Below are 115,343 nucleotides of genomic sequence, written 5' to 3' on the forward strand. Positions count from 1 at the left end.
TATCATGCCTTGCATTAAATTCTGCCACTAATTTTGAAATTGCAGCTGGAACGCCAAACGTCGCGATCGCCAAAAAAATTGCATAAATGGTGTATCCTTGTGAGAATAAACCATTAGCACGGTTAGAATTAGAACCCAGTAATGCCATCCAAGGCACAATATAAATTGCTCCCAATATACGCGATACAATATTACCAACAGACAACCAAGCTGATCCTTTTACTAGCGTTGCTTGATTACTATCCTTTGCTTGTTGTTCCATATCAAGTGTAGGCATTTTTTCAGAAAAAGGGTCTACTTTTTGATTCTGAACAAGACTTGGCTTTTTCTTAATGATTTGCTGACGAGATTGATCGTTTTTAGCTTTAATTGCTGCAATTTCATCAGGCGTTAGCAGTCTTTTTTTTAGTGTTTTTTGGTCTGATGATTGTTGCTTTTTTTGAACCCGTTGCTGTGCACGTGCTAATATTTCATCCGCGCTTAATATTTGACCATCAACATTAATTTTATCAACGTGTTGACTTCGCATTTTCAGATCACCTGGACGCTGTTCATCCGCCATTTGTGTACTCCTCTTAAATTATGTACACTGGCTAAAAAAGCCAGCCTTTATCACTTTAATTATTCATAATAATTCACTTATCCAACCACAATATTGACAAATTTGCCAGGTATCGCGATAACTTTACGAATCGTTTTTTCTGCTATAAAATTTTGAACATTATCATCTAATTTTGCAGCAGCAATCATGCTATCTTTATCAAGATCGCGTGCCACTGTCGCCTTACCACGCACTTTACCATTCACTTGAAATATAATTTCGACAGTGTCATCCACCAATTGTGCTTGATCGTATTGCGGCCAAGTCACATAAGATATTGAGGCCTCATTTCCTAATCGCACCCACAATTCTTCGGCTAAGTGTGGCGCAATTGGTGCTAATAGCTGAACAAAACCTGTCATATAATTAATTGGCAACGCCTCGGATTTATAAGCTTCATTAATAAATACCATCATTTGAGAAATGGCTGTATTAAAATGCATATTCTCCAAATCTTCCGTTACTTTTTTAACAGTTTGATGATAGATTTTGTCTAAATCACCGGAATTATATGTCGATACAGCCTCACGAACTTGTCCCTCATCATCAATTAACAAACGCCAGACACGATCAAGCCAACGTCTTGATCCAGTAATACCTTCCTCTGACCAAGGCTTGTTTTGTGTCAATGGTCCCATGAACATTTCATAAACACGCAGTGTATCTGCACCAAATGCCATAACAATATCATCAGGATTCACAACGTTTCCTTTTGATTTTGACATTTTTTCATGATTTGAGCCCAAAATCATACCCTGATTGACCAATTTTTGGAATGGTTCTTTAGTTGGTACAACGCCCAAATCATATAAGAATTTATGCCAAAAACGCGCGTACAATAAGTGTAACACAGCATGTTCTGCACCGCCAACGTACAAGTCAACATTCATCCAGTATTTCAATTTATCTAAATCTGCTATTTTTTCTGCATTATGTGGATCAATATAACGCAAGAAATACCAAGAAGATCCTGCCCATTGTGGCATTGTATTTGTCTCACGACGTCCCTTCACACCGTCCTCACGCGTGACTTCCAACCAATCAGTTAAGTTAGCTAGTGGCGATTCGCCACTTCCAGAAGGTCTTAGCTCAGTCGCATGTGGTAATAGTAGTGGCAACTCTTTTTCAGGTACCAAAGTTGTTGTGCCATCTTCCCAATGGATCACCGGAATTGGTTCACCCCAATAGCGTTGTCGTGAAAATATCCAATCTCGTAATCGAAAATTAGTTTGTGCATGTCCTGATTCGTGTGTTTCAAGCCACGTTATGGCTGAAGTAATGGCCGTTGATTTATCTAAGCCATCCAAAAAATCAGAATTGATATGTAGCCCATCACCTGTATATGGTTCTTTTGTAACATCTCCGCCTGCTATGACTGGTTTAATTTTTAGGTCAAATTTTTGTGCAAATTCAAAGTCTCTGTCATCATGTGCAGGAACGGCCATAATTGCCCCTGTACCATATGAAGCCAAAACATAATCTGCAATCCAAATTGGTAACTTCTCGCCATTAATTGGATTGATACCATACGCGCCGGTGAAAACCCCTGTTTTATCTTTGTTTAAGTCTGTACGTTCAAGATCTGTCTTAGCAGAAATGATAGCACGGTAATCGCTAATTGCTTGTTTTTGCTTTTCTGTAGCAATTTCATCCACTAATTGATGTTCTGGTGCCAAAACCATGTATGAGGCGCCAAACAAGGTATCCGGACGTGTGGTATAAACTTCAATTTGTCTATTTGAATCTAAGACATTAAAAAATACCGCAGCACCCTTTGAACGACCGATCCAATGACGCTGTTGTTCCTTAATTGCTTCTGGCCAATCTAAATCATCTAAATCATCCACTAGACGATCCGCATAGGCCGTAATTTTAAGAACCCATTGACGTAAGGCCTTACGTTCAACTTTATTACCTGAACGTTCTGATTTACCATCAATAACTTCTTCATTTGCCAAGACAACACGATCGATTGGATCCCAATTGACCATCATATTTGACTCATATGCCAAACCTTTTTCGTACAATTTTTCAAAAATCCATTGCGTCCACTTATAATATGTTGGATCAGTGGTGTTTATTTCACGATTCCAATCATATGATAAACCGAGTGATTTAATTTGTTCACGAAAATGGTCAACATTTTGGCTTGTAAAGTCTGCTGGATTATGCCCAGTTTTCATCGCATATTGTTCAGCTGGTAAACCAAACGCATCCCACCCCATGGGATGCAAAACATTAAACCCATTCGCCCGTTTAAAACGACTCATTATATCTGTCGCAGTATAACCTTCTGGGTGTCCAACGTGAAGTCCTTGGCCTGATGGGTACGGAAACATATCCATGGCATAGTACTTTGGCTTGCTTGTATCATCAGTTGTTGCAAAAGTTTGGTTTTCATCCCAATACTTTTGCCATTTTTGTTCAATTTTTTGATGTTCGTATGGCATATTATCTTTAATGCAGTCGATGTCTACTCTGTCTGATATAGCACAACTGCATCTCCTCCTAGTTTATTTTGATTTGATAATTAAAAAACTCGCCCTGTGTCACACTAAAAAGTGTGACACAGGGCGAGTTTTCGCGGTACCACCTATGTTCACGTATCAATACGTCTCAAATGTCTTAACGCGACAACACGTTGAAAACTACTGTTAGTTCACTTTCAATTTTTCTGACCGAGTTCCACTTATTGATTGATAAACTTGCAACACCGTTTATTTTCTAATGCCTCGCAAAAGTGTACTATTGTCAAATATATTGTCCTAATTATATCACGTTTCAATGAAATCAGGTATACTATATACTATGATTATAAAATATAAAATTCGATTTTTCTCCGTTATTTTAGCCTTTAGCATGTTTATGAGCCTTTTAATAGGCGTTAAATTTCAGTCACAATGGCTTAACAATTTAAATTTGGTTGGACAACAGCTGATTCAACACCGTTCTGCTTTTGCAGATGTTTCTTTTACGTATATCACGCAACTTGGTAGTGTCACGTTTACGTTGATCCTAACAGTGATACTGTCGTTATTTTTTATTTATCAGAAGCAATATCGTTTATTAGCTTTTCTACTGGTAAACGTTATTCTCTTTGCTGGCGTTGTGACACAAATTATTAAGCATCTGGTTCGTAACCCACGACCAATACCACAATTACTTTCTGAGCACGGCTACAGCTTTCCATCTGGACATACAATGATAGCCATCTTATTATATGGTACCTTGATAATTATCATACAGACAAAAATGAAAAATTCTTTGTTAAAATATATCACAATTATGATGTTTTTGATTTTAATTATTGCTATCCCAACAAGTCGTATTTACGTTAATGTACACTACCCTAGTGATATTTTAGCTGGATTAACATTAGGCTATGGTTTACTCAGCATATCAAAACATCTATTTCAAATTGGAGACAAACACACATGATTCCGACAACACAAACATTGGTTCATCAATTAATCGAACAAACGGTTCATATCGGTGACACTGTTGTTGATGCAACCACCGCCAATGGTATTAATACACGTTTCTTGGCTACAAGAGTTGGTACAACAGGTCGTGTGCTCAGTTACACAACCACGAAAGATAACGCCAATGCAGCTGCCACGTCGCTGTTCATGAGTGGGCTTTCAGAACGTGTCACGTTACTTGGTAAAAGCATTAATTCGAGTTACGCCACAGAATTGGGCATCCAAAATCAAGCAAGAATTGCCATATTTGATTATTCAAGTGACGCACAAAATAACAACGATCTTTCAGAAGATTATATTGATCAGGTTAATCATGTTTTACCTCGTTTAACACATGGCGGTTTGCTAATTATCAAATTTAATAAAATACCAGTTGGTTGGCATACATACACACATAGTTTAATGCGCGACGATTTTAAACAAGCAACCTACATCACAGAGACTGTACAAGCGCACATCATTGAGCGTATATAGAGGATAACAGCATGAATAAAGAAAAACAATATATCATACTCGCAGCAATGGGCACGATATTACTCACATTAATTATTGGCATTTTGATAATGACAACACATCAGACAGTTGATAACGATGAAACCGCAACAGCAGCTTCGTCATCAACACAGACCAAAAAAGATCCTGAATTAGATAAAGTTGCCTTACCTCAGTTAGATAATAAAGTTACAGCCAACGAAAGTGAAGTGAAAATAACAACCACGGTTGGCGAAATAACATTGAAATTATTTAATCAGTATGCGCCTTTAGCGGTCGAAAATTTTCTAACACATACTAAAAATGGGTATTATAACAACACATCATTTCATCGTGTTATTGCAGACTTTATGATTCAAGGGGGTGATCCCAAAGAAAATGGTACAGGTGGTACTTCAATTTGGCACGATCGTAACAAAAGCATTGACAGTGGTCATGGATTCAAAAACGAAATCAGTCGATCTTTGTACAACATTCGTGGCGCTTTAACTATGGCAAATGCAGGCCCAGATACAAACGGATCACAATTTTTTATTAATCAAAATCCTAACGAACCAACGAAAGATTTCAACAAAAATAATTACCCTTCTAAAATAGTTGATGCTTATAAAAAAGGTGGTAATCCATCACTAGATGGCAGTTACACTGTATTTGGACAAGTTATTAAAGGTATGGATGTCGTTGATAAAATTGCAACTGCAAAGGTTAAATCAGGTGGTGAAGGTTCAACTCCTGTTAAACCAATTAAAATAACACAAATCACTATCTTAAAACAAGCAAATTAATCATAAAAAAGCCAAGAAATTATATAAAATTTCTTGGCTTTTTTAATAATAGGATTATTTTTTCGCCGTCCGCATAATAAGCACGTCGGTCGTTGCTGTATGTGTTACAAATGAAGGTATTGTTCCAGCCATCGCACGTTGTAACCGGCTCAATCCTGTTTCTCCAACCACGATTAAATCATTTTTATGATCTCTCGGAAAATCGCGTGCAATAACTTGCTTAGGTGCGCCAAAACGCACATGAACATCCGTATTAGCATGCCCTATTGATTTAGCATAGTCATATGCTTTATTAATGACCTTTTCAGCATCCTGCTCCATCTGATAAACAATATCAGCGTTCATAACAATTGTGCCAAAATACCCACCACTTGTATCTACCACAATCAAAATATCAATATGTGCCTCAGGCACAAACTCATGAACTTTTTTGATTAACAAGTTTGACATTTCTGACCCATCAACTGCTATTAAAATATTATTGTATGCCATAATCAGTTATTATGCTACGCATTTTTGCGTGACAATCTCCTCCGGATGATTTATTCTTACAAATTAATTATACCGCTTCTGGATTTATAATGTAAGCGCTTTTAGATCTACTTTCATTTATTTCTGTAAATCACTGCGTAACAAGTACTCGACACCAGTAGGTGTCCCAATAATTATTTCATCCGCTATATCTAAAAATAAGCCATGCTCTACAATACCAATTTTCCCATCCAAGTAACGTGCCAATTCATATGGTTGGTCAATTGTCTTTAAAGATAAATCCACAATATAGTGCCCCATGTCCGTAACAAGAAGTTTGCCATCTTTTTTTCGCCATGTCGGATATAACTGTTGTTTCGTTAATTCTGCCATCAATTTACCACTCCCAAATGGCACAACTTCTAGTGGTAACGGCATCAAACCTAACTTTAAATGCACCTTTTGGCTATCAACAATCCAAACAATACGTTTTGAGTTGGTTGCAACAATTTTTTCCATTAAAAATGCCGCCCCACCACCTTTAATGCCATTCATATCATAATCCACTTCATCAGCACCATCTATTGTTAAATCAATTGTTGCTACATCATCTATGTCTATTATTTTAATGCCAAGATTTTGTGCCATTGTTTTAGTTTTAAAAGAAGTTGTGACCCCTGTAATCGATAAATTTTCTTGTCGCATACGTTTGGCAAGCGCATTCAAAAAAATGGTAACAGTTGATCCTGTTCCTAGCCCAACTGTCATACCATTTTTTATAAGCAACGTTGCTGCAATAGCAGCATGTTGCTTTTCTAAACTAATATTATCCATACTGTTATCATAACAAAAAAAGAGCTAATTAGCTCAAATTTCAAAACTCTATAATATTTTGTTCAAAAAATCTTTAGCACGTTGGGTTTTAGGTGCACTAAAAAACATTTCTGGTTCTGATATTTCTTGAATACCACCATCGGCCATGAACCAAACTGTATCCGCAACTTCTCGTGCAAATCCCATTTCATGTGTCACAACTAACATAGTCATGCCGTCTTCTGCCAGTTGCTTCATAACATTTAGTACTTCGCCCACCATTTCTGGGTCTAATGCACTCGTTGGTTCATCAAACAATAATACATCAGGAGACATCGCAAGTGCTCTTGCAATCGCTACACGTTGTTGCTGTCCGCCAGACAAACTAACAGGATAAACACTTTGTTTATCCCCTAAGCCCACTTGATTTAATAATTTTTCTGCTAGTTGAGTTGCTTCTGCATCAGACAAGTTCTTAACTTTCATTGGTGCTAGTTTAATGTTTTCAATAACAGTCAAATTAGGAAATAAATTAAAACTTTGAAATACCATCCCAATTTTTTCGCGCAAAATATCCAGTTCTTTTTCAGCCAAATTGGTTAATTCATTGCCTTCAAATATCACCTCGCCAGCAGTGGGGGCCTCTAACAAATTAATTGCTCGTAAAAAAGTTGATTTACCAGCACCGGATGGACCTAATATTGCAATGACCTCCCCCTGCTCGACTTTTGCATTGACTTGGTCAAAAATAATTTTGTTCCCATATTGCTTCTTTAAATTAGTTATCGTTAATAGTTCAGACATTTTATCGCTCCCTTTTATACCTATATATCAGTATACATGATAATATATTATATGCACATATTATACATATAATTTTTGAATATTTGCATATAATTGCATATAAAATGCGTTATACTATCAGAAATGGAGGTGCATTATGGCAAAAATTGTTAATCGCGAAGAGCAATTGGTAAATTCATTCGATGATCTAATTTCGTTACCAATTGAAGATACTTCTGAAGATTCACGCGCAGCTGCATTAGGCCGCGAATCAACATCAGATACCGAAAAGAAATAAAATTAACACATGATGTTTGATGTCATGTGTTTTTTAATTTGAAAAATTATCACATAAAAAAAGCACGCCAAAGCGTACTCTTAAAAATAATTAATCTTCAATTTCTGTAACAGTTCCGGCACCAACAGTATGGCCACCTTCACGAACAGTAAACTTCAAACCTTGTTCAATAGCAACTGGTGAAATCAATTCGATTTCAAATGTCACTTGATCGCCAGGCATAACCATCTCTACACCTGATGGCAATTCAACAACACCTGTAACATCAGTTGTATGGAAATAGAATTGTGGACGGTAGTTTGTAAAGAATGGTGTATGACGTCCACCTTCTTCCTTAGAAAGAACATAGACTTCAGCCTTGAACTTCTTGTGAGTCTTAATTGAACCTGGTTGTGCCAAAACTTGACCACGTTCGATATCGCTACGATCAACACCACGCAACAATGCACCGATGTTATCTCCAGCTTGAGCTTCTTCCAAAGTTTTACGGAACATTTCAATACCTGTAACAGTAGTCTTTTGAATTTGTTCTTTCAAACCAACGATTTCAATTTCAGTTCCAGTAGTCAATACACCACGGTCAACACGACCAGAAGCAACTGTACCACGACCAGTAATTGTGAATACATCTTCAACAGGCATCAAGAAAGGCTTGTCAATTTCACGCTTTGGTTCTGGAATATATGAATCAACAGTATCCATTAATTCTTCGATAACCTTAACTTGTTCAGGGTCACCCTCAAGAGCTTTCAAAGCTGAACCCTTAAGTACAGGAATATCATCACCAGGGAAGTCATATTCTGACAATAATTCACGAACTTCCATTTCAACTAATTCGATTAATTCTTCGTCGTCGACCAAATCTGTCTTGTTTAAGAACACAACCAAGTAGTCAACACCAACTTGACGTGCCAACAAAATATGTTCACGTGTTTGTGGCATAGGACCATCAGTTGCAGCAACAACCAAGATAGCACCATCCATTTGAGCAGCACCAGTAATCATGTTTTTAACATAATCGGCGTGACCAGGGGCGTCGATATGAGCATAATGACGTGCTTCTGTTTCATATTCGATATGCGAAGTGTTGATCGTGATTCCACGTTCCTTTTCTTCAGGAGCATTATCGATTTCAGCAAAGTCAGTAGCTACGATACCTTGCTTTTCAGCCAATACCTTTGAGATTGCGGCTGTTAAAGTCGTCTTTCCATGATCGACGTGTCCAATAGTACCAATGTTAACGTGGGGCTTAGTGCGAACGTAAGTTTCCTTAGCCAATGTAGTTTCCTCCAAAATTCATTTTCCAGTAATCTGGAAAATGTTTATAAATATATTTTACAACGCAAGCCATCAAAAGACAACAGTTAATTGCGTTTTTCCGGCTATTGAAGCCAAAAATTATTATACCGAGTTATTAAGAAAATGTAAACAGTTTTGTCAATTAATTTTCAAAAAAATTTTCAGTAAGGCTTCTAACTTTTTCATGCCATTTTTTTTGCAGAGCAGTTTCAGTTATATTTTTATGTTCATAGTACCGATCAATACTTGCTTCCACCCAACCTTCTGGATCTGTCACAACCTCCTCAACACGTGGATAGAGTAAGGTTAATTCAAACCGCACTTGCTGCGCCAACATATCCATAGCAATTGGATCTTCATTGCCTAATTTTTCATCAAGAAAGTCAGCAATATCTTCAAAAATTTTAGAATTTGTCAGCAATGGCAATTCACTTAATTTAATCGTGTATAATTCATCATCCAGCCAACGATACTGTATACTTTCAGAGACGCGTAATTTTTGCAAATCTTCAAGCAATGTTGCTCGAATAATTGGTGTCGCATAGGGATCTACGAGCAGATATTTTGCACCAATAACAAATTGTGACACCGGCAGGTGTCTTGCCGACTCATATCTATCACGTTGTTCAATAATACTATAATCACTAAGATGATAAAACTGTCGCGAAATTGTTTGGAATGTTGTAGACATTGTTTCCACTGCTTTTGCTTCAGCATCACGTATTTCTTGTGATACTTTTTTCTGTGTATCTATGTTATCCCACAACATTGCCAATTGTTGTGCGTAAACAAAACTTTGGTTTTGAATGGCCAGTGCAACGACCATGCGAAAATCGCTTTCTTCTTCAAGGTAGTTCAATAAAAAATCATCTGCATAGGAAGAGGCTAATTGGTATTGTTCATCCATAAATAATGATGTTACTAAGCGATAATTCACCTCAAATGTTGACAATGAATCATACAGTTCTGTCAAAGTCTCTGCAGCATCATGCCAATTTTCTTGTTTCATTTCAGTGTGTGCACGATCAATCATGCTTCTTAACTTTGGTGATAGTTGATTTTCTTGTGTCATAAAACAAGTGTGGCTTTGTGTTTATGGTAATCAAAGACACATTCCCTTTCCAGATTTATATTCAAATAATCCTAAATTTTTAATGATATGATTTTAAGTTTCATTACTTGACAGTCTTTGCTATGGGTTTAATGTTTTGCTTTTTAGACTGTTTGTTTGCTATTTTTGATGTTTGCCGATTACGTTGTTGCCCGGCTATTTGAACAGATTTATGAGCTGCTGGTCGGCGATTTTGGTTGACTTCCATTACAACAGGCATAACCATCGGACGGCGACGTGTTTGTTCAAATAAGTAACGTGATACAACTTCTCGTACCCCATTCTTAAGTTCATTCCAATCAAAGCTTTTAGTCGTGGTGAGATAATTTTCTATTTGCTTAACTGTTAAATCGGAAGCTTCTTTCATCAAATCACGATTTGCCTTAACATAAACAAAACCACGTGATGTCAATTTAGGCTTAGAAACAACTTGTCTTTTCTTTCGATCAATTGTTACAACAGATACAAAAATACCGTCTTCTGATAAAATGCGACGATCACGTAAAACAACATTACCAATATCACCAATGCCTGCGCCATCAATCAAAGTTTCCCCAACTGTAAAGGAATCTTGCAATTCAAAATGATCCTTTAACCATTTAAATTGATCACCTTTCATAGCCATCATAATATGATCTTCAGAAATATTAACTTCCTCAGCTGCAGCTTTTGCAGTTGTCATGACACGATACTCTCCCTGAACTGGCATGAAATATTCAGGTTTTAACACATTAATCATAATTTGTAAATCATTTCGTGATGCGTGACCACTTGAACGCAAATCACTACTAATTTGTTTAACATCTGCACCTTGCTTAAAAAGCATGTCTCGCGTTTTTGCTACAACACTTTCCATAGCTGTTGATGGCGTTGTTGTAATAAATACCAGATCATCTTCACCAATACGAACATATGGATCTTCTCCATTTGCCATACGATTTAAATGCTTAATAGGTTCTCCCATACGCCCTGTTTCAAGAATAACAGTTTCTGAAGCAAGTAAGTTTTTAGCGTTTTTAAGATTGACAAACAATTTATTTTCAGGCACTGGTAAATTCAATTTACGTAAGCGTATTGCAGTACGAACAACATTTTCAATATCATTGCCAGACAAAACCAACTGTCGTTTTGTTGCCACAGTTGCATCTATAACCTGTTGAATGCGTTGAATATTTGATGCAACAGCTGCTACAATAATACGCTTTTTATTATTTTCCCTAAATGTTTCAAGAATGTATTCGCTAATTTTTGATTCATTGACAGAATTTAGTTCACTACCTGTCCCAGCTGCATCTGCTAGTAAAGCTAATACTTTTCCTTGTCCTATTTCGACTAAGCGTGCGATATCTGTGCTGTAATACGAATTTGCTGTTTGATCAAATTTAAAATCACCAGTATACACAACTTGCCCGTAAGGCGTAGCCAGAACAATTCCTAATGATTCTGGTATGGAATGTGTTGTATTAAAAAACGATACCGTAACTTGTCCAAAATCAATTTCTGTTTTCTCATTAACAACATGATAATCATCGTAATCTTTAAGTGCTTGCTGATCTTTGATAGCTAATTTTGCTAATTCAATGGTCAATTCTGAACCAAATATAGGCGCTTGTACCTGTTGCAAAAAGTACGGTAACGCACCAATTGCATCAGCATGCCCGTGTGTTAGAAAAACACCCGCAATTTTATCACTGTTTTTAATAAAGTATTCAAAATCAGGGACTACTACATCAACACCTAATTGGTCTGTCTCTGGATATTTTAGCCCTGCATCAAAAATAAAAATTTGATCATTTACAGTAATTGCATACATGTTTTTACCATTTTCGCGCACACCGCCAAATGGAATAATACTTAAGTCGGTCATAATTCTTTCCTCTATAAATAGACTTATTTATAAGTCATTATTTTTCGTAAATATAACAAGTGGACACTGCTGGTTTCTAAAACGCTGAGGTTATCCTATTTTTTGTCTCGATACGTAATTATATCTATTTTAACATACTTTACATCTTTTCTGGTATCATATTGTTAGGAAAGGAATATGTGGACGCTACTTATCTACATGTCAATTTATTATGCAACGTAAACCATTTAAAAAGTCACACAAACTACGCAATACACTCATTGCGTTTTTAGCCTTTATTATTAGCGTGCTTGTTATTTTTGTTGTTTTAGGTCGCAACAACCAAACAACTGCCAAAAATAATGTTTCTGAATCCACGGCAATAAAAAAACACAAAAGCAGCAAAAAGGCGTCTTCAACAATCGCTGAATCCAGTACATCTGAATTACCAGCAAGTGAATCAACCTCAGTTGCTCAAGCACCTGTAGCAGCTAGTTCAGCTGTTTCTTCTGCCATCAGTATTGCCACAAATGATGCAACACAAACACCAATCACAGACAACACAACAGCAGAAAGTTCGGTTGCCCCCTCTACCGCTTCAAGTGTCGTTCAGCAACCAAATGTCGCAGCGCCTGTGTCATTTGGCAAATGGTCATCAGCAACCTATAATTCAGTTAGTATAGGATCTGCAACTTACGATCAAATACGTGCCACCTACGGCGCACCAACCTACATTGTAGCCAGTGATCAATTATACGCCACATGGCAAAGCACAAGTGGCATCAAAGTCTCCATCGTGTTCACCCCCACAGGAGACGCAGATAACCTCAAACTCATTGCAAGTAGTAAAATGCAAACTGGCCTTCAATAGTACTAACAAATAATTGTACATCTTTAGCACTTTTTAACCTATTCATCATAAAAAGCTCCGAAAATCTGTCTGAGATTTTCGGAGCTTTTTATGATGAATAGGTATTAACGATCAACCTTAACAGTTGTTTCCAATGTTGCGGCTACACGTTCTTGTACCAAAACATTATCAGCTGCTAATGCAGATTTTGCTTGGTCTGCTAACTTTGAAAATGTATCAAAATCAGTCACAGCAATATCAGCTAACATTTTACGATTCAATTCAACACCTGCAAGTGTCAAACCATGCATTAACTTAGAATATGACAAACCGTTCATACGGGCTGCTGCATTGATACGAGCAATCCATAACTTACGGAAGTTACGTTTTGTATTCTTACGATCACGGTATGCATACAAATATGACTTCCATACTTGTTGCTTAGCAACCTTGAAATTAATACGACGTTGACCACGGTAACCCTTGGCTAACTTAACAATCTTCTTACGACGTGCGCGTGAAACTGTACCACCCTTAACTCGCATGGGTAATTCCTCCTAGAATTCTAAAAAATAAATTACTGGATTTTAAATCCAAAATATAGATAGATGAACTATCGCAACGCGAATTAGATGTTTGACAGCATCTTAGCGTATGTTTTAACAGTCGTTGAATCCATCATGCGTGTACCACGCAATTGACGACGTTGCTTCTTTGTCTTACCATGGAAACGGTGTGAAGTATAAGCTGAGGCTGACTTCAAACCACCGTTGGCTGTCTTCTTAAAGCGCTTTGCTGATGCGCGGTGTGTCTTCATCTTTGGCATGTGACTAATTCTCCTACTGTGTGATTTTTTTGTTTAAGTATGCAATTAAGCAACTAAACCCTTCATTACTTGGCATCTCTAGGTGCCAAGACCAAAAACATCTGTCGGCCGTCCATCTTGGCACGTTGCTCAACCTTAGCAATGTCGTTAAGCTCTGCGGCCATACGATCTAATACTTGGCGTCCGATATCTTGGTGCGTAATCATACGACCACGAAAGCGTAAGTTCAACTTAACCTTATTTCCTTGTCCAAGAAATTTGATAGCAGCTTTTTTACGCGTTTCGAAATCGCCCGAATCAATGACCGGCGACATACGAACTTCTTTAACTTGAACGATTTTTTGGTTTTTGCGCTGTTCTTTTTGCTTCTTTTGTGCTTCGAACTTAGCTTTTCCCCAATCCATGATTTTGGCAACTGGTGGTTCAGCGTTAGCTTGTACCAATACCAAATCTTGGTTTGAATCGTTTGCAATTTGTTGTGCATCTCGCGTAGACATTTCTGTTTGCTTACCCTCATGGATAAGTAATACGCGAGATGCCCGAATATTATCGTTGATTAAATCAACTTGTCTTGGTTGACGTGCTATTGTCAGACACCTCCAAATTTATTTTGTGAATCAAGAAGAAAAGTGGATAAAGAACCTAATCTTTACCCACTTCAACACTTGCGATCCATTCGGATAACTGTATCTGCCAAGCAACTTAATCACTTGGCGAGAAGCGGGTGCTCCTACTTGTTCAACATATATTATTCTACCACATTACTTTTCTACTGACAAGTTTATGTTTAACAACCGCACGCCATAGTGAAAAATGACAAGTATTGCAAATTGTGCACCGGCAAAAAGAATCACAAATGTTACCATGTGATAGCCCACAGACGATACAATGTTTTGAATAACATCACTAAAGTTAGTGAACATATCCCATGAATTTAATCGTAAATAGCGGCCAAGATAAATACCAATCGCTGATAATAACGACACAAGTGCTGTAACAATGAAATAAATAATGTGAACGTGATTTTTAAATAGAGCTTGTGCTATAATTTCTAAACTCAAAATTCCTAAACCAACGCCTATAAAAATCCCTGTTGCTAATATGGCATAGTTAAAGTATTGCGTCGCTTGATCCAAATCTGTGCCAATGGCATTTAAATGTATAAAATCTGTCATCATATACATGGCATTTGGAAAAAAAAGTAACCACAATACAAGAAAAATAGATTTAACACTTTTAAAATGTGTCGTTGCTACAACTAATGCAAAATCAAAAGGCAATAATGACAGAAAAACATTCCAATTTAAAAATGTAAAATGCGTTGGTGCCACATAAACAAACAAAAAAAACAAAAAAACCATCACATGAATAATTATTATATTTAGAACTTTGTCGCGCATATACTATTCCCCTTTGCAATATTTCTAGTGTAGCATACCAAATAAAAACCGTTCAACGTTTTCAATTGAACAGTTTTTATTTTTACTTGATGGCTTTTTTTGGTTGCCACCATGAAATCAGACCAAATACAACTAACCAAATCGTTGAACCAATAGCTGGTATACGTGAATCCGGGTTAAAAAATAGCGTAATAAAAACAAAAGCAAAGAATATAATTGCAAGTGGCACTAATGTTTTAGGTGCAATAACCAAAAAACCATCCTGCATGTAATCATTTGATTTACGATAATTCATATATGCGATTAACGTTAAGACATAAATCATCAAAAACAAATCAGTTGAAGCACTTGTGACAAAACTAAACGCATTTGTTATCTCAGGTATAACAGAGATTACTGCCGAAAAGGCTACCATTAAAGATGTGAACAAAACTGCGTTGATTGGTAATTGTGTTTTAGACATTTTTCTAAATGGCTGTAAAAAACGTGCTTTTGATTGGAATGATAAAGCATAAAAATTACGGCTTGCACTAAATAATACGGAATTCAACGCCGATGCAGCACTTGTAAGAACAACAAAGTTAACCAATGCTGCCGCCCATTTAATCCCAACTAACTCAAAAACCATCACAAAGGGGCTTTGATCAGCAGGGATTTTTTGCCAAGGATATATCGTCATAATAATAAACAATGCCCCTAAATAGAAAAATAATATCCGCCAAGGTATTTGATTAATCGCCTTGGGTAAAACTTCACGTGGATTATCTGTTTCTGCTACGGTCATTCCTATAAATTCCATCCCAACAAAGGCAAACATCACCATTTGGAAAGCATTAATAAAATTTCCAAAGCCATTTGGGAAAAATGAAAAGTGGTGAAAAACATTGCTAAATGACACATCCCCTACAGGTGTTTTGAACCCTGTTAACGCTAAAATAATACCTGTAGCAATTAAAGCTAAAATAGCAATAATTTTAATCATTGAAAACCAGAATTCCGTTTCGCCATATAATGCTACAGCGACTAAATTGACGCATGTTAGTATAATCAGCATACCAATTTGAATCAACCAACTTGGTAGTCCTGGGAACCAATATTGAACATATTTGGCCACTGCGGTTAATTCAGCCATGCCCATAAATACAACCGTCAACCAATAAGACCATCGTGCAAAAAAACCTGCGCGATTGCCAACATATCTAGTAATGAACGTAATAAATGTATGCTGCTTTGGATCAGCATACAATAATTCACCAATAGCTCGCATCATAACGAACATGAATAATCCAACAATTAAGTATACCAATAAAATAATAGGCCCAGCATAATGAATTGAATTACCAGCACCCATAAATAGGCCTGTTCCGATCGTACCACCAATTGCAATTAATTGCACATGACGATTTTGTAATCCGCGTTTTGGCGGTTTATTACCATCTTCCGTTGTTTCTGCCATGAAAATATTTATCCCCCTGTTTCAAACATATACAATCTGTATGTACAAAGTCGCTAACATATATTAGCGACTTCTAATAACTTTATTCATGTGTCTCTGTTGGACGTGAATAACGTGCAACATCTGCTAAAATAGCCATCTGAAAATCAATAAATGACATTGTTTGTGTCTTTTCTTCACCGTACTTACGTACTGTCACTGTCTGAGCATCAACTTCAGAATCACCTAATACTAGTGTATATGGGATCTTATTAGTTTGCGCTTCACGAATCAAATAGCCCATCTTTGCTTCCTTGGTTTCTACATTAGCTCGCAATCCCACAGCCTGCAACTTTTTTTGGACACCATCGGCATACTCACCATGCGCACCAAGATTGACAGGAATGATTTGCACTTGCAATGGTGACAACCAGGTTGGAAAAGCACCCTTATACATTTCGATCAAATATGCCGTAAAACGTTCCATTGTGCCTACAATGCCACGGTGTAACATCACTGGCCGATGGTTATCCTGTCCATCGGCACCAATATACGTCAAATCAAAACGTTCAGGCAACAAAAAGTCTAACTGAATTGTCGACATTGTTTCTTCATTACCCAAGGCTGTCTTCGTTTGCACATCCAGCTTTGGACCGTAGAAAGCAGCTTCACCCTCAGCTTCGTAATAATCTAATTTAAGATCATCCATTGCACTTTTGAGTTGCGCTTGTGATTTTTCCCACATTTCGTCATCATCAAAATACTTTTCAGTATTTTTAGGATCGCGATATGATAATCTAAAGCGATAATCTGTGATGTTAAAATCACGATAAACAGCCATCATCATTGTCAAAATAGATTTGAATTCTTCTTCAATTTTTTCTGGTTCAACGAATGTGTGACCATCGTTCAACGTCATTTCACGTACACGAGATAGGCCAGTTAATGCACCAGACTTTTCATAACGATGCATCATGCCAAGCTCAGCAATGCGAATTGGTAATTCACGGTACGAACGTGGCTTGTGCTTGAATACCATAATATGTGATGGGCAATTCATAGGACGTAGCTCTAAAAATTCACCATCTCCCATATCCATTGGTGGAAACATATCTTCACGGTAATGATCCCAATGTCCAGAAGTTTTATACAAGTTCAAGTTTGATAATACAGGGGTGTATACATGTTGATAGCCATTGGCTAATTCTTTGTCAGTAATATAACGTTCAACTTGACGGCGAATCGTTGCCCCATTTGGTAGCCAAACTGGCAATCCAGAACCAACTTCTTGACTTGTAAAAAACAAGTCAAGATCACGACCAATTGTGCGATGATCACGTTCTTTAGCTTCTTCACGACGTGTTACTTCAGCATCAACATCTGCTTGCTTCCATTCCGAGATGCCATATATGCGTTGCATCATTGGATTAGATGATTTACCACGCCAATAAGCACCAGCAACGGATGTTAATTTAAAATGTTTAATCCAACCAGTTGATGGGACTAAGCCACCTTTGTCTAATTCAATATGATCTCCTTGTATAGCAATTGTTAAAATTTCATCCTCAGGCAAATCCGTAATCAATGCTAGTTTGTATGGATCTGCTGCAAACATTTCCAACGCTTCTGCACGTGTAATCTGACGTGATATTATTGGTAAATCTTCTTTAACAATTTTATGCATCATCGCTTCAATTTCAGGAAAATCTTCTACTGAAACCTGATTTCCTGCACCATTGTCGGTATCATAATAAAATCCATTATCAATGAAAGGTCCTACACCAAAATGCATATTGGCAAACTTTGGCATCCGTTTCAAAGCCTGTGCCAAGAGATGCGATGTTGCGTGACGTAGTAATGATAGCGCTTCGGTATCACTTGTGGTAATTAACTGAAAATTACCAGATTCTGGGAGAATATCATTCATACCAACATATGCATCGTTTAGTTTAGCTGATACTGATTTTTTAGCTAAAGATTTTGAGATGCTTTGAGCAACCTCAATTGGTTTTGTCCCATCGGGAAAGACTTTCACTGCCCCATCTGGAAATGTAAGATTAAGTGCTGACATATTATTATTCCTTTCAAATTTTGTAACAAATTGTGAATTTGAGTTAACAACATCATGATAAAAACAAAAACGTCCCTCTAAGTCAATAGACTTAAAGGGACGTTTCACCGTGGTACCACCCAAGTTTAACATGTTTAACCATGCTACTTAAATGACAGCTATCGGTGTCACCCGGATGTTTTTCATTACTTACTCAACCACCACTCAAAGGTAGTCTCTTATGCACAAATCACCCATTTTCACCAAACATGAGCTCTCTTTATCATGTGTACACTTGAGTTGTCCTTATCAACGTTACTGAAAATAATTTTAACACTGTTTTTTCGTTTATGCAACGATTACTTTGGTTCAACTGCTAGTAATAATATCTCAAGCGCATCCTTTGCAAGATCATCATGATCTAAAATACCATTATCAAACGCCATTTTTAAAGCATTATATTGTTCCCGTGTTAATGTCATCTTTTTTCCTCTTTAAAATTGATAATTTTATTATAACTGAACAATTAAAAATAACAAGTTCGCTTTTAAAGCTAAGAACACGTCATTAAAGTCCCAAGTAATATTTTGAAAATAAAGCTGCAACTATTGCTCCTACAAAAGGGGCAATTCCTGGAACAAGTAATCCATATTTAAAATCAGACGTTGCACGATTTTTCCAAGGTAAAATTGTATAGGCTAACCGTGGCCCCATGTCTCGTGCTAAATTCATTGCAAATCCAGTCGTACCACCCATACCCATACCCACGGCCCATACTAAGAAACCAACTGATAACGGCACCATACCAGGTACGTTTCCAGCTCGAGCTGAGATAGCCATAATACTCGTTAAAAATATAAAAGTCGCAAACGCTTCAACAAAAAAGTTACGTGGTAAGTTACGAATTGCTGGCGCAGTTGAAAATATATTTCGTACGATAACGGGATCAATATCTTTTTCTGATAGTTTAAACTGATCAGCATACATCACGTAAACAATCAAAGAGCCCACAATACCACCCAGCACTTCAACAACACTGACTGTTAGAAAATATATCAAATCAATTTTTCCAAGTACAAGCTGTGCCATAGCCATAGCTGGGTTGATAAAAACATCGCCAAAGACAAACAACACAATAGAGATACCAAATCCCCACGTTGTAATGGCAAAAATATGACCCGAACCGTGAAATTTTGTTCGATTCAAAACCTCATCAGCGTGAACGCCAACGCCAAAAATAATCATTAGAGCAGTGCCCATAAATTCGGCCAACAACTGGTGTATCATTTGTAATCTCCTAAGCGGTCGCAAATCTATCAAGTAGTCGCGGTTTTCTACGTTTAATTTCCAGTCTTTATAGTAAGGCCATAAACGGGTGGTGTAAAGGCCTTTTTTCATTTTGTCAACAAATCGTCATATTCGTGCATTATTTCACGAAAACAATAGGTGCAATTATCTGTAAAATCTTTATAATTATAACTATACAATATAAATGGAGGAAATATGTCTATTATACGCATAATTTGAAGGTATACTAGCATAACTCATATTAATCATGGATGCACACGTCGTATATGCAACAATCACCGGTAATAATGAAGATGTTGCTGATATTATCGTTTCAGCCTTCAAAGCTGCTGGTATCAACGTAAAAAAAACAGAAATATCACAAACCGAAGTTGATGAACTCGAGCACACAAATATTGCTGTTATCGTACCCTATACATACGACAATGGTTCTTTACCTGATGAGGGTCTTGATTTTTTTGATGACTTAGCTCAGGCTGATTTAAGTGGTGTTATATACGGTGTTGCTGGGTCAGGTGATATATATTATATGTCTGATTTTGGGCTAGCCGTACCAAAATTTGAAGAACAATTTGCCAAAACAAATGGTATTAAAGGCGCAGATGGTGTTAAAATAAATCTCAGACCAGATGATGCAGATGAAATCACATTAAACACATTTGTAACAAAACTAATTCAAAAGGCGCAAAAATAATTCAAAAAAACACATCTCATGAGCAAACGTCTGTCAATAGACAATCGTTACGAGATGTGTTTTTATATAAACCAATTTTTTAGTCGGCTGTTGTATACACAGCTAAGACATCTTCATTTTCTTCCAATTCATCTATTAATTGCTCTAACTTTTCACGATCGTCATCAGAAATAATCATAGGGTTTTGAGCAATCATGGTCACCTCAGCTTCATCAAAAACATAGCCCGCTTCACTCAAAGTACCTTCAATCGTTTGAAAATCATTAGGTGCCGTATAAATTTCAAAAACTGCATCTTGCGTTTGCACGTCTTCAGCGCCTGCTTCCAGTGCAGCTTCTAAAACAGTATCCTCGTCTAACTCAGAAAATATTTCTCGATCAATAGCCAAATAGCCTTTACGATCAAACTGAAAAGCGACTGAACCCGAAGTTCCTAAAGCACCACCAAAGTGTTTAAACGAATTGCGAATACTTGATACCGTCCGATTAATATTATCCGTTGATGTTTCAACTAACACGGCAACACCAGCCGTACCGTAGCCTTCGTAAGTTACTTCTTCAAATTTTTGACCACCAGCACCTGAAGCTTTATCCAACGCACGCTGAATATTATCTTTTGGCATATTAGCTGACTTAGCTTTTTCAACAACCAGCCGTAGTGATGCATTCATATATGTATCTGCACCACCAGCCTTAGCTGCAACGTACAAATCATGTGCTAACTTTTGAAAAATTTTACCGCGCTTAGCATCTTGGGCGTTTTTACGGCCTTGTATGTTATGCCATTTACTATGTCCTGACATTTTAACATCTCCTTGAAATTATTACTGTGCCTTTAATTCTATCAAAAAAACGCTTACCTTACCAGTTTTTAAAGCAGTAAGTCACGTTTTTAAACAATTATGGCATTAATATTTTTTAATAAGTGTTTCCACCCAATAACTCTAAGTAAAGCATCGCTGAACTGGCAATCAATGCTGCCAAGATATCATCTAGATAAACATTAATACTATCAGTTTTATCATTAATAATACCAATCAAACCTGGCTTGAGATCATCTAGTAGACCATAGTGGACTGTTGCTGCCGCTGAGAACTGTTGTGTAATTGCAATTGCCAATATTTCATCAACATTGTGTCCGTTCGCGTCACGCTGTAAACGCGCTTTGAGTGGTTGCGTATCAGGCATATTTTCTGCTTGTTCATCTAAATACAATGCCGTTAATATAATATCTGCTACTTCATCTTTGTGTAGTACACGTGAAATAGCTGTATTTAATAATACCTCATCAACGGCATCATGATATTTTTCTATTAAAAAGGTACGCGCCCCCTCAGCTATATCATTGATGCTTACACCACGTTGGGCTAATTTTGTAATCCCTGATTCCTGTAAATCTTTCATTTGTAATTATCCCCTTTAGTAGTTTTCATTAACGTAGCGACGCGTTAAAATAACATGCGGAATGTCGTCTAATGCCGTTTTAACATATTCTTGCTGGGTATCACTAAAGTCATTTATCGCTACTAACGTGTACGCATATGCACCTACCGCGCGATTACTTAATTGCTCAATATTAATATCATTATCACCAAAAAACTTTGAAATTTGACTAATCATATTGGGGACATTCTCATGAATAATACCAACACGGTATTTTGTTATAAATGGTTCATCAATGTCTGGATAATTTACTGAATTGATAATATTACCAGTTGTCAGATATTCGTCTAACTGGCGCGCTGCCATCAAGGCACTTGTATCTTCGGCCTCAACCGTTGAACCACCAATATGTGGTGTGATGATGACTTTTGGATGATCAAATAGTGCCTCATCAGCAAAATCTGTGATATAGACCCGTAATTTATCATCATCTAACGCTGCTTTAGCTGCCAAATCATTAACAATGCCACTGCGTGAAAAATTTAATAAAGCAGCTGTTGGTTTCATGAGCGCAATGCTATCACTATCAATAAAAAACTTATTTTTATCAGTTAACGGAATATGCACTGTTATATAATCAGCTTTTTTTAAGACCTCCTGCACATTTTTAGCATGTAAAATGTGCCGATCAATTCGCCAAGCTGTGTTGGCATTTAGTCCAGGATCATAGCCAATTACATCCATGTCTAGTGCTAAAGCAGTATTAGCTACCTTCGAACCAACATTTCCTAGGCCAATAACCCCTAGTGTTTTCCCGGCTAACTCAGTGCCGCGATAGCCACCCTTACTCACTTCTGTACGTAAAGATACATCACCACCACGTGTTTCATTAGCAAAGCCAATTGCCCCAATAACCGGTCGTGCCGCTAAAATTAGTGATGCTAATGTTAATTCTTTAACCGCATTTGCATTACCACCAGGTGTGTTAAACACAACCACGCCGCGCTTTGATAAGTCATCTACTGGAATATTATTGAATCCAGCACCTGCTCGTACAACGGCCCGCACACTAGCGGCAATTTTTTCATTATGCAGATTTTGAGATCGCAAAAGTATCCCTTTTGGACTATCATTTGTATTAATCTCATAATCATGTTGCTTTAAATAATCTAATCCTATGGTACTAATCGCATTATAAGTTTTGATCGTTGTCATGCTTGTTGTTCTACTTTCTGCAAAAATGCAATCAACGCATCTACAGCCGACATCGGTTGTGCGTTGTATAATGATGCTCTAAAACCACCGACTGAACGATGCCCGCTAAGATTAAACAAACCTTCTTCAGTCGCTTGCTTAGCAATAACCTTATCTTTTTCAAGATCACCTGTCGTAAAAACAATATTTGTCAGAGAACGCGCGCGCGCTTCCACTGGTGCAGTATAGAATTCCGACTGATCAAGATAAGCATAAAGACGTTTTGATTTTTCCAAATTGCGACGATACATTTCAGTCACGCCACCTTGTTGTATGACCCAATCGAGCACCAAATTTAAAGTGTATATTGCAAAAACAGGTGATGTATTATACATTGAATTTTTATCAATATGATTTTGATAACGCATCATCGGACCAACCCCAGTAACGTCTTGTTCTGCCAACCAAGATTTTTTAATAATTGCGACAGTAACACCTGCTGGACCTAGATTTTTTTGACCGCCAGCAAAAATCGCATCAAAATCTGATACATGATACGGTTCTGCTAATATATTTGAACTCATATCAGCAACGAGACGTCCAGTTGTTTTGGGTAAATTATTTTGGTGGAAAGTTGCGCCCTCGATCGTATTGTTGGTCACAATATGTAAATAATCGTAAGTCGTTGCATCAAAATCATCAGGTAAAAGCGGCAGCTTTTGATAATACATGTTTTTTGTACTATTTAATGTTGTTACTTTATTACCGAGCTCTCTAGCTGCTTCCACAGCTTTTTGCGCAAAGTTACCTGAATCTAGAAAAGCAATTTCATGGTGATTTGTTGCAAAATTTAATGGCATCATTTCAAATTGAGTGGATCCGCCCCCTTGTAAAAAGACAACAGCATACTCATCTGAAATATGCATTAATTGACGCAATTTATTTTCAGCATCAGTCACAATTGTTTGGAATTGTTTGGAACGATGAGATATTTCAATAATACTCATATGTGTCTGTTCGTTTTTTTCAAACTCCTGTTTAATTTGTGTTATGACCTCTTCTGGCATAACACCTGGTCCAGCAGAAAAATTGTAAGTTGTCATCATGATTTTGTGCCTTTGCACACCCTCCATTTTGTGTTCAATAACAAGATGTTCATGCGTTATATGTATATTTTACGAATACCTCTGATTTTATAAACGTAAATTCAGGTCTATAAGCTAACAAATACATTTTAAAAAGTCTAAAAATACTCAAAAAACTTAACATTAGTCTTTTTAATCCCATTATTTTATATATTACTATATTGGCATTGAAAGTCAATCTTTTATTTTATGAAGGAATCTAGTATAATAAAGCGTGTATTGCCGCTGTGGCGGAACTGGCAGACGCGTACCGTTCAGGTCGATATGAGAGTAATCTCGTGCAGGTTCGATTCCTGTCAGCGGCATATTTGCTGTTTTATCAACGTTGTTGGTAGGACGGCTTTTTTGTTTGTAAACGCTGGTGTCACTGGCGTTTCAGTGTTTAATAACGTCAATCTACATTTAACTAAAAACAATCTTTTCGCATGTTAGTGCTACAAAAGGGCTACAAAACTGACCACCACAGCCTAAATAGTTAATTGTCCTTTTTTGTAAGAATTTATAAAAAAGTGTATCATTTTCTTAATGTGCTTATATTGTTACATAGTCGTCATATAAATACGTTATATTACAATTAAATAATAACAACATGGGGAGGTCCATCATATGCGGCGTTCTAAACCTCAATTTCACATTAAATGGTGGCGCATCATTAGTTGGCTCTATTTAATTAGTTTATTACTTTATGGTATTTACACAATTGCAACTAATTTACGTCATTGGTAAATTCAAAATTTTGTATATACAATATATTTCCCAGACTTATTCCAATGTAGCGTATAATAAAACATTATGAATAATTCAAATAGACGTATGAGCCCGTCCGAAATCAAAGAACAACTGTCAAAATCAAATTCCACTATCGGTGAAATGATCCGTTTTGTTTTTGGATCTGTTTTAAAGCGCCGTGGCCTTGTCATTCTAAATGTTTTTTTGCTGACTATTATGGCAGGGTTAAATTTCATGGTGCCACAATTCACAAAAAATATCATTGACCATGTATTACCTCAAAATAATCAATATGCATTATACAGTAACATTTTTTGGTTACTCATAACCACTCTAATTCTTGGCACAATCACATTTTTCTCTACCTATATGATGCAAATTTTATCACAACGCGCCATTACGGATTTACGTATTAAAACATACAATGACATACTTAAACAAGATTATGCTTTTTTTCAAGACACGAAAACTGGCGATTTAATGGTCCGATTAACCAGTGATATCAGTAATCTTCAAATGTTAATTAGTTCCAATACGTTTAGCATTATTGGTAACATTTTCACCTTTATTGGTGTTCTAACTTTCTTATTTGTTCAGAATTGGCACTTAGCCTTGCTTGTCTCAATAACGTTCCCAATTTTATTTGTGACTATTCGATTTTTCCGTAGCCGTATTCGTGAATCTTACTCAAATGTACGTTATGCACAAAGTAAAATTAATAATCAGCTGCAAGCGACACTGACAGAAATTGAATTAATCAAATCCTATACATCAGAAAATTCCGAAACGGACAAATTTAAAGCCATTGCTAACGAATCAAACAACTATTCCTTAACAGCTACCAAATGGCAAGCTATTTTCCAACCTTTAATCACGCTAATTAACACAATTGGCACAGCAATTGTATTATTATTTGGTTCATTATTTGTTATGCGCGGTACCATGACTGTCGGTGATTTAGTCGCCTATATTGCTTATGTCACTATGCTACAAGATCCTATTCGATCCTTTTCTATGTTAATGAACGTTTTTCAAACCGCACAAGTCTCGTACGATCGTATAAAAAACATTTTAAGTTACCAGCCAAGCATTCTAGAGGTAAAAGAACCGGTAGATTTTCCTAACCCTTTAAAAACAGGTATCACTTTACAACAGGTGACGTTTGAATACGATGTGGAAACTAATCCTGCCTTAAATCATGTTTCTTTTACCATACCAAGTGGTAAAACAACAGCTCTAGTTGGTCGTTCTGGTTCGGGTAAATCAACTATTACTAAACTGCTCACTCGTATGTATGATCGTTCAGCCGGTGATATGACGTTTGATGGGATAGATATTAAGCAGTTCAATCTGTCCAACTTACGTCAAAATATTGCCGTGGTCAGTCAAGATGTTACAATTGTTGACGGCACTATAGCTGATAATATTACATATGGCACCGAAAATGTGACTCAAAATAACATTTGGCAAGCAGCGCAACAAGCAGACATTGCTGATTTTATCAGACAATTACCACATCAATTAAATACTGAAGTTGGTGAACGTGGTGTTAAACTATCTGGCGGACAAAAACAGCGCCTATCTATTGCACGCGCTTTATTAAAAAATGCGCCGATTGTGATTCTAGACGAAGCCACTGCTGCATTAGATAATGAGTCCGAAAAAGCAATTCAACATGCATTAGATAATTTAATGGTCGCAAAAACTGCAATTGTGATTGCACATAGACTGAGTACAATCCACAAAGCAGATCAAATTATTGTGATGAATGCAGGACAAGTTGCAGAAATAGGCACACATCAAAGCCTTTTGGCTGATAATGGTATTTATAGGCATCTATACGATGCACAATTTGAATAAAAAATGACAAAAAAAGAACTTTTCAACTTAATGACAACATACAACTCAAGAATGGCTTCACTTAAATTTTATGATATGGCTGACCGATACATATTAATAATCGGTGATCATCACTTCGATCTAAGTGACCATACTGCTGAAAATCTAATAGCCGATTTAGCGGACCATGCTTGTGCAACTATTACTAATCATAACCGGCATAAATCTGTTAAAATAACAAAATAAGAAGCGATATACAATATATATTGTATATCGCTTCTTATTTTTTCAAACAGTAATAACTTATTTATGATAATGCCTGTGCCGCAGTAATAATTGCGACCTTATAAACATCTTCCTCATTAGCACCACGCGATAAATCAGATACCGGCTTAGCTAATCCTTGCAAAATTGGCCCAATGGCCTCGTAACCGCCTAAGCGCTGAGCGATTTTATAGCCAATATTACCTGATTCTAAACTTGGAAAAATAAACGTATTAGCATGCCCAGCAACATTTGATTCTGGCGCTTTGGCAATACCAACACTTGCAACAAATGCCGCATCAAATTGTAATTCACCGTCAATTTGATTGGCTAATTCTGGTGCCATTTCTTTAGCTAATTTAGTTGCTTCAACTACCTTATCAACCAATGGTGATTTGGCTGAACCCTTAGTTGAAAATGATAGCATAGCAACTTTTGGTTCAATGTCAAACACCTTAGCCGTTTGTGCTGATTGAATCGCAATTTCCGCCATTGCTGATGCATCAACATTAATATTGATTGCAGCATCTGAAAAAACATACCGCTCATCACCTTTTTGCATGATAAAAGCACCTGAAATACGTGATGACCCTGGTGCTGTCTTGATGATTTGTAACGCTGGTCTGACCGTGTCACCAGTCGGATGTGTTGCCCCTGAAACCATGCCATCTGCTTTACCAGTATAGACTAACATTGTGCCAAAATAATTAACATCTTGTAACCATTTTTCGGCTGTTTCAGCATCAGTTTTGCCTTTACGACGTTCTACTAATGATGCATTTAATTTTGCTAAAGCATTCACATCATATTTTAATGGATCAATCACTGACAGATTCGACAAATCATAATGATACTTAATGGCAGTAGCATTTATAGCATTTTCATTGCCTAATAAAATTGGCTTAATTAAACCCTCATTGGCTAATCTGACAGCCGCACCTTGAATGCGAGCATCTTCCCCTTCAGGGAAAACAATCACTTTATTTTGTCCACTTATTTTTTGCTTTAATTGTTCAAATAATTCAACCAAAATACTTCCTCCAACGTGTTTAAAAAAAACACCTTTTAATTTAATTTACAAGTTCATTGTAACAGAACAATTGGTATTTGTCTGCGGTTTCATCATTTTTTGTGATTTATTTCACTCAGTTTAACCAGTCAATGGTCGCTCGTCCGTTTGCCTTTAAAAAGTCATTGGCTTGCGAGAAAGGTTGACTACCAAAAAAACCACGGTATGCTGATAAGGGACTAGGATGTACTGCCACCAGAACTAAATGTTTTGATTCATCAATCAATCGCCGCTTAGATTGTGCATATTTACCCCACAAAATAAATACTTTAGGTGCATCATCGTCAGACGCAATTTGAATAATAGCATCAGTTAACGGTTCCCAGACCTGTCCAGCATGTGCATTTGCACGTCCTTTTGGCACAGTTAGAACAGCATTTAGTAGAAGTACCCCTTGTGTTGTCCATGATGTTAAATCATGAGATGAACGATCACCAATATCAGTAGCTAGTTCTTTTAAAATGTTACGTAACGATGGTGGTGCCAATACATCATCAGGAACTGAAAAACTTAAACCTTGTGCTTGATTAACTTCATGATAAGGATCTTGTCCCATGATGATCACTTTAGTATTTTTTAAAGATGTCGCAACTAGCGCCGAAAATACCCTATCACGTGGTGGAAAAACGATCTCAGTTTGGTAGACAGTATCCAAAAAACACTGAATATCTTTGATTTGCCCATTTGTCAGTTTTGCTTTAACGTATGGTGCCCAGGTTGTATGCGATAGTGGCATATTTAATCTTCTTTCGTGGTAAAATTAGTGTCAAGAGGCGATTATGACAAAATACTATCTCCGACAAAGACACAGCATAGACGACGGCGTAAACATCGTGTTTGATGAAAATTTTCAAGCGAGCTATTTAGTATCTGGTCGAACAGGTAAAAAGCACGACGAATTACATGTTCAAGATATGTCCGGTAACGTGCTTGTCCGTATTGAGCAGACATCATTTGGTATATTACCACGTTTTTCGTTAAAATACCGTGGTCATATCGTTGGTTCAATTAGTTTTACTTTAGGCCATTTAGGTGACATTGTCTACATTCGTCATCTCGGCTGGCTAATATCGGGTAATTTTATTGCTGGTCGCTACATCACCACTCATAATACCAAAAAATTGCTCAGTGTCAAACCCGAGTTACGTCAAGATGGCATTTATACCCAACTTAAAATCACATTTGACTCTCAGGCACCCGTCCATATTGCTATTGCTGCTTTACTAGACATTTGGGGGACAAAATCTAATCCGTTAACAAGGATCAAATGGCTTCCTGGACAAAATGATTCGTATGAATTGACGTCATAACCGTTATTTTTATAATTGTAACAAGTTATTTAATTATATCTAAATTAGTTTCCTCTATAGCATTAAAACATGTTTCACTTGGATATTGGAAAATCTAAAAGCCAACTTATCAATTATTCATTCTATTAACAATTGTCCACTACCAAAAAATGCTGTCGTTTTAATCAAATCATTACTATTACAGTGATGATTTTTTTAATTGCTAATTAGCCATGATCACTAATATTATTTTCAAAAAAATGTTTGGTTTTAATTTCTTGACTAATAATGGGTAACATGCTTTTCAGAACGCTTGGCTGGTTCATAGCATATAAATGAATCCCGTCTACGCCATGATCTAATAACTCTTGAATTTGTTTGAGTGCATATTCGATGCCCGCTTTTTTTAAATCTTCCGAATTGTCTTCATATTTATGAACAATGTTAACCAACTCTGTCGGTAATGGTGACCCAATCATATGTGTCACACGTTCAATCTGTGTTTTACTAATGATTGGCATCACACCAGCAGACACTGGCACTTTAATATAATTATTTTTTAATCTTTCTTGCATGTTATAATACATATCATTGTCAAAGAAAAATTGAGAAATCAAAAAATCAGCGCCACTGGCAATTTTTTCTTTAGTGCCGGCTATACTAATACCGGTAATTGGATTGCCAGTATAACCTTCTGGGTAAATTGCTGCCCCAACATTAAAATCACGCAATTGTTTAATACCATAAATTAAATCTTTAGCATAAGGATAGTTGACATTAACATAAGTTTTATCTCCTAAATCACCACGCAAAGCCAGTATATTTTCGATATTTGCTTGTTCAACTTTGGCAAGAATATCTCGTAAACTTTCTGGCGTTTGATTCACACCAGTTAAATGATGCAGCGCAGTAACACCTAAATGCGTTTGGATATATTGTGCTAAATTGCATGTCTTTGTATTATCACCTAATCCGCCGGCACCATATGTCACACTGATATAGTCAACGCCTAATTTTTGTGGGTTAACTTCATCCAAAGTGCGATAAAGTAATTCAATACCGGTCTCTTTTTTGGGTGGAAAAATTTCAAATGACAGTACTGGTGCTGACTTCGTATAATATATTTTAGATATTTTAGTCATCTTCTCGTCCTTATTATTATTGTTTTCAACCTGTCGAATTAGACCATAATACCATATACTACATTGTAACTTTTCAAGAACACATTGGTTACAATATATCACTATGTCAGTAATATATTTTTAAATCAATTATTATCATCGACCCGCTTGATTGACGATACAAATTATCGCTTCGTGCTTATAATGGCCAGAGCTATTTCATTAATATCCTCAGGACTTGTTCTGCAGCAACCACCAATTAAACTAGCCCCAGCAGCCAGCCACACTGGTACTAATTCATCCCAGTTAATTGGTCCATGTTGACTAACCCAACGTTTAGTTGCTGGATCATAATCATCGCCGGCATTAGGATAAACAACTATTTTTTTACTTGTATTTGGTGTGATATTTTTTAAAGCTGGTAAAATATTTTGAGGCGAGGTGCAGTTGACTCCAATAGCTTTAATTTGGCTAATCGATTCAAAATAAGCAACCGCTTCTGATAGTGGCGTACCATCCCACAAATGATCGCCATTTTCTGTGGCAAACGATAAATACGCATCAACAGACGGGAACTCTTGTTGTAGTAAGTGTCCCAAGGCCTTAGTCTCATCAAAATTCGGCATCGTTTCCAAGGCAAGTACATTCACCCCATCAGCAATTAAACGAGCAATACGAGGCCGATGAAATGTTTGATATTCAGATTCTGATAAATGATAATCACCAGTATACTCAGCACCATTTGCCAGATAAGCACCATAAGGTCCAACCGATCCCGCGATTAAACCATCACTTCGATTAGAATTTTCAAGACCACGCTTAGCTAAATTGACAGCTGAGTCTATAAGTTCATATGCTTTTTTGTCACTTAATCCCTGATCCGTAAAAGATTTTACATGTGCTTGGTAGGTATCAGTAATCGCTAACGAAGCCCCAGCGTTAAAATAATTTTTATGAATTTCACAAATATTCTCTGGTGATTGAACCAATGCCGAAGCAGACCACCAGCTATTATTCACATCAATCTGTCGCTTTTCAAGCTCACTACCCATCCCACCATCTAATATAACTACCCCTGATTCAATATATGATTCAAACTTTGTCATGCCAATTCTCCTACTTTATTTTTTGGTCACTGTTACTGTTGACCCATGTCGCTTTGGCCACCACTTAAACTTTAAATAATAATAACCATATACTAAAATTATAAATGGTATTGACCATAACAGCGCTGCTCGTTGATCAGGATCAAAAATAACCAAAATAATTGACAACGATGAACCAATAAATCCCGCTAGTGGCAAAAGTGGATAGGCCCATTTTGGATAACGTAATTCTTGGGTTCGCTTTTCACGTTTTAGTAGTTGATAATACTTATAGTGTGACCAACTAATCGCTACCCAAACAAACACCACCGCTAATCCTGAAACTTCTACTAATATGAGATACAATGACCCTGCAGCCATAAAACTTGAACCTAGAGCTAAAATCCCTCCCACAAGGCTTGCCAAGAGTGCTCTAATTGGAATACCATTTTTATTTACTTTTTCAAATTTGTTAGAAATTAATCCTTCATGACTCAATGACCACAACATACGTGTCGAAGCATATAGACCTGAGTTAGCCATTGAAATGATACCAGTTAAAATGACAAAATTCATGATATCTGCGGCATAAGGTATGCCAATCATACTAAATACTGTGACAAATGGACTTTGAGTAACAGCCGCTTTTTCGTAAGGAATAATTGCTGCCAAAATAGTAATACTACCAATGAAGAAAATAACTTGACGCCACCAAACTGCTTTTATTGCTTTAGCTATGGCACGACTTGGATCTGCAGCTTCACCAGCTGTAATGGCCATCAGTTCGGTGCCACTAAAGGCAAAATTAACCGCTAACATTGTTGTAAATACAGCGCCAATGCCATTTGGAAAAATGCCATGACTGAAAATATTTTGAAAGCCAACATGTTGCGTTTGACTAGAATGTAACCTACCCGTTAGAATTAATACGCCAATGATCAGAAATGCGACAATGGCAACAACCTTAATAGCAGCTAACCAATATTCACTTTCACCAAATATTTTAACTGAAAATATATTACTCAATAAAATAATAACCAGAAATACACCGGAAAATGCCCACACAGGAATATTTGGAAACCATCTTTGCATAATAATACCTGATGCAGTAAATTCAGACCCTAAAGCAATGGTCCATGTTAGCCAATAAGAGATAGCAACGAAAAATCCAGTGGCTGGCCCTATTAACTTTTGTGCATGATAATGAAATGCACCTGTTTGTGGCATCGCAATTGATAATTCAGCCACACTTAGCATCACTAAATAGACTAAAACTGCACCCACAGAATACGCTAAAATTGTGCCAACAGCTCCTGCTGTGTGAATTGTGTAAGCAGATGACAAAAATAACCCTGTCCCAATACCACTGGCTAAGCCAATCATTTGTATTTGCCGTGCTGTCATTGCACGTTTTAATTTTCCTGCCATCATATCCTCGATCCAGTTCATTTAATTGTAACCAATTACTAAAACGATAAAAACAAAAAAATCCCGCAGTTTGAACTTAATCAAACTGCGGGACGACTTATCGTGTTACCACCCGGTATTTGTATGTTTAAAAACATACCTCATACAATCGCTATGATTTAAAAAAAACTAAAACATAGGAATTATTGTTGCTATAACGGGCACACCCGGTCATTGCTCACAACGCATTAACGTATGCTCACCATGGCGTATCTCTCCAAGACCATTTTCATATAATCACGCAATCTACTTTCACCAAACATAGATTCTCTTAGTGTGCTCATGATATTACTTATCTCTTCACTGTTGACAATATAATAACAACTTTATATAGCTATGTCAAATTGTTTTATTATATCCATGCTATTTTTAGCAAGAATTTTTCTCCAAAAAACGATTTTAAATATTTAATTAAATCATTTCCAAATGCAATTGTTCTGGTTTTGCCCAACCCATTTTACGCATGAAACGATATCCAATAAAAGATACAATAATTGGCACACCAACACCTACGATCATATAAGCAGCAAATGCAGCGGGATTTGATCCTGCCAATGCCAATGGCACGATAAATGAGTTAAAACCAATACCAGCCATTGCGAATGGTGCAGTAACATTAAATGCGATTGTTGCAATTGGCGCGGCAATTGCAGCACCAATCATTGGCGGAATAATCAATGCGGGGTTTTCTGTCAAATTAGGAAACTGAATTTTCGGTGTCACAATACCTTGTGCGATCGTTGCACCAATTTTATTCTCTTGAAATGACATTGCAGGAAAACCAACGAACACAGCTGTTGTTCCGATTAATATTGCGCCTGCAGCTTGAGGTGATGTCACGCCAGTTGCACCAATTGCCACAGCCAAGGCTGCTGCAGAAGCAGGTGTCATTGTCATAGCCCCAAACACCATCGCAACTATCGCAGTGCCAATAATTGGGTTGATAGCAACACTAGAAGCAATAAACTTTCCAACTGCAACTAATGCTGGCGTTGTCACTGCTGCCAAATAATAGCCTGACACTGTACCAACAATTGTCGTTGCAGCCGGAACAATTACCATATCCAATGGTGTTTTACCACTCAACCACTTACCAAATAATACAGCAATAACACCAGCAATAACAGCCGAAATAGGTTGTCCAGTAGTCATCACAGCTGAACCAGCAGCTTGCGCACCTGCATACCCAGTTGCCGTTACACCTTGCACAGCTTTATCGGTGAAAAAAACAGCGTTGGCACCAACCGTTGACGCAGCCATTGCACTAAACATAACCATTGTATTTGTCTTCATTTGTGATGCAATTGCGGCGCCAAATGCAGCCGGCAACATAATTTTAGTAATTGCCCCCATTTGAACCATCGGTGCCCAATTGATAAACCCTGCTATTGTTTGCAACAACAACCCCATGCCTAAAGTAACCAAAATAGCATTTGAAACAGCCGCACTGACTTTATAAACCGTGTCACGAATTGACTCTTTTGATTCATTGACTTTGCCCTTAATATTTTCTGCTTCAACCTGACGTACATTTGATATTGCGTTTTGTGCCATAATTCTAATCTCCTTTTAATATGTGCTTAAGTTCAATTTACACTTCAGTTGAGCAATACAATCATTGGAGAAAAAGAAAAACGCCCCAACGATTGCTCGTTAGGACGTTTTCACGTCATATTCCTAACCAGCTACATAAACTTACTTTTAAAGTCTAGTAGCTGATCTTGCTCAAATAACAACCAACTAGACTCAAATGAGAAGGAGGTTGAGGAGAAGTGCACTGTTCACTTGTTTATAAAAAGCTTTAATCATGTTATCTCTCCTTATTACTGAGCAATTACTTGCTTACTTCTTGATGTGTAATACTATACAGATATAAATTTAAAATGTCAATAGTTTTATTTTTATCATTATAAATACATAAAAAAGATTGATGTTATCATCAATCTTTTAATCCTAAATTACATTGTTCCAAACAATCGATCACCAGCATCGCCTAGTCCTGGAATAATATACCCGTTCTTATCCAAGCCATCATCTAATGATCCCGTATAAATATCAACGTCAGGATGGGCCTCTTGCACTGCCTTAACCCCTTCAGGTGCTGAAACCAAAGTAATCAATTTAATATGTTTGGCACCACGCTTTTTCAAAGCAACAATAGCATCTTTTGCTGAACCACCAGTAGCAAGCATTGGATCAACTAGTAACACATCACGCTGATCAATATCTTCTGGTAATTTAATAAAGTATTCTACTGGTTCCAAGGTTTCTTCATCACGGTACATACCGATATGCCCAATTTTTGCTGCAGGAATCAATTGTACAATCCCATCTACCATTCCTAATCCAGCACGCAAAATAGGTACAACAGCAAGTTTTTTACCTGCTAGTTGCTTTTTTGTCGTTGTCGCCACAGGTGTTTGCACAACAACATCTTCCAACTGCAAATCACGACTTGCTTCATATGTCATAAGCATTGCAATTTCATCAACAAGTGCTCGGAAATCTTTTGTCCCGACATTCTTATTACGAATCATTGTTAGTTTATGCTGAATCAATGGATGATCCATTTCGATAAATTTTCCCATAATGTTTATATTAAGCGTGTAAAATGTAAATTACGACGCATTTCCTTTCAAATTAATTTATCTACTTCATTATAGCAAAAAATCCTCCTACAAAGTAACAACGCTAACGATAGCTTATTGAAATTTTTTCTGTTAACCAACTGACATTATCTTAATTACGAGATTTTAGCATAAAATCTGTCGTTCTCAATAATACTGAAAAATACTAATTATAAATCAGGATTACCGTCATGTCTTGGATATTTTGGTATCATAGATGAAACGATAATTCCCATTTCTAAAAACCAAGTGTTACTAATCCTAAATTATCACCAGATAGTTGTCCTAATTATACTGGAAGAATAAGATTTCTAGCACCAAAGAACATAACAAAAATAAGCGATGTGACCAACACAAACTGTTTTCAAGTTTTTTTCTACCATTATTTGGTTTCTATAACATGCATGACCACATCACCAAAACCTTCTGAAAATGTGGCACGCCATTCCCCCGCAACTAAATTAAAAGGCAACATGAACGTCCCTGTCGAAGCGCGTGTCCCAACAGGAAATTTTTTTCCTTGCTCTGCTAATTTACGTACTAGCCATTGTAACGCTATTAATGGATTCCCAAGAACCTCAGAGCCGAATCCATTCCCTTTTTGATGCCCATTGTGTGTTAATTCAGCTTGAATTTTAACTAAATCTGTAACTTTTAAGTTTGCACCATCTTTTTCTGCTCCTGAAACTACTGCCCCACCAACAGCCGAATCACTCAAAACTAAAAACTTATCTAGTGTTGGAAACCAATTTTCAAATCTTGAATCAGGTACTTCAAGTGTCGGTGCAACAGTTGTATTAACTAGTAACGCCTCAAGATCCATGTCCACTGTTAATGCCGACTTAGCTGTGAACTGTAATTCAACTTCTACAAGTGGTTCATTATAGTCTCCTAAAGATAATGCCGCTTCTGTTTTTAGAAAACGTGATACAATCTGGGCACCATAAAGTGGAGAATTTGAATCAAACATTGCCTGTGTTTTTGGTGAAGTTAACGACACTTTATAGCCAGCCGTTGGTTCCTCCTTTAAAGACATCACAGCATCTTGTACTGCATAAGCAGTATCAAAATCATTAACCACGCCAACATAAGTGTCACGATCCAATGGTTTATTTGTTTGACATGCAGTGAATAAATGTTGCACCAATTTTTCTTGTTCTAATGTTAATGTCATAATACTCTCCTCCTTATTTAAAACAAAAAGGTCACACTGCTTTTTAAGCAGTGTGACCTTTACATGATCAGCTGCCTATCAATTAATAATTGATAGGCACAACAAACTGTCAGCACCCATCATGACATAATGATAATGCTGATAATAATTTGTGTTGTTGTATAAGATTGCTTTTTCATGTGTTTTATCTTTCTATAATTTAATATACTAATTAAAACACACGACTTAAAATGTGTCAACAGCCACTTAACTTTTTTGAATTCATCTACAATCAAGAATACTTTTTAATAAACACTGATGAGATGATACATATTAACTCAACTTCTATTTTATTTTTTATTAAAACTAAGGTATAATATGATAGTTCGCACTAATAGTTTAACAGGATAAAACGGGGACCTCCTAAGTCTTTGCTCCCAGTTCGAGTCTGGGTTAGTGCATCAAAAAACACGACTAAAAGTCGTGTTTTTTTATTGCTCTCGATCTATATTAACCTTTAATATTTGCGCGTTCAGCCACTGGTAATAACACATTACCAACAACAGTAATCAAAATAAATCCAACAATCATTTCAAAAATAGCATTAAATGACACAATACCAATTAACCAGCTCAACAGATTTTGATTAGGAATACCTGTAAAATTTGTATGCATTACAGTAAAACCAATCGTCGTTAAAATAACAACACCAACTGTATTGATAAGTGCCGCTACAACACCAAGAATGCCTAATCCAAGCGTCCTAATTGTTCCTGATCGTTTACGTAAAAAATAATTAAATAATAACCCAACTAGAAAGCCGACTAGCACACGTGGAACTAATGCTGTAAAAGGATTTTGAAACATTAGTGAACCAATTGTTCCTGGGTGTGTTAACGCGTTAATAAACGACATTATTCCCCAAAATAAACCAACAACAGCACCGTATTTAGGTCCCAATAAAATACCAGCTAATGCCACTGTAAATTGTATAATTGTTGCGCTCGCACCAATTACGAATGCACCTAATGGCATCACGCCAAGCCATGGCACAATCATCTGAAGCAAAACAATCGCAACAAATAAAGTTGTCACCACATAATATTTTATTTTTTGATTTGTCATAGTTTTTTCGGCTATTAAAAAAATAGCCGCCCTTTTTTATTTATATTTACATTGTATCTTAGAAGGACACTCAAACACAACAAAAATACACTGTTAATTCGAATTAACAGTGTATTCATTTAGTTTATACGTGCCTGTTCTCTTTCATAATCAAATTTTTGTCATAATTAAAGCCATACGTTCATTTAAAAATTTAACCTGTATTAACTTTGAGAGGACATTTTGGCATTTTCAAACAATGTAATTCATTAACTATTTATTGTGAGTTTTCGAAACGTAACGCTAATACTAATTTTATTCTAATCCTTCAATCAATGCTTCTGGATAGAACTCACGTATAATATCTGCTTCATGCTTTGACAAATTTGGAAATGATGAATCTGCACCAATATCCTCATGAAACATACGATCACGCGGTGACACACCACCAACGGCATGTTTCACTGAGATCAAAACACCATCATATGATTTTACGTCAACTGCTGTTTTAGCATCAACAATGTATAACTGAGAAACCATCAAAAGTAAACGGACGTTAGCATTTAAATCAGACAACAGTTGTTGCTGTTCTGTTGTCAAATACAATGTCAAGGCTGCCTCGGCATTTTTACCAATTAGTTCGGCCGTTCGTGCTTCTTCAAGCGCCTTGTTAACTGCATCTCTCATTGACATAAACATCGACCAATTTTTCAATAACTTACTTGTGTCACCAAGATTTTGGACCTCTGGCATGTCAGAAAGATAAGCAAAACCTAATTTTTCATGTGGCAAATATTCCCAAACTTCTTCAGATGTATGAGGTAATACAGGCAGCAATAACTTTGTCAATGCTATTAATGTCTCATAAAAGACTGTTTGCATTGAACGACGTGCATGTCCAGATGGTGCTTCAACATAGACAACGTCTTTGGCAATATCCAAATAGAATGCTGACAAGTCAACGTTAACAAAATTAATAACACGTTTAAAAATATCATTAAATTGATAATTATCATATGAATCACGAACGTTTTTAATAAAATTATTTAAAACGACTGAGAAATATTGGTCATGCCCAGCTCTGTCAGTAAAAGTAATCGCATCTGTTGTATAGTTAAAATCAGCCGTATTAGCCATTAAAAATCTCAAAGTATTACGTAACTTACGATAGCTTTCAGATACTTGTTTTAAAATATCATTTGATACTGGCATATCTTGTGATGTATCAACTGAAATTGTCCATAACCGCAAAATTTCAATACCCATTTTGTCGGCTACATCAAGTGGTGATATGGTATTACCAAGTGATTTAGACATTTTGTTGCCCTTACCATCCAAAGTGAATCCTTGAGACAGTACATTTTTGTAGGGTGCATGCCCTGTAACAGCTACCGAAGTAATCAATGAGGAATTAAACCAACCGCGATATTGATCTGATCCTTCTAAATATAAGTCTGCGGGATAATCTAATTGATCACGCGTATTCATGACACCAGACCAAGAAGAACCTGAATCAAACCAAACATCCATAATATCTTCTTCTTTAGTAAACTGCCCATGAGGTGAGTGTGCGTTGGTATAGCCCTCAGGTAATAAGTCTTTAGCCTCATGCTCAAACCAATAATTCGAACCATGTGCTTCAAATAAATCAGCTACATGATTAATAATCGTTTGATCTAAAATAGGCGTTTTGTCCTCTGCATAAAAAATGGGTAATGGCACACCCCAAACACGTTGACGTGAAATAACCCAATCGCCACGATCACGAATCATATTATACAAACGCTTCTTCCCCCATTCAGGGAAAAAATTGACATGATCTAATTCATCCAAAATATTTTGACGGAACTTACCTACAGATGCAAACCATTGTGGCACAGCACGCCAAATAATAGGCTTTTTTGTACGCCAATCAAACGGATAAGAATGCGTAATTTTTTCTTTAGCCAAGAACAAATTAGCCGTGGTCAATTTGTTGATGACAAGGCCAACAACATCATCGTAAAACTTGCCTTCAAAATCCGGTCCGGCATTTTTAGTCATATACCCTTTTTCATCGACTGTAACAACAACTTCTAGACCGTACTGCTTACCAACATTAAAATCATCCTCACCAAAACCAGGCGCAGTATGAACTAAACCAGTACCCGAATCAAGAGTAACGTGATCTGCATTCATAACTAATTCTTCAGCATCAAGGTCCCATGGATGATACGCTGTAATGCGATCCAATTCTTCGCCTTTATATGTTGCTAAAGTCTTATATTTATCCCAACCAAACAATGGCGCAATGACCTCTAAACGCCCTGTAGCAACGACAAATTTGCGAGTCTCTCCTGCTGGTTGAATCACTGAATAATCCATATCAGGTCCAAGAGTAATACCTCGTGAGGCTGTCACTGTAAATGGCGTAGTTGTCCAAACCACAAAATAAGTATCAGAATCTAAAATACCACGACCATCTTTCACCTGATTAGCATAGTACAAAGATGTTGAATTGATGTCATGATATTCAATTTCCGCTTCCGCTAAAGCAGATTCTGATGACCACGACCAATAAACTGGTTTTGATCCCTTGAATATATAACCTTTACTAGCCATTTCACCAAAAACACGTAACTGTGCCGCCTCGAATTCTGGTTGCAATGTGATATATGGATTCTGCCAATCAGCCATAATTCCTAAACGTTTAAAATCATTTTTTTGCTTATCAACTTGTTCCAAGGCAAAATCTTTTGCTAAATTTCGCCATTCAGCTTTAGGCATTGTTTTACGATCGTGACCAGCCTTTGTTAACTGCTGTTCAATTGGTAAACCATGTGTATCCCATCCTGGAACATAGGGTGCATAAAAACCAGCCATATTTTTATAACGCACAATAATGTCTTTTGAAATTTTATTCAACGCATGACCTAAATGAATATTTCCATTAGCATACGGTGGGCCATCATGTAAATTAAAATGTGGCTTGTTTTCATTTTGTGACAGACGTTGATTATACAAATCAGAATCATACCACTTTTGTTGACGAATTGGCTCAGTTTTTGGCAATGATCCGCGCATTGGAAATGCCGTTTTTCCAAGATTAAGTGTATCTTTATATTTCATAATACTATCTCCTATGTATAAATTAGCGTTAGTGACAAAATAATAAGGTGCCCTAAAACAATAAAAAACGTCCCTGTGTTTTACAACACAGGGACGTTTTCACGTGGTACCACCCAGTTTTAGTTGTCTACAAGTAAACAACTCTCAAATCAGCATTAACGGTCTGCACCGGTTAAACTTACTTAAATTTCAGTCTAACAAATTCATAACTGATTTAAAAGGCTACAGGGACGGTCATCTCCAACCACCATGACTCGCTGCACGTATGTATGCCATTCTTATTGTGTTATGCTTCTTATAATTTTTTGTCTTCGTTTTCACTTGCTTCGGGAAACACCACAATTGGTCCTTGCTCAGGAACAGTTTCCTCATTTTCTGTTTCTGTAGAATCAGGTTCAGATTCACTTGTTATCATTGACCTAACAGGCTCTTTTTCAATTGTTGCTATTTTATCAATACGATCAGCCGTTGCTTGTCCAATTGGCAAACGATGAACTGCTTCAGCTAAATCATCATTTTCTAATAGTTTACGCTGAAGTTCCAATAATTTCAAGAATGAATTTTTAAAATTTTCAACTTCAGTTCTTAATTCATTTTGTTCTTTAATCAGACCTTCATTTTCTTGTGCTAAGCTTGTTGCTTCAGCTTCAGCCTTTGTACGTGCATCACTAATAATCTTTGTGGCTGCTTCTTGAGCATGTGTTAATTGTTTTTTTACTTCGCCATCAGCTTCTTTTCTCAAACGATCAGCAGCTTCTTGAGCGACAAAAATTGATTGGTTGACTTGCTCACGCTTTGCCTCTAGACCATCAACTTTAACTTGTAACTGATCATTATCATTTAAAAGTTTATCACGTTCAGTAATAATAGTTTCATAATCACCATTAACTTGGTCTAAAAACGAATCAACTTCAGATGCAATATATGCACGTGAACCCTTTTTAGTAAATTCATGCTTCAAAATTTCATCAGGTGTTAGTACCATCTTGGTCTCCTTTTAATTTTGATATAACTCGAGTTAACTTAACGTCGAATGATATTTACAATTGCCTTAATTTTATCTTTTTTGCTAAACCCATCACACATTTTAAGTTGTAGACGACCATATTTACGAACAGATACGATATCCCCCATTGCTACAACATGATCAGGCTTAACAATCGTTGTCCAATTAACTCGAACTTGTTGCTGTTCAATTAATGATTTTGCTACACTACGTGATATATTAAAAGCCATTGAAATAGTCGTGTCAATTCGTAAAGATGACAATAATAAAAATATTTCGTTCCAATCATCATGAACCGCAATGACATCTTTCAAATCACGTGCAATCAATTCAATTTTAATTCGTCCAATTTTTTGAACTGTTTGTTGAATATAGGTTATCATTTTTGCATCAACAATGACTTGCCATTTCTTATCATTAGATAAAATATCACCGATAACTTCACGTTTTATACCAGCACTCATAAACGCACCTAGAATCATTGAATGATGTAACTCAGCGAATTTTACCGGATATTTAATTTCAAGAACTGCTAATTCAAAGTCTGATAATGCAACAGTATAAAAATCTGGTGCTATGACAGCACGCTGATTTTCAGTATTACTAGTGGCACCATTATAATGCACCTGTAAATTGTCTGAACGATTAACTAGAGTTTGTAAAATATATTGTTCTCGAGGATTTAAAAAACGTGTTAGAATACCCCGATACTCATCTTCACTTTGACGAATCCAATCACTTGCTTGCTGAATAAATGCGACTTCTTCTGGTCGAAAGTGCTGTTCAATTGTTGAAAAATCATCTATCATATTATAGGAAAAGTAACACCAGATGAGACAAACCACTAATTGCAAAATTCAATGCCAAAATGGCAACAATTGGCGAAATGTCAATAATACCACCAATTGGTGGTATTATTCGAAATAAGTTTAGATAGGGTGAAACAATTCGTTGAAGCCATTTGCCAAACACTGATTGTTGGGCGCCAGGTAACCAGGACATTAAGACATAAATAACAATTGCATATTCATAGTAATTTGCGATACGTACAATCCAATTTAGTATTTCTAGCATATGTTAATACCGTGTATTCGGTTCTAAATTATCTGTCAACGTCCCTGAAATTTCAAAAGTTGCAGGTGTCACTAAAAAGATAGACTGACCTATACGTTCAATTTCCCCATTGACTGCATATATAGCACCACCTAGAAAATCCAATATTCTTTTAGCTTGTGCTTCATCTATTTGCGTAAAATTAACAATTACTGCCTCTCCACCTAATATCTGAGAAGCAATATCTCTAGAATCTGAATATACTTTAGGTTCAAATAATGCAATTTTACTATTAGCATTACCTGGATCTGTCATTGTTGATTGTGCCGATTGACGGCCAAAATAGGCTGCTTGCTGCTGTGATGTTTGTTGCACTGGTTGTTGATGTTGTGGTTGTTCTTGATAGCTACTATCGTTATAGCTATCTTCATATAAATCATCTTCATCATTACTAAAAAGACGTTTAATTGTATCGCCTAATGCCATAATTTCTCCTTAAACACGCAGGTTGCAGCTCACCATGTACACGACAATGATTGTATCTCATCGTTATATAACACAATCAAAATATACACAACTCACGTTTTTTTATTAACGCTTTTTAAAGAATGGTGGTTGTTCAGTATCATCGTCATTGTTTGAAAAATCTACTGGTGTTTCATTGGATGTCGGTGTGTTAAACACATCAAAGGCTTGTTTTTGTACACCATCAAACCGTTCATCATCAGCAAACGCATCTTTTGAAGCACCACTAATATTCCAATCAGCAAATGGATCATTTTGTGGCGCTGGTGTCGTTGATTTAACAGGCTCAGTTGCTGGTTTTTCAAATATTGATGTGTTTGGTGTTGCTGGTGTTACATTGTTACTTGTCGTACCAAATACTTTAGCAGCGTTTGCTTTTGGTGCAGCAGCTTTTTTTGCTGCAGAATCTACTGTGACATTCTGAAGACCAGTTGCAATTACTGTCACACGAATTGAATCACCTAGATTTTCATCAATAGAGGTACCGAAAATAACATTGACCTCACGTCCTGCTTCTTGAGCAATCACTTCTGAGGCTGTTTGTGCTTCAAACAATGACATATCCAATCCACCAGTAATATTTAGCAAAACATCTTCAGCACCTGACATGTCTACTTCAAGCAATGGTGAGGAAATAGCCTGCTTCGTTGCATCAGCGGCACGTGTTTCGCCGCTAGCTTGGCCAACACCCATTAATGCAGGTCCGGCATCTTGCATAACAGTTTTCACATCAGCAAAATCAAGATTAATGAAGCCTGGATTTGTAATTAGTTCTGAGATACCTCGAACACCTTGAGCCACAACTTCATCAACAACTTTAAAGGCCTCTGACAGTGGTGTACGTAAATCAATACGATCTTTTAAACGTTCGTTAGTAATCACAATCAATGAATCAACTGATTCGGACAACGCTTGTAATCCTTCAGCAGCGAAACGACCACGTTTTGGCCCTTCCCACTTGAATGGGCGTGTCACCACAGCAACAGTTAAAGCGCCTTGCTCTTTAGCTATACGCGCGACAACTGGTGCTGCACCGTTTCCAGTTCCACCACCCATACCAGCCGTGATAACAATCATATCTGCACCTGAAATTGCTGAAGCAATATCTTCAGATGATTCTTCGGCAGCTTTAGTTCCACGTTCAGGATTTGAACCAGCACCTAAACCACCTGTTAATTTTGGTCCAATTTGAATTTTAATATCAGCCTTAGATTTATCCAAGGCTTGTACATCAGTGTTAGCAACGATAAACTCAACGCCACTAACACCTTCTTCGATCATATGATTGACAGCGTTTGATCCACCACCACCAACACCGATAACTTTAATGATTGCACCTGTTTCCTGGGCGTCATCAATTGAAAAATCCATAAGTTGTCTCCTTAATTATACTAATCTTCTCGAAATAAATTCTTAATTGTTTGTATTAAACGGCTAAAAATACTTTGCCGTGGTTGGTCATCTTGCTTGCCATCATAATTGTATAACGGCTGATCGGTTGACTCAGATGTTTCTACGTATTCATGTGATTGTTTGGATACTGATGGTATAGATTGCATACTATCAGTATCTTCACGATGTGACATAATAACTTGTTTAATGACCTGTTGTGTCATACTTTCACGCGAGGCAAACATCGCATACGCCATTGCGCGTGTATAAGAAGGATGACGCAATCCAATTTGATCAGGGATAAAAAGTCGTACATTGTCACCCAAAATAGTTTTAGCATAGTCAACCATGCGTGGCAAAGCTGCATTCCCACCAGTTAAAACAATCCCACCTGGCATGTTCAAACCGTTAACCGTGCTCAGCGGATCAAATGCACGCATATATATTTGTTCTAACCTTGCGGCAATAATTTCTGAAAGATAGTGTTCATTAACTAATTGAGGCGTATTATCTCCAACAACTTCAACAGAAAATTCTTTGTCAGAACTTGCTTGAGTTGGATCGGCATATCCAAAATCACGTTTGATTTTTTCAGCATGTGTATAAGATATACCTAGAACTGTTGAAATATCTTTAGTAACATTATCCCCACCTTCGAGGTCTACATGATTAAACTTCAACTTACGATCATGTATAACGGATGTCGTGGTTTGTCCACCACCGAGATCTATTAACACAGTTCCAAAGTCCTGTTCACCATCATTTAAAATGCTAGTGCCAATGGCCAATGGTGCCAAAACAAATTCATGTAGCTTCAAACCTGCTTTTTGAATTGCCATACGTGTATTATCTAAAATCTTGCTTGGTCCAACAAAGGCTGTTCCGTGTAATTCAAGTCGCACACCAATCATTTCATGCGGATCTTTTATACCATCAAAACCATCTACAATAAATTCCTCAGCAATTAAATCAATAACATCATGATCTGACGATACATTATGCGATAAAGCCTGCTTTGCCACATTTTGTACATCAGCGTAAGTAATACGTTTATTTTGATTAGCAATCGAAACGAGGCCTTCGACATGAACCATTTCAATTTGATTTGCAGGAATTCCTACAATTACTTCATTAATTTGAAAATTCGCTTTTTCTTGTGCTTGTTCAATCGCTTCGCGGATCGCACTGGCAGTTGCATCAATGTCCACGATCACGCCCTTACGTAAACCTCGCGAAGGTGCATTTCCTGCACCAATCACGTTGAATTGATTACCAGTTGTTTGCGCAATGACTACTTTGATGGATGTGGTACCAATGTCTAAACCCACCGTCACGCCTGAATTATTCATGCGTCGTGCCCCTTTACAAAATTATTTTTTAATAAAATATACCTAACTATAATAATATCATAAGTTATAGCTATTACGCCACAAATTCTCACTTTTGTTTGTCTTTATGGTCGCTTTTTTTATTCGTTGTATTTGCCTGTGAGGTGCCATAAGCATATGAATAGGCACCAAATTGCAAATCAACAATACCCTTAACAGGCATTTGTGCAGCAATTCCAGGATAATAATTAATTTTTTTACCAAATGTATCTAACGTTGCATAAACAGTATTCCCATCATTCATAATAATTATGAGCCGGTTAGCATTATCTTTATTAGGCGAAAAAATGATCTGACTAATATTTTGACGTAACGTTAATTCTAATGATACAAACGCTTTAGCTAGTTTTTTAACATCTTTGTTTGTTTTAAAGTTGGCATATACAGGTGCATTGCCTTCAGGGGTTTGAACCTTTTTAAACATTCCCTCACGATTAATAATATACCAATTATGCCCTTGTTCAACATAACCTGCAGTTACTTTCTCAACAATGTCAATGTTAACATTATTCCCCTGTAATGTGACCTGAGCTGAATCAATTTGATCATCTTGTCTAACGATATGTTGTGCAATAAACTTTGTCTGGCCCACTATACGCCAGTATGGTGTTTTCTGATTGATATTTGCATACGTTGCAATTTTATCAGTTGGTATCATCATGGTATTGATATTAACTGTTTTAATTGTTCGCCATGGCTGTAATAGGAGCACGATACCGACTATAAACACCACAAAAGCCGCTAAGCTTATCCAAAGTTGTCGCGGTCGTTTTGTTTTCAGTATCTTTTTGTCTTTTAAAACATGCACTATTTTAATCTTTCTTTTCTAAAATGGCATCTTGTATTAAGTTATACAATCTATCACCTGCATCAGGTATTCCCACTTTTGCAACTTGTGCCGCCATATTTTCGCTGGCTTTATCATTCAACAATAATGAATCAACAGCTGTTATTAGTGTTTCTCCATTTAAATCTGTTTCTGCTATTACTAGTGCAGCACCATCATCGACCAAGCTTTGTGCATTTTTCGTTTGATGATTGCCAGTAACATGAAGGCTTGGCACTAAAATCGATGGAATGCCTAATGCTGTGATTTCAGCAATTGACGTTGCCCCAGCTCTGGATACAATCGCATTGGTTTTTGCTAGCACTTCTGGCATATTATCAATATATGGCAGAATGCGAACATTATCAGCGACAGCAATACCCTGACTATTTAGTTGTGATAACACATTGTCATATCGCTTAGGCCCTGTCACTACGACAACTTGATAATTTCTTAAATTAAAAGTATTCATAGCTTCAATAACTGCTGAATTGATAGCTGGTGCGCCTTGTGAGCCACCAAAAATTAAAAGCGTTGATTTGTCATCTCGCAAGCCCAAAGTTTGCCAAGAAAACGTTGATACAATGTGTGCAACTTGCTGCGCACGAGGGTTACCAACAAGTGTCACTTTTCCTGCTGGAAATTGTTGTTTAGCAACATCAAAAGCAACACCAATTTTGCTTGCACCACGCGCCAAAAATTTATTTGTTACACCAGCAACAGAATTTTGTTCATGAATCACAGTTGGAATATGCATACGTTGCGCAGCATATACTACTGCCCCGGCGACATAACCACCTGTACCAACAACAACGTCTGGCTTAAAATCTTTAATAATCTTTTTAGATTGCTTGACTGCTCTCAAAAATAAATTAACTGTTTTAACATTATCTAATGATAATGACCGCTTAAATCCTTGGACAGATAGCTTATCAAAAGCCATACCAGTTGCTGGTACAATATTAGATTCCACTCCGCGTTCCGAACCAACATATAAAAATTCTGAGTCTGGTTCATGTTGCTTAATCACTTCAGCCAATGCTAAAGCTGGATAAATATGGCCGCCTGTGCCACCACCCGATAAAATTACACGCATATTATAGCCCCAACACTTTCTTTAACTCAGTAACATAACGTTCACCGCGCTCCTCAAAACTTTTATATTGATCCCAGCTAGCTGCTGCTGGTGACAGTAACACGACATCTCCAGTTACGGCAAGTTTCACGGCAACTGGTACAGCTTGTTCAACGTCATCCACAGTAATAACTGGTTTATTAGCAGCACGTGCAACAGCGACAATTTTTTGCTGCGTCTCACCAAAGGCAATAACAGCCTTCACATGTGATAAATTTGGTAATAATCTCATCAAGTCATCCCCACGATCTAATCCCCCGGCTAACCATATCGTTGGTTGGTGAAAACTATTTAACGCTGTTTGTGTCGCTTCAATATCTGTCGCTTTTGAATCATTGTAAAAAACCACACCATTATCCGTTAAAACATGTTGTAATCGATGTTCTACACCACCAAATGTTTCAAGTACATGTCGTATCGCCGTATCATGCACACCTGCTAATTTTGCAACTGTCACTGCAGCCACAATATTTTCAAGATTATGTGGCCCAACCAATTTAATACCACTGAGCGGCATCAAATGATTATCCGAAATAATTAAATCAACGTTATCTGTACGTACAGTATAATCATTTTTGATACGAGAAAACGCAACAACTTTTGCATGTGTTTTTTTGATAAACTCATCTGTATCTTGCCCATCTGCATTTAAGACTAGTAATTGATTACTTGTTTGATTTTTTGTTAGCTGAAACTTGGCCGCCACGTAATTTTCACGTGTCCCATGATAATCTAAATGATTGGCAAAAATATTCGTAATTAATGCAATATCTGGCCGTATATCTGGCGTGCCCATTAATTGAAAGCTTGATAATTCTAATAAAAGTGTATCATCTGCTGTCAAGTCTTTGATAACCTCGCAGACTGGAATACCTATATTCCCAGCAGTCGTTACTTTTTGACCATCACTTTTAAGCATATCTCGAATTAATGACGTTGTTGTTGTTTTGCCATTTGAACCCGTAACAGCAATTAAACGGCCTTCAAACGAGCTCAAAGCAACTGCTACCTCCGTCAAAATAGGAATCTTTAGCTTTTTTGCTTGTTTAACCAAGGCTGTTTCATAGTTAATGCCTGGATTTTTAATTAAATAATCAAAAGAAGTATTTAATGACACCGCATCATCATGGTTAATAAACTGGACACCTGCTGCTAACAATTGTCGATATACCATGTCATCTTCGAATTCGCCACCATTAACAACAGTGACTTGCGCCCCTAGTTCAAGCAAACGTTGCGCTGCTGCTTTTCCTGAACGTGCCCAACCAAATACCATCACTTTTTTATTGTTAAAATCTTGTATTTTCATCATAACCTGATTTCTAAAATTTTATGTACGCGAGTATACTCGCTTTTAATTCATGTAAAAGATACCAGCAACTGCTAAAATGACAGATAAAATCCAAAACAAGGTATCGATTTGCCATTCACTCCAGCCAAATTTTTCAAACGAATGGTGAATTGGTGCCATTGGAAAGATACGCTTATGCCAGAAATGATAACCAATTGTTTGAATAATAACTGATAGTGTTTCGATAACAAACACCAAACCAAACCAAACCAAAGAAAATGGCATACCGAGCAAAATAGATTCAATGGCTAAACCAGCTCCTAAAGCAAGCGAACCAGTATCACCCATGAAGATCTTAGCTGTAGGTTTATTGAAAATCAAAAAGCCAATCAAGGAACCAATCACTGAAAAATTGAAAATAACTAATATTTGATTATGCATGTTCATAGCAATAATACTATAAGCGGCATAAACAATAATACTTATACCTGCCAATAAACCATCTAAGCCGTCAGTAAGATTAGTTGCATTTGACCAGCCAACAAGCCAAAACCAAAGAAATACAAAGTAGAAAATGCCTAAATTGAATGTTCCAAGCAATGGCACATACAATGTGAAAGGAACGCCCATAAGCCACATAATTAACATGATAACTGCTGCACTAATCGTTTGAGCTATTAGCTTTGGCTTAAAAGCAAAACCATCGTCAGCATGGTTAATTAATTTTAATGTATCATCGATACCACCAATAGTTGCATAAGCCAAAAATGCAACTACCGGAATCACCATAGTCATGACACCATGCCACCCATTATGAAGCCCGCCACCTATAAGTGAACTAATACATGCAGCGGCAACAAAAAGCACACCACCCATGCTAGGTGTACCAGACTTTGCTTGATGGTCTGGCCCAAGCTTTCGAATAACTGCCTGCTCTTTTGATTGTTTTAAAAACTTAATCAGAAATGGCATAAATATCACTGTTACGATTAGTGCACGGGCCAACGCCCATAAATTTTCAGACATATTCTTTCCTTACTTCTTTTCTTTTAACCTAACAGCAACTTGACTAGTATCCACAACTAACTGATTTTTAGCCACTGTTTGGCCCACAATATAACCAGATCCTGACCAAGTGAGTTTAAACCCTACTTCTCGAGCAAATGACTGTGCATCCGTCAAACTCCAGCCCGTCATATCTGGCAAATATGTATTACCTTTTGCATGCAAAATCACCAGTTGATTTGTTAATGATTTTTGTTCTGGTCGTAATGACTGGCTCTCAATTTGGCCACTATTACCCACAACAGCTGTTCTAAAACCTGCATCAGTCAATGTTTGCGTGGCTTTAGCAATTGACCGACCGACAACATTAGGTACTGTCTGTTTCGTTGTCTTTGATTTTACAGCACTATCACTATTATTTAAAGCCTGAAGCATCAAGGGTTGAAATACCTTATTCATTGTTATTTGAATTGTTGGATCAGGGAATATCTTAGGTTGCTTTACAGCCATATAGAAAATATACTTTGGATTTTTTTCTGGTGCCAAAACCATAACAGAATGAATGGCATTGCTTAATCCTTGTAAATACTGGCCATTTTCAGATATTTGTGCTGTTCCAGTTTTAGCTGCAATTTGATAACCAAACTTTCGCAAATCAAATTCCTTTGCAGTACCAGTCTCCTGATTAACAACATCAATCATGTACTTACGAACCTGTTGTGCTGTGCTGGCTTTAATAGGGTGTGCGACAGTATCTGTTTTTCCTTGTTGCAGCACTGCCCCTGTTGCAGGATTAACCACTTTATCCACAAAGTATGGTTTAACTTCTTTTCCATCATTTGCAATAGCTGAGTAGGCTTGAATCATTTGTAATGGTGTCACACTAATTCCTTGGCCATAGGCCGTATTGGCCTGATCAATAGGATAAGCATAAGAAATAATCCCAGCGTCTTCACCATTTAAACCTGATTTAGTCGATTGTAGAAACCGAAATTTTTCAAGATACTTAAGCCAAGTTGCGGCACCAAGTTGCTGTTCAGTGCGTGCAAATGCAACGTTGGAAGAACGCCAAAATCCTTCTCGATAAGTGAGCGTACCTTGATCTTGCCCAAATGCATCAACAACTTTTTTGCCATCAATTAAGAGTGTCCCAGATGGGTAGGTGGCATTAGGTCGCCATTTTCCTGAATCAATGGCTGCAGCTAGCGTAACACCTTTCATCGTTGATCCAGGCTCAAAAGGGGCTTGGTCCAATAAATTAGCCCATAGGTCCGGATTAATTGTTTTACCATTGGGATTGAAATTTGGACGTTGCGTTGCTGCAACGATTCGACCAGTTTTAGCTTCCATCAAAACACCAACTGTCGCTTTTGCCTTCGTCGATTTAAGTAAGTCATCCATACGTGTTTCAAGTGTATTTTGAAGTGAACTATCTAACGTAAGGTAAACATCATTTCCCGGTTTTACTGTCCTACTATCCTGCACATTTTCCACTTGGCCATCATATTTTTTAATGCCATTTTTTCCGGCAAGTAAGGTATTTTCAGCAGCTTCTATGCCCATAAACCCAACTTGTTGAGATTGACCACTCTTTTTATTGTCATTAGTACTCATGGCACCAATTAAATGTGACGCCATATTGCCATTAGGATATATACGCGATGGTCGTGATATGAAATTTATACCTGGTAATTTAAGAGCCCGAATTTTTTTATACTGATCAATATTTAAATTTTTACTTGCTTGAACTTTTGTAGAGATAAACTCAACTTGATAAACATTTTTTTCTAATCGACTTAATATATCTTTTTGATCCATGTCAATAATTTTACTAAGCTTTTCTGCAGTAGTTTCTTTATCTACTACATGACCAGAACCATCAACATATTGACCAGTTTTCGTATCTTTAACACGTGCTACTTTTTTATCAAGTACAGCATACATATCATAAACTGTTGTGTTTTCTGCTAGTACTTGACCATTAGCATCATAAATTTTGCCACGGCTTGCTGGTACTACCTGGTTCGCCATAAATGCACGACGTGTTGCATCATTTAAGTTATGTCCATCAACCGAACCACTCGCTATAACAAAAAGACGTATACCAAGCCCTAAAGTTACCAGCACAATTGCGCCCAGTAATACACCACCAAACACTTTGGCGTTTTTAGTAACTTTTTTATTTGGTATCCGTCTCATAGTATTTTTCATAATTATTGGTTAATATTTCTGACGTTACTATCGGATAACGTCATATTATATTTCTTAGCAACCTCATCTAAATTTTGCTTACTTGTTTTGTTTTGAATATCGCTACGCAAAGCGTTATTAGTTTCTCTTGTAGTCTCAGTTTCCGTTTGCATGTTTGCTGCATTTGAACGGGCTGCATTCGTCTGCATACTGGAAAAAACAACACCCACCATCAATATCATAATGACAGCTGAAACAAAAGCAACCATTAATCGCTCTTTTCGTGTCCAGCGCGCTGCCTTGTACTTTATACGCGTTTTTGGTTGTGCTAAAGGTAGCGCTTCAGCTGCCGTTGAATATTGATATGCATTCTGTGCCATGTTTGCAACTCCTAAATATTATTTGCGTTCGATACCACGTAACTTAGCCGATTGTGATCTGTGATTAGTTTGTGTTTCATCATTAGTTGGCAAAATAGGTTTACGTGTTAATAAAGTATAATCTGCTTCGAATTGACCAGGTAAAACTGGTAAACCAACTGGTAATTCTGGGGTTGATGTCTTTTCACGAAACATTTGTTTCACTAAACGGTCTTCAAGTGATTGAAATGTGATAGCGCTAATACGACCACCTGGTGCCAGCAAATCAAGTGACTGAGTCAGAGAATCCTCTAATGCCCCTAGCTCATCATTAACGGCTATTCTCAATGCTTGAAAGGTTCGCTTTGCTGGATGCCCACCCTTACGTCTAGCTGGAGCTGGAATGGCTTCTTTGATAATATCAACTAATTCAAATGTTGTATTAATCACGCCATTTTCACGATGATGCTCTATCTTACGTGCAATTTGTTTAGGAAAGCGATCTTCTCCATATCGACTTAAAATACGTAAAATATCATTAAACGACCACTCATTAATAATTGTTTTAGCTGTTAACGTCTGTCGTTGGTCCATCCGCATATCCAAATCAGCATCGTAATTATAACTAAATCCACGTTGTCCATCATCAAACTGTACTGAACTGACGCCTAAATCATAAAGTACGCCATCAACTTGTGTCACACCCAGTTCAGCTAAAGCTTCAGTCAGTGTTCGAAAATTCTGATGGATTAGTACTAATTTACCTGATGCAATTTCAGCGGCATATTGTTCTTCGTTATACTTAATTGCTGTATCATCTTGATCAAAACTATAAAGTATACCATTGTCTAGTTGCTTAAGAATTTCACCAGTATGACCACCGCCACCTAAAGTTGCATCAACATAATTACCATCTGGTTTTACATTCAATAATGCAACTGCTTCTTTTAAGAGTACTGTGACATGTTCAAATTCAGTCATTCTATTTATCCTTTTAACTAGAAGTCAAAGTCAACTAGTCCTTCTGCAATCTCATCAAAATCATCAGCTGTAGCAAGTGTATAATCATGCCAGTTTTCTGAACTCCAAATTTCAAATGAATCCCCAGATCCTGTTACTGTCACACTTTTTTCAAGTCCAGCATAGTCTTTTAAGTTTGACGGAATTATAATTCGTCCTTGTTTGTCAATTTCAGCTTCCATGGCCCCTGCCATCACAAAACGTTTAAATTGACGTGCTTCTTTTTTTCCTAATGGTAACGCGTTAAGTTGCTTTTCTAATTTTTCCCAAACTGGCATTGGCATGGCGCGTAATGCGTGTTCCATCCAACGCGTCACGATAAACTTCTCGCCTAATTGGTTTCGAAATTTTGCTGGAATAATAAGTCGCCCCTTTATATCGAGCGTATGTGAATATTCGCCCATAAACATCAGGACCACCTCCAATAAAAATTCTATACTACTAATTTACCACATTTCACCACTTCCCTCCACCTAATTACTAATTTGTCATCATTTAGTAAATTTTAACACACAAAAAAACGCTGCTTTTATTGCATAGCAGCGTTTTTATCGAGAAAATATATTAGTGGTGCCAAAACCCAACAATTGTTACAATTAAAAGTAATAAAGTACCAACAAGTCCACTCCATTCCCAATACTTATGCCAAAACAATCGCCAATGCCACTTGCTTTGTAATAGAAACCATGACAAAACGGCGCCCACAAAACACCACACTAACAGAAACCATAAAATCAAACTAATGCCAAAACAATATCCCATAGTAACATGTAATATCACCCAGACTGGTATGACAATAATATCTAACGTTTTAATTTTAAGATCACCAAAACGTGTCCATCTATTTAACACAAATACCAATAATATAAAGCTTACCGCACTTAACGGCCAAATCCACCACTGCATGACTTTACCTCACAGTTTCTCTGTACTTTAATAACAATACCTAAACCTAAACAAAAAGGCAAGAATTTCTATCACAAATTATAAATGAATCGTCTAAAATTAATTGACTTATCATTTTAAAATTGCATCTAGATAGCTGATTATGATACACTGTTTTTGAATTATAAATGAGGTGAAATATGACAGACGAACAAAAAGCACGGCCTATTAATACTAAATTACAAGCGGAAATTGATGCAAAATTAAATCAACATCGTGTTCCTAAAGCTGTTCAAAAGTCACGTACTCGCATCGAAAAAATGACACTTATCATGTCGTGGGTCATGGTTTTGTTAATGGTTGGTAGTGTTTTCTATGCTGCAATCAGTGCGTTAGGTTGGTTATAGTAATTCGTATTTAAAAACTCTGGCGCAATTATAATTGCGCCAGAGTTTTTAAATACGAATTACTATACTCGCTTATTCGACTGAAATTAAGAATGGATATAATGGTTGCTTGCCATTATGAATTTCAACCTCAAGACCGTCATTAAGAGCTAAAACAGCTTCTTGCAGTTTTTCAGCATCCTTTTGATTCGTATTTTCACCATAGATAATTGTTACAATTTCAGAATCATCATCAATCATTTTTGCCACCGATTGGCTGGCAGCATCAAGTAGTTTCTTTGTCACAACTTCAATTTCACCATCAAGAATTCCCATCCAATCACCATGCTTAATGATCATATCATTAAGCTTAGTATCTCGCACAGCTTTTGTGATTTGGGCTGATTTGACATCTAACATCACTGAAGCCATTTCATCAGCGTTGTCTGATAATTTTGCTTCCGGATTATATCCCATCATAGCTGTTAAACCTTGCTGAACAGTACGTGTTTTGACAACACATACTGGTATATCAGCCAAATCAACAGCTTGATCAGCAGCCATGAAAATATTTGAATTATTTGGTAAAATCAAAGCACTTTTAGCACCGGTAGCTTTAATTGCATCAACAATATCAGCCGTTGATGGATTCATCGTCTGACCACCAGAAATAACTGTATGGACCCCTAAACTCTTGAATAATTCAGCGACACCATCTCCTGATGAAATTGCAATTACTGCCGTATCAGAAGCAGGTACTGCGGCGGCGGCCATTTTAGCCATTTGTGCTTCTTCTGTGCGCTGTGCATCAATAACTGCTTGCTGCTGATCTCTCATGTTATCGACTTTAACTTTGACTAATGAGCCAAAATGGGTTCCCCAACGCAGAATTTCTCCTGGATTTTCTGTATGAACATGAACTTTAACAATTTCATCATCATTGATAACAAGTAACGAATCTCCGAGTTGTGATAGATGATGGTAAAAGGTTTCATAATCAAATTCGTGATCATATGTTGTACCTTTCGCAATTTGCACCATAATCTCTGTGCAATAACCATATTCTATACTTTGGGGGTCTAAATGACTGTTCGCTTGTGCACCAGCATGTAATTCTTTAACCATTTGATCTAATTCAGCATTATCAGGCGTTTTAAGGTCTGCTTCATTAAAATCACCACTTAATACTTGGTAGAATGCTTGCAACACAAAAACAAGCCCTTGGCCACCAGAATCCACGACACCAACTTGTTTTAGTACAGGTAATAGATCTGGTGTTGATGCCAGCGCAATTTGTGCTGCTTCATTGACGGCGTGCATTAAATTAACTAAATCATCCGTCTCATCAGCTACTTTATTTGCCTTTGATGCTGCTTCGCGAATGACTGTTAAAATTGTACCCTCTGTTGGCTTCATAACGGACTTGTAAGCCACTTGTGCACCTGACATCAAAGCGTCAGCTAAATCCCGTGCTGATAACGTTTTTTTGCCTTCAACTGAGTTAGAAAAGCCACGGAATATTTGTGACAGGATAACGCCAGAATTACCACGCGCTCCCATCAAAAGCCCTTTAGACGTTGCTTTAGCAAGCGTGCTAATGTCTGTATCTAACGCATCGCGCTCATACTGTGCGCCACTTGCCATTGACAGACTCATATTTGTCCCTGTATCACCATCTGGCACCGGAAAAACATTTAATTTATTAATCGTGTCCGCATTTGCGGCAAGCGCTGCTGCTGCAGCATTAATCATTTTACCAAATTCAACATTGGTAATTGTCGTCATTTTAGTCATGATACTCCTAGTCCGTGACGCGAACACCTTGAACAATCACGTTAACTTCCGTTGCGTGAATTCCTAGTAGTGCGTCGAGATTATATCTTACTTTACCTTGAACTGATTTAGAAATTTCTGATAACTTTGTACCATACTGCGCAACCAAATAAACATCTACGTTTACGCCGTTCTCTTCTTGATGAATGACAACGCCTTTAGCATAATTTTCGCGATTTAAAATTTGATTCATACCATCACGAAATGTTGCTCGAGAAGCCATGCCAACAACCCCAGGATTCTCAATAGCAGAACCACCAACAATGGTCGCGATAACATCATTTTCAATTGTAATTTCACCAATTTTAGTTTTAATTTTGATTGCCATAATATTTAAAACATTAACTCAGAAATATACAAACCATCATGCTACGAAATAATCACATCAATTTGTAGCATGAATAGTTTGAGAACAATCGCGTTAATGTATTTCCTCCTTGAAAGGTCTACTGCTATTATTTTAACATATCTCAACAATAAACGTATCCGAGCAATCAACTCTTTGACATAAAAAAACCACCGGAGTGGTGGTCGTTTTATGTCAGTTATGCACAATATTCTGGCACAACTTCAATCGTACTGCCGTTTATACGCGTTCGATAGTTCCGGTCTTCAATCCAGACTTCAAAGTACGCGCTGATAAATAAACTTTCTTTGCGGGAGCACCGTTAATCTTAACAGTCACTTTTTGCAAGTTTGGCTTCCAGCTACGACGACTTGAATTCAACGCGTGTGAACGTTGGTTACCAAAACGTGTGCGTGCGCCTGTAATAGCATCTTTTGCCATGTTCGACCCTCCTTTTCGAGCCATTATTTTAAAAAAGGCTCTTTCTACAACATTAGTAAATTCTACCAGATTAAAAGCACTTTGGCAAGTTATTTTGTATATTTTGACAAAACAGCTGCTAATTGATCTTTTGTATGGAAACCAGTTAGTCGCTCAACAACCTCACCATCTTTTTGAACGAGTAACGTTGGAATGGCACGAATACCAAATTTTGCTGGTGTGTCAGGGTTAGCATCAACATCCATTTTAACAAAATCAACGTTGTCCACTTCTTCAGAAAGCGCTTCTAATACGGGTGATTGCATACGGCAAGGGCCACACCAAGTTGCCCAAAAATCTGTGATACTAACGCCAGTGGCTGTCTTTTTTTCAAATGTTGCATCTTCAATTATTTTCACTGTCATAATTTTATCCTCATAGACATAGATTTACTTACTTTTCTAATACCATTATACTTTATCTCTTGTTTGCGTAACCATAATAACGCCGGTATCAAAACTCACATGTACCATATTACCGACAAACTCATTTGACGACCACATTTTGTAAACACTATCCGTTAAGGCCAATGGGTATTTTGCATCAATTATCTTAAAATTAGCAACTGTGTTAAGCGGCATAAATCCAAGATATTTTGCACTTGGTATTTTGCTAACTGTTTTTAAACCTGGTTTTAAATAACTCACACTATTAACATTGTCAATAATTTTTGTTTTTTCAACAATTTTTTCAAAAGTGGGATCAGCTAACAACCACAAATTACTTAATAGATGATCCAGTCGTCCCCCTGTTGCACCAAAAATATTAATGCTATCCGGATTTTGAGCTTGCGCGTATAACAACGCAAGTTCCGTATCAGTTTCATCTTTCTCAGCCTTAACATGTATAATTTCGTTTGTTTTTAGATGTGATTCAAGGATATGCAACTCATCAGGCGTCAGTGAGTCAAAGTCTCCCACGGCCATTAACATCGGTATATGATGCTGATATAAGCGCCATGCGCCACGATCAGCCCCAATCCAAAGACCTGGAAAATCAAACAAATCACTTGGCCATAAAGAAGTTGCTCCACCTGCCAAAATGTTAATTTGCATTATTTTATCAGGTCTTTCAGGGTAGCAATTTTAGCAGTAGGATCAATTTTATCATAGACGTACGATCCTGCAACAAAGACATTTGCACCTGCTTCAAATGCAGCAGTGATCGTCTCATTATTCACACCACCATCAATTTCGATATCAAATTTATAACCCAACTCTTCACGGATAGCTTTTAATTGTGCAATTTTTTCAATTGTAGAAGGCAGAAATTTTTGTCCGCCAAAGCCAGGATTAACCGTCATCACAAGCACTTGGTCAACCATATCCAAAACTGATTCAATTGCTAATACAGGTGTTCCTGGATTGATTACAACTTCGGCCTTAACACCTTTATTCTTAATCATTTGCAACGCCCGATGGATATGTGGCGTTGCCTCCACGTGCACACCAATGATATCTGCGCCAGCATCGGCAAATTCATCAACAACTTTTTCAGGATTCATGACCATTAAGTGCACATCTAACATCATTTTTGTTTCTGGACGTAATTGTTTAACCCAACCTGGACCATAAGAAATCGATGGTACAAAATTACCATCCATCACGTCAATATGAAGATATTCCGCACCAGCGGCTTCCACAAGCTTCACATCACGCTCTAAATTTGTATAATCAGCACTTAATATAGATGGTGCAATAATTCCTGCCATGTTACTATTCCTTCTTCCTAAATGTTTCGATTATCTGTCTTATATCTTGGCTTTTGCGACTTAATTAAATCGTAAAAGGCCTTATAACTATTATACCGTGATTGTGCTATAGCGCCAAGAGTTAAGCTTTCCTTGACGGCACATCCCGGTTCATTGAGATGTAAACATCCACGAAAACGACAATTTTGACGTACAGCAACAAATTCAGGAAAATAATCAGCTAACTGTTCAACCGGAAAATCAAAAACTTCATACGATGAAAATCCTGGTGTATCAGCAATCAAGGCATCATCTACTTGAATTAGCGTTACTTGCCGAGTTGTATGTTTTCCACGACTCAATGCCTTTGAAACAACACCTGTTTCAAGGCCTAACTCAGGTGATAAATGATTTAATAGTGTTGATTTTCCAGCACCCGTTTGCCCCATGAATACAGCAACTTTACCGCGCAACTCAGAGCGCAATTCAAAAAAATTGTTATTTGTGTTGTTTATGGATGGTAATATTGTCGTATAGCCTATTTTTAAATAGCGGTTCAACACTTCTGTTGCATGAATATACTCTGATTCAGTTAATAAATCTGACTTCGTAAAATAAATTAATGGTGTCACACGGGCAGCTGCTAATGCAACTAATTGCCTATCTAACAAATTCGGTGCAAAATCTGGTTCTTTAAGCGCTGTTACAATTACGGCAACATCAATATTTGCAATTGGTGGTCGAACTAGCACATTTTCTCTCGGATGAATTTTCCAAATTAGCCCCTCATCATTTTCACTCTCAAAGTCAACAAAGTCACCAACAAGCGGTTTTTGTCCTGATTTTCTAAACTCACCACGTGCACGTGTACGTTGTACCTCACCACTTGAAATTTGTATATCATAATAACCGCTTAATGATCGAATAATTCGTCCTGTTTTCATATCATTAGTATAACAAAAAAGCCGATTATAATCGACTGATGTTGTTTTAGTTCTTATTTTTACTACTTGAGGCACTGTTTGATGAAGATGATGAACTAGATGAGTTTGAACTACTTGACGAAGATGATTCATTTGACGAACTCGAATCATCAGAAGAATCGCTTGATGAAACTTGAGGGCCTTGTGAGATAGTCACAAGTAACACCATATCTTTGGTAATACTTGAACCACCGCGAATAGACTGACTAATTACATGATCTTTTTTTGTATTGCCATCATATTGCGTATTAAAGTTAACCACAATATCATGTTCACTGGCCCAACTTTGAACTTGTTCTTGTGTACTTTTCCCGGTAAAGTCTGGTACATTAATGCGTTGCGCGCCAGTTGAAACTGTGAATTCAACATTTGTTGCAGTCGGATCCACTTTTCCATTAGCGTCAACAGACTGTAAAATTATTCTACCTTCTGACACACTATCAGAAGGACTATCTTTTCTTGTAACAGAGTACCCTTGAGCACGAAGTTGTGTCGCAGTCACATCATAATCTGAACCAACATAATCACCAAAGCGTACTTTGGCACGTCCAGAAGATATAATCAAATTAATTGTATCTCCCTTTTTTGCTTCTGCACCACTACTTCGTGTTGTACGAACAACATGCCCATTAGTAATTGTTTTTGACGGTGTTGAACTAACAGTGCCAACAACCAAACCAGCTTTTTTGATTTTCATTGTCGCCTGATCTTGTGTCAAATTAATGACATTTGGTACAGTCGTTTTATTGGATTGATAATTTAAGAAAACAATTGCAACAAGAGCCGTTAAAACAAGTCCTAGTAGCACCCAAGGCCATTTACGGAGTTTACGGAATTTAATGCCATTCCCTCGCAAAACACTACGGACGTAGTTGGGTGTGCGATCAACAATATGCGCAATATCTTTAACAGAATAACCCTTTTTACCATGTGATATAATAACATCTTTTATAGAGGGTTCTTCAGGTACTTCGTCTGGAAAAATTTTATCAGATGACACACCAGTTTTTAACTGATCTTGAATTTGAGCCATTGGAATAATGCGTGTCTCGTCTATTGTGTCTGACATCGGTGCAAATCGTATTTCATCTGAGCGCCTAGGTGATAATGTCGTATTTAAATCTTCAGACATCGCTGCGGCACTTAAATAACGATCTTGTGGTCTTTTGGCTGTTGCTTTTAAGATAACATTTTCTAAGGCTTGCGGAATTCGCGGATCAAAATCACGAACAGATGGCATCTCTTCAGTCGTATGTTTCATTGCAACTGCAACTGGTGTGTCACCTTCGTAAGGAACTTGTTTGGTCAGCATTTCGTAAAGCATAACGCCTAGCGCATATATATCTGATTTTGCTGATGCAAGTCCGCCACGCGTTTGTTCAGGTGATAAATAATGAACTGAACCGATAACAGTATTTGTTTGTGTCATATCTTGAACTGATTTTGCAATGGCGATGCCAAAATCGGTGATTTTCACTTGGCAATGTTTGTCAATTAAGATATTTTGTGGCTTTAAATCACGATGAATAATGTCAGCGTCGTGTGCGGCTTGCACTGCACTTAGCACTTGCGTCATGATATCAACTACTTGTTGATATGGAATTGGAAAGTGCTCGGCAATGAATGATTTTAGATCATTACCTTCTACATATTCCATCACCAGATATTGTGTTCCTTCGTATTCCCCAGTGTCATATACCTGAACAATATTATCATGAACCAATTCCGTTGCTGAAATAGCCTCACGCTGAAAACGTTTGGCTAACTCAACATCGTTTTTCATATCCAACCGCATCATCTTAAATGTGACGTCACGATCCAAAAATTCATCATGTGCCAAATAAACATTGGCCATGCCACCCCCGCCAAGCGATTTGATAATTTTATAACGATTGTCTATCACTGTATCTGGTAACATAATTATTTTGTATCCTCTTCATTGTTACGACTCACCAAGAGGGCCGTCACATTATCTGACGCACCATTGTTGTTAGCGGACCGAATCAATTCGTGTGCACGCAAATCCAAAGTTGTTGCCGTTCTCATAATTTGCTTAATTGTTGTTTTATTAAGCACTTTAGTAATACCATCAGATGTTAAAAACAACATATCTTCGTCAGAAAATTTGTGCTGTCCAATTTCAATATCTGCGTGCCTATCAACACCTAAAAACCTTGTCACACTGTTCGCATTAGGGACATTTTCAGCTTGCTTTTGGCTAACTGTGCCGGTGCGGACAAGTTCATTTTTAAGGTTATGGTCAAACGATATTTGTTTTAAGCTATTATGATGCAACAAAAATGCCTTAGAATCGCCCAAATTACCAATAACGACCTGTTCATCAAACAAGATTGCCAGTACGAGTGTCGTGGCCATTGTTTTTAAATCATCAAATCGTTGTCCTGCCTCTATAATGACATCGTTTTCAAGGGCAACTGTTTCTTTGATCCAAGCGATTGATGGCTTGATTGTTTCAATTGTTGTTTTTTCCCAGGCGTGACCAAAATGTTCTACAGCCATGGCACTAGCAACTTCCCCACCCTCAGTTGAAGTGACACCATCGGCCACCATAACCATCACATTGCCTTTTTGGTTTGTAAATGCACCAACGTAATCTTGATTTTCATTACGTTTGACGCCGGAATCAGTATGAAATGCTATTTGCATAGGATTATTTTATCTTCTAAAAACGTATCTGCTAAAGATTTTCTGGGAATAACTCGAAAATCTTGCTTCACGTGATGTATTTTTACTTTTCTTTTGACAATTGATTATACGTTGTCAGTCGACATTTTCTTTTGCAATGTTGCAACGAAAAAGCCATCTGTTTGATAATCGTTTGGATAAACATGTAGCACATCTTCAGAACGGTTTGGCTTCAAGTTTTTTGATGTTTGTGTTGGTACAAGTTCAAAATCTGAATGTTTCAATAGGAATTTTGTGATAACATCATCGTTCTCTTGACGCAAAATTGTGCATGTACTGTAAACAATCATACCATTATCAGTAACATTTTGACTAACAGAATCTAAGATTTCAAATTGCAAATGCGCTAAATTTTCGACATCTGTTAATGTTTTGTCGTAACGAATTTCTGGTTTGCGTCGTAGTAAACCAAAACCTGAGCACGGTGCATCAACTAAAATACGATCAAATTTTTGTTCTATTTCTGTTGGTACTTTACGCGCGTCTAACACACGCGTACGGATTTTTTCTGTCACATGCAGTCGTTCAGCGTTGCTTTGAATTAGTTTGATTTTATGTTCATGAATATCTAATGCAGTAATTGTAACATTTTCACCAACAGACTGTGCAATTTGGGTCGTTTTACCGCCAGGAGCAGCCGCTGCATCAAGAATCGTTTTAACATTCTCTGTCAAACGCATACTTTCAACTGGTAACATAGCACTTTCATCTTGCAGCGTCAATAAACCATCGTGGAAAGCTTTTGAACTGGCAACATGTCCGCCAGAAACAATGTAAGCATGTGCCGCTACACGTGATTTGACAGTGGTAAACTTTTCAGCTGCCAATGCCTGTTCTACTTCTTCATCACTTGCTAATGTCGTATTCACACGAATGGATTGTTTGGGGGCATCATTGATTGTTTCAAGCATTGCACGCGTTGCCTCTTCACCATTTTGTGAGATCAGCGTCTCAATTAACCAAATCGGTAAACTTCTTTCAATAGACAAACGTTGTATTGGTTCTTTTATTTCAGAAATATTTCTTAAACCTTGGCGACCAATGTTATGCAAAATAGCTGTCACATATTTTCCAGTACCTACATGACCAAGTATCTTAGCCACTTCAATGGATTCATTAAAAATGGCATGTTCTGGAATTTTATCCAAAAATTTCATCTGGAAAATGGCTGAATACAGTAATTCACGCACCCAGGCATCAATTTTTTTATCTCCAACAAATGGCGCCAGCCAATATTCAAATGTCATCCGGTGCTGAATAACACCATACACAAGTGTTGTTAACAAACGTTTATCTGCTTCACTCAATTGGTGTTGCTTAATCACTTGGTTCAATTGTAAATTAGAGTATGCACCATTTTTAATTTTAGCTAACGTTTGTACTGCTAACACACGGGGATTATCACTATAAACACGTTTATCACTCATTAATTGGCTCCTCTGCCCATAAATCTCCTGTTTGTAACTGATTACCAGCTCCGTTTAGATAAGCTACAATATCCATCTCAGATTTTCCAGCTGGTTGTAATCTATCAATACTAACCACGGTTTGATCAGCTGCCGAAATTTTTAATTGCCTTTTTGTTTTTTCAACAACATGTCCCGCAGATAAATCAGTTTTTTCGTCCAGCGGAGTCACTTTTATAAGCTTAACTCGCTGTCCTGCAACTTGCACATGTGCTGGATGTGTTGGGTAAAGACCACGCAAATGCCAATCAATTTGTTGTGCTGTTTCACTTGTAAAATTCAAATTTTGCATATGATGTGGAATATTAGGTGAAAATGACACATCATTATCGTTTTGTTTAACTGGCGAAATGTCACCAGTAGCGATCTTAGGTAGATTAGCCAATAGTAAATCACGTCCAGCTAAGCTCAGCTTATCAAACATAGTACCCACATTATCTTGATTTGTAATTGGCACCTTAACAACATCAATAATATCACCAGCATCCATTTTTTTAACCATATGCATGATTGAAACACCTGTCTCGGTATCCCCGTTCATAATTGCATAATGCACTGGTGCACCGCCACGATATTTAGGCAATAATGAGGCATGCGTGTTAACAGCGGCTATTTTAGCTGCTTCCAATAATTTATCGGGTAGAAATTGGCCAAAAGCCGCAGTCACAATAAAGTCTGGATTTAGTGCAATGATTTGCTGCATGTCATCTGAACCACTAATTTTTTCAGGCTGCAAGACAGGCAAATTATGTGCTAATGCTGCAACCTTAACTGGACTAGGTTTTAAAACATGTTTACGTCCTTGTGGCTTATCTGGTTGCGTAACCACAGCCTTGACGTCATATTTATCATCAGCAATTAATGCTTCTAGGATGGGAACTGCAAACTGTGGGGTTCCCATTAGTACAACTGAATATGTCATGATAGATCGAACCTCTTTTCTGTACAATACATGAATCAATCATTTTAATTGCTTTGTTCAATGACTAAACTACCAAGCCGGCACATGTTATATCTTTGTAATCACTAAAAAATACTCGCTAATACGAGTATTTCGCTTCTTAATTATTATAACATAGAATATTGTCATACATTTGTCACATAAAAGAAACCGGTTCACGATCGATCATTAATTGTAATCCGTTTTTTGATTTTTGGGCGCGGTTTTGCAATTCTGTCAATAAAACGTCCATTTCATGCCGATGTTTAAATTTTAAAATAATTTGAAAATAGTAACGATTGCGTAATTTCGCAATCGGTTTTGGTGATGGGCCTAATATAATAACCTTATCATCGACACGAGAACGTAACCAACGCGCAATTTGTATCATCTGTTTTGCAGTTTCATTTTCCATAATATGACTAGCTTGAATTTGAACAGTATAGTAATATGGTGCATAATTACCTGCATGCCTGACAGCCATTTCTTGCTTATAAAATCCTTCATAGTCATGTTTCTTTGCATAAACGATCGCATAATGCTGTGGATTAAACGTCTGAACTAATACCTCACCTGCCTTTTTAGCACGACCAGCACGACCACTAACTTGTGTTAACAATTGAAAAGTTCGTTCACTCGCATGAAAATCTGGTAAACCTAATGATGTATCAGCATTTAAGACACCGACTAAAGTAACCTCTGGAAAATCAAGACCCTTAGCAATCATTTGCGTCCCAAGTAAAATGTCAGCCTTATGATCCCCAAATTTCTGCAGCATTTTATCCATGCTCCCTTTTTTACGTGTCGTATCTTGATCCATACGAATGACGCGTGCCTCAGGTAATAGCGTTGCCAGTTCTGCTTCGACTTTCTCAGTGCCGGTGCCGTAATAACGAATACGATTTGAACCACAATTAGCACAAATTATTGGAATAGGTTCTTCATGTCCACAATAATGGCATTTTAATGTATGCGAATCCATATGTAACGTCATGGCCAAGTTACAATTAGGATCACGTGGCACAAAGCCACAGTCGCGACACATGACAAAACTAGAAAAGCCACGCCGATTCAACATTAATACAGACTGTTCTCCACGATTTAGACGCTCTTGCAATTTATTTTTTAGTTGCTCAGAAAAATTAGTTTCAGGCCCGTCTGCTAATGTTGCTTTCATGTCAATTACGTCAACTACCGGTAACTTAGCTCCACCAGCACGTTGTGTTAGGCGCAATAATTCATAAACACCACGTTGCGCACGTGCACGACTTTCCAGCGATGGTGTGGCTGAACCCAATACAACAGGTATTTGATAATATTCACCACGCCAAAGTGCAACATCTCGTGCATTATAACGTGGATTATCTGTCTGTTTATAGGTTGTTTCATGTTCTTCATCAACAATGATGAGCCCAATATTATTCAATGGTGCAAAAACTGCAGATCTTGCACCAACCACAATTTTAACATCCCCACGTTCAATGCGACGCCATTCATCATATCGTTCACCGTCAGATAAACCAGAATGTAATACCGCAGTTTGTGCACCAAATCGTGATTTCACACGGCGAACCATTTGCGGTGTTAATGCAATTTCTGGCACTAGAAATAATACCGTTTTTCCTTGATTAAAAACATGCTGTGCTGCTTGTAAATATACCTCTGTCTTACCAGAACCTGTAATACCTTCCAACAAGAAAGGTTGATATTGTTGCGCATCAAAACTGGCAACAATATGATTCAGTGCATTTTGTTGTTCTTCATTAAGTGTTAAAGCTGTCGTTGGTATAATATCAGTCATTGAAAAAGGATCACGTAATTGTTCCACCTTCTTTTTGCTTAACCATTTTTTTTCGACACCTTGATTTAGTATGGCATCACTCACACTAATTATTTCTTGTAATGTTTTTTTTACCCATACTTCTTCCAAATGACCCATAATGAACATTAATAGTTCAACCTGTTTTTTTGCAGTTGGTCTCAAATCTTGGCGTTCATCTTCCAAAAATGCTATATCACCATTAAATTGATAGGCTAATTGTGTTTTAATTTTTGACCGATTAGTTACATTGACCGATACTTCGATTTTATGTTCACGTCGTAGTTTAGTCAACGTAGCAATATCACGCACATTCAATTCGCGTGGCTGATAAACAATCTCATCTAATCCTTTAAAAATACGGTCTCGAACGTCCTCATCAACATCATCAATAATTTTCAAGATACGTTCATAACTTGCTTTTAAAGCATTAGGCAACATCGTTTGCAAAACAGAAATACGAAACGCAAACGTTTCTTGCGCTAAATACGCTGACAAATTTAATAATTCTGTGTTCAAAACTGGTGTTAAATCTAATAAATTTTTAATATGACGTAATTTGTTCGTCTCTAACTCCGTTGTTGCCCGCAATCCAACAACAAATCCCATAACATGTCGATGACCAAAGGGGACATCAACACGCATACCAGGTCGCACTGATTCAATCATTGATTCTGGTACAACATAGGTGTACGGTTGGTTAGTTTGCATCGTCGGTACGTCAACGATGATTTGTGCATAATGTAATTTCGTCATACTCTTATTGTATCAAATCTGTCAATAGCATAAAGCCGTTACGTAAAATGTGGTACTTTCTTCCTATTATATTTAACAGTATGCTGACTTCGTTTAATAAAATTAACGATATCTATTTTTGCGCTAAAAAAGAGTCGGTATTAAGGACTCTTTTTTGATTATATATGTGCTTCAATCCATTTCCAAACTTGGTCTTTACCATACTTTGTCTCAGATGAAAAAAACTGAAAATCACTTTCGTCTTCATCAAAACCAAGTGTTTGCTTAATATTTGATGCATACTTGTTAAACTTACTTTTTGAAATTTTATCTGACTTTGTTGCTACAATCAAGATTGGAATATTATAATAATGCAACCATTCATACATCGACACATCATCGTCACTTGGCTCATGGCGTGCGTCAACTAAGCTAACAACGCCACGTAATTGTTTACGTGATGTGATATATTCTTCAATCATATGACCAAATTCTTCACGCTGTTTTTTAGAAACTTTGGCATAGCCATAGCCAGGAACATCAACAAAATACAACTTATCTTCGACATTATAAAAATTTAGTGTCTGTGTTTTTCCCGGTTGTGATGATGTTCGTGCAAAATTTTTACGTTGAATTAACGTATTAGTTAATGATGATTTACCAACATTCGAACGCCCAACTAATGCAATTTCGGGCTTGCCGTCTGTTGGATACTGTGCGGCCGAAACTGCACTCATCACCATATCAACATTGTGTACATCCATTATTTCACCTTTTTCAACTGTAATTCTGGTTGTTCCCCATCAATAACACTGGCTTTGGTAATAATGACTTTTGAAACATCATCACGACTGGGAATATCATACATGACATCTTTCATAGTTAATTCAATAATTGATCGTAAACCGCGCGCACCAGTATGTCGTTTAATAGCTAATTCAGCCATCGCTTCTAGTGCGTCTGGTTGAAATTCTAATACAACATCATCTAACCCCAGTAAAGCTGTGTATTGCTTAATCAGAGCATTTTTAGGTTCGGTCAAAATCCGTGTCAAATCATCTATTTTTAATTCATCCAATACAGTTACAATGGGTAACCGGCCAATAAATTCAGGAATTAAACCAAATTTAGTCATATCCTCTGGCTGAACATGTTCAAGGATATTTTCAGATTCTAGGGCGATAGCATTATCGTTTGCATCCGACCCAAATCCAATAACTCGTTCACCTAAACGTTCTTTAATAATTGTATCTATCCCAGCAAAAGCGCCACCAACAATAAATAAAATATTGGTCGTATCTACTTGAATCAACTCTTGCTGTGGATGTTTTCGACCACCTTGTGGTGGTACGCTAGCAATCGTGCCTTCTAGCATTTTTAGAAGTGCTTGTTGGACACCTTCACCTGAAACATCTCGTGTAATTGAAACGTTTTCAGATTTTTTTGCAATCTTATCAATTTCATCAACATAAATAATACCATGTTGTGCCGCATCGATATCAAAATTAGCTGACTGCAATAATTTCAATACAATGTTTTCAACATCTTCTCCCACATAACCAGCTTCTGTTAATGTTGTGGCATCAGCTATCGCAAAAGGTACATCTAAAATACGAGCTAAGCTTTGTGCTAAATATGTTTTACCAGAACCAGTAGGCCCGATCAAAGCAATATTAGATTTTTGTAATTCAACATCAGTTGTTGGTGTATAGTTTTCATTGATACGTTTATAATGATTATATACTGCAACTGCAAGTGTCTTTTTGGCATCATCTTGTCCAATCACATAATCGTTTAATTCTGCAACGATTTCATGCGGTGTAGGTAATGCTAGTGTTATCGGTTTTGTGACTGTTTGATCCACTGTTAATTCCTCACTCATGATGTTTTTTGCTAAATCCACACACTCATTACAAATATAAATGCCACTTGGTCCAGCAACAATTTGTCGTACTTCACTCGCAGATTTGCCGCAAAAACTGCAATAAATTTCTTCTTCCAAATCTGGTGTCTGTGCCATACTATCTTCCTTTTAATTTCATTTAAATCATACAACTGCGTCAAGTTTAAATACTATTCTATTCTAACAGATTACACAATCATTTTAGTATAAATTTTATCATATGAAAGCTAGGCATCATTACAATATCCTTTTGATGTCTCCTAACCGTAGTTATTAAAAAAAAGCCTAACGGCTTTTAAAAAAATATTACTTTGCTTTTGCAGAGTCAGTTACTCTCTTAATGACTTCACGCATGGCAATGTCATGCTTCAATAATGAATCTGACAAGTTTGCACGCACTTGAGCAGCTTCCATCTTGTATTGTGTTGCCAAGTTAGTTACTTCTTCATTAATTTGGTCTTCACTTGGCTCAATAGCTTCTGCCTTAACAATTGCTTCGAGAACAAGATTAGTTTTAACGCGTGTTTCTGCACCTTCTTCGAATTGCTTGTGCAAATCATCTTCAGTTTGACCTGAAATTTGGAAGAACATTTCACGTGAAATACCTTGTTGTTGTAATTGTGCCAAATACTGATCAATTTGACGGTGAACATCTTCATCAATCATTGCTTCAGGCACTTTATCACCATCAATTGATGCGTTATCAACTGCTTTTGTGATCACTGCATCTTCAAAAGCTGCTTGTGCTGATTCTGCCTTATCTTCAGTCAACTTCTTAGCTGTCTTTTCTTTCAATTCAGCTAAAGTTTCAACTTCTTCGTCAACATCCTTGGCAAATTCATCATCAATTTCAGGTAATTCCTTACGCTTCAATTCATGTATTTTAACTTCAAACAAGGCTTCCTTATTGGCAAGGTCTGCTGCTTGATAGTCTTTTGGAAATGTTACAGTAACGTTAACATCTTCCCCTGCTGAATGGCCAACTAATTGTTCTTCAAATCCAGGAATAAATTGACCTGAACCTAATTCTAATGAGAAGTCATCAGCTTGACCACCATCAAAATGGTCTCCATCTACTGAACCATCAAAATCAAGAATAACAGTATCGCCATTTTCAGCCTTAACTGAAGCTTCTTGCAAAACCAATTCAGCTTGACCATCTTGTAAATGCTTAATTTCTGCTTCAACATCAGCATCTGTTACTTCTGTGTCAGCTGCTTCAACTTCGAGGTTTAAGTATTCGCCCAACTTCACTTCAGGTGCAGTTGTGATTTCAGCTTTCATTGTCCAGTCTTCGCCTTTGTTCATTGACACTGGTTCAATGTTAGGACGTCCGACTGGTGTGATACCAGATTCATCAACAGCTGCTTCATATGCAGTTGGTAAAACAATATCCATTGTCTGTTGGTACAAAGCTTCTTCCCCAAACTTTGAGAAAAAGAGTGCCTTGGTTACTTTTCCCTTACGAAATCCAGGAATAGAAACGTCATTCTTGTTTTGTTGAAAAGCTTTTTCTAAGCCTGCTTCAACTTGTGCGCGTGAAATTTTAAATTCTAATGTGCCTTGGTTCTTTTGATCCTCAGCTGCTGTCCAGTTAGACATTGTAAGTCCTCCAAATGTTTTAAATACCTTTTAATTTTATCTTAAATACGACTAAATCACAACAATTTTATCTTATTTGTTAAAAGTCATCTATATATTAGTATGATCATGTCAATTATCACACTTTGTAAAGTTCATTTGAGCACCGATTTCTATATAAAAACCGCTTGAATAGAAATAACTAATTCAAGCGGTTTTGTTAAAATTATTTTTTAGTATTATTGTGCTAAACGATAGACATAATAATATGGATAGCCATTTTTGGAAGCAAATTGATTGTATTGTACTTCTTGGACTGCTGTCCCTTTTTGTCCTTGCGTTATATAGCATGTTGAGATGAACAGTGGGTTATCTAAGTTATTTGTGATAATACCAATGTGTCCAGCAGCACCGTCACTATGTCCTTGTTGACCCCAAATAACAATATCACCACGCCTTGACAGCCAACCATAAGGATCATTGTTATCAATGAGCTGGTAGCTGTTATCTTTTAAATAAGCATGAATTGCCTCGGTATTATACAACCATGTAAATGGTGTACCACCAGCATCACGAATGGCTTGTACAACAGATCCGGAACAATCAGCTGTCCCATCTGTTCCATTACGAGAACCATACATTGAATAAGTTAACTTTCCCTTACGACTTTCGAACCAATTAATTAATTTATTCGTGTTCACTTTAAAATTAACTTTACTTTCCTGCAGGTCTTGTTCGAATACATCTTTTATAATAGTGCCATTGTTAAGTTCAACCGTGTACAGCCAGTTTGACTGTTTGTTAGCTGTTACGCTAATTATCTTAACATTTTGCCCAGCGTATTTTTTTAAATTATGATTACCATTAACTGATTGGTCAGCATTGTTTGTGATATACACACTCGTATTTTTTGCATATCTAGCAGTAGTTGGATTTTTAGATTGGATTGAATCAGCATCTCCATCTTTATTGAAATGATAAATTTTATCCCCAATAGTCACTGATTGATTACGGACTTGTTTGAAGTCAGAACCATAATATTCAAGCCCTGTTGTACTATATTGACGTAGACCTTTAAATGCATCTCCGTTAGCTTTCATATAATAATACGTGTTGCCTGTTTTCACATAGCTATTTCGAATTTGCTTGTGATTAGCGTCATAACATTCCATATTTGAACCATAATAACGCACACCGGTCATGGCATGCCCATTATCATCAAAGAACATCAATGAGCCATCCAACCAAGCGTAATTATTGCGCACCTGCTTATAATTATTATCATAATATTCCAACTTACCATTGACTATCCGTGTACCCTTAATGGCATCTCCATCTCCATTGAAATAGTACGTTGAACCATTAGTCGTAGCGTAGTTATGACGGACTTGTTTAAAATCAGAACCGTAATACTCAAGCCCCGTTGCACTATATTGACGTAGACCTTTAAACGCATCTCCGTTAGCTTTCAAATAATAATAAGTATTACCTGTTCGCATATAACTATTTCGAATCTGTTTATGATTAGCGTCATAATACTCCATATTTAAGCCATAATAACGCACACCAGTCATGGCATGACCATTACCATCAAAGAACATCAATGAGCCATTTAACCAAGTATAATTATTGCGTACTTGAACGTAATTAGTGCCATAAAACTCTAACTGACCGTTGGTTTCTCGTGAGCCTTTAAACGCGTCACCATTGCCAGTCAAGTAATATCTTGAACTACCAACGGTTGCATAATTATTACGAATTTGCTTGAAATCAGCCCCACAAACTTCCACGCCACCGCTATAGTGTCTCACACCAGTTAAAGCGTGTCCGTCAGACGTATCAAAAAACATCAGCGTGCCATTATTAGTCCAAACATAACCATATGCCATTTGACCAGACTTCATATCGTAAAATACAGTTTTATGTGCAAGTGTCGTCAGACCTTTTGATTGCACCCCATTGCTGGCAAAATTATACCAATGCCCATCAATTTTCTTTTCACCAATGATAGCTGCGCCATTAACATAGTACTTGGTCACACCATTTTCACTGGACCAGCCATCTTTATGTACAGGTTTATTCGTGTATCGTTGTAAATCTTGTTCCAATATTTTAGCTACAACAACCCCGTTGTCCAAAGTAATCTGGTAATAGAAATTTGATGATAACTGGTGGTATCGTGTGACTTTAGTTATCGTACCACTAAAGCCACGATAAGCAGAAATATTTTTGCCATCAGGATCATGGGTCGCGTCTTTTTTTATCTCGACGCGATTATTGATACTAAATGCACTTATTTTATCAAAAGAAACAACGCCTTGTTCTAAGACATTAGAAATTACCATGCCATTATCTAATTTAACATCGTATGTATAATCTAAATTTGCATGCTTTGGCGATATGACATTTGTCACCACACCTGATTGATCACCGTAATTTTGAAGTTGTGTGCCATTGGACGTTTTTGCTGAATTAGTCAATGTGATTACAGAACCGGTTTTAAATTTAGCTTGGTGTACTTGAATAGACTTTGTTGACGGCGTCACATTATAATTATCATTTTGTCTCGACTCATTTATGGTTGAACTTGGTGTCTTAGTGCTTGGCGCTTGTGATGTACCACTCGAACCTGATGCTATTGTACTTGGCACTTGTGTCGATACATGCGCTGTATTTTCAGCAGCATTAACCGTAGACATGGTGCCCAGAACGCCACCAATAATTATTGTTGAAACAAGTAGTTCTTTCACTCGCAATTTCTTATTTACCAAAACAGGAAAATCTCCCTTTCTCCATCTCACGTTTGACGTGATTATTTATAACATAATATATCATACCATAATCGTTATTCGCGTAAACTTCTTTTTTGACATATACGGCATATAAAAAGCGCCTAAGCGCTTTCATCTTATAGAGTCATTTTTTCTAATCTACCATCACGATCTGCTGAACGTAAATGCAAATAATATTCTTTACTATGATTAAGTTGATGTTGTTTAAGTTGTTTTAATAATTCTTCTGGCCTGTCTCGCACCATCATCCAAGAAATAACTAATTCCGGATTGCAATCGTTTATTACTGCGTGTTCAGGTGATAAAGCAAGCAAAAAGGCACCGCCACCTAAAAACGGCTCAAAATATGTTCCAAAGTGCTCTGGAACATAACTTCGCCAATTCTGGTAACAGTTGCCTTTTCCCACCGACCCACTTTATAAAAGGTCGTAATTCAGCTAGTTGTTGCTTGTTGCTTGTTGCTTGTTGCTTGTTGCTTGTTGCTTGTTGCTTGTTGCTTGTTGCTTGTTGCTTGTTGCTTGTTGCTTGTTGCTTGTTGCTTGTTGCTTGTTGCTTGTTGCTTGTTGCTTGTTGCTAATCATGGGCCGGATCCTTTATCACGTCAAGTTTTTTGATCTTAATTGTGGATCAAAATGTGATTGAGATCAAGTCATAAAAAGAAATTCAGCAGTAATTTTAATATTTCTAGTCCATATCATCTACTTTATTATTGAAACTTAATTCCACCATCGACTGCTAATGATTGTCCGGTAATATAATCAGCTTGATCTGATACCAAGAATGACACATACTTCGCAATATCTTCTGGTTCTTCACCACGACCCAACAAAATACCATCAATAAACGCTTGGCGTGTTGATCCAACTGGCACGTTCTTGCGCTCTGCGAAACGGGCATCTATTTCATCCCACATTGGCGTTAGGACAATACCTGGGTTATAGGCATTAACACGAATATTATCTGCAGCCAATTCTTTGGCTGCAGCTTGCATTAAGCCTCGTGCAGCAAATTTTGTTGCTGAGTAAATACCTAACATTTCAAAGCCTTCCATACCAGCAATTGAAGATGCTAAAATGATTGTACCACCCTGTTTACCATTTTTTCTTAAAGCCGTTGGTGCTGCTTGTAAAGCCCATACTTGTGATTTTAAATTAATGTTTAAAATGTTATCAACTTGTTCTTCGGGTGTTTCTTCAATCGTGTCTACCCAATCAATACCCGCGTTTGCAATAAATGTGTCTAAACGGCCATATTTTTCCATGGCAAATTGGACCAAATCAAAGTTAACCTGACGAGACTGAACATCTCCAACAAACAGTGATGCTTCACCGCCAGCAGCCTCAATTTTATTAACAACTTTGGTAAGTTTATGTTCTGTACGGCCGTTGACAATAACCGCATAACCATCTTTGGCCAATCGCAATGCAATGCCTTCACCAATTCCCTGTCCACCGCCTGTTACAATCGCTACTTTTTCTGACATGATAGTCTCCTAACTTTTATTTTGTGATTTTATTAACAATTTCATTGTAGGAGTTTATGTGCTGTATGTCAATGGTAAATACAAAGAACTGCATGCTCAAGTTGTCTAGTTAATAAAAAAGGTCAATCTCAATAGATTGACCAATTCGTTATTATAAATGTTTAATATTAAATCCTGTTCTTTCCTGTATCGCGTCTAAAGCCTGTAAGTAGCGGGCATAATAACCATAAGGATCTTCACCTTCACCCTTAGCATCCAGCAACACTACTTTGTCCATGAAACCATAATGCTTTATAACACGCATTAATTCATTATGAAATGCCCACCTTGACTGGTCATCAGTATTATTCATGTTACGAAAACCATCATGAGTATAGGGTGTCACTGGTGGAATAATCAAGATAAGATCAATCAATTCTTCACTAATTGTATTATCAAACAGTGGCAGTAATTGCCTACTATCCTCTTTACTCAGCCACAAATCAGCATAAACTTTAGTTACCATGGCATCCGTATCAAAAATCGTCAAACCGTTGTTAGCTGGTGAATTAATTTCTTTAGAATTAGCATCATACTGCCCTTGAATCAAACGAATATAATCTTTGACTACTAATTCGTCATCACTCACATTTGATCGTTCTTGATATTCACGTGCATATTCTTCGGAAAATGGTGAGTTGCTCGTACGCGCTAATCGTCGTACTAAAGTTGATTTCCCTGTAGATGCCGATCCCATGACAGTAACTTTCTTTGTAAAATGGCGCCGAAAAACACGATTAATATAATCCCAATTGCCTATTGGATTTTTACGAATGTCAGTTGCCGAGATTTTCAAAACCGTGCGATCCATCAAACTAACAGTAAATTGCCCAGTTTGAGGTAAACGTTTCTCTAAATCCAATTTATACTCTGCTTCACCTGTATAAAAAGTAATTTTAGCATTCTGATTAACGACATTACGTTTGACAGTTTGCACTAAGATTTTGGTCCATTCATCCCATCCTGCGGGCATTTGAGGAATATTATCTTCATTAATATAATCTACTTTAATCGCCGTTTCATCACTAAATGCTTCCCGTAAATAGCGAAACCGCTTTTCGACAGAAAGCCCCATTTGATCACCACGATCACCTGTATATCCTGATGCAATAACCACAACCCCATCATTTAGGGCAGCAGCCTTATAAATTTCTGCTTGATGACCCACGTGCATTGGTGCTAATGTACCAAAAAAAACACCAATTTTTTCGCCTTCTAAATCATCTTTAAATAAATTACCTGCAAAAGTTCTCATGTTTATAAACGCGCTTTGCTACCACTTTTTAATGATAGCTTATCCTCTCACTCTTTCTTTGTTAACTTCCGCCACTGAACAATACCATAAATCGCATTAACTGTCAGTGCTAGATTCATACCAAGCATGGCAAATGCACTAGGGTCTGCATGGCCAGTCCAAGCCCGTCCCCATAAAATAAGTTCAACGATATCAAAGAGTAACCAAGCATACCAAGATTCAGCAAATTTTGCTGTCTGCAATATTTGTGCCCCCATAGAAATCGTTGTTGTCATGCCATCCATATAGGGTTGTCTTGAACCGGCCTGTTCTAGAATCAAGCCAACAATCGCCAAAATGACAAGAAAGACGGGTATCACAAACAGCCACTGTTTTCGTGACATGTATTTTGTTGTAACTACTGATTGATCACTTTTCTCAGTACTTGAATCACGTTTCATAAAACCTAACCATGCGATAATACCAACAAATTGCATAACAACCCAAAATGCACTAAGCGCGACTTCACCAAACAGATGCGATTGAAATGCTAGTGGCATATACATGGCAGAATAAACTAATCCCCAGAAATAGTTAGTAATTCGTCCTTTTGCTACTAACACAACCGTAATAATATTCATTAATCCAGTCGCTAAGCCGAACCAGTCAAAATTGTGTGTGTGCATGACACCCAATCCCCACACCGTACCTTGAAGCAACACTAACGTAATCAATAAAATTGCCTCAGGTATCGTCCATCCTAATAACAATTCTTTCACAATATTTACAGGGTTAAAATATCGCCAAAAATCATTTTTGTGGACCTTTTCCATCATTTGCTCTTCTCCAAAAAAGTATTTCCCTACATTATAACAAACTAGAGCAAATAAATGATAAAAATATTATTCGAATAACGACAAATACTCACCGTATCCCGCTGCTGCCAACTCATTTTTTGGAATAAATTTCAAACTAGCTGAGTTAATGCAGTAACGTAAACCACCTTTTTCAGTTGGCCCATCAGTAAATAAATGTCCCAAATGTGAGTTCGCATCGCGTGATGTCACCTCTGTTCTTGTCATACCAAATGATTGATCAACATGTCGCTTGATATGTTCATCATCAATACTTTGTGTAAAAGATGGCCAGCCACAGCCGGCATCGTATTTATCTGTTGAACTAAATAATGGTTCCCCACTAACAATGTCCACAAAAATACCTGCTTCCCACCATTGATCATATTTGCCAGTGTATGCACGCTCAGTTGCTGCATGTTGCGTTACTTGATATGCTTCTGGTGTTAACCGCTTTTTGAGTGCCTCATCCGTATATTTTTCCATAATTTTATACCTCCCTTATTAAATATGATACGCTTTGCAAAAATGAGATTAGAACGCTCATGCGTTCTAATCTCATCATATTAACTTAGTCTAAATTTGTAATTTCAGCAATCGCTTGTGCATAAATTGAAATTGACCGATATAAATCATCTAACAGCGCGAATTCGTTAACTTGATGCATGGTATCAGGTGAATCCGGGAATAACGCACCAAAAGCAACACCACGTGCCATCAAACGGCCATATGTGCCACCGCCAATTACTTGATCATGTGCAGGTAGTCCAGTTTGTTCATGATAAACTTTTAACAATGTTTTTACAATAGGATCAGATGGTGCGACGTAGTGTGGTCCTTGCGCATGACCACCTATTGTTGGCGTAACATCCCACCCATTTAATTGTGCTGCTAACCCAGCAACAATTTCTTCCGGTAGAATACCTTTTGGATAACGAAAGTTAAAGTTGATAAATAAATCACCATCAGCTTCAAATTTTTGAATACCGACGTTCATTGATAGTGCACCCATCACATCATCAGTATGATTAATGCCAAATTTTTTACCAATTGTATCTTGGTGCGCAGGAGTTCCCAGGTATGTTAAGTAATGTTTAGCTGTACCGCCAAATGAAAACTTTTGCAAAAAATTAGCCAAATAAGTTCCGGCATTTTCACCTGTTTCAGGCATTGCGCCATGAACCTGCTTACCATTGAGAGTTAATTTAATAACATCGTTATCAGTTTCCAAAGCGCCTGAAATTTCTTTATTCGCTGACAAAAAGGCTTCAAATTCATGTGCTATTTCTGCTATCTGTGGTGATTTTACTGATGCAACAGCCAAACCAGGCACCATATTGGTACGCAAACCTGAATCAAATGATAATAAAGTATCTGAACCACCATTAGTGGCCTTGCCATTGATAAGAACTTGAACATTGCCCTTTTCACCATTAATAATTGGGTACTCTGCATCTGGAGAGAATCCAAATACTGGCTCAGGCTCCACTTCAAAATAGCGAGTCATGCCAAGCCAATCATTTTCTTCATCGGTACCAAAAATCAAACGCACACGTCGTTTTAACGGTACATTCAAATCTGACAGGATTTTAAAAGCATAATAAGCAGCCATCCCAGGCCCTTTGTCATCAGAGGCCCCACGTGCAATAATTTTATCTGCAGTGACTACTGGTTCAAATGGCTCTGTCTCCCAGCCTTCGCCAGCTGGCATGACATCAACATGAGATAAAATAGCAACATATTCGTCAGCATCTTTAGGGCCAATTTCGATATAGCCGACCACATTATCAATATTTTTTATTGTAAAACCATCACGTTCAGCGATGGACAACATTTTGAGTAATGCTTCTTTTGGTCCTGGACCTAATGGTGCATCCGTTGTTGCCTGAGAATCATCCCGAACTGATTTAACTGCCAGCAAAGACTTCAAGTCCTCAATATAGGCATTTTGTCGTGAAGCCGTTTCTTGTTTCCAATCAATTGTCATAATAGTTTAAAAACCTTTCAATGATGATATATAACTTTATTATACTGTTTGTTTCGATTATAGCAAGCACATGGATTTGTTAGACGTTGCTAATTTACAACTCATATCAAGTGATACAAACATACTAAGATATCGTACCTTATTTGTAAATATTGGTTGAATCATATAAAATTAAGTGTGAGTATCGTTAGGTTATAAACAACATACATAATCTATTACCTAACGCTGCAAATATCCTGATCATTCAATGTTTTGAAAAATATAAATCGGATATTATTAAGGTAGTTAATCATGAATAAAACAACACTTTATGTCACTATTATTGCGATCATACTAATGTTTGTCTCGTTAGTCAGTTGGATTGTCAATCAAATGACGTTTGCCATACTGTCCGCTAATTTAGGTGTTCTTATTCTCGCTGTGTCTGTACTTTGGGATAATCGTAATCACCTGACCAAATAGAGACACCATCAATACATCAGTAACACATTGCCTATAAGAAATTAGGTCCATGAGGTAACAAATGATGAAATCACTAACAGAAGAAATACTTTATAAAGTTATTAATAAACGTCTCAATCAGTCACATAAAGGCACTTATGGCCGTGTATTAATCATTGGTGGTACCTCACAGTTCGGCGGTGCAGTGATCATGAATACTATAGCAGCGATCAATGCTGGTGCTGGATTAGTCACCGTGGCAACTGACCCGAGTAATTTCACAGCAATTCATAGTCACAAACCTGAGGCAATGGTTATTAATTTTAACGACGACCTCACTGCCTATATAAATACTAGCGATGTGATTTTAATTGGTTCCGGACTTGGTAATCGTGTCGATCTTGTTCAAGCGGTTTTTTCTGCTATTTCAGAAAAAAAAATAACGATCATAGATGGTTCAGCTCTCACCTTAGCCGCTGAAAAACACCTATCTTGGCCAAAAGGGCAATTAATTTTAACACCACACCAAATGGAGTGGCAACGCGTTAGTGGTGTCCCGATTGCCCAACAACCCTTTGAAGCCTTTAATTTACTGGCTCGTAACAAGTTCACCACAAAACCAATAATTGTTCTAAAACAGTTTCATTCTCAAATATATACAGATGATGGTATTTACGAACTACCTATTGGTGGACCGTACCAAGCAACTGGTGGGATGGGAGATACTTTAGCGGGTATTATTGCCGGTTTCACTGCCCAATTCAAAACAGCTACACTGTCAGATAAAGTATTAGCCGCGGTTTATATACATTCAGCTATTGCTGATGAGCTTGCCAAAACGCAATATGTGACATTACCAACACAAATAAGCCATGCTCTACCAACTTTTATGAAAAAATATGCTGACTAGTAAACTATACTGCAAAACAAAAAATATTTGATTTCATACACATCATCTAAAAAAGGACATTTATACATGCAACTCATATCTTGGAACATCGATTCAATCAATGCTGCTGTTGAACATAAATCAGCGCGTGGTGAAATGACCTGGGACGTACTGACAACTATTGCTGCGCGCAAGCCAGACGTATTCGCCATTCAAGAAACTAAACTTAAACCCACAGGCATGACTAAAAAACAATCAGAAGCAATCGCTGAATTGTTTCCTGACTATCATGTCTATTTAGATTCCAGTACAGCACGTTCCGGTTATTCCGGTACAATGATGTTAACACGCATCGAACCACTAAGTATCGAATTTCCAAAAATTGCTGCCCCAGACACAATGGATATTGAAGGGCGCATTATTACACTAGAATTTGATAATTATTATGTTTCAACAGTGTATACGCCAAATTCTGGATCAGCTCTTGCTCGTTTATCAGCTCGCGGTGAATGGGATGATGCTTATCGAGCATACATTCAAACGCTCGATGCCAAAAAACCTGTTATTTTTAGTGGTGATATGAATGTTGCTCATGAAGAAATTGATCTTAAAAATTTCAAAACAAATCATAACTCTGCTGGGTTTACTAATCAAGAACGTGAGAAATTTACTGCCTTACTTGATGCAGGATTTACTGATACTTTACGTATGCAAAATCCTAACACCCCAGAAATTTATACTTGGTGGGCTCAAATCAGCAAAACTAGTAAAATTAATAATTCTGGATGGCGAATTGATTACTACTTAGTCAGTGACCGTATTGCAGAAAATGTTTTAAATACTGATGTTTTAGATACTGGTTTGCGTCAAGATCATGCTCCAATTTCACTAACAATTAACCTATAAAATAAATGACCTGTCCTTTTCTTTAGGATAGGTCATTTATTTTGTACAAACTGTTTTAAACTATCAACGCCAAAATGTTCGGCTTCATATATTAAAATGTTAGCTGCTGCAACAGCATCATCAAGTGCATTATGATGATGGTCTAGTGTTATACCTAGATTATTTGCAACAGTATTTAACTTATGATTTTCAAATTTAGGAAATAGTTTACGGCTTGTTCGTACAGTATCAAGTAGCATATAATGAGGTTCTTCAATCCCATAATGAGCCAAAGTACCCTTCAAAATATTATTATCAAATGCTGCATTATGCGCTACAACTAATTTATTGTCTCTAAACAATGGTGAAATAATTTGCCAAATCTCTGGGAACTTAGGTGCATCAATCACATCACTTTCACGTAACCCATGAACCGCAGTATTACGTGAACTAAAATACGTTTCTGGTTTAATCAAACTATAGAATTTATCAACAACTTGATTATCTCGAACTATTGCTATTGCAATGGATACGGCCGAATATTTTTCGTGATTGGCTGTTTCAAAATCCATGGCTATAAAATTCATAATGACGTGTTCTCCTTAACTAAAAACTTAACCATATGTTGTAATTTGGTCACACGACCATTTGGTAGTGTGAGGTTGACTTCGGATCCAACTTTTTTAAAGTCAAACTTATCATAAAGATGTGTCGCCACTAAGTTGTCAGTTTGCACATCCAACCAAACTTTCTCTAATTTAACCACTTCTGCCCAATCAAGTAAGGCTACCATTAAACTCTGACCTAGACCAGCACCTTGAAAGTCTTTCAAAATCGCCATGCCAATTTCACCATTTTCAATTGAAGCAATTCCAACTGGTAACGTGTCATTTTGTTGCTCCGCAATCAACAATAAAGTGATCGCTGGCTCATCTGTGTTTTCTTCTGCTACGATTTGACCATCACGTACACTCGCAACCAAAAAAGTATCTGTTTCTGACATCAAATTTTGAATTAAAGATTGCCATGCCTGTGCACGTCTTAAACTCGCCTCTTCTAAACTAAAAGTGATGGGTTTAGTCCTATCAAAAGTCATAATTGCCTTTCTATCTCTACTGCACTACCCACACCATTAATTTGAATTTTACGGCTATCATCATACTTACCGCGCGTGAAAATTAATTCTAATCGATTGTTAGGTAGCAAATCTTTCATATACTGCGGCCATTCAATCAGTGTCACGCCGTCTGTCCCAACATAATCTTCAAATCCCTGATCCTGTGCGCCTGTTTCCTCCAACCGATACGCATCAAAATGATAAATTGGAAAATGATGTGTATAATAGGTGTTCATAATATTAAAGGTCGGACTCTTAACACGATTAGTCACACCAAGTGCACGTGAAAACCCTTGCGTGAACGTTGTTTTCCCAGCACCAAGGTCACCATTTAAAGCAATTACTAGGCCTGGACTAGATAAGGCAGCAACACGTGCAGCAAATTTTTGGGTTTCATCTCGATTGTTTGTCAAAATTTCTTTCATGTTTTTATTATATCACGGCTTTTACACAATATTTTTGCTATAATGAGTTTAATAATTTTAAAGGAAACTATTATGTTCTACCCAGATGATTCATTCACATTGCACACTGATTTATATCAAATAAACATGATTTATACATACTGGCAAGCAGGTATTGACCAAAAGCCAGTTGTTTTCGAAGCTTATTTTCGTGATATGCCTTTTAATAATGGCTATGTTATTTTTGCTGGACTAGCACATATTGTACAATATCTTGATGATTTACACTTCAGTGATAGTGATATTTCTTATTTACAGTCACTTAATTTGTATCATGAAGATTTTTTAACCTACTTAAAAAAGTGGCAATTGACCGCTACTCTCCGAGCACCATATGAAGGCGAGGTCATGTTTGATCACGAACCATTACTACAGGTTGAGGGGCCATTAATTGATGCGCAACTACTCGAAACAGCTTTACTTAATATTATTAATTTTCAAACATTAATTGCAACCAAGGCTTCTCGTGTTGTAACAGTGGCTAATGGCAACCCATTAATGGAATTTGGCACCCGACGTGCTCAAGAATTTGACGCTGCGCTTTGGGGTACACGTGCCGCCTACATTGGCGGATTCAATGCCACTTCAAACGTCCGTGCAGGTAAATTATTTAATCTACCCGTGTCAGGTACACATGCCCATGCCCTTGTTCAAGCATATCAAAGCGATTATGCTGCCTTTAAAGCCTATGCTCAATCACATCACGATGTTGTTTTCCTAGTCGATACTTTTGATACATTAAAATCTGGAGTGCCTGCTGCAATTAAAGTTGCTCAAGAATTTGGTGATAAAATTAATTTTCAAGGTATTCGAATTGATTCTGGCAACATGGTATCATTGTCGATAAAAATTCGCCAGATGCTTGATAAATCTGGATTTTCTAACGCTAAAATTTATGCATCAAATGATTTAGATGAATATGTTATTTCTGATTTAAAAGCGCGCGGTGCAAAAATCGATGTCTGGGGTGTTGGTACAAAAGTGATTACTTCGTTTGATCAACCTGCGTTAGGTGCTGTTTACAAAATGGTCAGTATCGATGGTAAAAACACTATTAAACTTTCCGATGATACTGAAAAAATTTCAATTCCTGGCAAAAAACAAATTTGGCGCACACAATCAGGTGACGTGTTGTCTTTTGCAACAGAATCAAATTCTGGCAAACCAATATTGCATGATATTTTTAATAAAGGTCAAAAAGTTTATCACCTACCCACAATACAAGCAATTCAAACATATGCAAAAAATAGTTTATTACAACTACCCGATCGTTTTAAACGACTTGATCATCCTGATCAATACAACGTCGCGTTATCTCAACAATTGGCAGAGGCCAAAGATGCTGCCATTGCTGATGTTCGACTAAAAATCAAGGAGAATTAATATGCGTCCACTACAAGCAAAGATTATTGCTGACCTTCACGTTCAGCCACTCATTGATCCACTGACAGAAATTCGCCGTTCAGTAGATTTTTTAAAACAATATTTACAACACAACCCACAATATACAAGTTGCATTATTGCTGTATCTGGCGGCCAAGATTCCACGTTAGCAGGAAAAATTGCTAAAATTGCTATTGACGAATTAAACGTCAATACAACCATTAATTATGAACTCATCGCTGTACGACAGCCATATGGTAAACAACGCGACGAATCAGATGCCATTTCAGCGCTTAACTTTATCCAACCTAGCCAAATTGTAACCACTAATATCAAAACGGCTACTGATGCTATGACACTAGCTTTGCAGGAGAGTGGTCTTGTTGTCAACGATTTGAGTCGTGGCTCTATTAAACCAAAAATGCGCATGATTGCCCAATATGCCGTAGCTCGTGAATATCAAGGTATTGTAATTGGCACTGATCATGCAGCAGAAGCGTTCGCTGGTTTCTTTACAAAATACGGTGATGGGGGCACCGATGTTAATCCGCTATGGCGTTTGAATAAACGACAAGGCCGTGATATGCTTAAGACCCTAGGGGCACCAAAAGTATTGTACGATAAAACACCAACTGCAGACTTAGAGGACGACCGACCACAGTTACCTGATGAAATTGCGCTTGGTGTCACATACGATTGCATCGATGATTATTTAGAAGGAAAAAATATTTCAACCCAAGATGCTGAAAAAATTGAACATTTATATTTGACCAGCGCACACAAACGTCACGAACCTGTGACTATTTATGATACGTGGTTTTATTAAATTCATCATATTCTTTTTTCACGTTTTACCACACCAAACCCATTTAAGTAAAATACTCAGTTTTGATATAATAGTGATAGAGGTTAAATTATGACAAATCAATCACCCATTTGGATTTATTATGAAAATATTGCGACCCACGAACAACTTTTACCGCCCGAACGTTTAGACGGTTTGTCCAAAACAACTTATACAATTGACACGCCAAACATTCCAAACTATGTGTATGTTGATAATTCAGGTGAACTATCCGGTATTTTCGGTAGTTTGCCACAATCTCTACACCTAAATTATCGGCCACAAAGCTGGCGTGACGCACATCGTGTTAATATGTATATTGCATTACATGTTGAAACGCTTGCTCATACAGATCCCGACGACTATGCTAATATTTCAACAACGTTACCTCCTGACAGTTATTGGGCAACACCACTACGTGTCATTTCAGGAAATGGTCAATTTTGGTACCAAGTTGGCGATCATGTTTGGATACGTTATGATGCATCATTAATGTCATTATCAGATACAGCGCCTAATGTCGAAAATATTAACTATATACAAGACTTAAACGTCGAAAATAATCAACCGAATGCGTTAGTTAACTTCTTACCAAATATGTCAACTGAGATATTTGCCACTCCTTATGGTTTACCAATTGGTAGCGTTTTAGATGGTGATCTTGTTGCTATTTCAAAAGAGGAGCGTCATGAAAACGGTCTTCTGTGGTACAAACTTGCCAACAGTGGTTGGATTAATAGCATATATGTTCATAAAATATAAAAAATAGACGACATCTTTATAAAAAGATGTCGTCTATTTTTTATTTTACCTTATCTGTTGTTTTAATTACTTTACCTGTTTCAAGATAATTTACTGCATCTTGAAATGTTTCTACAGGGATAACTTTAATATTTGGCGCATATTTTTTTGCTGTATCTCTAGCAAGTTCATAATTTGTTTTATGTTGTTCTTCATACTTCAAAATTTCTTTAGTTGGTACGATATAAGGCGCAAAAAATACAGTTGATCCTGCTTCCTTTGCAGCAATAACTTTCTTATCAATACCACCAATTTCACCAACATAGCCGTTAACATTCATCGTCCCAGTACCAGAAATATTACGATTTTTAGACAGTTTATTACCGGTAAGTTGATCATACATTTGCAATGTAAACATTAAACCACCCGAAGGGCCACCAATTTTGCCTGGATCAACAGTTATCTTTCGTGATGTTGAAACTGCGACATTGTCTGTCAAAACAATACCAATGCCCGACCGACCATTAGGATATTCAGGTGATTTACTACTAGGTAGCTTGATAGTGTCTCCCGAAGTTTGCCCTTTTTTCCCGTTACGTAGGTAATCAACTGTCACTCGAACACCTTTTTTCTTATTGGCAAGATATTTAATAAAGCCATCAGAATTTTCATAATGATGCCCATCAACGGCTGTAATAGTGTCCCCAACCTTAATTGATTTTTTAAAGTGTGATGTGTCACTCACACTTAACACATATATGCCACGATAAGTTGCCGTTATTTCTTGATTTGCCTTCTTAAATGCTACTTGCTCAGCATTAGCAATGGCACTTTGCATATAAAAATTCTGCACTTCATTAAATACTTCAGAACTTTGCCCACCCATAATATCTTCAGACTTGGCATAAGACATGTGTGGATTTATTTTTGTTTGCAAATAACTAAAACCATTTGCCCGAGAAAGATATACCGATGTGATATTGTAACGACCCTTTGATGTATCATTTTTGCCATCAATCTTTACAAATTGTGATAAATCGTCTGCTTCACCAGGACTTTCAATATAGCCATCAAGCGGACGAACAAGCCATACTAGACCAATAATTACAAAAACGGCAACAATTGCCGCTATAATTTTACTTTTTTTATGCATTAATTTAACCGTTCCTTTAGTGCATCAACAACTACTTTAGGCACAAACTTTGCCATATTATCTGCACCCATTGCACCGATCTCTTTAACCATTGAACTAGAAATATTTTGATTTTCTGGTTTAGACAATAATAAAATTGTTTCAACATCAGCTAGTGCACTATTGACACCTGCAATATCACGTTCGTATTCAAAATCTTTACTGTTACGCAACCCGCGAACAATAAATCCAGCGTTGATTTCTGCCATAAATTGTACTGTCAACCCGTGCATCACAGCAACTTTAACATTATCTAAGTCAGCAACAGTAACTGATATCAGTGCTATCTTTTCTTCGGGCGTAAATAGCGCTTGCTTACTCGTATTATTACCTACACCAACAAACACCGTATCAAACATTTTACTTGCACGACGAATAATGTCTAAATGACCATTAGTCAACGGATCAAAACTACCTGGAAATAATGCAATACTCATATTTGTTTCCCCTTGTCAATCTCGTTATAAACTATTGTATTGGTAAATCGTGACAACAGTTATACCATATTGTTTTTGTCGTATAATTTCAAATGTATCATTTTCAACTGGTAAATTTGCTACATCATTACTCTCAGCTAAAATTATGGCACCATCGGATAATAAGTGATGATCTACCATATAATGCATGTCTGCATCAAGTGTTTCTTTAGCGTATGGTGGATCTAGAAAAATAAGATCAAATTGCGTTTTTTCTTCAGAAAATTTTTGAAGTGCTTGCTGAGATGGCATTTTTAAGACTGTAAAGGCCTCTTTATCATGTGTTTTTTCAATATTATTTTGAATCACTTGAATCGCTTGAACTTGGCGGTCAACTAAAGTTGCATGTCCCATACCACGAGACACAGCCTCAATACCAAGGCCCCCCGTTCCGGCATATAAATCTAGTACCTCTTCACCATCTAAGTATGGCATCAGCATGCTAAACATTGCTTCTTTCACTTTATCAGTTGTGGGACGTGTTTTATCACCCACAACCGCTTCTAATCTTGTGCCACGGAATCGGCCAGCTACCACTCGCATCGTATCAATACGCGTATTGTCGCTACTGCTAGTAACATTAATTTAGATTACTAGTTCCAGCTATACGTCAATTTACGCTCTCCTCATCATAGTTTTCAAAGAAAATATCATCATGCATGTCACCCAAATCCGGATCAATATCTGGACGTGGTGATTGTAAAACATCTCTAACAAATTTATACTGTTTAATTTTTTCGATTTTTTGATCAACGTCAATATCATCAACGTAAATCATGGCAAAACTCATTTTTTGAGAAACATAAGTTAATTGACCGAATTTTTTTAATTGTGTTGCATGCCGATTGTTTTTTAAATAAACATACAAAGCACGACGCGGTTGTATTTCTAATGTCATTTTAAATCCTTTCTAGCAATGATGTCTGCTGGGTGAATAGCGACTAGTTTTTTTTGTGTCGCAGCAATATTTAAAGTCAAACCAATTGCTGCACTAAAAACAATATAAGATGATCCGCCACCAGAAATAAACGGGAAAACAACACCTGTAATTGGCAAAATGCCGACTACACCACCCAAATTAATCAGTACTTGCACAAATAACAGCGTTGCAACGCCAAACAATACCAGTCGCGCATATTGACTTTTTTGCCGAATACCCAAAATTATCATTCGACCAATTAATATTAACATTAACACAAGTACTGATGCCGTTGTTATCGCGCCTAGTTCCTCTGTCATTATCGCCATAATAAAATCAGTATTTGATTCTGGTAAATAAGGTTTAATAAGTGAATTACCCAAACCAACACCAAATATACCACCATGTGCAATGGCATAATAACCATAGAGTAGTTGTCGACTCGCGTCAACTGAATTTGGATCCCATGGATTAACAAAGCTCGTTAATCGTGCAATAGCGTAGTGATCACTACTTGTTAAGTTAAAAAAATGATTGGCAAATCTAATCAATGTTTGCAAAAAGCCAAATCCCAAACCCATTAAAGCCGCTACTACAGCGATGACACGCCTTGATACACCAGAGGCTAAAAATAGTGCCATTAAAATTAATATAATGATTAAACCATTACCATTATCCGGCATTAAAATAACTAGTACAAGCCCTGCTAATGGCAATCCCCAGACATTTAGTTGACTCACTGGTTGTAATTTTAATGGTACATGATTTTGCCAAGGTTGCCTAGCAAAAAAATTCGCAAAATAAAGAATCATAGCTAATTTCAAGAATTCAGCTGGTTGTAGCGTTATGAGGCCTAAATTAATCCAACCATGGGCACCATTGACAGGTGGCATAACAAACCTAGCAATAATTAGTGCCGCAATAACACCAAGTTGAATATTACGCATCCACTTTGCATTTTGTAATTTTCTAAGATTAAAATGATATAAAAAAAATGCGCCTATTAATCCTATCACAACAAAAATTGCTTGTTTAATAAAATTACTCAGGGCTGCTGTCGTTCCCTGAGTTGCTGAAAAAACCATCACAATACCTAGCATACTAAGAATTGCAAACGGTACAGCTATCCAATAATCTAATTTTCGTAATTTTTTAAACATGCAAACTTAATCACCTAAAATTGTTTTTAAATTCGTTTCGTCTAGATTTTTCGCAATCGCAATAACAAAATCTTTTGCTGCTTCAAAATCTGAAATTGACCAAATCGTTTGATGCGTGTGGATATATCGTGAGGCAACACCTAATGCCACTGAAGGTATCCCTGTTCGTTCACTTTGGGCTGCTGCAGCATCTGTCCCACCCTTTGATACAAAATACTGGTACGGAATATGATTATCTTCTGCCGTCGACAGTAAAAATTCTTTTAAACGAAGTGGTAACACAACGGTAGGATCAAATACACGTAAAAGCGTTCCCTGATCTAGTATACCTTGACGGCCCACACTACCATTTACATCATCGGCTGCGCTGGAATCAATTGCAAAAAAAACATCCGGTTTCATTAAATTCACCGCACCATGTGCACCACGAAGGCCAACTTCTTCTTGAACATCAGCACCCATAATTAACGTGTTAGGCGTTTGAACATCCTTTAAAGCATCTAATGCCTCTAAAATAGTGACCATTCCAAAACGATTATCCCATGCTTTTGAGATGACACGTTTTTTATTTGCAGTCATAATTGTTGCCACTTCTGGTACAATAAAATCGCCTGGAAAAACACCAAATGCATGTGCTTCTGCCTGGTCTACAAACCCAGCATCAAATAAAATATCATCCACTGTTGGTAGTGTGATTTGACTATCACGTCCTCGTAACAAATGTGGCGAAACAGAGCTTGATACAATCGGATAAGCACCATTTGTGGTAAAGAGTGTAAACCGTTGTGATGAAATCACAGTTGGGTTCCAACCACCAACAGCCGCGACTTTCAAAGTACCATTAGGCAATACATTGGTTACAATAAAGCCTACTTCATCCATATGCGCTGCAAACATGACACGCGGTGCATGGAGATCACTATTATTTTTAACACCAAACACGCCACCTAAACCATCTTGTTTAATATCATTAACTAATGGTAATAGTTCGTCACGAAAAGCTTTGCGAATTGTCTGTTCTTGTCCTGACGTGCCTTGTAATTCCGTATATTTTTGGACTCGTGCCCATGTTTTAGCGTTCAAAATTGCTCTCCTTTTTGTCATAAAACGCGTTAATTTGATTCTAAGTATTGGCGCTCACTCATATTAAATTTTTCGTCGAACGTATAGCAGATTGGCTCGCCATTACCAATCTCCAAACCATCAATATCATTGTCGCTAATTTTTTCTAAATATTTTATTAATGCGCGTAATGTACTACCATGAGCCACAATCAATTGATTATGGCCAGCGCGTAATTCAGGCACCACAACTTCTAGCCAGTAAGGTAGCATCCGTTGACTTGCCATTTCTAAGCTCTCACCAAGTGGTTCAATACTATTAGGATAACGTCGGTCTGATACCACTTTTTCCAACAGTGGCGGCACATCTGTATAGCTACGGCGCCATAAGGCAACTGCTTCAACACCATATTTTGATCGCGCCATATCTTTATTTAACCCACGTAGTGCACCATAATGACGTTCATTTAATCGCCATGTTTTATTAATTGGTACCCAAGACTGATTCATTTCAAACAAAACAATATTGGCTGTTGTAATCGCACGTTGTAAATAGGATGTATGTACCTTATCAAAAAGTAACTGTTTTTGTACTAAAATTTCACCGACACGCTTGGCTTGCTGCTGACCTTTTAAGGTTAAAGGTACATCGGTCCAACCAGTAAATTCATTATCTCGATTAGCTGTCGATTCGCCGTGCCGAACCAATACAAGTTGTGCAACCATAAGTTAACTTCCTTAAATCAATGTTATTTCCATTATAACATTAAAAATTAAATAAATTACCAATGACCTCGTCCAAAAAAGTAATTGCACCTGTTTACCTATTCTGTCATGTCAAAGTATGCTGATTTCAACACAACAGTCACTCACTTTTTAGGTATGTTACCATAACCATCAATAAAAGACGAACACTAAGATATTTTCGTTCGTATTTGAACCGCTTTCATGTCTTTTTTTGATTAAATACTTTATAATTTAACCCCATAAAATGAATATTCATGTTTTAATTCATCTTTTATACTGATAAAATTAAGTAGAACGTCTAACGTTACTATATTTTTGGGAGGCAGTCATGTCTGCGATTGCAAATTATTTTAAACTCGACGAATTGAATACATCAATTCGTACTGAATTCATTGCTGGTTTGACAACATTTACGTCAATGGCGTACATTTTGTTCGTCAATCCTTCTGTATTAGGTGCTGCTGGCATGGATAAAGGTGCCGTCTTTACTGCAACAGCTGTTGCTTCAGCTGTTGCAACACTCTTTATGGGAATTGTTGCTTTATATCCAATTGCCATCGCTCCAGGTTTGGGTGTCAACGCATTTTTTGCCTATTCTGTCGTTATTGGTATGAAGGTACCATGGCAAACAGCCATGGCAGGGGTTTTCGTTGCTGCGATCATCTTTTTGATTCTAACATTTTTTAAGATTCGTGAAAAAATTATTAATATTATTCCACAAAACTTAAAATTAGCTATTGCAGCAGGTATTGGTCTATTTATTGCTTTTATTGGCCTACATGATGCTGGCTTAATTGTTGCCAATAAAGACACCATGGTGTCTTTGGGTAATTTAACAACGCCAACCTCACTTTTGTCAATTTTTGGTATTATCCTTACTTTTATTTTATTGACACGTAAAACACCCGCTGCTATTTTTATTGGTATGGTTGCCACATCAATTGTTGGTATTGCATTTGGTTTAATTAAACTGCCCACTACAATCATTTCGCCAGTCCCTTCATTAGCACCAACCTTTGGCGTTAGTGTGATGCATATTGGCGATATTAATTCTTTGCAAATGATTACGGTTGTGATTACATTTTTGCTGGTAACGTTTTTTGACACAGCAGGTACAATGATTGGATTAGCCACACAAGCTGGTTTTATGAAAAATAATGAAATGCCTCGTGCTGGACGAGCTTTGATGGCTGATGCCGTAGGTATGACGGTTGGTGCTGTTATTGGTACGTCTCCAACTTCTGCTTATGTTGAATCATCATCAGGTATCGCAGTAGGCGGTCGTTCTGGATTAACTAGTGTCTTTACAGGCCTATTCTTCCTGTTAGCTTTGTTTTTTTCACCATTACTAAGTGTCGTAACGTCACAAGTTACTGCACCCGCATTAGTTGTTGTTGGTGTTTTGATGGCTAAAAGCTTACGTCAAATTGAATGGGAAGACTTAGCCATTGCTGCACCTTCATTCTTGATTATTATCGGCATGCCACTTACCTACTCAATTTCAGATGGTATTGCTTTAGGATTCATTTTATACCCTATTACAATGATTACAACTGGTCGTGGTAAAAAAGTACATCCGCTAATGTATGCGTTAGCCATATTATTCATTCTATTCTTAGTCATTGTCGCTCATTAAAATTAAATAAAAAATATACAAATTAAAAGCTATTCAGTAAATGAATAGCTTTTAATTTGTATATTTTACAACTTTAATGCTTGCTTTCGAAGATCTCGTGCATTTGCTAAAGCCGTTTTGGTAATATTATCTCCAGATAGCATCATAGCAATTGCACGTTCACGCCCAGGTTCATCAAGTGCTGTCACTTGTGTCACTGTACGATCCATCTCAGTTGTTTTAGCAATGAGAAAGTGATGTGCTGCTGCTGCTGCAACTTGTGGTAAATGTGTAATGGCAAGTACCTGTGAATCAGCAGCAATGGTCAACATTTTCTTAGCAATTGCTTGTGCAACACGCCCGGAAACACCGGTATCCGCTTCATCAAATACAATAGAGATAATGTGCTGTTGTTTTGTAAAAGCTGTTTTGATAGCTAACATCAATCGTGCTGTCTCGCCACCAGAGGCAATTTTAACGAGCGGCGCCATCCCTTCACCCACATTAGTTTGCACATGAAATTCAACTTTATCTGTACCAGAAGAAATAAAGCCTTCAATTTGTTCAAAATGTACTGTAAACTCTGCACCGGCCATCAAAAGTTCATTCAATTGTTGATTAACGGCCTGTTCCAAACCACGTGCCACTTTTTGTCGCGCTTCACGCAGCTTAATCGCTTGCTTACGCAGAACCTGTCTTAAATCATTTTGCGTCACTTGAAGCTTTTCAACATCTAATTCATCATTGTCTACCATGGATAATTCTTTATCAACATGATCTTTGAATATTAGCACATCAGCAACTGTTGTCCCATATTTACGTTCTAACGAATGGATTAATTGCAACCGCTCGTCTATTCGTAGCAGTTCTGCTTCATCGTAAGTCAAGTCACTCATCTGTTCATCGACATCGCGGCTTACTTCTTGTGCTGTGTAATAACTGTCTGCTATCGTTCGAGCTAGTTCAGCATAATTGTCATCATACTCAGCAATTTCTTGTAATGCTTGCATGGCTTCCGCCAAAAGATCAACAGCTCCACCCTGATCACCATTAAGCGCTATTTGTGCATTTTGTAAACGGTCCGCAATTTTTTTATAATTTAATAGCTTACCCCGTGCATCAAGCAGATCATTTTCTTCATTCGGTTGTAAATCGGCATCTTCTAGTTCCTGTTGCTGAAACTGCAATAAATCTAACCGTTGCGTAATTTCTTGTTGAGACGTTTGAATTCTTCGAATACGTTGTGTAATTGCCCGAAACTCATGAAAAATTTGCTGATAGGCAGATTTTGTTACCAATAATTGTTCATCACCGTAAGCATCCAATAAAGGTAAATGTTCTTCGGGATTTAACAATTGTTGCGTATCGTTTTGCCCTTGAATATCAACCAGATATCTACCAATAATTGATAACGTTTTTAAATTAACTAATACACTATTGATACGTATCATACTACGCCCGTTATGTTTGAGCTCTCGGTAAATAATTAACTCCCCATCATCAATATCAATACCGTTTTCAATGAGTTTATCAATTAAAATTTTATTTTTAGGTACACTAAAAACAGCTTGCAAGATTGCTTTTTTACTACCATGGCGAATCATTTCAGAATTAGCACGTCCGCCTGTGAGCATCAAAAGTGCATCAATAATAATAGATTTTCCAGCACCTGTTTCACCTGTTAAAACACTCATACCACTATCAAACTGTAGCGCAACTTTTTCGATAATAGCAAAATTTTCAATGATAAGATTTTCTAACATAGTTATGATGTACTATTACGCACATTTTCTTTCGCTTATTTTTCTAATAATTTTTGAATTGTATTAGTCATCTGAGATGCAACAACACCATCTTTTAATAATACGAGTACAGAGCCATCATCACTTAACGTGCCAAAAATTTCTGGAAACTTCACCTGCTCAAGTAAATTAGCGATAAGCTGCCCATTGCCCGGTTGTACTTTTAATATAATTTGTCCACGTTGTGCACGTTGACTCAGAAATGACTGCTGCAAGGCACGTCGTAAACGCTGCAGATAGGGACGATCATCTTGTTTTGGTAGATGATAATGAAATCCACCTTGTGCATTAGGAATTTTAATAAGTCCCAATTCATTAATATCCCGTGATATTGTTGCTTGCGTGACAGTTTCACCTAATGTTTCAAAATGTGCCACGATATCTTCTTGGCGACCTACTTGTTGTTGCTGAATTAATGCTAGCAATGCTTTTTGACGCGTTTTTTTAATCATTGGCTTGGCTTTCTGTATGATTTAGTTGTGCATACGTCTGCGCTAAGAGTTGTTCAATATTGATGTTGTCAGCCATACTAGGTGAATCGTCACGTATTAAAACGGCAAGAAACTCGATATTCCCCTGCCCACCTTTAATGGGAGAATAGGTCAAAGCTTTAATTGAAAAACCGTCTTGAATCATCAATTGCGTAACTTTTTGGAGTACCTGTTTATGAACTGATGGGTCTTTAATAATACCATTTTTACCAACATTTTCACGTCCTGCTTCAAATTGTGGTTTAATTAACGCGACAACATGCCCGCCCATACTAATAATGCTTGCTAGTGGTGGTAATATCAGTCCTAATGAAATAAAAGACACATCAATTGTTGCAAAATTGGGCTGTCCAAACTTAAAATCATTTAATTTTGAATAACGAAAATTTGTGTTTTCCATTACTTTAACGCGATCATCTGATCTCAGTTTCCACACAAGTTGATTCGTTCCCACATCTAATGCGTAAACCAATTTGGCACCATTTTGCAAAGCAACATCAGTAAAACCGCCTGTAGAAGAACCAATATCTAAAACAATCTTATCTTGCACTGTAATGTCAAAGTCGTTTAAAGCTTTTTCCAACTTCAATCCGCCTCGTGACACATACTTCAGTTTTTCACCTTTAAAATGTAATTCTGTTGTAACTGGTATTTTTTGACCTGCTTTATCCAGTCTCTCTTCATTTTCACCCAGAATTTCTCCTGCCATAACAGCTCTTTTTGCCTGTTCTCGTGAATCAAATAAACCTTGCTGAACCAGCAAAATATCAACACGTTCTTTTTCTATGGCACTCATATATCATCTCCAATGACGTTCAAAAAATCATCCAATAGTGTTCGGTCAAATGTTAAATCCCGTGTTGCAAGATCAGTCAATAGTTGTCGTGCATGTGTAAGGTATTTGTCACGTTTCTCGCTAGCTGCTGTAATACCAATCAAATGTGGTAATGAGGTGATTTTTTCTACATCGTCTTGGTCTAAATCGTCTAAATCATCTTGAATTTGAAAGGCCATGCCAAAATCGGTACCAAATGTTAGTAGTGCCGAATTCGTCGTAGATATCGCTATTTCACTATTATCTGCCACAGAATTAGAATTCACATGGGATAATCGTGAGCCGGCTATCGCGGAAAATCCTAGTAATGCTGCTGTTTTAGGCGCGTAAACATCATTTAATAACCAATTGACATCAATTTTTGCTTCTTGGCGATGATTTTTCATATCCTCAACTTGGCCAATAACCATGCCAAAAGCACCTGCATGATAAGACAGCATCTGCGACAATAATAATAATTCTTTTGCGGCAATGTTTTCATTTTCTGTGTCAGTACTATTAGCACTGCTAACTACATGAAAAGCGCCTGTGAGTAAAGCATCTCCTACTAAAATTGCTTCTGCCTCGCCATATCGTGCATGTACACTAGGCTTTCCTCGACGAAACAGGTCATTATCCATTGCTGGCAAATCATCATGCACTAATGAATAAGCATGCACCCATTCCACTGCTGTTGCCACTTTCAAAATACTTGGCGTTATTTTTTGGCCAAAACTTGCTACTACCGCTAATGTTAACATTGGGCGTAGGCGTTTACCACCGTTCAAAACAGCATATGACATCATTTCGGAAAAATCGCTATCGCGTGATGCTACTCCTAAATCCTGTTTCAATTGTTGTTCAATTTTTGGTAACCATTCCGACTGAAAAGCTGTTAATTTAGTCATTTGTTTGTTCCAAATCAGTCAATTCATTGTTATCATCCATTACTTTAGCTAATGTCTGTTCTGCATTTTTTAAAGTGCCTTGTAGCTCTTTCACTAAGCCAACACCGTTTTGAAAGTCAGCCAAGGCACCCTCTAATGGCCTATCACCTTTTTCAAGTTGACTGACAATATCCTCTAATTGTTGTAATTTTTCTTCAAATGTCTTCGTTTCACTCATTTTTTAAATCACTCGTTTCTATAATTTTGGCTTTTGCCATACCATCAGAAAAACGTAAATCGATCGTATCATTTCTCTGAACGTCATTAATCGTGCGTACCACCTGTGAATCTTTTTCAATGAGAACATAGCCACGTTTTAATATTTTCAGTGGGCTAACTAAATCTAACTTTGCTGCCATGAGTTGTACATGTTCCTGGGGTTGTCGCAACAATATTTGCCTCACTTGTAGTTGTCTTTGTAAAAGAAGCATTAACTGGTGTTTAGTTGTTTTAAGACGTTGTTGTAAAACTTGTGTTAACGTATGGCATAATTGGTCAACACGTTGATTATAACCTGTATACAACCGGTCTGGTTGCTGAAAAATAATATGCTGCGTGATGCGTTCAACACGTTGACGACGAACATCCACTAGTTGCTTCATACGTAAATTCAATCGTATCTGTAACTCATTTAAACGACTAATCACTTGTTCAAGAGTAACGGGCGTCGATAATTCTGCAGCAGCTGTCGGTGTAGCAGCACGTTGATCAGCAACAAAATCGACCAGCGTATTATCTGTTTCATGCCCAACAGAACTGATGATTGGTATTCGTGCTGCAGCAATCACACGTGCTAATTTTTCATCATTAAAGGCCCATAAGTCTTCGATTGAACCACCACCTCGGCCTACAATCAGCGTGTCATAATCCCCTAACTCATCAATACGTAAAATTTGTTGAATAATTGTCGCCGCTGCCTTTTCACCCTGCACCACTGCGGGGAAAAGAACAATCTGAGCGCTTGGATATCTTCTTTGTACAGTACGTGTAATATCCTCAATGACAGCACCAGTTGGTGACGTGACAACAGCAATCTTTTTAGGAAATGTTGGTAGCTTCTTTTTGGGTAAATTAAATAATCCCTCTTGAGATAATTTATTCTTCAACTGTTCATAAGCCAAAAACAATTCACCAATGCCATCTGGTGTCATTTGTTCCAATATTATTGAATAAGTTCCACTTGGTTCGTATATTTGAACACGACCGATGGCATTAATTTTCATGCCTTCTTCTGGCTCGAATTTCAAACGGTTAGCGTAAGAAAACATCGCGGCAGAAATAACAGCCCCACCATTTGGATCTTTCATTGAAAAATACAAGTGTCGGCCACGACGTCGACCCATATTAGAAATTTCACCTGTAAGATAAACTTTTTCTAAGTAAGGATCAGCATCAAATTTACGTTTTAAATAGCTAGTTAACGCGCTAATTGTCAAATATTTTCTTGTTTCAGACATAGTTAAATTATACCATTTTTATGCATATATACAAAAAAGCATAGCGTAGTACTATGCTTAATCCAGAATTGTTGTCGAAAATGTTTTATCATTCGCATTGCGAATAAGTATAGCTTGCAGTTCATTAGCTGTTTGTATCACAATGCGGACTGGTACATTAGCAGGTAAGAATTTTAAAGCTGATTGTGACACATATGTTGTAAAACTATCAATTTCTGTTTGACTATAAAATTGTGTCGTAACTGTCACATTAAGCCCAGACAATGTGCCTTTTTTAAAGTTTGCAACTGCAGTGGCACCAGCGATATTTGGGAAAAAGTTTGACACATCATTTTTAAAATTAGCAAAACCATTATTTTCGTCATTGCCTAAACTTGATGTATCAGTTGCTTCTTTGGGTAACACAATTGATTTATCGCTAATATCAGACCATTCGGATAAGTCAGTTCCTTGTGTACTTTTTACTTCAGCATAAAAGCCACCCGGCGCCAACGAATCAGATGCTGAGTTGGCATACATTGCAACAACAATTGGTGTATTGTCTGATACACCCGATTGCTGACGAATTTGTTTAATAATTTTTGGTGCTACTTTCTTGCCATAGGCTACTCTGTCAGCTTCAGAAATTTCTTGCTTATAAGTCGTGCCATACTGCTCTTTTTGATACTCATCTTGTGTGTTCATTGCAACACCAACAACTATTCCAGACAATTTTAAATTATTGCCTGACTTAGTCATAAAATCTTGTTCTGTCAAGGTTTGAACATATATAGGATTACGCGATGAATCAGTTTTACCATTATCTTCTGGGTTTAACCCGTTTGGATTGTTATTACTTTTCCGCTCTAATAGATTGTTAACAGTATCTGATGATAAATACTGACCTTCTTGAAAAATATATTGACTAGGTTTAAATTGCGTTTTTGATAAATCTAACAAACTTGATTCAAAATGTTTGACATCTAAACTATTTGGTTCAGAAGTTGCAGTAATTCCTCGCGCAGCACTGACTAGATAACGGCCATCTTTAATCACAGTTTGATATTGTCCAGATGCTCTTTGTGTGATTTGAACACCATTTGCTTTATTCGTTGCTGTAGGTGCTACACGATTCATATTAAAAAAATACAGTCCGCCAATGGCAAGCGCCACAATTACAATTACAATTACCATATACCCGCGAAAACCTATACGTCTCATTTATCAATTTCCTCTTTTACTTGCGCACTAATGAATTCTTGTTCTGTCCATGTCGGCACACCTAGTTCATTTGCTTTTCGCAGTTTACTACCCGCAGCTTCACCTGCTATCAGTAAATCAGTCTTTGCTGATACAGCCCCTGAAACACTTGCCCCATGATCTTGTAGCCATTTTGTGACCATAGAACGACTATTTTTTTCAAGTTTACCCGTTAAAACAATTCTTTTGTGATAGAAAAAATTGTTTTCATCAATTTCAACATCAGATAAATATTTTTGATTAACACCAGCATCTGTTAACTCTTGCAACAATTGCTTTGATTCTGGCATATCAAAATATTGTACAATTGATCGTGCAATTCTGTCTCCAATACCATCAATATTAGCAATATCTTCAGTCGTTGCCGTTGCAATTGACTGTAAATTCTTAAATTTTCCAGCAAGAACACGCGCCGCCTTAGCACCAACCATCCGTATTCCCAATCCAAATAATAATTTTTCAAGTGAATTGTCTTTCGAACGTGCAATTGACATCAATAAATTATTCACCGCTTTTTCTTTGAATTTATCTAATGAAAATAATTGTTCTGACGTCAAACGATAAATAGCAGCCACATCTTTAATATAATCTGCTTTCAATAGCTGCTCAATAACCTTTGGCCCCATTCCCTCAATATTCATTGCATTGCGTGAAGCAAAATGTGTCAATCCTTCCTGTATTTGCGCTGAACAAAACGGATTAATACATCTAAGAGCAACTTCTCCTTCAATATGTACCAGTTCTGATTGGCAAGCAGGACAAAAAACTGGTATTTCGTATGCCTCACTACCAGTTGGCCTTTTGGACAAAATAACTTGGCCAATTTCTGGAATAATATCACCAGCTTTATGCAATGTTACTGTATCTTCTAGTCTAACACCTTTTTCATTAAGGTAGTCTGGATTATGTAAACTAGCCCGTTGTACCGTAGTACCGGCAAGTTGAACAGGATCCATAACAGCTGTTGGTGTAACTGCCCCAGTTCGGCCAACCGTCCATTCAATAGCGCGCACAACGGTCAGCGCTTCTTCTGGCGGAAATTTGTAGGCAATGGCCCAACGCGGAATTTTAACCGTATTACCTAAATCAAGTTGATCATCTAACTGATTAACTTTGACAACAACGCCGTCAATACCATAGGCTAAATTATCACGTGTAACAGTGTATTCAGCTATATAATTATTAATGTCCGCCATTTTGGTCATCACACGGTTATGTGTATCTGTAGGTAGCCCCAACGATGAAAATCGCTTCAAAGCATCACTTTGTGTTGTACTTCCCAAAATATCTGGTTCGGCTGTATAGTACACAAAGGCAGATAAATTACGTTGCTTCATAATTTTCGCATTTAATTGTCGCAATGATCCAGCAGCAGCGTTACGCGGATTAGCAAAAGGGGCTAATCCATCCAACTCTCTTTGTTTATTTAAAGTCGAAAAACTAGATTTTGGCATATAAATTTCACCGCGAACTTCAATAGTAATTGGTTCATTCAATACCTGTGGAATTGCCTTAATCATTTTCACATTTGCTGTTACATCCTCTCCAATTGTACCATTACCACGAGTAGACGCTTGCACAAGTTTGCCAGAAACATATGTTAATGCGACTGCCAAGCCATCAATTTTAAGTTCAAGATTATAATCTGATTGAAAACCTAACGATTTAGTGGTCCGTGAGTCCCACTCGTCAAGCTCTTCTAAACTAAAAACATCCCCTAATGATAACATTGGTGCTGGATGTACAACTTTCTCCAAACCAGACTTAGTCATTGCCCCACCAACGTTTTGGGTCGGTGAATCAGGATTTATGAACTGCGGAAATACAGTTTCCAACGCAACTAAGCGCGCATACAGCGCATCATATATATAATCTTCTACTATTGGTGCATCTTGCTCGTAGTAAGCTATACCATATTGTCTCAAATCATCTTGTAATTTGGCTATTTCGTGTTGAGCTGCTTCTCTCGATAACTTTTCAATTGGTTTTAATTCTGGTAACATAATTTTTCCTAATCTAGCTTGATTCATTTGGCACAATTGCTTGGTTTTAATCCATTTTTGTAATTGGTGCAAAGGCCGCCAATAATTGTTTAATACCTTCAGATGGGAAGGCTACTTTCAATTCCTGATCATTTGTACTACCAGCCACTGAAACAACTGTCCCTGTTCCCCATTTTTTGTGTGAAACTTTATCCCCCACCTGCCAAACAACACTATCGCCACCGGTAGTGCCACTTATTTTTTTCGTCACCGGTGTTGATTGATAAGTTGTAGCTGTCGCCATTTGTCTTTTGCGATCAAATGGCATAGCGCGATTATTTTCAGTGTATGTTAGTCCTTGTTGTGACTCAAGTAACTCTGGTGAAATCTCATTTATAAAACGTGATGCTTCATTAATCTGCGTTCGCCCGTAAAGTAAACGTGAGAAAGCATTCGTCATGAACAATTTTTTCATTGCTCTGGTAATGCCAACATAGGCTAGACGCCTCTCTTCTTCAAGAAGTTCTTCATCCATTAGTGATCGTGAAAGTGGAAAAATGCCTTCTTCCATGCCTATCAAAAATACAACTGGAAATTCTAAGCCTTTAGCCGCATGTAATGTCATTAGGGTGACTGATCCATCACCTTCTTCGAAATCATCTAAATCACTCATCAGGGCTGTTGATCCTAGAAAATCGGTCATTGGATCCACTGCTTCTGGATCTTCTGAATTGTACTTACCATCGAATTCCGTCGTCACAGATAAAAACTCTTCCAAATTTTCTAATCTTGCTTGACTATCTGGATCATTTTTTTCAGCTAACATTTGACGATAACCAGATTTTGTCATAGCCATTTCAGCAAGTTCTGTCACATTTAAAAATTCTGATTGTTGACGCAACTCATGCATCATTTCTGCAAAAGTTAAAAATTTAGTAGCTGCTCGAGTTGAAATTTCTGGCGCAAGTTCAATGCTATCAATGGCTGTCATGTAAGAAACATTTAAGCGATTAGCTAATTCTCTTAAACGTATTAACGAAGTCGCTCCTATTCCACGTTTAGGTTCATTAACTACGCGCTCAAATGCTGCGTTGTTGTCCGGATTTGTAATCAAATTCATATACGACATAATATCTAAAATTTCTTTACGTTCGTAGAATTTGTGACCACCCACCATAGTATATGGCATATTTGCTTTGACCAAAGATTCTTCAACATTACGAGACTGCGCATTCGTACGGTATAAAACGGCAAAATCACTATACGCCATTTTACTTTCGGATCGCATTTTTAAAATATTTGATAAAATAAAATTCGCTTCATCATGCTCTGTCTGTGCACGGTAATACGTTATTTTATCGCCCTTACCATTTTGTGTCCATAGTTCTTTAGGAACACGTTCATTATTATGATTAATTACGGCATTTGCAGCATCCAAGATGTTTTGTGTTGAACGATAATTTTGTTCTAACATCACAGTATGTGCGGTCGGATAATCTTTTTCAAAATTCAAAATATTATTCATGTTAGCGCCACGCCAGCCATAAATAGACTGATCTGCATCACCAACCACAGCTAAATTCTGCGAACGTTTTGCCAGCAGATTAACAATTGTATATTGCGCATCATTTGTATCTTGATATTCATCAACATGAAGATATTCAAACTGTTTTTGATAACGTTCAAGCACTTCAGGAGAAGACTGAAATAGATCAATCGTTAACATGATTAAATCATCAAAATCAACACTTTGTGAACGCTTTAGCTCCGCTTGATATGCGGTGTAAACCTCTGCAACCGTTTCTTGAAATGCATTGTCTGCTTGTTTTGCGTAATCATTTGGCCGTAGCATATCATTTTTAGCGTTTGAAATCATACCCAAAATGGTACGTGGATCATATTGATCGGTATTCAGATTCAAATCACTAATCACACGTTTCATTAAGGTGCGCTGCGCACTCGTATCTATAATTGTGAAATTACGGGCTAAACCAATACTTTCTCCGTCACGCCTCAAAATACGCACAGCTAGTGCATGAAACGTTGATACCCATATATCACGTGCAACATCTTCCGACAATAACGAACTAATTCGCTCTCGCATCTCTTTTGCTGCTTTATTAGTAAATGTAATGGCTAATATACGCCACGGAAAGACATTTAAATCCTGCACTAAATGTGCAATGCGATGCGTCAAAACACGCGTTTTACCTGAACCAGCGCCTGCCATAATCAAAAGTGGCCCTTGCGTGATTTGGACTGCTTCGGCCTGTTTATCGTTCATTCCGCTAATAAGTTCTTCTACTGACATGTGTGCTCCTAAAGTGTAAATTAACTTCTACATATTATACCAGATTTTATAGCGAACATCAGTTCGCTATAAAAAATAAAAAAACGAGATAACTCTCGTTTACTTTTGTGGTATGTCAAAACGCGATAATTGCCATTCTTGAATAATTGCAATTAATTTTTTTGCATACATTGGATCAGTTGCATAACCATCTTGGGTTAATGCCTGAGCTGCTGATTTATAATCACGTGCTTTTAAGACATGTTGATATTGTGCAGTATTCCAACTTGTTCCATGATACAGTAGTTTTGCATGTGATTTCATGCTCGCTTGCCATGTATCATAGGCTGCAAAACGACCTTGGATTGTTACCCACTGGCCATTTTCAAATTCTTGTGTTGGTAAAACGACACTTTTTTGATTCGCATCAGCCTTAATACCATATAAATTATTATATTGTGTTGCCAAGGTTGACGTATGCCAATCCGACTCCAAAATAGCTTGCGCAATACTAATCGACGCAATAACACCATACTTTTCTTGCATTTGTCTAGCATACGGCGCCAACTGATTAATCCAATCAATTTTTTGTTGACGTACTGCATCTTGACTTTGGGGTTGTTGCTTATCATAAATAAGCGTTTGCGACCAAAAAGTGGCCCCAATTGCTATAATTAAAATACTACTCACCCATAACCATAAATTTAATTTTAATAATCTTTTTTTTGTACGTCTTTTTCTTTTTTTTGCCATTAATTAATGCCATCCATTGCTAATAATTGCTGAAAATGAGCTGATGTTTTACGCAAATTTTTAGGTGTGTCAGCCAGTACAAACCGGCCATTTTCCAAAAAATATGCCTTATCGACATAATCAATACCTGTCAAATGATGTGTTACCCAAATAATCGTTCGGTCTTGTAATACTTTAAAAATTTGTGTTAACACCTCATATTCGGTTTTTGGATCCAAACTAACAGTTGGTTCGTCTAAAATAACAATGGGTGCATCTTGTAACAATATACGAGCTAAAGCAAAACGTTGTTGTTCGCCGCCTGAAAATCTAGCCCCTGCCTCTTGCATTTGTGTCTCATATCCATTTGGCAAACTGTCAATTAGCGGCTGCAAACCGGTTTGTTTAATCGCCAGTTTCACCTGATCATCTGTGGCTTTTATATTACCCATGCGCACATTATTTAAAATTGATGTGTTAAATAAATAGGATTGTTGATCTAATACAGCCACGAGTGTTGATAATTGTTGTTGTAATTGACTAACTGGCTGGTTCCCAATAGTAATGCTACCCGACAGTGGCGCAATATCTGCAGCTATCAATTTTAAGAGTGTTGTTTTTCCAGAACCAGATCGCCCTAATAAGGCTATTTTTTCACCTGGATGAACAACTAAATCAACTTCATCAATTATTTTTTTGTTGTCATATTTAAAAGTGACATGATTCAAAATCACTGTTGTATCGTTCAATTTTCCCGTCTCTATTTGACTTGCTTCTGGGCGTGGCAAAGTATTCAAACGTTCAATACTATCTTCATAAAAAGATGCCTCACTAACACCTTGATTGACTCCAATAAAATCATCAACAAGGGGAAATATTGCCAATGTAAAGGCAGCAATGAAATTAACCGCCATATGGTTACTTTTAAATTGCCAACCAACGCATATTAAAGTAGTGATCACCAAAATTAAAACTAACATTTGAAGCACAAAATCGCGCCACCAACCAAATGCCATACCAGCATTTTTTGTTCTCGCCAAATTAGCCATTATATAGCCTTGTTGCGCCACGAGATCTTTTTGTCGACCTGATAACACCCAATCCTGTAAACCCAACACAGCATCAGTTGCATCAGTATATAATTGTGACTGTAATTGCTTTTGTTTGTGCACTCGTGCGCGATTCATCAAAAAACTCATCGTAGGTACAATAATCATAATGATAGTCAGCATGACTAACCACCATAGCATAAATAGCCAATTAACAGTCCCAACAGCCACGCTAACAAACAAATATACTAATAAACCGGTGCCTAATGGAAATAGTGTTCTTAAATACAAATTCTGCAACTGATCTAAATCATCTGCCAGCAAGCTTAAAACTTTTCCTGTTTGAAATCGTCCACGAATGCTGCTGGCTGTACTAGCAACACTTTCGTAGAGACGTTGACGAGACTTTGAAACAAAACGTAATACCCAGTTATGTGACACTAGCCGCTGTGCATAACGAAAAATCGGACGTGCAATACCAAAAGCACGCGTTAGCACAATCGGCACATAAATCAACAAGATATTATCAGGGCGTTGTGCTGCTCGTGATATCAAGTAGCCGGAAACAAACATTAGCGCACTAGCAGCTACTATGGTTAATAAATTTAGCAATATCGACCAAAAAAAGCCCGATTTTTGTGTCTTCAAAAAAGGTACAATCCATTGATCGCGTGCTAATAAATGCTTTATCTTGTTCACTATACACTTCCTAAGTCATGACGTAATTGATTTAATTGGCTGCGACCATCTGCTAGCAGTTGTTTTGGTTCGCCTTGTTCTACTATTTTGCCATGTCGCATTACTAAAACATAATCCATTTGATCTAACCAATGCAGGCGGTGCGTTGCAAAAAAAACCAAATGTGAAGACAAAATCGGTGCCATGGTCTGTTTTAAATCATATTCAGTTTCAATATCCAGATGCGCAGTTGGTTCGTCAAAAAATAAAATTTTTCGCTGATCATCTAGTAGCATTCTTGCTAAGGCTATTCTTTGTGCTTGTCCACCAGAAACCTGTCGACCACTCTCGCCAACAATACTATCCAAACCTTCTGGTAATTCGTTAACAAATTCGGTTAACCCAGCTTTTTGCGTAGCAATTCTTATTTTTTCATCCGTTACATTTTTCGCGTAAAACGTTATATTTTCTCTGAGTGTGTCATGGAAAATATAAGGATGCTGTGGCATGTAAAAGAATTGCTTCTGCCAATCTACTTGGGCCAAATGCGGAATTGTTTGATTCGCAACATTAATTTGCCCATCAGTTGGTAATAAAAAGCCACTTATAATATTAAGTAAAGTTGACTTGCCTGAGCCACTTTCGCCCACGACGGCAATTTTTTGATAACCTGTAACTTGTATATTAATATCTTTCAAAACGGCTTGTTCACTATAGGAAAAATCAACGTGTGATAAAGTTAATTGTGTCTGATTATGCCACGTCGTTAACGCCAATTTATCTTGATCTTCAATTGTCGGTCTATCAATCATTGACAATACATCAGTTAAAGCATTTTTACCATTTAATGTCGCATGATAATCGTCAGAAAAATTACGCAATGGTAAAAAGTACTCTGGTGCTAGAATTAATATCGTTAAAGCAGGTAAAAGTGTCATCTCACCATTCAACAAATCAAATCCTAAAAAAACAGCAACAACGGCAATGGACAGTGTCGTAAAAAAATCTAAAGCAAAAGTTGACGTCATTGCAATTCGTAACGTTCGCATAGTTGTTTTTCGATAATCTTCAGAGATTTGATAAATTTCATCACTATACTGATCTGCCAATCCAAGTTGTTTTAAAGTTGGTAAACCACGTAATGCATCAACAAAACGATTATTTAAATTTTTAAAGTTAACAAACTCTGCATCTGCTTTGCTCTGTGCTGCCAAACCTAAAATGACAAAGAAGATAATTACCACTGGAAAAATTAACAGTAAAAACAGTCCTTGTTCCCATTTAGTATACAAAATATACATTAAAATCAACCAAGGAATGATGCTTAAATCAAATACTTTAATCAATAAAAGTTGAAAATAGTTTTTAACGTTATCTAAACCAACACCAAGAGTTGTCACCGCATTCCCAGTTCCTTGATCAGCAATTATAGTTGATCCTATCTCTGTATATTTTTCTAACAGCTTAATGCGATAAGTCTCAACCGCCTTGTCAGCATAAACTGCCATATATTTATTTTTTATAACAACTAAAAGTTGTCGTACAAGAAAAGCTAGCGCAAATAAAGCAATGCTAAGGCTCGTTTCAGATGATAATTTGTTCTGCCAGAAATCAACAATTGCTCTTGCTATGAATATACCTTGTGCCAAGATTGCCAAGCCTTGAATCCCAGTCATAAACACGAGTACCAATAACGTACTTATGATGCCTTCAAGTTTAAAAAGTCTTTTGTCTATCATTTTACTTTATTCCTACACCTATTGATGCTAATTTTTAAAAAACTTTTGATATACTGAATATATTTTAAAATAAAAAACGCCTACATGCAATTGTAAACGTTTTTGCTAATTTTATTCTACCACTTTGTGTGACACAATGCGTTTACGGAAAACCCAGAAACTCCAAATTTGATAACCGAGCGTGATGGGTAACGCTATTAACACAACAATGGTCATGACCTTTAATGTATAAGCAGAAGATGAAGTCATCGCAATATTTAATGTGTGTACTGGATTATTGGCCACCATAACACGTGGAAATAGTCCAGTAAATAGTAACACAACCACTTCAATCAATGTTAGACCAGACAAGATAAATGGTACAATTTCTTGCTGTCTTTTCACAGCTAATACCCAACCTATGACAGTTGTCAAAACAAGTGTTAACAAAAGAATAAGCATTAATATTGTTTTAGTCTGTATAAAATCTGTGTAGAAAAATAACAATACGGCAAACAACGCCTCACCAGCTAGTAAAATTGGGTACAAATATTTCAACTGTGTCATTGCCCGATTACGTAACGGACCATCTATACGCAATCGTGTGTAATTCAAACCATGCACATAACTCATTAACGATACTGCCACACCACCAACTAATGTAAAGGGTGTTACATAATCAAAAAATCCTGCCGATAAATTACCCTGAGCATCTATTGGTGTCCCAGACACCATAGCGGTGAAAATCATACCCAAAAAGAACGGTACTAAAAATGAGGTTAGTGCAATTAAACGTTCCCAAAGTTGCGTCCCTTGAATTGTTGGCATTTGCTCACGAAATTCAAATGACACGCCACGATAAATTAATGATAATAAAACAATCAATAGCATTAAGTAAAATCCCGAGAATAAAGAGGCATACCAAAATGGAAAGGCTGCAAACATGGCACCTCCAGCAGTAACTAACCACACTTCGTTTGCATCCCAGTTTGGACCAATAGCTTGATACAAAGCGTCACGATCTTTTTGATCACGCGCATTAAGAACAAATTGCATGCCAATACCGAAATCAAAACCTTCTAAAAAGAAGAAGCCTGCCCATAAAATACCAATCAAAACAAACCAAACAATTTCCAAAGTACTCATTAAGCTTCACTCCCTTCTGATAAATGACTATAAGGATCACTTTGTGACAACTGTGCCTCCTCTTCAGCGTATGGTCCTGCATGTAATGCTCTACGTGCTAACCAAACCATCACACCACCAATTACTGCAAAAGTCAAAAAGTATATAATATTTGAAATCAGGAGTGAGGCTACCGAAACATTTGGTGAAACGGCATCACTAATTGGCATTAAACCATAAACAACCCATGGATAACGACCAAGTTCTGTTACCAGCCAACCAGCAGTGTTTATCGCAAACGGTACGTAAATGCAAATACCTAAAATCCACAAAAACCAGCGCTGTGTCAAAATAAGTTGAGATTTTTTACGGTTCATCCACAGTGCAACAATTGCTAACATGAGTAAGCCACCAGCGCCAACGGTCATGACACGAAATGCATAAAACAATGTATTTTCAGGCACATAATAATTTTTAATATCACCATGTGTTTTACCATATTTCTTTTGGAATTGCTTTTCAAGTTCTGTTGTACCAACTGTATCGCCACCGGTTAATGAATGATGACCCAAGATTGATAATACATATGGTATTTCTATCTTTGCAATAACTTTGTGTGTATCTGGATTCGTAACAGCGATGAGCGACCATGGCTGAGCTTTGTCTTTTCTATCAGATGATTTAATTGTTTCATCGACACCTTCCATCGCTGCGTACTTCATAGGTTGCATAGATTGTAAATCAAAAGCATGTCGATCACCTGTCACTAGTGCACCAGCTATTCCAATCATACCAATAATCAAAGCAATATTAATTGATTTCCGGAAAAACAGGACTTGGCTATCACCTTTTTTCAAATTTAATAATTTGAATGCAGACATACCAGCAACCAAGAAACCAGCTGTAACTAGTGTTCCAACAACCACGTGTGGGAATTGAACCCATAATTGTTTATTTTTAAGTAGCGCACTAAAACTAACTAGCTGAGCGCGTCCCAGATGATTATCAATGGCGTAGCCAACAGGATTTTGCATGAACGAGTTTGCAGCCAAAATCCAAAGCGATGATATCGCAGATCCGATGGTCGTTATCCAAATTAACAAAACATGGACACCTGGTTTAAATCGATCCCAAGTAAATGACCATAAGCCAATGAACGTTGATTCAGCAAAAAAGGCCACTAAGGCTTCTATGGCTAACAACGAACCAAATATATCTCCGACATATCTTGAATATGCAGACCAATTCATACCAAATTGAAATTCTTGAATTAGACCTGTCACAACACCAACAGCAAAACTCAGTAAAAATATTTTGCCCCAAAATTGTGCCATTTTTTTGTACATCTCATCTTTTTTGATGACATACAATGTTTCCATAACTGATACCACAACACCCAAACCAATTGACATTGGTACGAAGAAAAAGTGAAATATCGTTGTCATTGCAAACTGAAATCTTGCTAAATCCAGAATGCCTACTAATGTAACCATGCGTTCCTCCAAAGTTATGACCAGCGCTTATCTTTACTGAAAAGTAACTCATCATTCATTTTTAACTATTCAAAGATACTAAGAGATATTGTTTATTCTCTGTATCATCTCCATTTTCTAGTTTATCACTTGATAAGCAGTTAAGTTGTTAAATTTTTGTAACAAAAAAAACGCAAACTGCGTCTTCAGTATTTATTCGAAGTTGTTGTCATCGTCTAAAAATGTATTTAACACTTCTTCAACCATGTCCCATTCTTTATCATCTTCTATTTGAATCAAATCTTCTTCAGTGGCTTCCCCATTTTCATCAGGATTGAAAATATAAGCTTGGATGTCAACTTCTTCATCATCTTCAACACCTTCTGGAATAAGCAAAATATAGTCTTTGCTATACTCATCAGAGTGAAATGTGAACAGTATTTCATACAGTGTTTCATCCCCATTTTCATCAACTAATGTGATGTTTTGTATTTCGTTTTGATTTGCCATATTTATTAGCACGTGAACCACTTCATGATACCAGCTTGTTCACGCATTCCCTTCAAAGTTAATAACTTTATTATAACGTAAGAACAACGTTTCGTATAGAAACGTTGTTCTGATTTATTTTGTTAATTTACCATTAGCATCCAAATAATTTTGTAAAATAAACTCGGCAGCAATTTTATCAATTACTTGTTTTCGCTTTTTTCGTGAGACATCTGCCTCTTCAATTAACATACGCTCCGCTTGCACAGTGGTAAGTCGTTCATCCTGAAAGTCTGTTGGCAATTCAAAACGTTCTTCGACCATCTTGGCATAATTGCGTGCAGCTTCTGCTCGTGGCCCTTCAGAATTATTCATATTTTTTGGTAAACCAACAACGACAGATTTGGCTTGCTTTTCCTTGATAATTTCACCAAGTCGCTGCAAACCAAATTCATTTTCGTCCTCATTAATACGAATAATTTCAACGCCTTGTGCGGTCCACCCCATGGGGTCACTAACTGATACACCGACTGTACGACTTCCAACATCTAATCCTAATATGCGCATTATTTTTTTAAATAGGCGCGTACAAGTTCTTCAATAATTTCATCACGTTCGTGACGCTTAATTAAATTACGTGCATCATTAAGGCGCGGAATATAAGCTGGATCACCTGACATTAAATAACCAACAATTTGATTAATCGGGTTATAGCCTTTTTCTTCTAAGGCGTTATAAACTATTTCTAATGTATCATGAATATCCTTTGGCATTTGATTACCAAAATCAAATATGGCTGTTTCATCTCCTACTGACATCGTACACGCTCCTCTCCTTGAAAAAATTTATGATATCTTAAGCGATCAAAATTGTTGCTCACCACTACTATACCCAATTATTATAACCGTAACATAACAATTAGGTAAAGAATCCAACTTTTTGGTTACACTTTAGCTAAAAAGTTAGCCACGTCAGCAAACGCTTCAGCAATACCTGCAGGATTTTTGCCACCCGCTTGTGCCATATCAGGGCGCCCACCACCGCCACCACCAACTCGTGGGGCAATAGCTTTAATTAATTCTCCTGCTTTAATACCCGCAGCATTTGCGCTTGGTGATGCCGTTACAATGAGATTAACCCGACCATCCACAGTGGCAGCTAATACCAAAACATCTGAAGGATAACTCATTTTCCAATTATCAGCTACCTGTCGCAAACCATCCATTCCTGAAACTTGTAATTGTGCTGTGATGTATGAGTGCCCATGACTTGTTTTTACATCAGAAAATACTTCAGTAGCAGCAGCGTTGGCTAATTGAGACTCTAATGACTCTAACTTGCGTTGCGTTGCTTTCAATTCTAATTGCATATCGGCCACTTTCGAAGGAACATCTGTTAGTCTTTGCGCTTTGACAGTCGTCGCGATGGCTTTTAACGCATTTTCTTCTGCCTGATACAAAGCAATAGCCTGTAAACCTGTTACTGCCTCAATACGACGAACACCTGCACCAATACCTGATTCAGAAACAATTTTAAACAAGCCAAGCTCTGCAGTAGATTTGACATGTGTGCCACCATCGAACTCTTTATTGAAATCGCCAATTGATACAACACGAACTAATGCACCATATTTTTCACCAAACACAGCCACTGCACCCATTTTTTTAGCTGATTCAATATCAGTTTCTAACCATGACACAGGTAAATTATTAGCAATTTCATGATTCATCAACGTTTCAATTTTTTCTATATTTTCCTCTGAAACAGGGCCTTCGTTGGTAAAATCAAAACGTAAGTATTCAGGTTCCACAAGTGATCCAGCTTGATGTATGTCACCACCAATAATATTTCGCAGAGATTGATCTAACATGTGAGTTGCCGTGTGGTTTTTAGATACTGCAATATGGCGTGCCATATCTACTTGCAAATTTACTGTGTCAGTCAACTTAAAATCACACAGTACATCGACTGTATGAATATGTTGCCCGTTTGGCGCGTTTTGCACATCAATGACACGCGCAATAACTTTACCTGTGGCAGTTAATACCTCACCATAGTCAGCCACTTGTCCACCCATCTCTGCGTAAAACGGTGTTTTATCAAATACGAGTTGTAACTTTTGACCTTTAACAGCTGAACTTAATAAAGCATCAACACCTTGATCATCTTGACCAATAATAGCCATAATTTTGGCATTATCAACTGCGGTGACTGACCAACCAACATACTGAGAGGCAACTTTCAAATCCGTTAATACTGCGTTTTGAATGCCCATTGATTTGTCATTTGCGCGAGCAGCACGTGCGCGTGTACGCTGTGCTTGAAGCGCATCATTAAATCCTTGAATATCCACAGTCAAATCAGCTTCAGCAGCCTGCTCCTGTGTTAATTCCAAAGGAAAACCATAGGTATCAGATAATTTAAAAGCATCAATCCCTGATAGTTGTGTCTTACCTTCTGCCTTAGCCTGATTAATGACCTGGTTTAGCAGCGCTAAGCCACCTGTTAATGTTGCATTGAAACGTTTTTCTTCAGCAGCGATTATTTTTTGAATTTTAGGCGTATTTTCCAAAATTTCTGGATAATAACTTTGCATAATATCACCTACAACAGGAACTAGTTGTGTTAAAAACTCACCTGTTATACCTAATTTTTGGCCATGCAAAACCGCA

General features: G+C 37.2%; 112 protein-coding genes, 2 tRNA genes and 1 other annotated feature (2 of these 115 cut by a window edge). Of the genes, 18 read left to right on the forward strand and 96 right to left on the reverse strand.

The window, feature by feature from the left end:
* On the reverse strand, window positions 1–562 hold the start of the coding sequence (locus LEGAS_RS06085) for a putative polysaccharide biosynthesis protein (RefSeq protein ID WP_013231717.1). Its footprint begins 1,376 nt before the window's first position; 562 of the gene's 1,938 nt are visible here — the first part of the coding sequence; the start codon lies at window positions 560–562; its stop codon lies beyond the left edge, outside the window.
* 77 nt (window positions 563–639) lie between these two features.
* Complete coding sequence (gene leuS / locus LEGAS_RS06090) at window positions 640–3,051, reverse strand: leucine--tRNA ligase (RefSeq protein ID WP_013231718.1); 2,412 nt, start codon at window positions 3,049–3,051, stop codon at window positions 640–642.
* Window positions 3,052–3,167: 116 nt separating this feature from the next.
* Window positions 3,168–3,363: a binding site (T-box leader), on the reverse strand.
* 46 nt (window positions 3,364–3,409) lie between these two features.
* Here leuS and LEGAS_RS06095 point away from each other — a divergent pair.
* Genes LEGAS_RS06095 through LEGAS_RS06105 form a run of 3 tightly spaced genes read left to right on the forward strand, consistent with a single transcriptional unit; the run spans window position 3,410 to window position 5,360 of the window.
* Window positions 3,410–4,039 carry a phosphatase PAP2 family protein gene (locus LEGAS_RS06095; protein ID WP_013231719.1) on the forward strand — a complete coding sequence of 210 codons (630 nt, stop codon included), beginning with the start codon at window positions 3,410–3,412 and terminating at the stop codon, window positions 4,037–4,039.
* Window positions 4,036–4,557, forward strand: coding sequence for an SAM-dependent methyltransferase (locus tag LEGAS_RS06100; protein WP_010383273.1), 522 nt, complete (start codon window positions 4,036–4,038; stop codon window positions 4,555–4,557). The genes LEGAS_RS06095 and LEGAS_RS06100 overlap by 4 nt, the downstream gene beginning before the upstream one ends.
* An 11-nt stretch (window positions 4,558–4,568) precedes the next feature.
* A complete protein-coding gene (locus tag LEGAS_RS06105) occupies window positions 4,569–5,360 on the forward strand; it encodes a peptidylprolyl isomerase (RefSeq protein WP_010383275.1) in 792 nt (263 codons plus the stop codon).
* A 54-nt stretch (window positions 5,361–5,414) separates the two neighbouring features.
* Here the strand turns inward: LEGAS_RS06105 and LEGAS_RS06110 are convergent, their stop codons facing one another.
* The 3 genes from LEGAS_RS06110 to LEGAS_RS06120 form a co-directional block, all read right to left on the reverse strand.
* Window positions 5,415–5,852 carry a universal stress protein gene (locus LEGAS_RS06110; protein ID WP_010383674.1) on the reverse strand — a complete coding sequence of 146 codons (438 nt, stop codon included), beginning with the start codon at window positions 5,850–5,852 and terminating at the stop codon, window positions 5,415–5,417.
* A 117-nt stretch (window positions 5,853–5,969) separates the two neighbouring features.
* Window positions 5,970–6,665 (reverse strand): ribose-5-phosphate isomerase RpiA, encoded by a 696-nt coding sequence (gene rpiA / locus LEGAS_RS06115; protein ID WP_013231720.1) that lies wholly within the window; start codon window positions 6,663–6,665, stop codon window positions 5,970–5,972.
* 48 nt (window positions 6,666–6,713) lie between these two features.
* Complete coding sequence (locus LEGAS_RS06120; protein ID WP_010383676.1) at window positions 6,714–7,448, reverse strand: amino acid ABC transporter ATP-binding protein; 735 nt, start codon at window positions 7,446–7,448, stop codon at window positions 6,714–6,716.
* Between the two features lie 136 nt (window positions 7,449–7,584).
* Here LEGAS_RS06120 and LEGAS_RS10070 point away from each other — a divergent pair, with 136 nt between their 5' ends.
* Window positions 7,585–7,725: a hypothetical protein gene (locus tag LEGAS_RS10070; protein WP_010383677.1), complete on the forward strand. Its 141-nt coding sequence runs from the start codon at window positions 7,585–7,587 to the stop codon at window positions 7,723–7,725.
* 90 nt (window positions 7,726–7,815) lie between these two features.
* Here the strand turns inward: LEGAS_RS10070 and tuf are convergent, their stop codons facing one another.
* From tuf to LEGAS_RS06135, 3 genes are all read right to left on the reverse strand, one after another.
* Complete coding sequence (gene tuf, locus LEGAS_RS06125) at window positions 7,816–9,003, reverse strand: elongation factor Tu (RefSeq protein WP_010383678.1); 1,188 nt, start codon at window positions 9,001–9,003, stop codon at window positions 7,816–7,818.
* A gap of 163 nt (window positions 9,004–9,166) precedes the next feature.
* The gene (locus LEGAS_RS06130; protein WP_013231721.1) at window positions 9,167–10,096 is read right to left on the reverse strand and encodes a hypothetical protein; all 930 of its coding nucleotides are present in this window, start codon (window positions 10,094–10,096) and stop codon (window positions 9,167–9,169) included.
* A gap of 103 nt (window positions 10,097–10,199) precedes the next feature.
* Complete coding sequence (locus tag LEGAS_RS06135) at window positions 10,200–12,002, reverse strand: ribonuclease J (protein WP_010383679.1); 1,803 nt, start codon at window positions 12,000–12,002, stop codon at window positions 10,200–10,202.
* Window positions 12,003–12,213: 211 nt separating this feature from the next.
* On the opposite strand from LEGAS_RS06135, the gene LEGAS_RS06140 reads away from it, so the two are divergent.
* Window positions 12,214–12,852 (forward strand): hypothetical protein, encoded by a 639-nt coding sequence (locus LEGAS_RS06140; protein ID WP_013231722.1) that lies wholly within the window; start codon window positions 12,214–12,216, stop codon window positions 12,850–12,852.
* A gap of 104 nt (window positions 12,853–12,956) precedes the next feature.
* On the opposite strand, the gene rplT is transcribed toward LEGAS_RS06140, so the two are convergent.
* From rplT to larD, 8 genes are all read right to left on the reverse strand, one after another.
* Window positions 12,957–13,376 (reverse strand): 50S ribosomal protein L20, encoded by a 420-nt coding sequence (rplT, locus tag LEGAS_RS06145; protein WP_010385428.1) that lies wholly within the window; start codon window positions 13,374–13,376, stop codon window positions 12,957–12,959.
* 83 nt (window positions 13,377–13,459) lie between these two features.
* Complete coding sequence (rpmI, locus tag LEGAS_RS06150; protein ID WP_004900365.1) at window positions 13,460–13,657, reverse strand: 50S ribosomal protein L35; 198 nt, start codon at window positions 13,655–13,657, stop codon at window positions 13,460–13,462.
* Between the two features lie 65 nt (window positions 13,658–13,722).
* On the reverse strand, window positions 13,723–14,262 hold the full coding sequence (gene infC / locus LEGAS_RS06155) for a translation initiation factor IF-3 (protein WP_049777074.1): 540 nt from the start codon (window positions 14,260–14,262) through the stop codon (window positions 13,723–13,725).
* A gap of 156 nt (window positions 14,263–14,418) precedes the next feature.
* On the reverse strand, window positions 14,419–15,057 hold the full coding sequence (locus LEGAS_RS06160) for a DUF1361 domain-containing protein (protein WP_013231723.1): 639 nt from the start codon (window positions 15,055–15,057) through the stop codon (window positions 14,419–14,421).
* 82 nt (window positions 15,058–15,139) lie between these two features.
* On the reverse strand, window positions 15,140–16,513 hold the full coding sequence (locus LEGAS_RS06165) for an amino acid permease (protein WP_013231724.1): 1,374 nt from the start codon (window positions 16,511–16,513) through the stop codon (window positions 15,140–15,142).
* Between the two features lie 82 nt (window positions 16,514–16,595).
* Complete coding sequence (thrS, locus tag LEGAS_RS06170) at window positions 16,596–18,563, reverse strand: threonine--tRNA ligase (RefSeq protein WP_013231725.1); 1,968 nt, start codon at window positions 18,561–18,563, stop codon at window positions 16,596–16,598.
* 338 nt (window positions 18,564–18,901) lie between these two features.
* Window positions 18,902–19,024 (reverse strand): hypothetical protein, encoded by a 123-nt coding sequence (locus LEGAS_RS10260; RefSeq protein WP_013231726.1) that lies wholly within the window; start codon window positions 19,022–19,024, stop codon window positions 18,902–18,904.
* 85 nt (window positions 19,025–19,109) lie between these two features.
* Window positions 19,110–19,829, reverse strand: a complete 720-nt coding sequence (gene larD / locus LEGAS_RS06175; RefSeq protein WP_013231727.1) for a D/L-lactic acid transporter LarD — start codon at window positions 19,827–19,829, stop codon at window positions 19,110–19,112.
* 268 nt (window positions 19,830–20,097) lie between these two features.
* Here larD and LEGAS_RS06180 point away from each other — a divergent pair, with 268 nt between their 5' ends.
* Complete coding sequence (locus LEGAS_RS06180) at window positions 20,098–20,544, forward strand: flavodoxin domain-containing protein (protein ID WP_013231728.1); 447 nt, start codon at window positions 20,098–20,100, stop codon at window positions 20,542–20,544.
* A gap of 79 nt (window positions 20,545–20,623) precedes the next feature.
* Here the strand turns inward: LEGAS_RS06180 and LEGAS_RS06185 are convergent, their stop codons facing one another.
* The 4 genes from LEGAS_RS06185 to serC form a co-directional block, all read right to left on the reverse strand.
* On the reverse strand, window positions 20,624–21,346 hold the full coding sequence (locus LEGAS_RS06185; RefSeq protein WP_010384932.1) for a YebC/PmpR family DNA-binding transcriptional regulator: 723 nt from the start codon (window positions 21,344–21,346) through the stop codon (window positions 20,624–20,626).
* 115 nt (window positions 21,347–21,461) lie between these two features.
* Window positions 21,462–21,947 carry a phosphatidylglycerophosphatase A family protein gene (locus tag LEGAS_RS06190; RefSeq protein WP_010384930.1) on the reverse strand — a complete coding sequence of 162 codons (486 nt, stop codon included), beginning with the start codon at window positions 21,945–21,947 and terminating at the stop codon, window positions 21,462–21,464.
* A gap of 15 nt (window positions 21,948–21,962) precedes the next feature.
* A complete protein-coding gene (locus LEGAS_RS06195; protein ID WP_013231729.1) occupies window positions 21,963–23,141 on the reverse strand; it encodes a 3-phosphoglycerate dehydrogenase family protein in 1,179 nt (392 codons plus the stop codon).
* A complete protein-coding gene (gene serC / locus LEGAS_RS06200; protein WP_180384623.1) occupies window positions 23,138–24,223 on the reverse strand; it encodes a 3-phosphoserine/phosphohydroxythreonine transaminase in 1,086 nt (361 codons plus the stop codon). Before serC ends, LEGAS_RS06195 begins: the two co-directional genes overlap by 4 nt.
* 263 nt (window positions 24,224–24,486) lie before the next feature.
* On the opposite strand from serC, the gene LEGAS_RS06205 reads away from it, so the two are divergent.
* Window positions 24,487–24,570 (forward strand) — tRNA-Leu (locus tag LEGAS_RS06205).
* A 487-nt stretch (window positions 24,571–25,057) separates the two neighbouring features.
* The gene (locus tag LEGAS_RS06210) at window positions 25,058–26,854 is read left to right on the forward strand and encodes an ABC transporter ATP-binding protein (protein WP_041771740.1); all 1,797 of its coding nucleotides are present in this window, start codon (window positions 25,058–25,060) and stop codon (window positions 26,852–26,854) included.
* Between the two features lie 286 nt (window positions 26,855–27,140).
* Here the strand turns inward: LEGAS_RS06210 and pta are convergent, their stop codons facing one another.
* Both pta and LEGAS_RS06225 read right to left on the reverse strand, forming a co-directional pair.
* On the reverse strand, window positions 27,141–28,127 hold the full coding sequence (gene pta, locus LEGAS_RS06220; RefSeq protein WP_010383410.1) for a phosphate acetyltransferase: 987 nt from the start codon (window positions 28,125–28,127) through the stop codon (window positions 27,141–27,143).
* Between the two features lie 115 nt (window positions 28,128–28,242).
* Window positions 28,243–28,902 carry a uracil-DNA glycosylase gene (locus LEGAS_RS06225; RefSeq protein ID WP_013231731.1) on the reverse strand — a complete coding sequence of 220 codons (660 nt, stop codon included), beginning with the start codon at window positions 28,900–28,902 and terminating at the stop codon, window positions 28,243–28,245.
* A gap of 43 nt (window positions 28,903–28,945) precedes the next feature.
* On the opposite strand from LEGAS_RS06225, the gene LEGAS_RS06230 reads away from it, so the two are divergent.
* A complete protein-coding gene (locus LEGAS_RS06230; RefSeq protein WP_013231732.1) occupies window positions 28,946–29,476 on the forward strand; it encodes an LURP-one-related/scramblase family protein in 531 nt (176 codons plus the stop codon).
* A 206-nt stretch (window positions 29,477–29,682) separates the two neighbouring features.
* Here the strand turns inward: LEGAS_RS06230 and LEGAS_RS06235 are convergent, their stop codons facing one another.
* From LEGAS_RS06235 to LEGAS_RS06260, 6 genes are all read right to left on the reverse strand, one after another.
* On the reverse strand, window positions 29,683–30,597 hold the full coding sequence (locus LEGAS_RS06235; protein ID WP_013231733.1) for a methylenetetrahydrofolate reductase: 915 nt from the start codon (window positions 30,595–30,597) through the stop codon (window positions 29,683–29,685).
* Between the two features lie 164 nt (window positions 30,598–30,761).
* Window positions 30,762–31,682: a homocysteine S-methyltransferase gene (gene mmuM / locus LEGAS_RS06240; protein WP_010388425.1), complete on the reverse strand. Its 921-nt coding sequence runs from the start codon at window positions 31,680–31,682 to the stop codon at window positions 30,762–30,764.
* A 15-nt stretch (window positions 31,683–31,697) separates the two neighbouring features.
* Window positions 31,698–33,089, reverse strand: a complete 1,392-nt coding sequence (locus LEGAS_RS06245) for an amino acid permease (RefSeq protein ID WP_010388426.1) — start codon at window positions 33,087–33,089, stop codon at window positions 31,698–31,700.
* A 450-nt stretch (window positions 33,090–33,539) separates the two neighbouring features.
* Complete coding sequence (locus LEGAS_RS06250) at window positions 33,540–34,682, reverse strand: PTS sugar transporter subunit IIC (protein ID WP_010390925.1); 1,143 nt, start codon at window positions 34,680–34,682, stop codon at window positions 33,540–33,542.
* A 404-nt stretch (window positions 34,683–35,086) separates the two neighbouring features.
* Window positions 35,087–35,716 (reverse strand): uracil phosphoribosyltransferase, encoded by a 630-nt coding sequence (gene upp / locus LEGAS_RS06255; RefSeq protein WP_010390927.1) that lies wholly within the window; start codon window positions 35,714–35,716, stop codon window positions 35,087–35,089.
* Window positions 35,717–36,137: 421 nt separating this feature from the next.
* Window positions 36,138–36,929 carry a 2-keto-4-pentenoate hydratase gene (locus LEGAS_RS06260; protein ID WP_013231735.1) on the reverse strand — a complete coding sequence of 264 codons (792 nt, stop codon included), beginning with the start codon at window positions 36,927–36,929 and terminating at the stop codon, window positions 36,138–36,140.
* Window positions 36,930–37,296: 367 nt separating this feature from the next.
* On the opposite strand from LEGAS_RS06260, the gene LEGAS_RS06265 reads away from it, so the two are divergent.
* Window positions 37,297–37,369: transfer RNA gene (locus LEGAS_RS06265), tRNA-Arg, on the forward strand.
* A gap of 49 nt (window positions 37,370–37,418) precedes the next feature.
* Here the strand turns inward: LEGAS_RS06265 and LEGAS_RS06270 are convergent.
* The 17 genes from LEGAS_RS06270 to LEGAS_RS06350 all read right to left on the reverse strand — a co-directional run bounded on the left by LEGAS_RS06270 (window position 37,419) and on the right by LEGAS_RS06350 (window position 55,216).
* Complete coding sequence (locus LEGAS_RS06270; RefSeq protein ID WP_010390932.1) at window positions 37,419–38,033, reverse strand: ECF transporter S component; 615 nt, start codon at window positions 38,031–38,033, stop codon at window positions 37,419–37,421.
* Window positions 38,034–38,327: 294 nt separating this feature from the next.
* Window positions 38,328–41,120 carry an isoleucine--tRNA ligase gene (gene ileS, locus LEGAS_RS06275; RefSeq protein WP_013231736.1) on the reverse strand — a complete coding sequence of 931 codons (2,793 nt, stop codon included), beginning with the start codon at window positions 41,118–41,120 and terminating at the stop codon, window positions 38,328–38,330.
* Between the two features lie 295 nt (window positions 41,121–41,415).
* Window positions 41,416–42,105, reverse strand: a complete 690-nt coding sequence (locus LEGAS_RS06280) for a DivIVA domain-containing protein (RefSeq protein ID WP_013231737.1) — start codon at window positions 42,103–42,105, stop codon at window positions 41,416–41,418.
* A gap of 38 nt (window positions 42,106–42,143) precedes the next feature.
* Complete coding sequence (locus LEGAS_RS06285; protein ID WP_013231738.1) at window positions 42,144–42,935, reverse strand: YlmH family RNA-binding protein; 792 nt, start codon at window positions 42,933–42,935, stop codon at window positions 42,144–42,146.
* Window position 42,936: 1 nt separating this feature from the next.
* Window positions 42,937–43,200, reverse strand: coding sequence for a YggT family protein (locus LEGAS_RS06290; RefSeq protein WP_010390939.1), 264 nt, complete (start codon window positions 43,198–43,200; stop codon window positions 42,937–42,939).
* A gap of 3 nt (window positions 43,201–43,203) precedes the next feature.
* The gene (locus LEGAS_RS06295) at window positions 43,204–43,665 is read right to left on the reverse strand and encodes a cell division protein SepF (protein WP_010390941.1); all 462 of its coding nucleotides are present in this window, start codon (window positions 43,663–43,665) and stop codon (window positions 43,204–43,206) included.
* 105 nt (window positions 43,666–43,770) lie between these two features.
* Window positions 43,771–45,075 carry a cell division protein FtsZ gene (gene ftsZ / locus LEGAS_RS06300; RefSeq protein ID WP_010389873.1) on the reverse strand — a complete coding sequence of 435 codons (1,305 nt, stop codon included), beginning with the start codon at window positions 45,073–45,075 and terminating at the stop codon, window positions 43,771–43,773.
* A gap of 20 nt (window positions 45,076–45,095) precedes the next feature.
* Window positions 45,096–46,445, reverse strand: coding sequence for a cell division protein FtsA (ftsA, locus tag LEGAS_RS06305; protein ID WP_013231739.1), 1,350 nt, complete (start codon window positions 46,443–46,445; stop codon window positions 45,096–45,098).
* 88 nt (window positions 46,446–46,533) lie between these two features.
* A complete protein-coding gene (locus LEGAS_RS06310) occupies window positions 46,534–47,265 on the reverse strand; it encodes a cell division protein FtsQ/DivIB (RefSeq protein WP_179304323.1) in 732 nt (243 codons plus the stop codon).
* Between the two features lie 31 nt (window positions 47,266–47,296).
* A complete protein-coding gene (gene murG, locus LEGAS_RS06315) occupies window positions 47,297–48,406 on the reverse strand; it encodes an undecaprenyldiphospho-muramoylpentapeptide beta-N-acetylglucosaminyltransferase (RefSeq protein ID WP_010389870.1) in 1,110 nt (369 codons plus the stop codon).
* Window position 48,407: 1 nt separating this feature from the next.
* On the reverse strand, window positions 48,408–49,754 hold the full coding sequence (gene murD / locus LEGAS_RS06320; protein ID WP_010389867.1) for a UDP-N-acetylmuramoyl-L-alanine--D-glutamate ligase: 1,347 nt from the start codon (window positions 49,752–49,754) through the stop codon (window positions 48,408–48,410).
* 45 nt (window positions 49,755–49,799) lie between these two features.
* The gene (mraY, locus tag LEGAS_RS06325) at window positions 49,800–50,762 is read right to left on the reverse strand and encodes a phospho-N-acetylmuramoyl-pentapeptide-transferase (RefSeq protein ID WP_010389866.1); all 963 of its coding nucleotides are present in this window, start codon (window positions 50,760–50,762) and stop codon (window positions 49,800–49,802) included.
* Between the two features lie 9 nt (window positions 50,763–50,771).
* A complete protein-coding gene (locus tag LEGAS_RS06330) occupies window positions 50,772–52,952 on the reverse strand; it encodes a penicillin-binding protein (protein WP_180384622.1) in 2,181 nt (726 codons plus the stop codon).
* 2 nt (window positions 52,953–52,954) lie between these two features.
* The gene (locus tag LEGAS_RS06335) at window positions 52,955–53,311 is read right to left on the reverse strand and encodes a cell division protein FtsL (RefSeq protein WP_013231741.1); all 357 of its coding nucleotides are present in this window, start codon (window positions 53,309–53,311) and stop codon (window positions 52,955–52,957) included.
* Window positions 53,312–53,329: 18 nt separating this feature from the next.
* The gene (gene rsmH / locus LEGAS_RS06340) at window positions 53,330–54,271 is read right to left on the reverse strand and encodes a 16S rRNA (cytosine(1402)-N(4))-methyltransferase RsmH (protein ID WP_010386575.1); all 942 of its coding nucleotides are present in this window, start codon (window positions 54,269–54,271) and stop codon (window positions 53,330–53,332) included.
* Window positions 54,272–54,288: 17 nt separating this feature from the next.
* Entirely contained in the window at window positions 54,289–54,720 is a 432-nt protein-coding gene (gene mraZ, locus LEGAS_RS06345; RefSeq protein ID WP_013231742.1) for a division/cell wall cluster transcriptional repressor MraZ, read from the reverse strand.
* A 154-nt stretch (window positions 54,721–54,874) separates the two neighbouring features.
* Window positions 54,875–55,216, reverse strand: coding sequence for a hypothetical protein (locus LEGAS_RS06350; protein WP_013231743.1), 342 nt, complete (start codon window positions 55,214–55,216; stop codon window positions 54,875–54,877).
* Window positions 55,217–55,395: 179 nt separating this feature from the next.
* Between LEGAS_RS06350 and LEGAS_RS06355 the strand changes: the two genes are divergently transcribed.
* Window positions 55,396–55,602, forward strand: coding sequence for a DUF4044 domain-containing protein (locus tag LEGAS_RS06355; protein ID WP_010386577.1), 207 nt, complete (start codon window positions 55,396–55,398; stop codon window positions 55,600–55,602).
* A 72-nt stretch (window positions 55,603–55,674) separates the two neighbouring features.
* Here LEGAS_RS06355 and LEGAS_RS06360 read toward each other — a convergent pair whose 3' ends face one another.
* The 23 genes from LEGAS_RS06360 to pepV all read right to left on the reverse strand — a co-directional run bounded on the left by LEGAS_RS06360 (window position 55,675) and on the right by pepV (window position 80,452).
* The gene (locus tag LEGAS_RS06360) at window positions 55,675–57,375 is read right to left on the reverse strand and encodes a DAK2 domain-containing protein (RefSeq protein WP_013231744.1); all 1,701 of its coding nucleotides are present in this window, start codon (window positions 57,373–57,375) and stop codon (window positions 55,675–55,677) included.
* 7 nt (window positions 57,376–57,382) lie between these two features.
* A complete protein-coding gene (locus tag LEGAS_RS06365; protein WP_010386579.1) occupies window positions 57,383–57,742 on the reverse strand; it encodes an Asp23/Gls24 family envelope stress response protein in 360 nt (119 codons plus the stop codon).
* A gap of 258 nt (window positions 57,743–58,000) precedes the next feature.
* Complete coding sequence (gene rpmB, locus LEGAS_RS06370) at window positions 58,001–58,201, reverse strand: 50S ribosomal protein L28 (RefSeq protein ID WP_010017046.1); 201 nt, start codon at window positions 58,199–58,201, stop codon at window positions 58,001–58,003.
* An 89-nt stretch (window positions 58,202–58,290) separates the two neighbouring features.
* On the reverse strand, window positions 58,291–58,605 hold the full coding sequence (trxA, locus tag LEGAS_RS06375) for a thioredoxin (RefSeq protein ID WP_013231745.1): 315 nt from the start codon (window positions 58,603–58,605) through the stop codon (window positions 58,291–58,293).
* Between the two features lie 45 nt (window positions 58,606–58,650).
* Complete coding sequence (locus tag LEGAS_RS06380; protein WP_010386582.1) at window positions 58,651–59,295, reverse strand: thiamine diphosphokinase; 645 nt, start codon at window positions 59,293–59,295, stop codon at window positions 58,651–58,653.
* Complete coding sequence (gene rpe, locus LEGAS_RS06385) at window positions 59,295–59,951, reverse strand: ribulose-phosphate 3-epimerase (RefSeq protein WP_010386583.1); 657 nt, start codon at window positions 59,949–59,951, stop codon at window positions 59,295–59,297. The genes LEGAS_RS06380 and rpe overlap by 1 nt, the downstream gene beginning before the upstream one ends.
* A 17-nt stretch (window positions 59,952–59,968) precedes the next feature.
* Window positions 59,969–60,874, reverse strand: a complete 906-nt coding sequence (gene rsgA / locus LEGAS_RS06390) for a ribosome small subunit-dependent GTPase A (protein ID WP_013231746.1) — start codon at window positions 60,872–60,874, stop codon at window positions 59,969–59,971.
* A gap of 46 nt (window positions 60,875–60,920) precedes the next feature.
* Window positions 60,921–62,831, reverse strand: coding sequence for a Stk1 family PASTA domain-containing Ser/Thr kinase (gene pknB / locus LEGAS_RS06395; RefSeq protein WP_010386584.1), 1,911 nt, complete (start codon window positions 62,829–62,831; stop codon window positions 60,921–60,923).
* 2 nt (window positions 62,832–62,833) lie between these two features.
* Window positions 62,834–63,580, reverse strand: coding sequence for a protein phosphatase 2C domain-containing protein (locus tag LEGAS_RS06400; RefSeq protein WP_013231747.1), 747 nt, complete (start codon window positions 63,578–63,580; stop codon window positions 62,834–62,836).
* A 104-nt stretch (window positions 63,581–63,684) separates the two neighbouring features.
* A complete protein-coding gene (rsmB, locus tag LEGAS_RS06405) occupies window positions 63,685–65,046 on the reverse strand; it encodes a 16S rRNA (cytosine(967)-C(5))-methyltransferase RsmB (RefSeq protein ID WP_013231748.1) in 1,362 nt (453 codons plus the stop codon).
* A complete protein-coding gene (gene fmt / locus LEGAS_RS06410) occupies window positions 65,039–66,007 on the reverse strand; it encodes a methionyl-tRNA formyltransferase (protein WP_013231749.1) in 969 nt (322 codons plus the stop codon). Before fmt ends, rsmB begins: the two co-directional genes overlap by 8 nt.
* A gap of 175 nt (window positions 66,008–66,182) precedes the next feature.
* The gene (gene priA, locus LEGAS_RS06415; RefSeq protein ID WP_013231750.1) at window positions 66,183–68,600 is read right to left on the reverse strand and encodes a primosomal protein N'; all 2,418 of its coding nucleotides are present in this window, start codon (window positions 68,598–68,600) and stop codon (window positions 66,183–66,185) included.
* Window positions 68,601–68,758: 158 nt separating this feature from the next.
* A complete protein-coding gene (yihA, locus tag LEGAS_RS06420; RefSeq protein ID WP_013231751.1) occupies window positions 68,759–69,343 on the reverse strand; it encodes a ribosome biogenesis GTP-binding protein YihA/YsxC in 585 nt (194 codons plus the stop codon).
* Window positions 69,343–70,599 carry an ATP-dependent Clp protease ATP-binding subunit ClpX gene (clpX, locus tag LEGAS_RS06425; protein WP_013231752.1) on the reverse strand — a complete coding sequence of 419 codons (1,257 nt, stop codon included), beginning with the start codon at window positions 70,597–70,599 and terminating at the stop codon, window positions 69,343–69,345. The genes yihA and clpX overlap by 1 nt, the downstream gene beginning before the upstream one ends.
* A 189-nt stretch (window positions 70,600–70,788) precedes the next feature.
* Window positions 70,789–72,084 (reverse strand): trigger factor, encoded by a 1,296-nt coding sequence (tig, locus tag LEGAS_RS06430; protein WP_013231753.1) that lies wholly within the window; start codon window positions 72,082–72,084, stop codon window positions 70,789–70,791.
* Between the two features lie 218 nt (window positions 72,085–72,302).
* Window positions 72,303–74,834 (reverse strand): peptidoglycan amidohydrolase family protein, encoded by a 2,532-nt coding sequence (locus LEGAS_RS06435; RefSeq protein ID WP_013231754.1) that lies wholly within the window; start codon window positions 74,832–74,834, stop codon window positions 72,303–72,305.
* A 137-nt stretch (window positions 74,835–74,971) separates the two neighbouring features.
* A complete protein-coding gene (locus tag LEGAS_RS06440) occupies window positions 74,972–75,262 on the reverse strand; it encodes a DNA adenine methylase (RefSeq protein ID WP_049777076.1) in 291 nt (96 codons plus the stop codon).
* A 30-nt stretch (window positions 75,263–75,292) separates the two neighbouring features.
* Window positions 75,293–75,436 carry a hypothetical protein gene (locus LEGAS_RS10075; RefSeq protein WP_013231756.1) on the reverse strand — a complete coding sequence of 48 codons (144 nt, stop codon included), beginning with the start codon at window positions 75,434–75,436 and terminating at the stop codon, window positions 75,293–75,295.
* A 125-nt stretch (window positions 75,437–75,561) separates the two neighbouring features.
* Window positions 75,562–76,338, reverse strand: coding sequence for a glucose 1-dehydrogenase (locus LEGAS_RS06445; RefSeq protein ID WP_010391563.1), 777 nt, complete (start codon window positions 76,336–76,338; stop codon window positions 75,562–75,564).
* Window positions 76,339–76,489: 151 nt separating this feature from the next.
* Entirely contained in the window at window positions 76,490–77,632 is a 1,143-nt protein-coding gene (locus LEGAS_RS06450; RefSeq protein WP_013231757.1) for a nicotinamide-nucleotide adenylyltransferase, read from the reverse strand.
* A 47-nt stretch (window positions 77,633–77,679) separates the two neighbouring features.
* Window positions 77,680–78,444 carry a nicotinamide riboside transporter PnuC gene (gene pnuC, locus LEGAS_RS06455; RefSeq protein ID WP_089886023.1) on the reverse strand — a complete coding sequence of 255 codons (765 nt, stop codon included), beginning with the start codon at window positions 78,442–78,444 and terminating at the stop codon, window positions 77,680–77,682.
* A gap of 69 nt (window positions 78,445–78,513) precedes the next feature.
* Window positions 78,514–78,951, reverse strand: a complete 438-nt coding sequence (gene msrB / locus LEGAS_RS06460) for a peptide-methionine (R)-S-oxide reductase MsrB (protein ID WP_010390799.1) — start codon at window positions 78,949–78,951, stop codon at window positions 78,514–78,516.
* Window positions 78,952–79,036: 85 nt separating this feature from the next.
* Complete coding sequence (gene pepV / locus LEGAS_RS06465) at window positions 79,037–80,452, reverse strand: dipeptidase PepV (protein ID WP_013231759.1); 1,416 nt, start codon at window positions 80,450–80,452, stop codon at window positions 79,037–79,039.
* Window positions 80,453–80,743: 291 nt separating this feature from the next.
* On the opposite strand from pepV, the gene LEGAS_RS10080 reads away from it, so the two are divergent.
* The 3 genes from LEGAS_RS10080 (at window position 80,744) to LEGAS_RS06475 (ending at window position 82,688) form a co-directional block, all read left to right on the forward strand.
* Window positions 80,744–80,914, forward strand: coding sequence for a hypothetical protein (locus LEGAS_RS10080; protein ID WP_010390809.1), 171 nt, complete (start codon window positions 80,744–80,746; stop codon window positions 80,912–80,914).
* A 64-nt stretch (window positions 80,915–80,978) separates the two neighbouring features.
* Window positions 80,979–81,803, forward strand: coding sequence for an NAD(P)H-hydrate dehydratase (locus tag LEGAS_RS06470; protein ID WP_041771844.1), 825 nt, complete (start codon window positions 80,979–80,981; stop codon window positions 81,801–81,803).
* Between the two features lie 66 nt (window positions 81,804–81,869).
* Window positions 81,870–82,688, forward strand: coding sequence for an exodeoxyribonuclease III (locus LEGAS_RS06475; RefSeq protein WP_010390810.1), 819 nt, complete (start codon window positions 81,870–81,872; stop codon window positions 82,686–82,688).
* A 32-nt stretch (window positions 82,689–82,720) separates the two neighbouring features.
* Here LEGAS_RS06475 and LEGAS_RS06480 read toward each other — a convergent pair whose 3' ends face one another.
* Genes LEGAS_RS06480 through tsaE form a run of 3 tightly spaced genes read right to left on the reverse strand, consistent with a single transcriptional unit; the run spans window position 82,721 to window position 84,209 of the window.
* Complete coding sequence (locus LEGAS_RS06480) at window positions 82,721–83,254, reverse strand: 3'-5' exonuclease (RefSeq protein ID WP_010390818.1); 534 nt, start codon at window positions 83,252–83,254, stop codon at window positions 82,721–82,723.
* Window positions 83,251–83,763, reverse strand: coding sequence for a GNAT family N-acetyltransferase (locus LEGAS_RS06485; protein ID WP_010390820.1), 513 nt, complete (start codon window positions 83,761–83,763; stop codon window positions 83,251–83,253). The genes LEGAS_RS06480 and LEGAS_RS06485 overlap by 4 nt, the downstream gene beginning before the upstream one ends.
* On the reverse strand, window positions 83,760–84,209 hold the full coding sequence (tsaE, locus tag LEGAS_RS06490) for a tRNA (adenosine(37)-N6)-threonylcarbamoyltransferase complex ATPase subunit type 1 TsaE (protein WP_010390822.1): 450 nt from the start codon (window positions 84,207–84,209) through the stop codon (window positions 83,760–83,762). The genes LEGAS_RS06485 and tsaE overlap by 4 nt, the downstream gene beginning before the upstream one ends.
* 72 nt (window positions 84,210–84,281) lie before the next feature.
* On the opposite strand from tsaE, the gene pncB reads away from it, so the two are divergent.
* From pncB to LEGAS_RS06505, 3 genes are all read left to right on the forward strand, one after another.
* Entirely contained in the window at window positions 84,282–85,631 is a 1,350-nt protein-coding gene (pncB, locus tag LEGAS_RS06495; protein WP_013231761.1) for a nicotinate phosphoribosyltransferase, read from the forward strand.
* A 1-nt stretch (window position 85,632) separates the two neighbouring features.
* Window positions 85,633–86,457 carry an ammonia-dependent NAD(+) synthetase gene (nadE, locus tag LEGAS_RS06500; protein WP_010388370.1) on the forward strand — a complete coding sequence of 275 codons (825 nt, stop codon included), beginning with the start codon at window positions 85,633–85,635 and terminating at the stop codon, window positions 86,455–86,457.
* A 90-nt stretch (window positions 86,458–86,547) separates the two neighbouring features.
* The gene (locus LEGAS_RS06505) at window positions 86,548–87,237 is read left to right on the forward strand and encodes a MucBP domain-containing protein (RefSeq protein WP_010388368.1); all 690 of its coding nucleotides are present in this window, start codon (window positions 86,548–86,550) and stop codon (window positions 87,235–87,237) included.
* Window positions 87,238–87,277: 40 nt separating this feature from the next.
* Here the strand turns inward: LEGAS_RS06505 and LEGAS_RS06510 are convergent, their stop codons facing one another.
* From LEGAS_RS06510 to LEGAS_RS06540, 7 genes are all read right to left on the reverse strand, one after another.
* Window positions 87,278–88,369, reverse strand: a complete 1,092-nt coding sequence (locus tag LEGAS_RS06510; RefSeq protein ID WP_013231762.1) for a SepM family pheromone-processing serine protease — start codon at window positions 88,367–88,369, stop codon at window positions 87,278–87,280.
* Window positions 88,369–88,845, reverse strand: a complete 477-nt coding sequence (gene coaD, locus LEGAS_RS06515) for a pantetheine-phosphate adenylyltransferase (RefSeq protein ID WP_010388364.1) — start codon at window positions 88,843–88,845, stop codon at window positions 88,369–88,371. Before coaD ends, LEGAS_RS06510 begins: the two co-directional genes overlap by 1 nt.
* 24 nt (window positions 88,846–88,869) lie before the next feature.
* Entirely contained in the window at window positions 88,870–89,427 is a 558-nt protein-coding gene (gene rsmD, locus LEGAS_RS06520) for a 16S rRNA (guanine(966)-N(2))-methyltransferase RsmD (protein ID WP_013231763.1), read from the reverse strand.
* A 67-nt stretch (window positions 89,428–89,494) separates the two neighbouring features.
* Window positions 89,495–89,782, reverse strand: a complete 288-nt coding sequence (locus tag LEGAS_RS06525; RefSeq protein ID WP_010388362.1) for a YlbG family protein — start codon at window positions 89,780–89,782, stop codon at window positions 89,495–89,497.
* On the reverse strand, window positions 89,779–90,963 hold the full coding sequence (locus LEGAS_RS06530) for an FtsW/RodA/SpoVE family cell cycle protein (RefSeq protein ID WP_013231764.1): 1,185 nt from the start codon (window positions 90,961–90,963) through the stop codon (window positions 89,779–89,781). Before LEGAS_RS06530 ends, LEGAS_RS06525 begins: the two co-directional genes overlap by 4 nt.
* 6 nt (window positions 90,964–90,969) lie before the next feature.
* Entirely contained in the window at window positions 90,970–92,046 is a 1,077-nt protein-coding gene (pepA, locus tag LEGAS_RS06535) for a glutamyl aminopeptidase (RefSeq protein WP_013231765.1), read from the reverse strand.
* 29 nt (window positions 92,047–92,075) lie between these two features.
* Complete coding sequence (locus tag LEGAS_RS06540; protein WP_010389161.1) at window positions 92,076–92,750, reverse strand: 2,3-bisphosphoglycerate-dependent phosphoglycerate mutase; 675 nt, start codon at window positions 92,748–92,750, stop codon at window positions 92,076–92,078.
* Window positions 92,751–93,099: 349 nt separating this feature from the next.
* Between LEGAS_RS06540 and LEGAS_RS06545 the strand changes: the two genes are divergently transcribed.
* On the forward strand, window positions 93,100–94,407 hold the full coding sequence (locus LEGAS_RS06545) for an NCS2 family permease (RefSeq protein ID WP_010389162.1): 1,308 nt from the start codon (window positions 93,100–93,102) through the stop codon (window positions 94,405–94,407).
* 65 nt (window positions 94,408–94,472) lie between these two features.
* On the opposite strand, the gene recN is transcribed toward LEGAS_RS06545, so the two are convergent.
* The 18 genes from recN to alaS all read right to left on the reverse strand — a co-directional run.
* On the reverse strand, window positions 94,473–96,149 hold the full coding sequence (gene recN / locus LEGAS_RS06550) for a DNA repair protein RecN (RefSeq protein WP_013231766.1): 1,677 nt from the start codon (window positions 96,147–96,149) through the stop codon (window positions 94,473–94,475).
* A gap of 35 nt (window positions 96,150–96,184) precedes the next feature.
* Window positions 96,185–96,640: an arginine repressor gene (locus tag LEGAS_RS06555; RefSeq protein ID WP_013231767.1), complete on the reverse strand. Its 456-nt coding sequence runs from the start codon at window positions 96,638–96,640 to the stop codon at window positions 96,185–96,187.
* A complete protein-coding gene (locus LEGAS_RS06560) occupies window positions 96,633–97,475 on the reverse strand; it encodes a TlyA family RNA methyltransferase (RefSeq protein ID WP_010389167.1) in 843 nt (280 codons plus the stop codon). The genes LEGAS_RS06555 and LEGAS_RS06560 overlap by 8 nt, the downstream gene beginning before the upstream one ends.
* Window positions 97,472–98,401, reverse strand: a complete 930-nt coding sequence (locus LEGAS_RS06565) for a polyprenyl synthetase family protein (RefSeq protein WP_010389170.1) — start codon at window positions 98,399–98,401, stop codon at window positions 97,472–97,474. The genes LEGAS_RS06560 and LEGAS_RS06565 overlap by 4 nt, the downstream gene beginning before the upstream one ends.
* The gene (locus LEGAS_RS06570; RefSeq protein ID WP_013231768.1) at window positions 98,394–98,618 is read right to left on the reverse strand and encodes an exodeoxyribonuclease VII small subunit; all 225 of its coding nucleotides are present in this window, start codon (window positions 98,616–98,618) and stop codon (window positions 98,394–98,396) included. The genes LEGAS_RS06565 and LEGAS_RS06570 overlap by 8 nt, the downstream gene beginning before the upstream one ends.
* A complete protein-coding gene (gene xseA, locus LEGAS_RS06575; RefSeq protein WP_013231769.1) occupies window positions 98,611–99,897 on the reverse strand; it encodes an exodeoxyribonuclease VII large subunit in 1,287 nt (428 codons plus the stop codon). The genes LEGAS_RS06570 and xseA overlap by 8 nt, the downstream gene beginning before the upstream one ends.
* 57 nt (window positions 99,898–99,954) lie before the next feature.
* On the reverse strand, window positions 99,955–101,097 hold the full coding sequence (locus LEGAS_RS06580; RefSeq protein ID WP_013231770.1) for a CamS family sex pheromone protein: 1,143 nt from the start codon (window positions 101,095–101,097) through the stop codon (window positions 99,955–99,957).
* On the reverse strand, window positions 101,094–103,139 hold the full coding sequence (gene ligA, locus LEGAS_RS06585; protein WP_013231771.1) for an NAD-dependent DNA ligase LigA: 2,046 nt from the start codon (window positions 103,137–103,139) through the stop codon (window positions 101,094–101,096). The genes LEGAS_RS06580 and ligA overlap by 4 nt, the downstream gene beginning before the upstream one ends.
* A 46-nt stretch (window positions 103,140–103,185) precedes the next feature.
* Window positions 103,186–105,429, reverse strand: a complete 2,244-nt coding sequence (gene pcrA / locus LEGAS_RS06590; protein WP_013231772.1) for a DNA helicase PcrA — start codon at window positions 105,427–105,429, stop codon at window positions 103,186–103,188.
* Window positions 105,430–105,528: 99 nt separating this feature from the next.
* The gene (locus LEGAS_RS06595; RefSeq protein WP_013231773.1) at window positions 105,529–106,161 is read right to left on the reverse strand and encodes a glycoside hydrolase family 73 protein; all 633 of its coding nucleotides are present in this window, start codon (window positions 106,159–106,161) and stop codon (window positions 105,529–105,531) included.
* Window positions 106,161–107,888: a thiol reductant ABC exporter subunit CydC gene (gene cydC / locus LEGAS_RS06600; RefSeq protein ID WP_013231774.1), complete on the reverse strand. Its 1,728-nt coding sequence runs from the start codon at window positions 107,886–107,888 to the stop codon at window positions 106,161–106,163. The genes LEGAS_RS06595 and cydC overlap by 1 nt, the downstream gene beginning before the upstream one ends.
* Window positions 107,888–109,606 (reverse strand): thiol reductant ABC exporter subunit CydD, encoded by a 1,719-nt coding sequence (gene cydD / locus LEGAS_RS06605; RefSeq protein ID WP_013231775.1) that lies wholly within the window; start codon window positions 109,604–109,606, stop codon window positions 107,888–107,890. The genes cydC and cydD overlap by 1 nt, the downstream gene beginning before the upstream one ends.
* Before the next feature lie 111 nt (window positions 109,607–109,717).
* Window positions 109,718–110,731 (reverse strand): cytochrome d ubiquinol oxidase subunit II, encoded by a 1,014-nt coding sequence (gene cydB / locus LEGAS_RS06610; protein ID WP_010383308.1) that lies wholly within the window; start codon window positions 110,729–110,731, stop codon window positions 109,718–109,720.
* Window positions 110,731–112,203 (reverse strand): cytochrome ubiquinol oxidase subunit I, encoded by a 1,473-nt coding sequence (locus tag LEGAS_RS06615; protein WP_013231776.1) that lies wholly within the window; start codon window positions 112,201–112,203, stop codon window positions 110,731–110,733. The genes cydB and LEGAS_RS06615 overlap by 1 nt, the downstream gene beginning before the upstream one ends.
* Before the next feature lie 192 nt (window positions 112,204–112,395).
* Complete coding sequence (locus LEGAS_RS06620; protein WP_010383309.1) at window positions 112,396–112,692, reverse strand: DUF1292 domain-containing protein; 297 nt, start codon at window positions 112,690–112,692, stop codon at window positions 112,396–112,398.
* Between the two features lie 114 nt (window positions 112,693–112,806).
* Entirely contained in the window at window positions 112,807–113,238 is a 432-nt protein-coding gene (gene ruvX, locus LEGAS_RS06625; RefSeq protein WP_013231777.1) for a Holliday junction resolvase RuvX, read from the reverse strand.
* On the reverse strand, window positions 113,238–113,489 hold the full coding sequence (locus tag LEGAS_RS06630) for an IreB family regulatory phosphoprotein (protein WP_010016545.1): 252 nt from the start codon (window positions 113,487–113,489) through the stop codon (window positions 113,238–113,240). Before LEGAS_RS06630 ends, ruvX begins: the two co-directional genes overlap by 1 nt.
* A 125-nt stretch (window positions 113,490–113,614) precedes the next feature.
* On the reverse strand, window positions 113,615–115,343 hold the 3' portion of the coding sequence (alaS, locus tag LEGAS_RS06635) for an alanine--tRNA ligase (RefSeq protein WP_013231778.1). 953 nt of this gene lie beyond the right edge of the window; 1,729 of the gene's 2,682 nt are visible here — the last part of the coding sequence; its start codon lies off the right edge, out of view; the stop codon is at window positions 113,615–113,617.

Source organism: Leuconostoc gasicomitatum LMG 18811 (assembly GCF_000196855.1).
Lineage (GTDB): Bacteria > Bacillota > Bacilli > Lactobacillales > Lactobacillaceae > Leuconostoc > Leuconostoc gasicomitatum.

Excerpts from the sequence above, each read along its gene's own strand:
- LEGAS_RS06135 (WP_010383679.1), bottom strand. The coding sequence starts at position 12,002 with ATGACCGACTTAAGTATTATTCCATTTGGCGGTGTGCGCGAAAATGGT.
- LEGAS_RS06100 (WP_010383273.1), top strand. The coding sequence starts at position 4,036 with ATGATTCCGACAACACAAACATTGGTTCATCAATTAATCGAACAAACG.
- LEGAS_RS06570 (WP_013231768.1), bottom strand. The coding sequence starts at position 98,618 with ATGAGTGAAACGAAGACATTTGAAGAAAAATTACAACAATTAGAGGAT.
- LEGAS_RS06140 (WP_013231722.1), top strand. The coding sequence starts at position 12,214 with ATGCAACGTAAACCATTTAAAAAGTCACACAAACTACGCAATACACTC.
- LEGAS_RS06095 (WP_013231719.1), top strand. The coding sequence starts at position 3,410 with ATGATTATAAAATATAAAATTCGATTTTTCTCCGTTATTTTAGCCTTT.
- rsmH (WP_010386575.1), bottom strand. The coding sequence starts at position 54,271 with ATGACTGAATTTGAACATGTCACAGTACTCTTAAAAGAAGCAGTTGCA.
- LEGAS_RS06185 (WP_010384932.1), bottom strand. The coding sequence starts at position 21,346 with ATGTCAGGACATAGTAAATGGCATAACATACAAGGCCGTAAAAACGCC.
- rsmB (WP_013231748.1), bottom strand. The coding sequence starts at position 65,046 with ATGAGTGATAAACGTGTTTATAGTGATAATCCCCGTGTGTTAGCAGTA.
- recN (WP_013231766.1), bottom strand. The coding sequence starts at position 96,149 with ATGTTAGAAAATCTTATCATTGAAAATTTTGCTATTATCGAAAAAGTT.
- LEGAS_RS06470 (WP_041771844.1), top strand. The coding sequence starts at position 80,979 with ATGAAATCACTAACAGAAGAAATACTTTATAAAGTTATTAATAAACGT.
- LEGAS_RS06595 (WP_013231773.1), bottom strand. The coding sequence starts at position 106,161 with ATGGCAAAAAAAAGAAAAAGACGTACAAAAAAAAGATTATTAAAATTA.
- LEGAS_RS06280 (WP_013231737.1), bottom strand. The coding sequence starts at position 42,105 with ATGGTACTAACACCTGATGAAATTTTGAAGCATGAATTTACTAAAAAG.
- mraZ (WP_013231742.1), bottom strand. The coding sequence starts at position 54,720 with ATGTTTATGGGCGAATATTCACATACGCTCGATATAAAGGGGCGACTT.
- LEGAS_RS06105 (WP_010383275.1), top strand. The coding sequence starts at position 4,569 with ATGAATAAAGAAAAACAATATATCATACTCGCAGCAATGGGCACGATA.
- LEGAS_RS06555 (WP_013231767.1), bottom strand. The coding sequence starts at position 96,640 with ATGATTAAAAAAACGCGTCAAAAAGCATTGCTAGCATTAATTCAGCAA.
- upp (WP_010390927.1), bottom strand. The coding sequence starts at position 35,716 with ATGGGAAAATTTATCGAAATGGATCATCCATTGATTCAGCATAAACTA.
- LEGAS_RS06110 (WP_010383674.1), bottom strand. The coding sequence starts at position 5,852 with ATGGCATACAATAATATTTTAATAGCAGTTGATGGGTCAGAAATGTCA.
- LEGAS_RS06475 (WP_010390810.1), top strand. The coding sequence starts at position 81,870 with ATGCAACTCATATCTTGGAACATCGATTCAATCAATGCTGCTGTTGAA.
- LEGAS_RS06195 (WP_013231729.1), bottom strand. The coding sequence starts at position 23,141 with ATGACAACGATCAAAACTTATAATGCGATTAGTACCATAGGATTAGAT.
- leuS (WP_013231718.1), bottom strand. The coding sequence starts at position 3,051 with ATGCCATACGAACATCAAAAAATTGAACAAAAATGGCAAAAGTATTGG.
- cydB (WP_010383308.1), bottom strand. The coding sequence starts at position 110,731 with ATGAGTACTTTGGAAATTGTTTGGTTTGTTTTGATTGGTATTTTATGG.
- clpX (WP_013231752.1), bottom strand. The coding sequence starts at position 70,599 with ATGGCACAGACACCAGATTTGGAAGAAGAAATTTATTGCAGTTTTTGC.
- LEGAS_RS06120 (WP_010383676.1), bottom strand. The coding sequence starts at position 7,448 with ATGTCTGAACTATTAACGATAACTAATTTAAAGAAGCAATATGGGAAC.
- pepV (WP_013231759.1), bottom strand. The coding sequence starts at position 80,452 with ATGACAATTGATTGGAAACAAGAAACGGCTTCACGACAAAATGCCTAT.
- LEGAS_RS06380 (WP_010386582.1), bottom strand. The coding sequence starts at position 59,295 with ATGCAAATTAACATTTTGGCAGGTGGAGCAACTTCTTTATGGCCAAGT.
- LEGAS_RS06545 (WP_010389162.1), top strand. The coding sequence starts at position 93,100 with ATGTCTGCGATTGCAAATTATTTTAAACTCGACGAATTGAATACATCA.
- LEGAS_RS06210 (WP_041771740.1), top strand. The coding sequence starts at position 25,058 with ATGAATAATTCAAATAGACGTATGAGCCCGTCCGAAATCAAAGAACAA.
- LEGAS_RS06260 (WP_013231735.1), bottom strand. The coding sequence starts at position 36,929 with ATGACATTAACATTAGAACAAGAAAAATTGGTGCAACATTTATTCACT.
- tsaE (WP_010390822.1), bottom strand. The coding sequence starts at position 84,209 with ATGAAAGAAATTTTGACAAACAATCGAGATGAAACCCAAAAATTTGCT.
- LEGAS_RS06365 (WP_010386579.1), bottom strand. The coding sequence starts at position 57,742 with ATGGCAATCAAAATTAAAACTAAAATTGGTGAAATTACAATTGAAAAT.
- LEGAS_RS06335 (WP_013231741.1), bottom strand. The coding sequence starts at position 53,311 with ATGGCACAGAATGCATATCAATATTCAACGGCAGCTGAAGCGCTACCT.
- serC (WP_180384623.1), bottom strand. The coding sequence starts at position 24,223 with ATGACAACTTACAATTTTTCTGCTGGACCAGGTGTTATGCCAGAAGAG.
- LEGAS_RS10080 (WP_010390809.1), top strand. The coding sequence starts at position 80,744 with ATGAATAAAACAACACTTTATGTCACTATTATTGCGATCATACTAATG.
- rplT (WP_010385428.1), bottom strand. The coding sequence starts at position 13,376 with ATGCGAGTTAAGGGTGGTACAGTTTCACGCGCACGTCGTAAGAAGATT.
- coaD (WP_010388364.1), bottom strand. The coding sequence starts at position 88,845 with ATGAGTATTGCATTATTTCCAGGTAGTTTTGATCCGTTGACTAATGGT.
- LEGAS_RS06245 (WP_010388426.1), bottom strand. The coding sequence starts at position 33,089 with ATGGCAGGAAAATTAAAACGTGCAATGACAGCACGGCAAATACAAATG.
- priA (WP_013231750.1), bottom strand. The coding sequence starts at position 68,600 with ATGACGAAATTACATTATGCACAAATCATCGTTGACGTACCGACGATG.
- rpiA (WP_013231720.1), bottom strand. The coding sequence starts at position 6,665 with ATGGATAATATTAGTTTAGAAAAGCAACATGCTGCTATTGCAGCAACG.
- rpmB (WP_010017046.1), bottom strand. The coding sequence starts at position 58,201 with ATGGCAAAAGATGCTATTACAGGCGCACGCACACGTTTTGGTAACCAA.
- xseA (WP_013231769.1), bottom strand. The coding sequence starts at position 99,897 with ATGTCTGAAACAAGAAAATATTTGACAATTAGCGCGTTAACTAGCTAT.
- LEGAS_RS06295 (WP_010390941.1), bottom strand. The coding sequence starts at position 43,665 with ATGGCATTAGGCGATACAATTAAACGTCTTTTTAGTAATGATGAAGAT.
- rsmD (WP_013231763.1), bottom strand. The coding sequence starts at position 89,427 with ATGCGAGTGGTAGCTGGCCGATTCCGTGGCACAAGATTAGAAGCGGTT.
- LEGAS_RS06130 (WP_013231721.1), bottom strand. The coding sequence starts at position 10,096 with ATGACACAAGAAAATCAACTATCACCAAAGTTAAGAAGCATGATTGAT.
- yihA (WP_013231751.1), bottom strand. The coding sequence starts at position 69,343 with ATGGATGTACACAATGTTGATATGGTGATGAGTGCAGTTTCGGCCGCA.
- fmt (WP_013231749.1), bottom strand. The coding sequence starts at position 66,007 with ATGACATATTCAGTTGTACTAATGGGAACCCCACAGTTTGCAGTTCCC.
- nadE (WP_010388370.1), top strand. The coding sequence starts at position 85,633 with ATGCGTCCACTACAAGCAAAGATTATTGCTGACCTTCACGTTCAGCCA.
- LEGAS_RS06560 (WP_010389167.1), bottom strand. The coding sequence starts at position 97,475 with ATGAGTGCCATAGAAAAAGAACGTGTTGATATTTTGCTGGTTCAGCAA.
- LEGAS_RS10070 (WP_010383677.1), top strand. The coding sequence starts at position 7,585 with ATGGCAAAAATTGTTAATCGCGAAGAGCAATTGGTAAATTCATTCGAT.
- LEGAS_RS06165 (WP_013231724.1), bottom strand. The coding sequence starts at position 16,513 with ATGGCAGAAACAACGGAAGATGGTAATAAACCGCCAAAACGCGGATTA.
- mmuM (WP_010388425.1), bottom strand. The coding sequence starts at position 31,682 with ATGACAAAGTTTGAATCATATATTGAATCAGGGGTAGTTATATTAGAT.
- LEGAS_RS06510 (WP_013231762.1), bottom strand. The coding sequence starts at position 88,369 with ATGCATAAAAAAAGTAAAATTATAGCGGCAATTGTTGCCGTTTTTGTA.
- LEGAS_RS06630 (WP_010016545.1), bottom strand. The coding sequence starts at position 113,489 with ATGTCAGTAGGAGATGAAACAGCCATATTTGATTTTGGTAATCAAATG.
- pnuC (WP_089886023.1), bottom strand. The coding sequence starts at position 78,444 with ATGGAAAAGGTCCACAAAAATGATTTTTGGCGATATTTTAACCCTGTA.
- LEGAS_RS10260 (WP_013231726.1), bottom strand. The coding sequence starts at position 19,024 with ATGACATTAACACGGGAACAATATAATGCTTTAAAAATGGCGTTTGAT.
- ruvX (WP_013231777.1), bottom strand. The coding sequence starts at position 113,238 with ATGCGCATATTAGGATTAGATGTTGGAAGTCGTACAGTCGGTGTATCA.
- ligA (WP_013231771.1), bottom strand. The coding sequence starts at position 103,139 with ATGTTACCAGAATTAAAACCAATTGAAAAGTTATCGAGAGAAGCAGCT.
- rsgA (WP_013231746.1), bottom strand. The coding sequence starts at position 60,874 with ATGAAAACAGGACGAATTATTCGATCATTAAGCGGTTATTATGATATA.
- murD (WP_010389867.1), bottom strand. The coding sequence starts at position 49,754 with ATGAAAATACAAGATTTTAACAATAAAAAAGTGATGGTATTTGGTTGG.
- trxA (WP_013231745.1), bottom strand. The coding sequence starts at position 58,605 with ATGACAGTGAAAATAATTGAAGATGCAACATTTGAAAAAAAGACAGCC.
- ileS (WP_013231736.1), bottom strand. The coding sequence starts at position 41,120 with ATGAAATATAAAGATACACTTAATCTTGGAAAAACGGCATTTCCAATG.
- LEGAS_RS06225 (WP_013231731.1), bottom strand. The coding sequence starts at position 28,902 with ATGCCACTATCGCATACAACCTGGGCACCATACGTTAAAGCAAAACTG.
- LEGAS_RS06330 (WP_180384622.1), bottom strand. The coding sequence starts at position 52,952 with ATGAAAAATACTATGAGACGGATACCAAATAAAAAAGTTACTAAAAAC.
- LEGAS_RS06290 (WP_010390939.1), bottom strand. The coding sequence starts at position 43,200 with ATGCTAGAAATACTAAATTGGATTGTACGTATCGCAAATTACTATGAA.
- thrS (WP_013231725.1), bottom strand. The coding sequence starts at position 18,563 with ATGTCAGCACTTAATCTTACATTTCCAGATGGGGCAGTGAAAGTCTTT.
- ftsZ (WP_010389873.1), bottom strand. The coding sequence starts at position 45,075 with ATGGATTTTTCAATTGATGACGCCCAGGAAACAGGTGCAATCATTAAA.
- LEGAS_RS06525 (WP_010388362.1), bottom strand. The coding sequence starts at position 89,782 with ATGACATTAGAAATACAACCGCGTCGTGCTTTGTATGTTTATTTAAAA.
- LEGAS_RS06505 (WP_010388368.1), top strand. The coding sequence starts at position 86,548 with ATGACAAATCAATCACCCATTTGGATTTATTATGAAAATATTGCGACC.
- LEGAS_RS06485 (WP_010390820.1), bottom strand. The coding sequence starts at position 83,763 with ATGACTTTTGATAGGACTAAACCCATCACTTTTAGTTTAGAAGAGGCG.
- LEGAS_RS06190 (WP_010384930.1), bottom strand. The coding sequence starts at position 21,947 with ATGAAAGATTTACAGGAATCAGGGATTACAAAATTAGCCCAACGTGGT.
- mraY (WP_010389866.1), bottom strand. The coding sequence starts at position 50,762 with ATGTCTGAAAATTTATGGGCGTTGGCCCGTGCACTAATCGTAACAGTG.
- LEGAS_RS06285 (WP_013231738.1), bottom strand. The coding sequence starts at position 42,935 with ATGATAGATGATTTTTCAACAATTGAACAGCACTTTCGACCAGAAGAA.
- LEGAS_RS06270 (WP_010390932.1), bottom strand. The coding sequence starts at position 38,033 with ATGACAAATCAAAAAATAAAATATTATGTGGTGACAACTTTATTTGTT.
- LEGAS_RS06580 (WP_013231770.1), bottom strand. The coding sequence starts at position 101,097 with ATGAGACGTATAGGTTTTCGCGGGTATATGGTAATTGTAATTGTAATT.
- LEGAS_RS06450 (WP_013231757.1), bottom strand. The coding sequence starts at position 77,632 with ATGAGAACTTTTGCAGGTAATTTATTTAAAGATGATTTAGAAGGCGAA.
- larD (WP_013231727.1), bottom strand. The coding sequence starts at position 19,829 with ATGATACACCAGTTGTTGGCCGAATTTATGGGCACTGCTCTAATGATT.
- LEGAS_RS06160 (WP_013231723.1), bottom strand. The coding sequence starts at position 15,057 with ATGCGCGACAAAGTTCTAAATATAATAATTATTCATGTGATGGTTTTT.
- LEGAS_RS06615 (WP_013231776.1), bottom strand. The coding sequence starts at position 112,203 with ATGGTTACATTAGTAGGCATTCTGGATTTAGCAAGATTTCAGTTTGCA.
- cydD (WP_013231775.1), bottom strand. The coding sequence starts at position 109,606 with ATGATAGACAAAAGACTTTTTAAACTTGAAGGCATCATAAGTACGTTA.
- LEGAS_RS06620 (WP_010383309.1), bottom strand. The coding sequence starts at position 112,692 with ATGGCAAATCAAAACGAAATACAAAACATCACATTAGTTGATGAAAAT.
- ftsA (WP_013231739.1), bottom strand. The coding sequence starts at position 46,445 with ATGAATAATTCAGGCGTGACGGTGGGTTTAGACATTGGTACCACATCC.
- LEGAS_RS06180 (WP_013231728.1), top strand. The coding sequence starts at position 20,098 with ATGGATGCACACGTCGTATATGCAACAATCACCGGTAATAATGAAGAT.
- msrB (WP_010390799.1), bottom strand. The coding sequence starts at position 78,951 with ATGGAAAAATATACGGATGAGGCACTCAAAAAGCGGTTAACACCAGAA.
- pcrA (WP_013231772.1), bottom strand. The coding sequence starts at position 105,429 with ATGTCAGTAGAAGAACTTATTAGCGGAATGAACGATAAACAGGCCGAA.
- rpmI (WP_004900365.1), bottom strand. The coding sequence starts at position 13,657 with ATGCCAAAGATGAAGACACACCGCGCATCAGCAAAGCGCTTTAAGAAG.
- LEGAS_RS06230 (WP_013231732.1), top strand. The coding sequence starts at position 28,946 with ATGACAAAATACTATCTCCGACAAAGACACAGCATAGACGACGGCGTA.
- LEGAS_RS06355 (WP_010386577.1), top strand. The coding sequence starts at position 55,396 with ATGACAGACGAACAAAAAGCACGGCCTATTAATACTAAATTACAAGCG.
- LEGAS_RS10075 (WP_013231756.1), bottom strand. The coding sequence starts at position 75,436 with ATGATTAGCAACAAGCAACAAGCAACAAGCAACAAGCAACAAGCAACA.
- LEGAS_RS06530 (WP_013231764.1), bottom strand. The coding sequence starts at position 90,963 with ATGTTTAAAAAATTACGAAAATTAGATTATTGGATAGCTGTACCGTTT.
- LEGAS_RS06540 (WP_010389161.1), bottom strand. The coding sequence starts at position 92,750 with ATGGTTGCACAACTTGTATTGGTTCGGCACGGCGAATCGACAGCTAAT.
- pncB (WP_013231761.1), top strand. The coding sequence starts at position 84,282 with ATGTTCTACCCAGATGATTCATTCACATTGCACACTGATTTATATCAA.
- LEGAS_RS06250 (WP_010390925.1), bottom strand. The coding sequence starts at position 34,682 with ATGGCACAAAACGCAATATCAAATGTACGTCAGGTTGAAGCAGAAAAT.
- LEGAS_RS06565 (WP_010389170.1), bottom strand. The coding sequence starts at position 98,401 with ATGACTAAATTAACAGCTTTTCAGTCGGAATGGTTACCAAAAATTGAA.
- LEGAS_RS06480 (WP_010390818.1), bottom strand. The coding sequence starts at position 83,254 with ATGAATTTTATAGCCATGGATTTTGAAACAGCCAATCACGAAAAATAT.
- tig (WP_013231753.1), bottom strand. The coding sequence starts at position 72,084 with ATGTCTAACTGGACAGCAGCTGAGGATCAAAAGAACCAAGGCACATTA.
- LEGAS_RS06235 (WP_013231733.1), bottom strand. The coding sequence starts at position 30,597 with ATGACTAAAATATCTAAAATATATTATACGAAGTCAGCACCAGTACTG.
- pknB (WP_010386584.1), bottom strand. The coding sequence starts at position 62,831 with ATGTTACCAGATACAGTGATAGACAATCGTTATAAAATTATCAAATCG.
- LEGAS_RS06445 (WP_010391563.1), bottom strand. The coding sequence starts at position 76,338 with ATGTCAGAAAAAGTAGCGATTGTAACAGGCGGTGGACAGGGAATTGGT.
- rpe (WP_010386583.1), bottom strand. The coding sequence starts at position 59,951 with ATGGCAGGAATTATTGCACCATCTATATTAAGTGCTGATTATACAAAT.
- LEGAS_RS06360 (WP_013231744.1), bottom strand. The coding sequence starts at position 57,375 with ATGACTAAAATGACGACAATTACCAATGTTGAATTTGGTAAAATGATT.
- LEGAS_RS06350 (WP_013231743.1), bottom strand. The coding sequence starts at position 55,216 with ATGCAGTGGTGGATTTGGCCGTTAAGTGCGGTAAGCTTTATATTATTG.
- murG (WP_010389870.1), bottom strand. The coding sequence starts at position 48,406 with ATGCGTGTAATTTTATCGGGTGGTGGCACAGGCGGCCATATTTATCCA.
- LEGAS_RS06400 (WP_013231747.1), bottom strand. The coding sequence starts at position 63,580 with ATGCAAATAGCATTTCATACTGATTCCGGCGTCAAACGTAATGAAAAT.